Origin of the sequence: Mycobacterium sherrisii (assembly GCF_002102355.1) — a bacterium.
GTDB lineage: Bacteria > Actinomycetota > Actinomycetes > Mycobacteriales > Mycobacteriaceae > Mycobacterium > Mycobacterium sherrisii.
In genome coordinates this window covers 1-85926 of record NZ_LQPT01000102.1, presented here as the reverse complement: position 1 = coordinate 85926, position 85926 = coordinate 1, and the positions used below count along the sequence as shown (strand labels likewise).

Here is an 85926-nt window from a genome sequence, read left to right as displayed (position 1 = left end):
CTACCACCGCCGCCGACGCCAACTCACCCTCGGACGGTTGACCCCCATCGAATACGAAGCAATCATGACCACACCGGCCAGCCAGGCCGCGTGAAGAAACTGTCACCTATCCGTGCAGCAGTCCCATATCGTGGGCACTGGTCATCGCGTTGATTCCTTTGCTCGAGTGACTTTGACGGTCTCTCGAAGAATCACGCGATGACCTCCAATCACTCGGCTACGACACGCCGGTACCGCTGATCAGGTCCGACTCGCACACCACTCTGCTGGACGCAACCGATCGCCGATGGCGCCGGTGCCGACGAAAACACATTGTCCATACTGCTCGTTGCAGTGCGGGATCACCTTAGAAGTGTCCCAGGGTGACATCGAACTTGCTCCGCAAAGCGATTTCCCGACCAACCGCGGTGGGCTCTGTGCGAAGGGTTGGACGGCGGCCGACCTGCTGGGGCATCCAGAACGGCTGACCAGCCCGCTGATTCGGGACAGGCGCGGCGCTGAGCTGCGTCCCGCGTCCTGGAACGAAGCGCTGGAATGGATCGTCGCGGCGTTCGGTGCGGCGCAGGAACACCACGGCCGGGACGCGGTGGGATGCTTCGGCGGTGGCGGGCTGACCAATGAGAAGGCCTACCAGTTAGGAAAATTCGCGCGTGTTGCCCTGCGTACCTCCGCGATCGACTACAACGGCCGGTTTTGTATGTCATCGGCGGCCGCGGCGTCAAACCGCTCGTTCGGTATCGACCGCGGGCTGCCGTTTCCGTTGTCCGACATCGCGCAGGCCGATGCCATCCTGCTTGTCGGCAGTAATCCCGCCGAAACGCTACCCCCGGCGATGCAGTATTTCGACGAGGGCCGGGCGCGCGGCGCCAAGCACATCGTCGTGGATCCACGACGCACCGCGACAGCTCGCGGCGCCGAGCTCCATCTCCAGCCCGTCCCCGGAACCGATCTCGCCCTGGCTAGCGGCATCCTCAACGTCGTTTTCCGGGAAGGCCTTGCCGATCAGGAATACATCGCCGAACGAACGACGGGGTGCGAGGCGGTACGCCGTGCGGTGCGGCTGTACTGGCCGGATCGGGTCGAGCGGATTACCGGTGTGCCCGAAAGCGACATCGTGGCCGCGGCACGGATGCTGGCCAGTGCTGATCGGGCGATGATCCTGACCGCCCGGGGCGCCGAGCAGCACAGCGCGGGCACCGATACTGTGCAGGCGTTCATCAACTTGGCCCTGGCGCTGGGATTGCCGGGCCGACCGTCGAGCGGTTTCGCCACGATTACGGGTCAGGGCAACGGGCAAGGTGGCCGCGAACATGGGCAGAAGTGCGACCAGTTGCCCGGCTATCGCAAACTCGACGATCCCGTCGCTCGCGCCCACATTGCCCAGGTCTGGGGTATCAATCCGGCTGACTTGCCGTCCTCGGGGCGTTCGGCGTACGAGATGCTCAGCGGTATCGGCACTCCGGGCGGTGTGCGCGCGTTGTGGGTCATGGCTTCCAACATCGCGGTTTCGGCGCCGGACGCACTGCACATTGCCGCAAAGCTTCGGGAGCTCGATTTCCTGGTGGTATCCGACATCTTCCTGTCGGAGACCGCCGCACTCGCCGACGTGGTGTTACCCACCACCCAGTGGGCCGAAGAGTCGGGCACCATGACCAACCTCGAGGGCCGGGTCGTCTTGCGGCGCGCGGCGGTAGCACCACCCCGCGAGGTGCGCGGTGATCTCGACGTAATGGCTGATCTGGCCAAACGATTGGGGGTAGCCGGGTTCTCGGCCGACTCCGAGGAAGTGTTCAACGAATTGACCCGCGCGAGTGCTGGCGGAAAGGCCGACTACCGGGGAATCACCTACGAGCGCATCACGACCGAAAGCGGAGTGTTCTGGCCCTGCCCGTCCGAGTCGTACTCCGGCACGCCGCGCCTGTTCGTTGTGGACTTCCCGACCCCGGATCGTCGAGCTCACTTCCACGTTGTCGAGCAACGCGGCGCCGTTGAACTGCCGGACGACGACTTTCCGTACTACCTCACGACGGGTCGCGTGCTGCGCCAGTACCAGTCCGGAACCCAAACACGTAGGGTCGCTTCGCTCGTCGAGGGCGAGCCGGAGCCGGTGGCAGAGATCCATCCCATGCTGGCCCAACGGCTCGGCATCCGGACTGGGGACAAGATAGTGCTCCGCACCCGCCGGGGGCAGGTCGTGATGACGGCGCGCGCGGTCGACGGTATTCGCCCGGACACCGTGTTCGCACCATTCCATTGGGGCGGCACGGGAAGCGTCAACCGGCTGACCAACCCGGCCTTGGACCCGCATTCGCGAATGCCGTCGTTCAAAGTCTGCGCGGTCTCGGTGTCCGCTGCCGCGGCGCCGGCCGAAACGGCCGAAACGGCCGAAACGGCGGGAACGTAAGGAACAGAAGGAGTGGTATCGCATGGGTGATGGCAGCAATCCCCGGTTCCTGCAGGGGGTTTTCACATTCGACGGCAAGGGATACGAGTCACCGGTCCTCCTCGACTCGTCGCTGCGTTACGTGGTGCCGCCCGGGGCGATCACCCAGCCGGTCTACTTCCGCGGCGGCAACAGCACCGACGAGTTGCTGACCGTGGTGTTGATGCGCGACGGCGCTCCGATGCGATATTTCCCGATCGGCGCCAAAGACAGTGTGCATGTGCCACTTCGGGTGGTCGAAGACTTGATCGCAGACACCGTTGTCGAGGTGTTCATCGCCGCACCCGACGGCCTCAGCGGCACTGTCTTCATCGATATCGGTCTGGTTGAGATCTGATGACTACTACCTTGGCCCAACCCGAAACCAACGGCCGCGCGGCCGGGCTCGCCAGGCTGGCGGTGGTCGGGCGGTGGAAGAGATCCTCGCCCGCGGCGGCAGCGAGCGTTTTGCGATCACCGTCTTCGGCGACGAACCCTACGGAAACTACAACCGGATATTGCTGTCCAACGTGCTCGCGGGTTCCGATGACGCGCGCGAGATCTATCTCAACCCACTGGACTGGTATACCGACAACAACATCGACCTGCGAGCCGGGGTTCGCGTGGTGCGGATCGACCCCTTCGCCCACTTGGTGTTCGCCGACGACGGCACCACCCTGCGCTACGACAAGCTGATCCTGGCCACCGGCAGCAGGGCGTTCTTTCCGCCGATCGAGGGCATCTGGAGAGACGACAAGGCGCTCGCACCTGGGGTTTTCGGCTTTCGCAGCCTCGACGATTGCGAAGCGATGATCGAATTCGCCAGAGGGCGGACCAAAGCCGTCGTCGTCGGCGGTGGATTGCTGGGCCTGGAAGCCGCACGGGGCCTGCAGAGCAGGGGATTGCAGGCCGCCGTCGTCCAGGGCGGATCCACATTGATGAACGCCCAACTCGACGACCACGGCAGCGCCATCCTGCGCCGTTTGGTCGAAGCCCTCGGGATCGAAGTGCATACCGGCAAGCGCACCACCAGGATGCTCAGCGAAAACGGCATACCGGCAGCGATCGAGTTTGCCGACAACAGCCGGTTGTCCTGCGACATGGTCGTTTTGGCGGCCGGCATCCGGCCCAACGTCGGCTTGGCGCAACGGGCCGGGCTCACCGTCGAGCGCGCCATCGTCGTCGACGACCAGATGCGGTCGATCGACGACGACGACGTCTACGTGGTCGGGGAGTGCGCGCAGCACCGCGGGCAGGTGTACGGCCTTGTCGCGCCCCTCTGGGAGCAAGCTAGCGTGCTCGCCGATCATTTGACGGGATCCAATCCTGGTGCCGCATATCATGGGTCACGCACCGCGACAAAGCTGAAGGTTGCCGGTGTGGACGTGGCGGCGATGGGGTTGAAGGGGCCCGAGCGCGACGACGACGAATTCGTGCAGTATTCCGAACCCCGGCACGGCGTTTACAAGACCGTCGTGGTGCGCGACAACAAACTGATCGGTGCCACCCTGGTCGGCGACGTCCGCAAGGTGGCCTTCTTGATGCAGGCTTTCGATCGCGGACTTCCGCTGCCGCCGGAACGCATCTCGCTGATGTTCGATATCGGCACACCCGAAGTGGCCGCAGGCGTAGCCGAGTTGGCCGATGACGCACAGGTGTGCAACTGCAACGGGGTAACCAAAGCGACGATCGTCGGCTGCGTAAAGAGCGGCCAGACGTCGCTGGCCGGGGTGATGTCGTCGACCCGAGCCGGCAAGGGGTGCGGGTCCTGTAAGGGACTGGTATCCCAGATCGTGGAGTGGGCGGCCGCGCAAACCGGGGCAGAGATCGCCGAAGACGCCGAGGCCAACTGGTACGTCGCGGCGATCCCGTACGACAAGCCGGAGCTGATGCGCCGGATCCGCGAGCTCGAGCTGCGCTCGGTGTCTTCGGTTTTCGCGGCGCTGGCACCGGACGGACGCGAAGATGCCGGCTCGAAGATGGCATTGGCGTCGCTGTTGCACATGATGTGGGGGGACGAGTACCTCGATGAGCGCGACAGCCGGTTCATCAATGACCGGGTCCATGGGAACACTCAGCGGGACGGGACCTTCTCGGTGGTGCCGCAGCTGATGGGCGGGGTGACGAACTCCGACCAACTGCGCAAGATCGCCGATGTCGCCGACAAATACCAGATCCCGATGATCAAGCTCACTGGTGGCCAACGAATCGATCTGCTCGGCGTGCGAAAAGAAGACCTGCCGGCGGTGTGGGCCGACCTCGACATGCCGTCCGGGTACGCCTACGGAAAAAGTTTTCGCACCGTGAAAACCTGTGTGGGAAGCGACTTTTGCCGATACGGACTCGGCGACTCAACAGCACTCGGGATCGCCATCGAAAATCGGTTTCAGGGTATCCCCAGTCCGGCGAAGATGAAATTGGCCGTCACCGGATGCCCTCGCAACTGCGCCGAGGCACTCTGCAAGGACGTCGGGGTCGTCGCAATCGAGGGCGGACAGTGGCAGATCTACGTCGGCGGTGCGGCCGGTGCACACATCCGCAAGGGCGATCTACTGACGACCGTGGACAGCGCAGACGACGTCATCGCGCTGACGGGCCGGTTTCTGCAGTACTACCGGGAGAATGCGAACTGGCTGGAACGCACCTACGACTTCGTGCCGCGCATCGGCATTGACCGGATCCGCGCCATTGTGGTCGAGGACAGCGAGGGCATCGGCCCCGACCTGGATGCGCGCATGCAGAAATCGGTCGACTCCTACCGAGATCCCTGGAGCAGGGAGCGAACGGCCGACGCGGAGAACAACTTTCGGACTTCGCTGCCGCTGATCCCGCTACCGCAGGTGCCGGTGCGATGAGTGACATCACGCTGGGCTCAGTTGACGACATCCCCATCGGTGAGGGACGCGCCTACGCGGTCGAAGGCCGCCAGATCGCGGTGTTTCGGCGGCACGACGGTTCCCTGCGCGCGCTCGACGCCGTATGCCCGCACCGCGGCGGGCCATTGGCCGACGGGCTCACCGACGCAAACGTCGTCATTTGCCCGCTGCACAGCTACACCTACGACCTATCCACCGGGGCCGAAGTTGCCAACGGCGGCGTCGGTGTGACCGCCTATCGCGTGCACGCCGACGAAACCGGAACGGTGCACCTGGACATCGACGGCGCTGCCCAGGGCACTGAGCCGCGGCACAATGGCGCACTTTCCCGAATGATCTGTCACTTGAGCACGACGACCGATCGCAGCACCTGACCGAAATGCATCTTCTGGAACGCCTGCTCGATGTCGCCGAGGCCGATGCGTTCGGAGACAAATTTTTCCAGCGGAAGCCGACCTTGCTGGTACAAGCTGATTAGGGTGGGGAAGTCGCGCTCGGGCAGGCAGTCGCCGTACCACGATGATTTCAGCGATCCGCCCCGGGAGAAGAAGTCGACCAGCGGAATGTCCAAGCCCATTTCTGGCGTCGGAACACCCACCAGCACAACGGTGCCGGCGAGGTCACGCGCATAGAACGCCTGCTTGAACGTTTCAGGACGACCGATGGCGTCGATCACCACGTCGGCGCCGAAACCGTCGTTCAGGGTAGTGATCGCTTCCACCGGGTCGTGATCGCGGGCGTTGACGGTGTGAGTGGCGCCGAAGTGGCGGGCCCACAGCAGCTTTGAATCGTCGGTATCGACAGCGATGATCCGCTTGGCGCCGACTAGCGTCGCTCCCGCGATCGCGGCGTTGCCGACGCCGCCGCAGCCGATCACCGCGACGGTGTCATCGCGGCTGATGGCACCGGTGTTGATCGCTGCACCCAAGCCGGCCATGACCCCGCAGCCCAGTAACCCCGCAACGGCTGGATCGGTGGTCGGGTCGACTTTGGTGCACTGGGCTTCATGCACCAAGGTCTTGTCCGCGAACGCCCCGACGCCCAACGCCGGGGTGAGTGCGGTCCCGTCGGACAGGGTCATCGGGTGCGAGGCGTTGTGTGTGTCGAAGCAATACCATGGCCGACCGCGTTTGCAAGCTCTGCATCGGCCACACACGGCCCGCCAGTTCAAGATCACGAAGTCGCCCGGCTCGACCGCCGTCACCGCCGCCCCGACCGACTCCACGACCCCGGCCGCCTCGTGGCCGAGCAAGAACGGGTAGCCATCGCCAATCCCGCCATCGCGATAGGTCAGGTCGGTGTGGCACACCCCGCACGCTGCCACACCGACCACCGCATCCTTCGGGCCGGGATCGGGGACGACGATGTCCACTAACTCCACTGGGTCGCCCTTGCTACGGGAGATCACACCCCGGACCGTCTGACCTTCCTCTGACGACTGAGTGGTTGAGCTCATCTGGTCATCTCCTCAGTGTCTCGGATTAGCCGCTTCTCGGCTTAACCCCGCGCCCGCCTTAACATTTCGGCAGTTGCGAGCGAGTCCACTCTGCCGTCCCGGGAGCTCCGAAGCGCCTTTACATGCCACACAACATACTATATGGTGACTAGCACAGAGCGAAAGTGGGTTATATGCGGTGGGTGACCTATCGGACACCTGATGGTGACCGAGTCGGGTTGGTGGTTGGAGAGGATATTTACTCGTTGCCAACCGGTGTGACGATGGTGGAGCTGGTTTCGCGTGGGCCGCAGGAGTTGGCCGAAGCGGGGCAGCGAGCTCGCCGCGCGGGCGATACGGTGCGGTTGGCTGACGTCGAACTCGCGGCACCGATCCCGCGGCCGCCGGCTGTCCGCGATTGCTTGTGCTTTCTCGACCATATGCGCAACTGTCAACAGGCGCTGGGCGGCGACCGCGTGCTCAAGGACGCGTGGTATCGAATCCCGGCGTTCTACTTTGCCTGTCCCGCGAGCGTGCTGGGCCCGCACGACGACGCACCGATCGCGTCTGGAAGCGCTTGGCAGGACTTCGAACTGGAGATCGCCGCCGTCATCGGAGTCGGTGGCAAAGACATGTCGGTGGCCGAGGCACAAAGCGCGATCATCGGTTACACGATCTTCAACGATTGGTCTGCGCGCGACTTGCAAGCACTCGAGCTGCAACTCGGTATTGGTCAGGGCAAGGGCAAAGACAGCGCCCTGACGCTGGGCCCCTATCTGGTGACGCCCGATGAACTCGAACCGTACCTGCGTAACGGCAGGCTTGACTTGCGGGTTTCCGCCGCTGTCAATGGGCAGGTGATCGGTGAGGGCTCGACTGGCTCGATGGATTGGACCTTCGCCGAAGTGATTTCGTTTGCGTCGCGCGGAGTCACGCTTAATCCCGGCGACGTGTTCGGTTCTGGCACGGTGCCGACGTGCACGCTGCTGGAGCATCTCGACATCAACGATCTGGAGTCGTTTCGCGGGTGGTTGGGCGATGGCGATGTTGTCACCCTGACGGTCGAGGGGCTTGGGACGACGCGTCAAACCGTGCGGTCCTCGCCCGCGCCGCAACCACTACCGGCGCGCGACAACCCCGACGCTGCACCCGCGCCGCCGCGCGTGAACCGAGCGCGCGCCCTGGTGCCCTACACCCGCGGTCTGCACGAGGTGGGCACCGACGTGTGGGCGTGGACGCTGCCAGATGGCGGCTTCGGCTGGAGTAACGCGGGCCTGGTCGCCGGCGATGGCGCCTCGATGCTCGTCGACACGCTCTTCGACTTGCGCTTGACGCGGGAGATGTTGACGGCGATGCAGCCGATCACCGACCGCCACCCCATCCGGGACGTGCTCATCACCCACTCGAACGGGGACCACACGCATGGGAACCAGCTCCTAGACCCGGCGGTGCGAATCCTGGCCGCAACGGGTACCGCCGAATCGATCGCACACGAGCTGGCACCCGAGATGTTCGCGTTCTTCCAGAGTGCCGACTTCGGTCCAACGACCACCCCGTACCTACGGGAACGGTTGGGGCAGTTCTTCTTTGGCGACGTCACCACACGTAATGCGGACGAGACGTTCGAGGGCCAGCTCAGTGTCGAAGTCGGCGGTCGGCGCGTCGACATCTACGACCTGGGACCGGCGCACACCGCCGCTGACAGCGTCGTGCACGTGCCGGATGCGGGGGTGCTATTCGGCGGAGACCTGCTGTTCTTTGGGTGCACTCCGATCGTGTGGGCCGGTCCGATAGCCAATTGGGTGGCGGCCTGCGACGCCATGATCGCGCTGGACGCCTCCGTCGTTGTCCCCGGACATGGGCCGGTCGGCGACGGCAGCGCCATCAAGAGCGTGCGGGAGTACCTCACCTTCGTGTCCGACTATGCGGACTGCGCCTGGACGACCGGACAAACCTTTCAAGAAGCGGCCGCCCGTATCGACCTCGGCGAGTATCGCGATTGGTTGGATGCCGAGCGCATCGTTGTCAACGTCTATCAGCGATACCGCGAAATTGACCCGCGGACGCCGCAGTTGGGCATCCGTGAGCTGTTTGATCTGCAAGCGGAATGGCAAGCAGCCCAGGGAGGGTCGCGTTGACGCTGCCCATTTCCGGTGAATGTACCGTCGGCGACACGTTGCGCTTCTGGGCCGAGAGCAGTCCTGACGCCCCGTTCCTGATCTTCGACCCTGTCGACGACGGCCCGCGTCGGTACACCTATGCCGAGTTCCTCGAAATGGCCATGCGCACAGTGGGACTGATGACCTCGCTGGGACTGGCCTGTGGCGATCGGTTCGCGGTGGTTCTCGACAACAGCCCGGAGTTTCTAGCCTGCTGGTTCGGCGCCGCGATCGCAGGGACCGTCATGGTTCCGGTGAATCCTAATAGCACGGTCGATGACCTTCGTTATGTTTTCGACCATGCCCAATGCCGCGCCGTAATATGCGGGGCCAACCAACGCCGCAACGTCGAAAGCGCTTGGTGCGGGCCAGCTTCCCGTGTGATCACAGCCCACCACGGGTTCGCCGACCTCTCGGCGCCTGCACCGTCGAGCTACGCCCCGCAGATTGCCGGATGCGATCCGCTCGCCGTGTTGTACACCTCGGGCACCACGAGCAGACCCAAAGGCGTTGTCGTCACGCACGCTAACTATTTGGCCGCCGGCTCCACCGTGGCTGGTCAGCTGCGCATGCGGACCGATGATCGCTGGCTGGTCGTACTGCCGCTGTTTCACGCCAACGCGCAGTACTACTGCGTCATGTCGGCGCTAGTCACTGGGGCCTCGGTCGCGGTCACCGCCCGATTTTCGGCGTCGCGTTGGGGTGCCCAGGTGCGAAACCTCGGCGCGACCCTCGCGAGCCTGTTTGCGGCGCCAATCCGGATGGTCTTGGCCACACCGGAGTCCGGGGAGGATGCCGACAACGGCCTGCGCGCCACCGTCTTCGCCCAGAACATCACCCGGGCGCAGCTGATGACGTTTCAAAACCGGTTCGACTGCCCGTTGTTGCAGCTCTACGGGATGACCGAGACCATCGCGCCGCCCCTGATGAACCCCCTGTACGGGCCGTCCGACAGCATGAGCATCGGTCTGCCCACCGAACCAGGCCGCGTCCGCGTGGTGGACGAGGACGGTCACGACGTGGCGCCCGGCGAAATCGGGGAGTTACTCATCGGCGGAATACCGGGGCAGACGCTGATGGCCGGATACCTCGCCGACGACGCGACAACGGGCCAGGCGATCACCGATGGCTGGTTGCACACCGGCGACATCGTGCGTCAACGCAGCGACGGCTTCCTTGTTTTCCACGACCGAGCCAAAAACATGATCAAACGCGCAGGGGAGAACGTAGCCGCCGCTGAGGTCGAACGTGTCATCGACTCTCATCCCGGCGTGCACGAATCCGCCGTCATCGGGGTTCCCGACGAAATGCGCGACGAGGCAATCAAGGCATTCGTCGTGCCCAACAAACCTGGACTAGACAGTCTCGACGAAGACGAACTCATCGAGTTCTGTTCCCACCGCCTACCCCGCGGCAAAGTACCCGACCAGGTTGAGATTGTGGTGCAGCTGCCGTACACCGCGGTCGGCAAGATTCGAAAAGACCTGCTGCTCAACCACGGTGGCGCTGCCCACCAGGTTAGGCGATCCCCGGTGGCGGGGGGCTGACGGATGTGGTTGACGCAGTCGCTGCATCGGGAGCTTCGCCTCTGTCCCGAGCGCATCGCCACAATCCATCGCGACCGCCGCCGCACCGTCGCCGAGTCTGCTGAGCGGATTGCCCGCTTTGCGGCAGCCTTGGCGGCTATGGGAGTTTGTCCGGGAGACCGCGTCGCGATCCTGGCCTTGAACTCTGATCGCTACCACGAGTGCCTGCTCGCCGTGCCATGGTGCGGCGGGGTGGTCAACCCCATCAACACAAGATGGGCGGTTCCCGAGGTAGCCTTTGCGCTTGCCCAATCGGGAACGAAGCTCCTTTTGGTCGACGACCTTTTCGTGGCCGAGGTGGCAGCCCTACGAGAGCAGCTTCCCGAGCTGCGTACCGTGGTTTATATGGGTGAAAACGTCACGCCCCCAGGCATGTTCGGCTATGAGCAGTTAATCGCTGAGCACGTCCCGTGCGAGGACCGCCGGGCCGGCGGTGATGCCTTGTTCGGGCTGTTCTACACGGGCGGGACGACCGGGACACCCAAGGCGGTCATGCTCACCCACCACAACCTGCTGATGTCGGCGCTGGGGGCGTTGGCTTCCGAGCGGTTGATCACCCGCGGCGGGCGTATCTTGCATGCGGCACCGATGTTTCACCTGGCCGATCTCGGTCACTGGGTACTCGGAAACCTCGTCGGCTCAACGCATGTCACGATCCCGTCATTTACGACTGAGGCGGTCGTCGAAGCCGTTGACGAACATGCGATCACCGATGTCTTGTTGGTGCCGACGATGCTGCGGACGTTGGTCGACCACGTCGACGACGGTGCTCGTCTTGGCACGGTGCGCAACGTCCTCTACGGTGCATCGCCCATGCCCGAGGACCTGCTGCGCCGCGCGATGACGTTGTTCGGGTCGGCCAATTTCACTCAGGTCTACGGTATGACCGAGCTGGCGTGTTTCGCGTCGTTGCTTTCGTCGGCTGCACACGACCATCCGGTTCGGCGGCGTGGCGTCGGAAAACCGGCATTGCACAACGAGATTCGGATCGTCGATGACGCCGATCAACAGGTCGCGTGCGGAACGGTGGGTGAGGTCGTGGTGCGCGGCGACAACGTGACGGTCGGCTACTGGGCGAACCCCGAAGCAACCGCTGCGGCCGTGCGGGAGGGTTGGCTGCACACCGGTGATGTCGGTTATCTCGACGCCGACGGCTACTTGTACGTGGTGGATCGGCTCAAGGACATGATCATCACCGGTGGCGAAAACGTATATACGACAGAAGTCGAGAACGCCCTCACCGAACATCCGGCAGTGGCCTTGTGCGCAGTTTTCGGTCTTCCGGATCCGCAGTGGGGAGAGTCGGTCGAGGCGGCGGTGGTGCTCGCGCCGGGTATTCACGCGTCGGAAAGCGAACTGCGCGAACACTGTCGGGGACTGGTCGCCGGCTACAAGGTTCCGCGGCGCATCGCCTTCGTCGATCAGATGCCGTTGTCGGGAACGGGCAAGGTGCTCAAACGCGAGCTTGTCAAAGCTTTCGCCGCGACGCGGTAAACCGAGGAATGGGAATGGGAGGTCATCGATGACAAATCAGACAACATCCAGTGTTGAATCCCCCGAGGGCGTCGTGCAGGATCGGGCCGCCGCCGCGGTTGACGAGCTGTTCGGAGGTGTCACTCAGAACCCGTTTCCGTTATACGACGAGCTGCGCGAGCTCGGCGACGGGATACATCTGGTGCCGGCGATGGACGGCGTGTTGGTCACCCGTTATGACGATGTGCGGCGCATCGTGGCCGACCATAGGACGTTCTCCAGCGACTACTTCGAGACGGCCCCACCCGGCATTCACGACCCATCCGATCCCGAACACCGCCGGTTCGTCGCAACCGCCAGTCGGCTCTTCATGTTCGCCGACCCGCCGCGCCATACCGAAATTCGAGCCACGTTCCGTCACGCGTTCACCCCGGAAGCGGCGAGCCGCTGGGCCGGGATTATCGAAGAGGTTACTGACGACAGTCTCGGACGCTTTTTATCCGGGCAGGACGTCGACCTGATGCCACACCTCGCGGCCGACGTTCCGGTCGCGGTCATCGCCAAGATCCTTGGCGTTCCGTCGGATCAGTGGCAGAACTTCCGGGACTGGTCCTTCGGGTACGCCTCGACTTTCGATCCGATGGTTCAGGGTGATCGCCGTGATGCCGCGATCAAGGCCAGCCTCACCCTCTTCGACTACTTGAATGAGCTCGCCGAACAGCGGGCAAGGGTGCCCGGCGAAGATCTGATCTCGCACATGATCGGCGTCAGCGCCGCCGACGGTCGGCAGTTGCGTGGCGAAGACCTCGTGGCCCAGATCGCCCTGCTTCTGGTGGCCGGCAACGAGACCACCACGAATCTGGTCGGCAACGGCATCACGCTGCTCCTCGATCATCCGGAAGCCAAGCGCGACCTGGTCGCCGACCCGACGCTGCTGGGCACCGCCGTCGAAGAGATGCTGCGCCTGGACCCGCCGCTACACCTGACTATGCGTCGGACAACGAAGCAGGTCACGCTGGGCAGCCGCGAGATCGAGCCGGGAACCATGATGCTGCTCTGCATCGCGGCCGCCAACCGAGACCCGAGGGCCTTCAAAGAGAGCGCGACGTTCGACATTCGCCGCTCCGACAACAAGCACTTGGCGTTCCTGCACGGCATCCACTTTTGCGTCGGCGCCGCCCTGGCCAGGCTGGAGGCGAGGATTATCTTCGAGCGGCTGTTGGCACGATTCCCCGACATTGGCCCCGGCAGCGCCGCGCCCGTGCGGCGGACGTTGAACGTGGTCTCGCGTGGATGGCAGACCCGCCCGGTGAAGCTGTGACCGCGATGGTTCACGTCGAGGTCCGTCCCGAGACGTGCATGGCCAGTGGATATTGCATTCGCAGCGCGCCGCGGGTGTTCGGCAGCGATGCCGATGGCTGGGTGACGCTTCTTGACGCGGATCCGAACGGCCAGACCGAGCAGGTGCTCCAGGCCGCCCGCATGTGTCCGGTCGCAGCCATAGACGTGTTCGACGGCGACGGCGGCCAGCTGTCGTGAGGTGGGACCCTAGTTGTGCTGAAGCTTCAAGAAAACCGCTTTGAACGCGGCGAATGTTTGGTCCAGGTCAATTTCTTCAGGCGCAACTCGCCACTGCTGATGGATACCGATCAGCGCACCGGTCAGCACCGTGACGACGTCGTCGCGGCTGACACCGGCCGGCAGCGGCATCCGTTCGGTCCAGTTCTTCAGCCATTTGCGCATCGTGCGATGCAGTTCCGCATAGAAGCCGTGCACGGGGGAATCCGGTTCCACGGCTTCGGCGATCAACGTGATCAAAAGCCTGGTCGTGGGCTGGCGGATGAATTCCCGAAGTTCGTCGAGGTTTTCACCGGGGTTGTCTCCCGGCGGCGGGGCATGAATCAGGCTCTTCGTGATCTCTTCGACGACCGCTTCGAGGAGGCCGTCCTTATTCCCGAAATGCCATGGAATCGATCCGCGGCTGATACCCGAGCGTTGGGCGATGTCGACGAAAGTCGTTCTGCGAAAGCCCTGTTCGGCAAACAACTCAGCGGCCGCCGAGATTAGCAACTGCCTGCTTTCGCTGCTCGTCTGCTCTCGCCTGGTCGGCATTGCCGCGGTGCCTCCTTCGCCAGTTGGACGGCCACTATCTTGCCACACAACCCTTTACATGCTCGTTACCATATTGTATGCTGAGCAACACACAGTGTGGTGAATCGTGAAGGTGGTCACAAATGCGGCGTTCCGGTCTGTTAGATGTGCGCGACCGACCCGATTAAATCCGGCTGAGATATTTCGAGACAGCCGTGCGGCCGGCCTCCGAACCGGTGCTGAAATTCACCTCCCGCGAAGTGCCCGGCCGCCGTTTTACCATTCAACGCCCTCCGGGTGGCATTCGGTGGCGATCAATTCAGATTGGTTGTCGCCGATCAGTTCTTAGTCATTTGACGCAGGAACTCTTCGAAACTCCCGGCGCCCCTGCGAATTTTCGGGCGCGGTCAACTCAAGAATTCGCGTCATAAAACGACGCGAAACCCGTACTGCCCTGTCACTACTAAATAACGGAAGAGATCCGATGAAATTTCTCCCTGCCCGCGTCGGCGACAGTGTATCGACGTTCCGGAAGTGGCCCCATACGTCGTTCACGCGGCCCTCACCGGGGTTGTCGCCAGTCCGGCGGGTAATCGGGTTGCTCGCCGTGGCGGCGGCAGTGGTTGGGCTCGCTGTTGTGGTTACGGTTCCGAGGGCCACCGCCGATGAAAGCCGCTATCTCGAGTTCTACACACCGCCGGACCCGCTACCGGAAGGTCAGCCCGGCGATCTGATCCGCACCGAGCCGTCGCGGTTAGTGCTGGAGCCGTCGGGCCAATTAGGTGCCTTCGTCGGCAAGGGAACCCGAATCATGTATCGCAGCACCGATGCGCAGGGCAAACCGGTACCCGTGACCGGCACCTACATCGAACCGGACAACCCTTGGCCCGGCAACGGTCCGCGCCCGCTACTCGCGTACGCCACCATTCCCTATGGAATGGGTGAGCAGTGCGCGCCGTCGCGAATGCTGAGCCAGGGGATCCATGCCTCCCTGCAAACCGGGTTCGACCTGATGTTCAACATGGAGGAAGGGTGGATCGCAACGCTGCTGGCCCGCGGATTTGCCATCGTCGTCACCGACGGCGTCGGGTCGGGTGTCCACGGTCCCCAGTCGCCGCAGTGGTTGAATCGCTTCTCTGGCGGGACGGCGCTGATCGATGCCGCCCGTGCGGCGATGAAGTTGCCGGATACGTCCCTGGACCCGCACGGCCCGGTGGCCTTCTGGGGCTGGATGGCTGGCGGACATGCCGCCTTGGCGGCGGCCGAACTCGCCGGTCAATATGCACCGGACCTCAAGGTCGTCGGAACCTATGCCGCCGGCGCCCCCACCGATTTGGCGGAAATGTTAGCGCCGATCGACGGTAACTTTTTGGCAGGAGCGACCGGGTGGGTGCTGCGCGGGGCCATCGCTTCCTATCCCGAAACCGAACAACCCATTCGCGACATCCTCACGCCGCGAGGGCTGGAAATGCTCGACAATACCGGTCGGCAATGTCTCATGCAGACTGGGATTGATTACATGTTCCGTCATTTCGACGGATGGTTCAAAAGCAACATCTATGAAATGGCTAAAGTCGATCCACTGAAGGGTCTGCTCGCCGCCCAGCGTATCGGCAACGTCAAGCCGACGGGCCCGGTGTATTTCACACACAACAGGTGGGATTCTTTCGCACCGTATGCCTCGGCTCGCCAGACAGCGGCCGACTGGTGTTCAAAAGGCGCGGATGTCACATTTTGGACGAATGAGCAACCGCCGTTCTTGAACAAACTTGACGTCAATGCCCTGCTGACACCTTTTGTCGACGGCGAGAGAAGCATGGCCTGGGTCGCCGACAGGTTCAACGGCGTTCCCACCAGTCCCAACTGCGCCGAGATCCAGAATGGATAGGGTCGTGCCCGGCGCCTCGACTCGGCGCGGTCGGTAAAGCCGGTGATCGGTGCAGCGGGCCGACCTCGCAGCGGCAGCCGAACTCAGATAGATCTGAGTTCGGCTGCCGCACAGCGTGATTGACTGCCGGCAACGAGGAAATCCGGTGGGCGCCGGGACGGCTCGGCCCGGCCGGCACCCCGATCGGTCGCGCACCGATGAACGATCGGTGGATACTGCCTTCCGACGCACGTGTGTTGGACATACGGTCGGTAAACAGCGGCGCCGGCTAGAGAGGAGTGTTTGAGTTTGCGAATCGCTGAGCTCGGGATGCGACGTCCGGACTATCTCCGTGTAGGTTAGAGCGTCTAAGCTTACCCTCTAAGCTAATTAGTTGAGCAGCCTTCATCCCTGGTTAGGAAAGCTCCCATGACGACCACCAAGCCATGGACAGAGTCGCGACATCCTGAGGTTCCCGTGAGCAGCGAGGAAAAACCCGATCCACGGCACGCCAAGAAGAAGGGCCTGTTCAGCCGGTTCTGGCTCGTTCTCACCATTGCGGCCGTCGTTGCGCTCTCTGGTTTCGTCGTCTACCGGCTGCACGGAATCTTCGGCGTCCACAGCGGTTCATTCGGTGGTGGCACGTCGGGCGAGGTGCTCGACCAGTTCAACGCCAAGACGATCACGCTCGAGGTCTGGGGCGCACCGGGCAGCACGGCGACGATCAATTATCTCGACGAGAACTCCCACCCCCAGCAGGCCCTCAACGTCCCCTTGCCTTGGAGCACAGTGTTGAAGTCGACGAAGCCCGGCATCCCGGCAAACCTGGTCGCGCAAGGAAACGGGAGCTGGATCGCCTGCCGGTTCGTCGTCAACAACCACGACGGGCACGGTGACGTCATCAAGGCGCCGAACCAGTCGCCCCCCAACGAGACGGTCAATGCCTTCGTCTACTGCCTGGACAAGTCCGCATGAGCGAGACGACCGAGGCCGCGCCGCGGGTTGATCAGCCACTGATCCCGCCGTTTTTGCCACGGATGATCCATCGGCTCGCGTTGCCGATTGTCCTGGTGTGGCTGGGCATCGTCTTCGTCACCAACACGATCGCTCCCCAACTCGAGGTGGTCTCCAAGAGCCACTCGGTGTCGCAGAGTCCCACGGACGCGGTGTCGTTCCAGTCGATGATGCGTGTCGGGTCGACGTTCAAGGAGTTCAACACCGACAGCTCGGCAATGGTCCTGCTGGAGGGCGACCAGCCGCTGGGGGCCGAGGCCCACCGCTATTACGACGAGATCGTCAGGCGACTCGAGCAAGACAAGAAACACGTGCAGCACATCCAGGACTTCTGGAGCGATCCGCTGACCGCCGCGGGCTCCCAGAGTCACGATCAAAAGGCCGCGTACGTCCAGGTCTACCTCGCCGGCAACATGGGCGGCGGGTTGTCCGCCGAGTCCAGCGACGCCGTTCGCAAGATCGTGAATTCGGTGCCGGCGCCGCCGGGGATCAAGGCCTACGTCACCGGGGCGGCTCCGTTGTTTGCCGACCAGTCCCATGCGGGTGAGAAAGGCGTCGCGACGGTCACCCTGATCACCTTCGTCGTGATTATCGTGATGCTGCTTTTCGTTTACCGCTCGATAGTCACCGTTTTGATCATGCTGTCCATGGTGTTCATCGAGTTGGCCGCCGCGCGCGGCGTTGTCGCGACGCTCGGCAACTACGAGATCATGGAGCTCTCCACCTTCGCCAACAACATGCTCGTGCTGATGGCGATCGCGGCCGGCACGGACTACGCGATCTTCGTGGTCGGCCGCTACCACGAGGCTCGCGGTCTGGGCGAGACGCGCGAACAAGCGTTCTACACGATGTTCCACAGCACGGCCCACGTCGTTTTGGGTTCGGGCCTGACCATCGCCGGTGCGATGTACTGCCTGAGCTTCTGCCGGCTGCCCTATTTCTCGTCACTCGGCATCCCCTGCGCCGTCGGCATGCTGGTCGCGGTCTTCGCCGCCTTGACCCTGGCACCGGCGATCCTGACCGTGGCGTCGTTCTTCAAGCTGCTCGACCCGAAACGATCGCTGCAGACCCGGGGCTGGCGGCGCATCGGCACCGCCATCGTCCGCTGGCCCGCACCGGTTCTCGCCGTGACCATTGCCGCCGCATTGGTCGGGCTACTCGCGCTGCCCGGCTACAAGACGGACTACGACACCCGCCACTTCCTGCCGGAAGACACCCCGGCCAATATCGGTTACGCCGCTGCCGACCGGCATTTCAATCAGGCTCGGCTCAACCCCGAGCTGCTGATGATCGAGACCGACCACGACTTGCGTAACCCGGCCGACTTCATCGTGCTGGACAAGGTTGCCAAGGCGGTCTTTCACATCCCCGGTATCGGCCGGGTCCAGACCATCACCCGGCCGCTGGGCACGCCGCTCGACCACAGCACCCTCGGCTTTCAGATGGGCGCACAAGCCGCGGGGCGGCTGCAGACTCAGCACTATCAGGAAGAGCAGGCGAGAAACCTGCTGAACCAGGCCGACGAGCTGAAGAAAACGATGGCGACGCTGCGTGAGCAGATGCAAGTCACCCAGGATCTGAGCAACACCACCCACGAAACCACCAGGCTCACCAAGCAAACCGTGGAAATCACCGAGAAGCTGCGCGACGACATCGCGAACTTCGACGACTTTCTCCGGCCGATCCGTAGCTACTTCTATTGGGAGAAGCACTGTTACGACATCCCGGCCTGCTGGGCAATTCGGTCGGTCTTCAATGCGCTCGACGGCATCGACCAGGTGGCCGAGAACATCGTGAATCTCAGCGCCAATCTCGACAAGCTGGATCAGATTCAGCCGAAGTTGGTGGCACTGATACCGCCGCAGATCGAGAGTCAGCAGCGCAACCTCGACACCATCATGTCGAACTATGCGATCACCAAGGGTCTCAACGACCAGGCGAAAGCACAGGCGGACAACGCCACCGCGCAAGGCGATGCCTTCGACAAATCCAAGAACGATGACACGTTCTACCTGCCGCCGGAGGCATTCCAGAGCCCGGATTTCGCCAGGGGGCTCAAACAGTTCATCTCGCCGGACGGGCACGCGGTCCGGATGATCATCTCGCACGAGGGCGACCCGGCGACTCCTGAAGGCGTCAGCCATATCGGGCCGATCAAGCAGGCCGTGCACGAGGCGATCAAGGGCACGCCCTGGGAGGGCGCCAAGGTCTACCTCGGCGGTACCGCCGCGACGTACAAGGACATGCACGACGGTTCCAACATCGACCTGTTGATCGCCGGAATCTCCGCGGCCACACTGATTTTCGTCATCATGCTGGTGATCACCCGCAGCGTCGTCGCGGCCTTCGTGATCGTCGGTACGGTGCTGCTGTCGCTGGGCGCCTCGTTCGGACTCTCCGTGCTGCTATGGCAGTACATCCTGGGGATCAAGTTGCACTGGATGGTGCTGGCGATGGCGATCATCCTGCTGCTGGCGGTCGGCTCGGACTACAACCTGCTGCTGATCTCGCGGTTCAAGGAAGAAATCCACGCCGGGCTCAAGACGGGGACGATCCGCGCGATTGCCGGTTCGGGCTCGGTGGTGACCGCCGCCGGTCTGGTGTTCGCCGCCACCATGGCGACCTTCGCCTTCAGCCCGCTGCGGGTGATGGCTCAGGTGGGAACGACGATCGCGCTGGGTCTGTTGTTCGACACCCTGGTCGTGCGCGCGTTCATGACCCCGTCGCTGGCCACCTTGCTCGGGCGCTGGTTCTGGTGGCCGCAGCACGTGCGTCCACGCCCGGCCAGCACCATGCTGCGACCGTACGGAACGCGTACCGCCGTGCGTGAGCTGATCCTCAACGACGTTGACGAAAACCCGCCGGGCGGACTGGTCAAGAGGCGCTAAAAGCCATAACCGGTCGATGTTCGGGTGACGTCCGACCTCAATTGCCGTTTGGTCCCAATAACGCCGGGTACTACGCAACCCGCGCAACTGCGTTCGGACCGTGGGCGGTTGCGAGTACCCGGAAACGTCAGGAGGCGCCGATGCACGCGATGGTGTATCGGGGGCCGTATAAGGTGCGCGTCGAGGAAAAGGACGTGCCACCTATCGAGCACCCCAATGATGCGATCGTCAGAGTCACCCTCGCCGCGATCTGCGGTTCGGATTTGCACCTCTATCACGGCATGATGCCCGACACCCGGGTCGGCATGACGTTCGGGCACGAGTTCATCGGCGTGGTGGAAGAGGTGGGGTCCTCGGTGCAGAACGTCAAGCCGGGCGACCGAGTTATGGTGCCGTTCAACGTGTATTGCGGATCCTGCTGGTACTGCGCCCGCGGCCTGTACTCCAACTGCCACAACGTGAATCCGAACGCCACCGCCGTCGGCGGCATATACGGGTACTCGCACACCTGCGGCGGTTACGACGGGGGCCAGGCCGAATTCGTCCGAGTGCCCTTCGCCGACGTCGGCCCGTCGCTGATCCCGGATTGGATGGACGACGAGGACGCGCTGTTGTGCACCGACGCGTTGGCCACCGGATATTTCGGGGCGCAGCTCGGCGACATCGTCGAGGGGGACACCGTGGTGGTGTTCGGTGCGGGCCCGGTAGGGCTCTATGCGGCCAAGTCAAGCTGGATGATGGGAGCCGGCCGGGTGATCGTCATCGACCACCTGGAATACCGACTGGCGAAGGCACGCGAATTCGCGCATGCAGAAACCATCAACTTCACCGAGTGTCGCGACGTGGTCGTCGAAATGAAGAAGCAAACCGAGTATCTCGGCGCCGATGTGGCCATCGACGCCGTCGGCGCGGAGGCAGACGGCAACTTCCTGCAGCACGTTCTGGCGGCGAAGTTCAAGCTGCAGGGAGGCTCTCCGGTAGCACTCAACTGGGCGATCGACTCGGTGCGCAAGGGCGGCACCATCTCGGTGGTGGGCGCGTACGGGCCCATCTTCAGCGCGGTCAAGTTCGGCGACGCGTTGAACAAGGGCCTGACCCTGCGGATGAATCAATGTCCCGTCAAGCGACAGTGGCCGCGACTTTTCTCGCACATCCAGAACGGCTACTTGAAACCGAACGACATTGTGACGCATCGCATTCCGCTCGAGAACATCGCCGAGGGCTACCACATCTTCTCGGCGAAACTGGATGACTGCATCAAGCCGGTCATCATTGCCGGCGCGGCCTGAAAGGACTCGGTCGTGGTCTACACATCGGAAGGGCCGGCGCGGCCCAGCAGTGACGAATTACGTGAGCGCATCCCCGGCTGGGGCGTCGATCTGAATCCCGCGGATCGACCGTCGGTGCCTAAGCTGAAATACGACCCCGCAGCGACCGGAGCGCATTGGGATTTCCCCGAACGGCAAGACGAAAAGTGGCCACGGGAACGCTCGATCGAGCACAAATTCCTGACGCCGGTGTTCGGCACCTCGACACCCCCCAAGGGCCTGTCGGGCAAAATCAGGCGCGTTGCCTACCGGTACAGCGAAGCACGAGCGGCGCACTGGCTCCTGCTGCTCACCGCCGATCGAGTGAACAGTGCTGAAAGCCAAGTTGTTTCGCTATTCAAGGGCCATCCCGACAACCCGTTCACCGAGACCGGAGCCAAGGCCGAGTTCACCCACCGCGGGTTGTCGGCGCAGATGCGTAGCAGCCGGGCCGACCGAACCCACACCTGGATCGACCCGATTCTGGTGGGTGGTCCGTACCTCGCCGTAGCTGGGGCCGGCATCGCGGCCGCCGCGGTGTTGCTGCGACACAGCCGCAACGGCTGACTGCAAACAAACGATCGGAGGGGAACCATGGGCCGGCGCGATGAGAACGTACCCGACGACACCGCCGACGACGACGATGTCGACCCTGATGCGCCGGTTGTGCCGGAGGCCGGGGAGGGGCCTTACCCGCCGGTGACGGGCGAGCCCAAACCACCTGTCGGGAACTAGCTTCACCCTGGCGACTTGCCGGGCCGCCACTACACGGCGAAGCCCGGCTCAATCGCGTTTTGCCGGCAAACATTTCCGGGCACCGCCGGCCGGCGCCCCGGCAACCGCGGCGAAGGCGCGGCACCGTCCACGCCCGAGCCGGGGCCGCGCGACCGAGCGGTGTCCGTCGGACCACGCGACAACCGGTGAAGACGACCGTTGTCCGCCGGATTCCGATGCCGCGGGCATCCCCGCACGGACGTGATTTCGGTCACTTGGGAACCGAGAAGGTGTCCACTTCCTGGGAACACGCTGTGTAGCGGGGAATTTCGCTACAACGCCTACAACGGCACACAATAGCACAAGAATGGCGGGGGGTTATTACCCTGCCGCGCGCTCAACGACAAAACGAACCTGGCAGGTCTTGTGAATGTTTCCGGGGCGAAAACCACCAACTTGGGTATCCAACACACGGAAACCCAGAGTCTCGAATAACGTGTACCACTCGCTAATCTTCTTGAATTGGCAACCGAAATTCATGTCCACAAGACCCTGGGCGACGGCATTGCCAAAGAAATCAATCAGGACGAGCACCCGAAATTGATCTCTGTCCGTTAATTTACTGAATTCGGTAAGTTCGGGCTGGCCCGCCGCGGTCCCGAGCGGCTCGCCCGCGATGCCGTACGTGTCCTCCTCGATGATCAACCGTTGTGCAACGCGCCGCAAATTGGTCAGCAGCGGAATCAGATCGGGCTCATCAACATGATGGAGGACGGTTTTGACGATCGCACTGTCGAACATGTCGTCGTGGTAGGGGACATCGACGGGCGATGTCATCTGCTGGAAAGGCAGCACGCCAGCATCCTGGCATCGGTAGTCCATGACGTCCGTGGTGTAGCAGTCATAGCCGGCGCGCGCGATCAGCACCGCTAGATGACCTCGGCCGCAGCCGAAGTCGAGAACAGAGCTACCGCTAATCGCGTCAGCGAAATTTTTGAAATCCTGTTTCGGCTTACGCTGCGACTTATACGACGAGTAGCCTTCGCTGAACCACGACCCGATGCCGTCCGATTTGAAGAATTGGCGGTGCACCTCTTCGGTCACTCGATACAGCTCATGGCCGTCACCCGCATCGAGTAAGTACTTGCATGCGTCTTCGAGGAGCGCGCTCACGTCGCTTGCATGGCGGGGGAAGTGGGATTTATAGCTCTTCTCCAGCAGTGACAAGGTAAAGTTCAGTGCCGCCGTACCATGTTGCAAAGTCTCACAGATAAAGTCGTATTGGGCTCGTCTGGTGGCTGTTAACACCAAAAATCCTTTCGTCGCCCATGGTAAAAATTCCTGACGCTACGCCGTCGGGCAGCAGCAGGCAGTGGGGCCTTAACCAGTTGATTTAGCTCATGGTAACAGTCCGCTCGGGGGAGGGCCTGCTAGGCAAAAAGTAATTGAAATTCCTTACAGTAACCTTTACAAGCCCACGCACCTCGCGTACTAGCAACTACGGCCGCCCCGCCGCGGTTTCGGTTCATGCCTGCCCCAACGTCGCCGAACACACCGTGGACAGCGCGTCACCCGGGGCTCCGCCGCGTCGCCGGGCAAACCCCGTGCCGTTAGGTCCAGACATCACCGGTGCTGTGCTGGGTAGCGTCGTCCGCGCACTATTTTTTCGCGAAGGTCGCACGCATACCTTCCGGCGCGCGCGCCCCATCCCGTTAGGGTCACTGCCTATGGCGCTGCTGCAGGGTAAGAGAATTCTGTTCGACATCGACGGCACCCTGATCGACTCCACCGCCACCGTCGAGCGGTCCTGGGACATCTGGGCCGCGGAGTACGGCGTCGACGCCCAGGAGGTTCTCAAGGTCTGTCATGGCCGCCGAACCGAGGACACGGTCGCGCAGTTTGTCGCAGCACAGCACCGAAGCGCAGCGACAGCGCGCCAACTCGAGTTGCAGGAGCAAGCCGATCTCGGGGGTGTCACGGCGCTACCGGGAGCAGCTCGAATACTTGCCGCCCTACCGCCGGGCCACTGGGCTGCGGTGACCTCCGGGCCGCGTTCGTTGATGGCTTCGCGGCTGGTGGCGGCGGGGCTCCCGGAGCCGCAGTTGCTGGTCGGTGCCGAGGATGTGTCGATCGGCAAGCCGGACCCCGAGAGCTACCTCAAAGCGGCTGCCGCACTTGGATTTGCCGCACAGGAGTGCGTGGTCGTCGAGGATGCGCCCGCAGGTGTCGGCGCCGGGCGAGCCGCCGGCGCGCAAGTACTGGCTCTGACCACCACGCATGCTGCGAGCGAACTGGCCGCCGCCGATGTCGTCGTCGCCGATCTCTCCTGCGTGCGCGTCGAAGTCACCAACGACGGTGTGGTGTTGATCTCCTAGGCGCGTGGCGACTCGCGATCTAGCTCATCGCGCTGTGGATGAACGGCACGGCTGTCACAAACGTTGGAGTGGATGTGGTTCTATGGGTTGTCAGCGCCGTGATCGGGCTGGCTTTCGCCGCGTGCGGTGTCGTCAAATTGGTCGTCCCCAAAAGACGTCTGGCGCTTCGCGGCTCGAGTTGGGTCAACGAGTTCAGTTCGACCACAGTGGTATTCGTCGGGTTGACCGAGATCGCGGGCGGCCTGGCAATGCTTTCACCTGCCGTGCTCAAGATTTCACAGCCGTCCGCGGTACTACTCGGAACCGCGGGCCTGATAGTCGTCATGCTGGGTGCCGCGGTGGTGCACATCCGGCGGCGTGAGCCAGGGATGATCGTGCTGAACTTGGCGCTGCTGGCGTTGGCGGAATTAGCGATCTTGGACCGCTAGCCCCTGGAAACGCGCATATGGATCAGCGCCGGGCGCCGAGCATGTCCTCGAGATGGGTTGGCGGCCTCAGGTTCAGCAACCGGCGACGGTCGGCGGCCAGATCCGCATAGGTCAGCTGCTGGATTTGCTCCGGCGAGTAAGGCAATCGCGATTCCGGTGCGCCCCGAGTTATCACGCCCACACCAAAATCGCAGTCGAGGACCGCGATTCGTAAATCATCGCGGGTGCTGCGCAATTCCACGACGGCCTTCCAGACGTCGCCGGTCCACGGGCGGATCAGCCTGTCGGCGATGCTGAGTCCCCAGGACAGGTCCCACCAGGGGTACCGCTGACGGAACTCGCCGTACGACGCGGCGGGATCGGCGATCGGCGCTCGTGCCGGGTTGCAGTCGTGGAGGAAGACGACGCCGCCCTCGCGCACGTAGCGCAAAGTGTTCTGCACGTCGCGCATGGCTTGCCGGTAGGTGTGCAGTCCGTCGATCAGGGCGACGTCGATACCGCGCTGTTCGAGGAATGCTGTTTCGTTCGCAAAAAAGGCGTCACTAGTGGTCTCGAAATAATGCGTCGCGTCTGCCGCCGCGGCAGCGCGTTCCCGATCCCGCTTTGAGATTGCGAACGCTGGGTCGACGGCAATCTTTTCGTGCGCGGTGATGGCCCGAAACGCCTTCCCTTGCGACACGCCGATTTCGAGGTAGATGCGGCGCGATCGGTTGTTCAGCGCCCGCTGTACGGCCTCGATCCGGTCCATGCGATGCCCTTTCGGGTATGTGCGTTCGACGAGGGGAGCGCCCGCATCCCCCGGCCCGCTCTCATGACAGCCCCGGCCGAGCTTGCCCGTCGCCGGTCAATTCCGAGTTTGCCCTGAGCCTCAACATTGTTCCATCCCGTTCAGGGCTTTCGGGCCGGCTCAGCAAATTTTGCGCGAAACACATTGGCGCGCAACGACAAAACGGCATCAACACCGGACCCATGTGGCAGCGTCTGCACCGGCTCGGAACTGCCGGAGTTGACGTCCGTTGTCGTTGCCGGCCACGCGACACGCGTGCGGGTTATCGTCTCCAGATGGTCACATCGACTCCCTTGCGGGCAGCGCTGGCGGTATCGCTGGCGATCATCGCGTGCACGACGGCACCCCGAAGCAGTGCCGATCCGACGCCGCAGCAACCGCCGTTCCCGACCGGGAAGAGCGGAACCACCATCCATGTCACGGAGTACAGCACCGCGACCGCCGACGTCACCCTCAACAACGCCACCTGGGTTTCGTCCGGCTGCTCCGCCGGCGGGTGCACCGTCATCGAGCTCACGATCGTCGGCAAATCCGACACGCCGTTCGCCTACAGCTCGGCATCGATCACCGCCGCCTCCTCGCCGTGGCGACAAGACCCGTACCGGGACACCCAAGCGGGCTCGTCCACGGTCGACTATCAGCAGATCAACAAGACTCCGCCGCTGCGGTCCGGCGCCGTCACGAACGGCCAGACCGCCCACGGCTTCATCGCTTACGAGGGCACCGTGAAACAGGGCGACGTCTTCATCGAGTTCGACGATCCCAACGCGCCCGCAGCACCCACCCCGCTAGCCGGTTGGAAAGTGCACACCTGACGGACCGTCCCCAAAAGCATTCGGCGCCAACGGATCTCTGCGCCACGCCGGATCCGCCCGACCTGCAGCGAACGTTACGCATAACGCGCAGTGCTCCGGCCGCGAGCTGCGCGCGTTGAACGTCGGCATCCACGGCCTCGGCTCTCGGCCCGATGCGGGCTAGATTACGAAGATGCGGATTGTGCGCCTGTTTGCGGTAATCCTGGCGAGCCTTGCCGCGGGGTTCCTGCTGGCACCCTGCGCCGACGCGCAACCACCGTCGCAGCTCACCGAGCACATCACCGACAGCAGCGGGGTACTGGCCGATGCCGACCGAGTGACGATCGCTGAGGCAATCGATCAGCTCTACCAGGACCGCCGCATTCAACTGTGGGTGGTCTACGTCGACAACTTCAGCCGGTACAGACCCGAGAACTGGGCGGACAAAACCCGCACCGCCAGCGGGATGGGCGACCACGACGTGCTGCTGGCGGTGGCCACCAACACCAAGGCGTACGCATTCAGCGTGCCGCCGCAGCTGCAGGGTTTGACCCCAGATGAGCTAAACAGCTTGCGTCGCAACCGTATTGAGCCAGCGGTGGGGTCCAAGGACTGGGCCGGGGCCGCCATCGCTGCCGCCGACCGGTTGGACGCCACCGGCGCGTTGAACACGACAGCGACCAAGTCCACGCATGTCTGGCTGCAGATCGCCATCGGCGTCGCCGTCGCGCTGGCCGTCGCCGTCGCCGTTCTGCTGCTGTACCGCGCGTCCCGTCGCAGGCGGACGGCGCGCCGCCGCGTTCCCGGCGGCGAACCGGCGGACCTCGACGGTCCCGCCGATCCCGTGCGCCAGGCGCTGGCTGTCGCCGACGCTCGGGCACGCCAAGTCTCCGACTACGTCAGCAGGCATCGCCGCAGCGTCGGCGCCGAGGCCAAGACCCTGGTCAAAGAAACAAAGCAATATCTGGCCGCCGCACGCCGGAAGGAAACCGGCAATGCCGTCGACGCAATTGCCGACGCCAACCGGGCATCGACGCTGGCCGCTCAAGCCCAAACACTGGCCAACGCCGACGTGCAGGCGGCCCACCGCACGCCACGACGCGGCGGCGCACGCAACTGAGGTAATCCCGCGCAGGAAGATCTGTCGCCGTCTTAAGCGTTGACCCGGCCAGGACACGCCCATAACAGGAACGAGGCACACGCATGACCGCAGATCTGCCCGGCGAAGCATTGGAGTTGCGATCGCTGGTGACCCCCGATGGCACGCTGGAACTCTCGCTGCAGGAAGTTGCCGTGCCGACTCCCGGCCCCACCGAGGTACTCGTGCGCGTGGAGGCAGCGCCGATCAACCCATCGGATCTGGGCCTGCTGCTCGCCACCGCGGACATGGCGACCGCGACCGTCGCGGGCACACCCGAGCGCCCCGTCGTCACCGCCCGGCTCGGGGACGGCGCCATCAAGGCGCTCAAAGCGCGTCTGGGCCAATCGCTTCCGGTGGGCAACGAGGGCGCCGGCACGGTGGTGGCGGCGGGGACCTCGTCGGCGGCTCAGGCACTGCTCGGGAAGACCGTGGCGATCGCCGCCGGCGCGATGTACTCGCAATACCGGGCGGTCGACGCCGCCGCGTGTCTGGTGCTGCCCGACGGGGCCACCGCGAGGGACGGAGCATCGTCCTTCGTCAATCCGCTGACCGCGCTAGGCATGACCGAAACCACGCGCCGCGAAGGTCATTCCGCCCTCGTGCACACCGCCGCCGCGTCGAACCTGGGCCAGATGCTGGTCAAGATCTGCGGTCAAGACGGCATCCCGTTGGTCAACATCGTCCGCAAACCCGAACAGGAAGACCTGCTGAAGTCGCTGGGCGCGACTCACGTCCTCAACTCGACATCGCCCTCGTTCCACGATGATCTCGTCGAGGCCCTCAAAGCCACGGCCGCGACACTGGCCTTCGACGCCACGGGCGGGGGCACCCTGGCGAGCCAAATCCTCAACGCCATGGAACAAGCCGCCAACGCGAACGCCGCCGAGTATTCGCGCTACGGCTCCAGCGTGCATAAGCAGGTCTACATCTACGGCATGCTCGACACCGGCCCGACGGTGCTCACCCGAAACTTCGGCATGGCCTGGGGCGTCGGCGGCTGGCTGCTCACCCCGTTCTTGCAAACCGCGGGCGCCGAAACCATTGGGCGGCTCCGTGCCCGGGTTGCCGCGGAACTCACCACCACGTTCGCGAGCAACTACACCCGTGAGGTGTCGCTGGCCGGCATGCTCCAGCCCGACGCCTTCCACCAGTACGTCAAGCGGGCCACCGGAGCGAAGTTTCTGGTGACCCCGCACGCCGCCCCGTAACGGGCCTAGCGACGCGGGCCGCGGCGACAGTACAGTCGCAAAATGACCAACGGTCGGCTGGCTGATCCGGATTGCTGTCTACGCACCGACCCGCGGTCGGACCCGCGCATGGTGGAAGCTCTCGCGCCGTTGGGTCTCGACAACAATGCGCCCACGGTGCCGCTGACCATCGATGCCCCGCTGGAGGAACGGCTCGCGTACGCGGCGATGTGCGAGGAGGGGATGGGCGCCGTTCTCGGCGCGTTCGCACCCGGCATACCCGACGCCGACGGGGTGGCGACCACGACGGCAACCATCATCGGCGAAGACGGTAACGACGTGACGTTGTACATCAGCCGCCCCGTCCGCCCGGCCGACACCGGCCCAGTGCCGGCCATCGTGCACCTGCACGGCGGCGGCATGGCCATCGCCAGCGCCGCCGATCCCACCTACCGCCGGTTGTGCGAGCACCTGGCCGGTACCGGTCTGGTCGTGGTCGCGGTCGAGTTCCGCAATTCCGGCGGCAAGCTGGGTCCGCACCCATTTCCCGCCGGGCTCAACGATTGCGCCGCCGGAGTCCGCTGGGTCGCGGCGCATCGAGTCGAGCTCGGCGTGAGTCATCTGGTCGTGTCCGGCGAGTCTGGTGGTGGCAATCTCACGCTGACGGTGGGGCACAAGGCGAAACGCGAAGGGTGGCTGCACGAGATCGCGGGCTTGTATGTGCAGTGCCCGTACATCTCGAACCAATGGCACGAGCCGCCCGACGAGTTGCCGTCGCTGCGCGAATGCGACGGGTATTTCATCAGCCTTCAGCAGGCGGAACTGTTGGGTTCGCTCTACGACCCCGACCAGCAACACTCGAACGATCCCACCTGTTTCGCCGGTGTGGCAACCATCGAAGACCTCAAAGGCCTTCCGCCGCACGTGATCTCGGTGAACGAACTCGATCCGATGCGCGATGAGGGGCTGGCCTACTATCGGCGTCTGGTGCGTGCCGGTGTACCCGCGGTGGGCAGGATGGTCGCGGGAACCTGCCACGGAGGCGATCTGATGTTTCCCGCCGCGATGCCCGACGTGTTCGCGGCCAGCGTGCGCGACCTGAGCGGCTTCGCCAAGAGCCTGGGTTAGGCCGGGCCCATTAGCCGCGGCGCCCAGGCGCCGCGAGCCTAACCTCAGTGCGAAAAACCGCGCCAATTTTGGTCCTGGCGTTAGGCTCGCGCGCAAGAAAGCCCCTCATAGCCTCTCATAGGCCTATATAGACCGCCTTGGTGTTGAAGTAGGCCTCGATCCCCTTGCGGCCCCGCTCGCCGCCCCACCCCGACTGTTTGTGGCCACAGATCGGCATCGACGGGTCCGCCGCAAGCGAGGAGTTCACCCAAACCTGGCCCGCGCGAAGCTCATTCGCCATGCGGTGGGCGCGGGAGAGGTTCTCGGTCCAGATGGATCCGGCCAGCCCGTAGTGCGTGTCGTTCGCGGCGGCGATCACCTCGGCCTCGTCCTCGAACGGGATCACACAGCCGACCGGGCCGAAGATCTCCTCCTTGATCAGCCGCATCTCGGGGGTGGTGTCGGTGATGATCGTGGCCTCGTAGAAGTAGCCCTTGCGGTCCATCGGCTTGCCGCCGGTGATCACCTTCGCGCCGTCGGCCACGCCGTCGTTGACGATGCCTTCCACGCGCTTGCGCTGCTTGTTGCTGATCAGCGGCCCCAGCACCGAATCGGGGTCCTCGCTGCCGCCCATCGGCAACATCTGCGCGAACTCGGCGAGCCGGTCGACGACCTGGTCGTAGATGCCGCGTTGGACATAGATCCGCGAGGTGCACGAGCAGTTCTGCCCAGAGCCGGCGAGCAGCCCCATGCCCGCACCCATGATCGCCTTGTCCAGGTTGGCGTCGTCGAACATGATCAGCGGCGACTTGCCGCCGAGTTCGAGGGTGAGCCGCTTGAGGTTGCCGGCGGCTGCCTTGACGATCAGCCGCCCGACCTCGGTCGACCCGGTGAACGAGATCTTGTCGATGCCCGGATGCGCGGTCATGGCCGCGCCCGTGGTCTCGCCGTAGCCGGTGATGACGTTCAGCACGCCGTCGGGCAGACCCGCCTCGCGGAAGATCTCCTCGAGCTTCAGCGCGGTCAGCGGGGTTTCCTCGGCGGGCTTGAGCACCGCGCTGCACCCAGCGGCCAGCGCGGGCGCGACCTTGAGCATCGCGACGAAGAAGGGCCCGTTCCACGGGATGATCAGGCCGACGACGCCGACCGGCTCGAGCTGGGTAAAGGTGTGGTAGGTCTCCCAGGTGCCGAGCAAGCCGTCGGAGACCAGGTTGGCCGATTCGCCGTGGATCTTGCCGACCCAGCCGGCGTAGTACTTCAGCATGGCGACCGACACGGGAACGATGTGCCGCGCCGCGGTCAGGTTCATGCCGTTGTCCTGGCCCTCGAGCGCGGCGAGCTCGTCGGTGCGTTCCTCGATGATGCGGGCCGCGCGGAACAGGACGTTGGCGCGGTGGGAGGCGGGGGCCTTGCGCCACACGCCCGACTCGAAGGTTTCGCGCGCCCGGGCCACCGCCGCGTCGACGGCGGCCTGGTCGGAATCGGGGACCTCGGTGATCAGCTCTTCGGTGGAGGGGTTGAAGACCGGAATCGTGGTGCTGGTCAATGCTGGTTCCTTCGGTCGCCGGCGTGGGTCGTTGCCCGACAGAGGTTACGCGCGTAACCAGAGGGTGTCTAGAGCGGGCGCGGGCGTCGGGTCGCGGTTAGGTGGACGCTCGGACGACCAGCGTCGCGATGTCGCGGGCCGGCGGAGCTGCGTCGTCGGCGAGGCCGAGCTCGGTCAACACCGCCGACAGCGCGACTTCGGCGATTGCGCTCCGGTCGAATGAGACGGTGGTCAGGGCAGGCGTGCTGAAGGGGGACAGGGCCGTGGCGTCCACCCCGATGACGGCGAGATCGTCGGGGCATCGCAGCCCGGCGCGGCGGATGCCGTCGAGCACGACGAAGGCGAGCTCGTCGCTTTGCGCGCAGACGGCGGTGACACCCGCCGCGTGCAATTCACCGACCGCCGCGGCGCTGTCGGCCGGCGTGAACGCCTGCACGACGACCTCGGGCAGCCCCTGCCGCTGGGCGGCGCGTCGGACACCGTCGATCCAGTAGTCGCCGAGCGCGCGCCACCGCGGATCACCGGAGTAGCCGAACGCCAGCTGCCGATGGCCCCGCGCGACGAGATGGTCGACGCGCAGCTGTCCGACCGAATACTGCGGGTCGCCCAGCCCCGGCAGGGTGTGCACGCAGATGTGCGGGATGGCGGCGGCGGTCACGGCACCAGATGCCTTGCGGCCCAAGGGGAATAGGCTGGTGACCGCGATCGGCTGGAGCTGGTTGATGGCGTCGGCGACGGCGTCGTCGTGTTCGGTCTCGAACAGCTGGACCTGCATGATGCCGCGGCGGGTCAGCTCGGTCGTCATGCGCGTGCCCACCTGCATCGGCATCTCACCGCCGGCCAGTTGCGGCACGATGTAGAGCACCACACCGCTTTTGCCGCGGGCGAGGTTGCGGGCCGCCAGGTTGGGCCGATACCCGAGTTCGGCGGCGGCACTGTGCACCGCGGCACGTGTCTGGGCCGAAATCGTCCGTCCCTCGGAGTTGTTGAGCACATAGCTCACCGTCGCGGTGGACACGTTCGCTCGGCGCGCCACGTCGGCCTTGGTCGGCCTACCTTCCACGCTCAGTTCGACCTCCCGCCGCCGCCGTCCTTCGGCAGGACGGATCGGGATCACCTTACTGCGACCCGCGCCACCGGCCCCGCCCGATCGGTGCCTCGGCAACCTTCGGCAGCGGCAGCGCGACTTACCCATTGGACTATCTTTTTGCGCCCTGTACAGGGAAGATCGCACTATTGGCCCGCAGTCGCGGCCGCGGGTCTGGAATCGACAGCGAACCCCCGACCACGACCAGGAGAACCCACATGAAACGCATCCTTGCCGCTGGGCTGCTGTCCGGCACCGTGGCATTGGCCGGCGCCGGCGTCGGCACGGGCGTTGCCCAGGCGGACCCGGGAACGGGAATCTGTAACCAGCTGGCGATGTGCAGCTACGTCTGGTGCCCCGGTAGTCCGTTGCCAATGCCGGACGTGGTGTGGGACATGAACAGATGTCACCACTACTACGGAGGCAGCCTCGGACACCCGGGGACCGAGGGAGGCATCCAAGTCGGCGCACACATCCTGGAGGGAGATCCGTCCCCGGCCAATACCTGCAACGGATCGCCCATCTGCTTGCCCGGCCTGTAAGGCACCGAACGCCGTAGCGCGCCAGGTGTGGAATGTGCGCGGCCGGGTACCCCAGCGGGCGTATGACTACCGCACGGACACAACCGGATCAGCGCGAACTTGACGACGCCCAGCGCATCGTAGACGCCATCTCACAGGCATTCGCCGCCAAGATCGTTGGGCAGCGCGAACTTCGAGAGTCGCTGTTGATCGGTCTGCTCGCTGGCGGCCACGTGCTGCTCGAGAGCGTGCCGGGCCTGGCCAAGACCACGGCCGCCAAGGTGCTCGCCGAGTCGATTCATGGCCGCTTTCAACGCATTCAATGCACGCCCGACCTGCTGCCCAGCGACATCATCGGCACCCAGATCTATGACTCGTCGAACAACTCTTTCGTCACCCAGCTGGGTCCGGTGCACGCGAACATCGTGCTGCTCGACGAGATCAACCGGTCGAGCGCGAAGACGCAGAGCGCGATGCTCGAAGCGATGGAGGAGCGACAGACCACGATAGCCGGGCAGCTATATCCCCTCGCGGACCCGTTTCTGGTCATCGCCACCCAAAACCCCGTCGACCAGGAAGGCACCTATCCGCTGTCGGAGGCGCAGACCGACCGTTTCCTGCTCAAGGAGATCGTGCGTTACCCCTCTCCGCAGGAAGAGGTGGAGGTGATGGCGCGGATCGACGCGGGCATCTACGACAAGGCGCAGCCCACCGCGCCGGTCGTCAGCGTCGACGACGTGCTACGCCTGCAGGATGTGGTGCGTCACGTCCACATGGATCACGCGCTGATGCTCTACGCCAGCCAACTGGTCGAGGTGACCCGCCACCCGGCGCGGGCGCTGCCCAAGCAGATCGCCCGGTTGGTTGAGTACGGGGCCAGCCCCCGCGCCACCATCGCATTCTGCAAGGCCGCGCGGGCGCAGGCGGTGCTGGCCGGCCGCGCGCACGTGCTGCCCGAGGACATCGCAAAGCTCGCCCACCGGGTGCTGCGGCACCGGCTCATCCTCGGATTCGAGGCGGCCAGCGCCGACATCACCCCCGAGGTCGTGATCGACGCCGTGCTGCGGGTCGTCCGGGTTCCTTGAGCTGTCCCAGGTTGCAACGTGGGTAAGCACCTCAACCGCGCGAAGGCGCACTTCGGCACCGACACCCGCGGCCTGCTCGAAGGCGGCCGCTACGCGCTATTACACAGGCGCAGCATGGAATTCGACGACCTACGGCCGTATGTTCCCGGCGACGACGTCCGCGACATCGACTGGAAGGTCTCCGCGCGTTCCGGCGGTGTCCTCATCAAACGATTCGTCTCCGAAAAGCATCACAAGATCCTGCTTGCCGCCGACGCCGGGCAGAACATGTCAGCGCTGGCCCCCAGCGGCGAGTACAAACGCGACGTCGCCGCCAACGTCATGGGCGCGGTGGGATTGATCGGCCTGCGGCGTTCCGATCAGATCGGCATGGTCTACGGTGACCGCCGCGGCTGCGTGAACATTCCGCAGCGGCGCGGCGAATCGCACATCGAGGGCCTCCTGCACCGCTGGTATCAGCACGCCACCACCGATCCCGAACGCAGCGACATCACCGGCCAACTCGACTACATCGCCACGCATTACCGCCACACCATGCTGATCATCGCGGTTTCCGACGAACCCGATGTCGACGACCGGCTCAGCGCGGTGCTGACCAAACTCGTTGGGCGCCACGACATCATGTGGGTGATGGTGTCGGACATGCCCGCGGTGGGGCCCGACAACACCGACGGGTACGACGTCGCGACCGGTCGTTTCGTGTTGAACGGGGCGGAGTTGGGGCCGCGGATCGTCGCCGCGTATCGGCGCGCCGAGCAGGCTCGGCGCGCGCACCTCGAGGCTTTCCTTGCCGAGCACGCGATCCCGCATGCCCTCGTTGCCGGCAGCGACGACATTCGGCGCGAACTCGTCCGCCTGACCGAGGTGGCCGCCCGTGCCGGATGACCCGCTGCGCCACATCTTCGGCCCGCAGCCGTACTCGTCCTGGTGGCTGTGCTGGGCGGTGCTGCTCATCGTTGCCGTGACATGTTGGTATGCAATCATTTTCCTATGGACGCTGCCTTCGCACCAGTTGCGAGGGATCCCCGGCGTGCGGCGGGTACACGCGTGGCTGATCCGCCGCCGATTCGCGCGCTGCGTCCAGGGCATCGCCGACGACCACGACGCCGGACGGATGTCGTCCGCGGCCGCGTGCGCGGCGATCAGCCGGACCCTGCGCAGTTTCTTGCACCAGGCGACCGGCGAGCGTGCCCAGTACCTGCACGTCGGTGCCCTGGCAGACGCGGATCTGGGTGCGGCCGCGCCGTTGCTGACCCAGCTCGGCGATGCGCAGTTCAACGCCCAGACGACGGTCGACGTCGCCGACGTCAGTGCCCGAGCGCAGGAGTTGATCCGCTCGTGGAGCTGAAGTGGTGGCCGGTAGCGCTTTTCGGGTCGGCCGCGTTGGTCGCGATCGTCGCGCTGGCCGCCCTTTTGCCGATGGCGGCCGCGCGACGGCGGTTGCGCCCGCTGGCCAACGTCGCCCGGCTGACCCGGCTGCCCGAGTACGCGAGGGTGGCGCGGCTGCGTTCGTTGTCGACGGTGGTGACGCTGGTCGTGTTGACGGTCATGTTCACCGCGGTCACGTGGGCGGCGTCCCGCCCGACGGTGGCGGGCAACGACTTCGACGCGGCTCACCCCGAGGACATCATGCTTTGCGTGGGACAGCCGGTGACGGACGCGGCCACCGCGGAGCTGCTCGACTACTTCGCGCGGCAGACGGTCAACTCTCCCGCGGCCCAGCGCATCGGGCTGACATCGGTCAACCGTCGCCTGGTGCCGCTGACGCGCGATCACCAGTACGCCGCGGCCCGATTCGGCGACTACGCCGCCGCACCCACCGGGCAGTCGTTCGCTCCGAAGGTGCCCTACACCGACTATGCGCCGAGCACCGATGACGTTCTGGCGCTGTGTCTTTCGGGTTTCCCCAGCGCGGAGCAGCGGGGCACGCAGCGGCGCTCGGTGATTTATCTCGGTCCCGCGCAGGTGCGTGCTGCCGGGGAACCACGGGCGGCGCTGTTCACCGACACCACTACGCGCAACCTGGCTGAGCGGACCGGCGTGCAAGTCAACGTGCTCGACACCGGCCCGTCGCCGGCGAGCGGTTCGCTGCAACAGCTCACCGCGCGCACCGGCGGCCGCTATCTCACACCGCAGCCGAGTTCGGTGGCCGGGGCCCTCGACGACGTTCGGACACACGCCCCGCCGGCGCGCCGGGCCGACGGCACCGTCGTGACCACAGACCTCGCCGATGAGCCGGTGGTGCCGCTGGTGCTCGCCTTGCTATCGGTCGCCGTGCTTTCGGTGGCCCTGTTGGTGTTGCGCCGATGACGTTTCAGCCCGTGCTGCCCTGGCCGATCCTCGCCGTCGTCGCCGGCGCGCTGGCTTTTGCACGCGCGGTGGCGCTGCGCCAGGTGCTGGTATCGGCCGGTCGCCGGCGCATTCCCGCGGTGCTGCGCTGGGGCGGGGTTACCCTCGCGGTGCTGTTGGTGATCGCGGCGAGCACACGTCCGGCACTGCGGCACACCGAAAACCGCGGTGGCGCACCGGCCGGCGCGAACCTCAACGTGTTCATGATCGTCGACCGGTCGGCCGACTCCGCGGTCGACGATTACGGCGCCGGCAAAACGCGACTCGGCGGAATGCGCGACGACATGTCGGCGGTGATCAACCGGTACCCGGCGGCCCGGTACGCGCTGATCACCTTCGCCTCGAAGGCGACGCTGAATTGGCCGCTGTCACAAGATGTGTGGAGTCTGCGCCCGTCCGTTGCGGCGCTCGCCTCCGACCAGAGCGGCCGCGCCAACACCGCGGCGGCCGGCACCGTGGTGCGGTACCAGCTGATGCAGGCGGCACAGCAGTACCCGGGTTCGCGCAACGTGGTGCTGTACTTCGGTTCCGGCGCGCCGGGGGAGTCGGAGGCGCAGGGGCCGGATTTCGACCTCACCCAGGCGTCGGTGACCGGTGGGGCGGTGCTGGGATACGGGCGCGGCGACGCCATCGATGAGGTCGAATTAAGCCGCATCGCGGCGCAATTCGACGTGCCGTATCTACTCCGGCATCCCGGCCAGGCGCTGCGGCTTACGCTGCCGGACACACGGCGCGGGCCGGAGACTCAGCAGCGGATCGAGCTGTACTGGCTGCCCGCGTTGCTCACGGCGGCGTTGCTCCTCGCCGAGATCTATCTTTTTGTCCGCGAGTTCCGGCGCGGCCGCATCGCCCGACGGGGTTTGGTGTCGTGACGCGCGGTCCGGCGCGATTGCGGCTGCGCAGGCGCCTGCTGATCTACTCCGCCCCGCTGACCGTGGCCGCGGTGTTGAGCATCGTGAAGTTGATTTCCGTTGTCCTAGCCGGGAATTCCGCGGTGTCCTCCTTCGCGCTGCGCGACGGGAACGCGGTGCGTGCCGATGCCGCGATTCTAGGCATCGGCAATGTAATCGAGCAGGCCAACGCGCCGTTCGCCGCGGGCACCGCGGCCGTGCTCGACGGGCGACTCGACGACGCCGACACCGACTTCTCGGCCGCGCTGGTTCGCACCGATGCCGCCCGGTCCTGCCCGGTGCGTGTCAACCTCGAACTGGTCCGCGAGGCCCAGGGCGACCGCGCCGCGGCCGCCGGCAACCGGGCACGCGCGGACGAACGCTACGTCAGCGCATTGGCCGTCATCGACGGTGCGCCCGGCGCGTGCTTCTCCGGCAACGACGACCCCGATCCGCAGCGTCGCGCCCTCCGCGACGACACCACGAACCGGTTGGCGGCCAAGCGGACTGCGCTGGACACCTCATCGCCGCGGGTGCCTGCACCGCCGCCACCCATGGCGCCACCGCCGCCGCCACCACCACCGCCGCCGCCGGCCGTCGGAGCCGACGGACGCGAAATCCCGCCCCGGGCGCTGGACCCGGCCGCCGGCGACCCGTTCGACAAGTTGCAGCAGGTGCTGCAGGACGCGGCCGGCGCCGCGCCGACCGACGGGTCGCGATAGCCGTCTGTCACCCTCGTGGGGTGAACGAACTCCTGGGGCCGCCATGCCCGTGCGGCACCGGCATTGGGTATCGCGGCTGTTGTGGGCCCCTGCACCGCGGCGACTCACTCGCCCGGTCGGCCGAGGCACTGATGCGGTCGAGGTATTCGGCCTTCGCCTACGGCGACGCCGACTACCTTTTTCGGACCTGGCACCCGCGCACGCGGCCGGCCGACGTTGCCGTCGACTCCGGCATCACCTGGCTCGGCCTCGACGTGGTCGACACCGACGCGGGCGGTCCCGACGACGATTACGGCGAAGTGGAATTCATCGCCCGATTCGAATCCGGCGGCCGCAGGGGCACCCTGCACGAGCGCAGCCGGTTCGCGCGCCGCGCCGGCCGATGGCTCTATCTCGATGCCGTCACGGCGGATACATCGAGCGAGTGACGGGATTCGAACCCGTGTATACGGCTTTGCAGGCCGCTGCCTAGCCGCTCAGCCACACCCGCACAACGCGTCACCCTGCCAGCACGCGCGGCGCGCGGCCAGTGTTTGCCTCGGCGCGATCATTTCACCGCGCCAGCCTTTTCGATGCGACAACTCTTGGCGCACAACGGCGTTGCGGCGATGCCGGGACGACGTCGTTTACGTCCGCTCGGTACTGGCTAAACGACACCTGCGGTCCAGCCGAATCGTCGGCGCCGCAAACCGTATAAGCCATTTACCCAAGGCGTGGGCCCGCGACAACGTCACGATTGTGCACTATCCAGCGAAAAGCTGGCGGCCCGAACCGGGGAAGTGATTGTCTGGAACGGAACCGCAACGGGCAGCGGTGCGCGACCGCCTTGGGTTTGAGCAATCGGAAGGGACGGCAGTGGTTTTCCGGGCAGACCAGCAGATCGGTCGCGACTTAGCCGCGGTCGACTGGGCCGCCACGCCGCTCGGTGCGGTGCAGGACTGGCCGCAAAGCCTCGTCACGGCGGTCAACATCTTGCTGTCGTCCCGGTTTTCGATGTGGATGGCGTGGGGCCCGGAGCTGACGTTTTTCTGCAATGCCGCCTACCGGCGCGACACCCTGGGCCGCAAATACCCCTGGGCACTGGGCCGCCCGGCCCGCGAGGTGTGGGCGGAGATCTGGGGTGACATCGGTCCTCGGATCGACAGCGTGTTGGCGACCGGGGAGGCCACCTGGGACGAAGCGTTGCTGCTGATCCTTGAGCGGTCCGGTTATCCCGAGGAGTCGTATCACACGTTCTCCTACAGCGCGCTGCGCGACGACGACGCCAGCGTGGTCGGGATGCTCTGCGTGGTCCGGGAGGACACCGACCGCGTCATCGCGCAGCGCCGGATCTCGACACTGCGCGACCTCGGGTCGGATCCGAGCGTGGTGCGCACCGAGCGTCAAATGCTCGACTACGCGGCGCGCCAACTCGCGACTAACCCCCACGATCTGCCGTTCTCGATGACCTACCTGTTCGGCGACAATGGCGACGCACTGTTGGCCGGGGTCAGTGGAATCGTCCCCGGGCATCCGGCGGCACCGCAGATCGTGCCGGCCGGCGCCCAATCACCCTGGCCCGCTGCCGCGGTGGGGCACGGTGTCACCGAACTCGTCGAGCTCGACGGCAATCTCGACTTCCATGCCGGGCACCTGCCGACGGGCGCCTGGCGCGAGCCGCCGACGCAGGCGCTGGTGGTGCCGCTGTTGCAGCAGGGCGGGGAGCCGGTTGGGTTCCTGGTGGCCGCGCTGAACCGGTACCGCCCGCTCGACGACGGATACCGCGGCTTCGTGCAGCTGGTGGCCGGCTACATTGCCGCCGGCGTGGGCAGCGCGCGCAGTTATCAAGCCCAGCAGCGGCGCGCCGAGGAACTGGCCGAGCTCGACCGCGCCAAGACCACGTTCTTCTCCAACGTCAGCCACGAATTCCGGACTCCCCTCACCCTGATTCTCGGGCCGATCGACGATCTGCGCCGCCGCGCGACAGGCATCGACGAAACCGCACGCCAGGAGTTGGAGCTCATTCATCGCAACGGCTTGCGCCTGGCGAAACTCGTCAACACGCTGCTGGACTTTTCCCGGATCGAGGCGGGGCGCATGCGAGCCCGGTTCGAGCCCGCCGACGTCGCCACCCTCACCGCGGATCTGGCCAGCGTCTTCCGCTCGGCGATCGAGCGTGCCGGCCTCACCTTCACGGTGGACTGCCCGCCGCTGGACGAACCGGTGTACCTGGACCGCGAGATGTGGGAGAAGGTCATCCTCAACTTGCTGTCCAACGCACTGAAGTTCACCTTCCACGGGGCGATCACGGTGCGTGTGAACCGCGACGACACCAACGCCGTCGTCGTCGTCACCGACACCGGGGTCGGCCTGCCCGCCGCGGCAATGCCTCACCTGTTCGAGCGTTTCCACCGCGTGGAGAACGCGCGCGCCCGCTCCACCGAAGGCAGCGGCATCGGGCTGGCCCTGGTCAAGGAACTCGTCGGGTTGCATGGCGGCAGCATCGTCGCCGACAGCCAGGAGGGCGTGGGAACGAGTTTCGTCATTCGTCTGCCGTTCGGTGCCGCACACCTGCCGCCCGACGAGATCTCCTGCCCGCCGGCAACACCGCCGAGCCCCGGGGTGATCGCCGAACCGTATGTCCAAGAGGCGCTGCGCTGGCTGCCCGGTGACCTCGACACCGAATCCGGTACGAGTGCCACCGCCATGATGACCGCCGTCGCGCCGACCGGACACCTGCGCGACGGGACCCACGTGCTGGTCGCCGACGACAACGCCGACGTGCGCGAGTATCTGACCCATTTGCTGCACACCTCCGGCTACCGGGTCAGCACCGTCAATGACGGGCAACAGGCGCTGGACGCGATCCGCGCCGAGGCCCCCGACCTGGTTATCAGCGACGTGATGATGCCCCAACTAGACGGTCTGCAGCTGCTTGCGGCGTTGCGCAGCGATCCGCGCACCGCCGCGCTGCCCGTCCTGCTGCTGTCGGCGCGCGCAGGCCAGGAAGCCTCCGTGCAGGGCTTGCTCGCCGGCGCCGACGACTACCTCGTCAAGCCGTTCGCCGCCGCCGAACTGCTGGCCCGGGTACGGGCGAATGTGGAGCTGTCGCGGCTGCGCAGCCACCACGCCCGGTGGCGCACCGCCCTGGTGGAATCGCTGCAAGAGGGGTTCTTCGTCTGCGACGAACACGGCGCCGTCATCGAGGTCAATGCCGCGTTCACCGACATCCTGGGATACGGACCCGAGGGACTGCCGTATCGGCCTCCTCACCCCTGGTGGCCGCCGGCCGACACCGAACCCGAGGCACGCCGACAGGTGGAGGCGGTGTTCGACCGGCTGCTGGCACAGACGCAGGGTGCCTTCACCGCTGCGGCGATCCATCGTGACGGGCATCGTCTGTGGGTCGCGGCCAATTTCAGTCGCGTCGACGATCCGGACACCGGTCGTCGCATCATGGTGGGCACGCTGCGCGACGTGACGACCGAGCACTACGTCGTACAGAGCCAGGTCGCATTGGCCGGATTGAATCAGCAACTGGCACAAGCAGAGACGCTCGAGGACACCTTGCAGGGTGCGGCCCGGGAGCTCCGCGACACGTGGGACGCTCGCCAGGTACTGGCCGTGACGTTCGGCCGGGACGACCCGCGGGCGGCCGCGCCGGCATTGGTGTGTGCCGGTGTGCCGTGTGACTGGGCCGAGCTGGCGCCGCGGCAGCGGGAGCTGATCGAGCCGCTACGCGATTCCGAACTGCTCACCACGGCGTCCGATGCGCCGAACACGGCCGGCATCTCGCTGCAGCATCCCCGTGGCGTGCTGGTGGTCTGGCTCGAATTGCGGGAGCGGCGCCCGTTCACCGCCGAGGATCACAACCTGTTGAAGGTTCTGGGCGGCCGGCTCAGCCAGGGTCTGCACCGGGTCTATCAGCTCGAGGAGCAACGCGAAACGGCGTTGGCGTTGCAGCACGCGATGCTCGGCCCGACGACGCTGCCCGCCGGTTTCGCGGTTCGTTACCGTCCCGCGAACCACCCGTTACAGGTCGGCGGCGACTGGTATGACCTGGTCGATCTCAAGGACGGCCGGGTCGCATTGATCGTCGGCGACTGTGTGGGACACGGCCTGGCCGCCGCGACGGTGATGGGTCAGCTCCGAAGTGCTTGTCGCGCACTGCTTCTCGAGCGGCCCAGCCCCGGTGCCGTGCTCACCGGTCTGGACCGCTTCGCGGCCCGCCTGCCCGGGGCCCGGTGTGCCACCGCGTTTTGCGCGGTGCTCACGGTCGCGACCGGGGAGCTGGCGTATTCCAGTGCGGGGCATCCACCGCCCATCCTGGTGCATGCCGACGGCACCACCGCGCAGCTGGAAGGCGGGCACGGGCTTCCGCTGGCGGTACGGGCGGACTGGTCTCGCGCGGAGGCGACCGTGACGATGCCGCCACGGACGACGCTGCTGCTGTATACCGACGGCCTGGTCGAACGGCGTGGCCAGTCGATCGACGAGGGCGTCGCCAGTGCCACCGATCTGATCCAGGACGGACGTTCGCTGTCGCTTGACGACGTGGCCGACCGTCTCATGTCCCGGCTCGCGCCGGGCGGGGGTTATCCCGATGACGTTGCGATACTGCTGTATCGGCAGCCTGCCCCGCTGTCGATGAACTTCGAGGCCGACGTCGAACATCTCGCCCCGAGCCGCGCCGCGCTGCGTGGCTGGCTAACTCGGGTGGGGGTGGGGCCGGGTCAGATCCAGGACGTGCTCACCGCGGCCGGTGAGGCGGTCGCCAACGCGATCGAGCACGGATACCGCGACCATGCCGAGGGCACCGTCTCGCTGCGGGCGACCGCTGTCGTCGATGCCCTGCAAGTGACCGTCATCGACAGCGGCACCTGGAAGCAGCCGCGCACCGTCCCCGGAATCAGCCGGGGCCGCGGCATCACCCTGATGCGGGGCCTGGTGGAGGACCTGATGATCCACTCCTCCGAGGCCGGCACGACCGTGCATTTGTACGCGAGGATCACCTGATGGCCGCCGAGCTTCACCTGAAGACCAGCCGCGGCCCCGACGGACTGCCTCGACTGACCGCGACAGGCGAGATCGATCTGAGCAATGTCGCCCAATTCAGGCACGCGCTGCACGCCACCAGCGCCGGAACCCGCCAGCCGATCACAATCGATCTGAGCGCCATCAGGTATATCGACAGTGCGGGCATCAACGCGCTTTTCGACCATGCCGACAAGGTCGATAATCTGCACATCATCGTTCACCACGTGCTGGTTCGGGTGCTCACCATCAGCGGTCTCGACAAGGTCGCGATGCTGGAATCCGGGCCGGCGCCCTCCGATGGCGACGGCCCGCACCTGAATTAGCTTGGGGTACTTGACTTCCTATTCAGCACGCAGCAGTGAATGCGTGACGGTGTCGCCGTCGAAACGGAATTGGTGCGCGGGTCGGCGCAGCGGTTCGATCGCGGCGTCGGCATGCACGACGAGTCCGCTGCCGGACGGGATTCCGAACCCGGCCGCGGCACCCCTCATCGACTCGACGGTGCGCGTAAGCCGGGCCCAGTTGGTTTGCTCGTCGTGGGTGTCGATGATCGCGGGCACCAGATTGAACACCTCGAACACCTCGGTGCCGGAGCGGTCTAAAGACTCCACGAAGCCGTAGCGCCCGAGCTGGACGGCGCCGGCGGAAATGCCTACCAGGATCGCCCCGCCGGTATAGCGGTCCAGGATCACGCCTTTCATGCCGGTCTTCTCGAATGTGGTCCAGCCGAGCCGCACGTCGCCGCCCGCGAGGACGATCACCTCGGCGTGCGTCAGGAAGTCGCGGTCGGCGGGCCCGAACGACGAAGCGATCATGCGACGGTCGGTGATCCCGACCACATCCATCGCCGCCTCGAAGATCTCGTAGTACTCCGGACGATCCCCGTTGGAGGCACCAACATAGGCGGCGCTCGGCGCGGCGTGCGTATCCAACCCGTCGAGCGCCGATTGCAGCAGCGGCCGCCCGTGCTGCTTCCAGAACAGCAGCTGACTGTCCGCCAGCAAATACAGCGGCTGGCAAGAACTCACTTTCTGATCCGTGCCGGACACGGAATTGACAGTATCAGCGGTTGCCAGAACTGTTGGCTCGCAACGGATGCAGCGGGACCGGGCCGCCACCACCGGATGGGGCTACCGTGGGCCGATCCTTGGCACGAGCGCCAGATGAAAGTGTCATAAACTTTTAATCCTTGAAACAAGCGCCAGGGGCGTCACCCGCGTGCTGGCCGAGCGAAGGGCTATCGACCATCGGTGGTGTGGTGATCCAGGACACGGAACGTGTCGACGGCGCGAAGCCGTCGACGTGGGCCCCGCTGCGCAATCGCGTGTACCGGGGTCTGTTCGTCGCGCAGTTCATCTCCAATATCGGGACGTGGATGCAGGCGGTGGCGGCGCAGTGGTTCCTGGTGGAAAAGCACAGCCCCGATGTCGTTGTGGCGCTGGTGCAGACGGCAAGCCTGGGACCGACCCTGCTGCTGGGCCTGTTCGCCGGTGTGCTGGCCGACCTGTTCGACCGCCGCCGGCTGCTGATCTTCCTGCAGACGTATGCCGTGATCGTGGCACTCGCTTTGGCCGTGCTGACCAACCTTGGCCGGCTTACCCCGACCGGACTGCTGCTGTTCACGTTGGCCATCGGCTTTGCCGCGGCCCTGACCGGGCCCGCCTGGCAGGCGATCCAACCCGAAGTCGTGCCGCGTGAGCAGATCCCGGCGGTCTCGGTGTTGGGCAGTGTGTCAGCCAACTCCACCCGGGCGATCGGACCGGCAATCGGCGGCATCGTGGTGGCATGGCTGGGGCCCGCGGCCGTCTTCGCGATCAACGCGGTGTCGTTCTCGGCGATCATCATTGCGCTGCGCGCGTGGAATCGTCCGAAACAAATCGCGCCGCTGGAGCGAGAACGCCTCGGTCAGGCAATCCTGTCCGGAGTGCAATACGTCGGGAACAGTCCGATTTTTCGCAGGATCTTGTTGCGCACAGCGCTTTTCCTGTTTCCCGCCTCTGCCATACTCGCGCTGCTGCCGGTGGCCGCGGCGCACCGCTGGCACCTCAATGCCAGCGGTTATGGTGTGGCACTCGGCGCCATCGGAGCCGGCGCCATACTCGCCGTCGTCGCGGCCGATCCGCTGCATGCGCGAATGTCGGACAATGTGTTGCTCGGAGCCTCGGCCGCCGCGTACGGTCTTGCGCCACTGGCCGTGATCTGGCTGCCGTTTTCCGCCGCACTGCCGTTCCTGATGTTGTCCGGGACGGCCTGGCTGATCACGCTGACGACGTTGAACGCCGCCGCACAACTGTCGTTGCCGCGCTGGGTCCGCGCTCGCGGGCTGTCGGTCTATCTGTTGGTGTCCACGGGATCTCAGGCATTCGGCGCCTATCTGTGGGGCGCGCTTGCCACACACTTCGGGCTGCACGTCGCGATGATGGGGTCCGCGGCAGTGCTGGGCCTTACCGCGCTCAGCGTGTCGGTGGTCGGTTTGCGGCCTTCCACCGGACGGGTGAGCGTCGAGGTGTCCAGCGCGTGGCCCACACCGACGCTGGTGTTCGAACCCTGCCCGCAGGACGGACCGGTCCTGGTGACCGTCCGGTATCAGGTGGCGCCGGAAAACCTGGACAACTTCCTCGAAGCGATGAAAGCGGTCCGGCGGTCGCGGCTACGAACCGGCGGCCACAGCTGGCGGCTGTATCACTTTATGGGAGAACCCAACTCGATCCTGGAGCGATTCACCGTGACGTCGTGGAGCGAGTTCGAGCGCCTGCGCACCGAGCGGTGGGTGGATATCGACCACGACGGGGTCACCAAGGCGATCAGCTACACCGTGGATCAAACTCGTCGACACGAGTACTACCTGGCGTTGCGCATGCGTCGCTGATCGCGCGTTACCCGATCGGGGCTGGCGGGTCGGGCAGGTCGGCGGGTCCCAAATCGGCTTGCATCCACGCGACATCGTGCCAGCGGCCGTGCTTGAAGTACACGCGCCGATACGCGCCGACATCCTCGAACCCGAACGACCGGTGGAAGGCGTTGCTGGCCTCGTTGGGTTGGGTGATGCCGGCGAATACTCTGCGGTAGCCGCGCGCGGCGAGGCGGTTCAGCACTTCCGTGTAAAGGGTGCGACCGCAGCCGGCGCGGTGATGGTCGCGACTGATGTAAATGCCCGTCTCACAAGACCATTGGAAAGAGGGCAAGCTGATCAGCGCGTGGCCGTAGGCAAAGCCGATGACCTGATCGTCATCTTCGAGAACGAGCCACTCGTGCGCGTTTTGGGCCGAGGCGATGCGTCGGGCCATCTCGTCGGGGCTGGGCGCTTCGAATTCCCAACTGATCGTGGTGTCTTCGACGTACGGGCGGTAGATCGCAACGCAGGACGCTGCATCGTGTGGCGCGGCCGTGCGCACGGTACCGCTGATCGTTTGCATGTCAGCAGTCTTGCAGGAACGCGCCGACGATGCCCGTTGAAGCGTGACGCCGCAACGGGACATTCGTCGGGCACATCTTGCGGCCCCGGTGTCTCACAAACGAAACGTGAAGGGGCACAACGGAAAAGGGTTGAAACTACTTGCCGCCGCCGGCACCGCCGCCGCGGCGAGCACCGCCAGCGCCGCCGCCGCGGGCCCCACCGGCGCCACCACCACGACCGCCGCCGGCGCCACCACCACGACCGCCGCCGGCGCCGCCGCCACGACCGATGAACATTATCTCGCTGTTGTTGTTGATCATGGGCACACCTTATAGCCGAATCTAAAGCGGCGCCAACATATTTCGCGGCGGATGAGCTGTTTGCTGCGCTCCGGTGAACGGCTGGGGCGATCCGCATTAACAAACGGGGTGACAGCGCTAGTGCCTGCCACAAACCCGCGGCGGCCGCCGACACGTTCCTCGGCCTGGCGCGATGTTGCTGCGCGCTCGCGCCGGCCCGGGCCGCGCCGCCCCGACGGGGTGTCGGGGCGCAGCGCTCACGGCGCCCGGCCGGCGCCTGCGGCCGACCCGGGGGCCGCGTCCGGGCTGCGGAAAGGCGTGCGGCGCGCCCGGCCGCACGCCCGATGTGCCGTAATCCTCCGGACGCGGTTAGGGTCGAATATATGTGCGGAGCCACCGGCGAGGTGCGACTCGACGATCGCGTACCCGACGTTGCTGCGGTTTCGGCCATGGCGGCCGTGCTGGCACCACGGGGGCCGGACGCTGCCGGCGCTTGGTCACAGGGGCGCGTTGCGCTGGGACATCGTCGCCTAAAGATCATCGACCTGACCGAGGCGGGCGCCCAACCCATGGTCGACTCCGACCTGGGCCTCACCATTGCCTGGAACGGTTGTATCTACAACTACAAGCAACTGCGCGACGAACTCAAAGGCCACGGTTACCGCTTCTTTTCCACCAGCGACAGCGAAGTCCTGCTCAAGGCCTACCACCGCTGGGGCGACGACTTCGTCAGCCATCTGAAGGGCATGTTCGCGTTTGCCATCGTCGAACGGGACAGCGGCCGGGTGTTGCTGGGCCGGGACCGCCTCGGCATCAAGCCGCTGTACCTGACCGAGGACAGCCACCGTATCCGGTTTGCGTCGACGTTGCCGGCGCTGCTGGCCGGAGGCGGTGTGGACACCCGGATCGACCCGGTCGCCCTGCACCATTACATGACGTTCCACTCCGTGGTGCCGGCGCCCGCCACGATCCTGCGCGGCGTCCGTAAGGTGCCTCCCGCTTCGCTCGTCGCCATCGAACCCGATGGCCGCAGGACCACCACGACGTACTGGGAGCCCGACTTCACCAGGCACCAGGATCGCGCCGACTGGTCCGAGCGGGACTGGGAAGACGCCGTGCTGTCCAGCCTGCGGCTGGCGGTCCAGCGCCGCCTCGTCGCCGACGTGCCGGTCGGATGCCTGCTGTCGGGCGGCGTCGACTCGAGCCTGATCGTCGGGCTGCTGGCCGAGGCCGGCCAGACCGGGTTGTCGACCTTCTCGATCGGCTTCGAGTCGGCCGGGGGCGTGCAGGGCGACGAGTTCCACTGGTCCGACATCGTGGCCGAGCGGTTCGCCACCGACCATCATCAGATCCGCATCGGGACCGAACGGATGCTGCCCGCGCTGGACGGGGCCATCGGCGCGATGAGTGAGCCGATGGTCAGCCACGACTGCGTCGCCTTCTACCTGCTCAGTCAGGAGGTGGCCCGGCACGTCAAGGTCGTGCAGTCGGGCCAGGGTGCCGATGAGGTGTTCGCCGGCTACCACTGGTATCCGCCGATGGGTTCGCCGGCCGCCGCGACGCTCGACGGCGCGGTCACCGAATACCGCGGTGCCTTCTTCGACCGCGACGCCGCCGGCGTCCAGGCCCTACTCGGCTCGGGGAAGTTCGCGCCCGGCGATCCCAGCCGCCAGTTCGTCAGCGAACACTTCGCGCGGGCCGGCGCCGAAGCCGGCGTCGATCGGGCGTTGCGCCTCGACACGATGGTGATGTTGGTGGAGGACCCGGTGAAGCGGGTAGACAACATGACCATGGCCTGGGGGCTGGAAGGGCGCGTCCCGTTCCTCGATCACGAGCTGGTCGAGTTAGCCGCGACCTGCCCGCCGGAGCTGAAGATCGCGCACGAGGGCAAGGGCGTCCTCAAACAGGCTGCGCGGCGCGTGATCCCGTCGGAGGTCATCGACAGGCCGAAGGGCTACTTCCCGGTGCCCGCGCTCACCCACCTGCAAGGCCCCTACCTCGACCTGGTGCGCGATGCGCTGTACGCGCCCATCGCGAAGGAGCGCGGGCTGTTTGACGCCGAGGCCGTCGACGCGCTGTTGGCAGACCCCAATGGCAAACTGACACCGCTGCGCGGCAACGAACTCTGGCAGCTCGGCCTACTCGAGTTGTGGCTGCAGCGCCACGGTGTGACGGGACCCGCCGCATGAGCGTCATCGATCCCTCCGGCGACCATCCCGAGGCCATCACCCTGGGCCTGCACGACGCGTCGCCACCCCACATGGTGGACGCGATGGCCAAGGACGTCGAGCTCGAATTGGGTTGGGGCAGGCTGATCTTCGGTCAGACCTTCGCCGATCCCGACACGCTGGCCGAGGCGTTGCGGCGAGAAGGTCCCGGGCGCCGCGACATCTGCATCTATGCCCGTGAGTCGCACGTCGTGGTGGCCATGGCGCCGACGGAGCTTTTCATCGATCCCAGTCACACCTACCGGCTGCGCTTCACGCCGCCACACGACAAAGACCTGGCGTCCGCGCCGCCGGGTGTCACGGTGCGTACGCTCACCGAGCCCGCCGACGCCGACGCGATGAATCGCGTTTTCGTGCGGTGCGGCATGGTTCCGGCGCCGGTGGAGACGATCTGGGACAACCATCTGCACGCCGAAGCGGTGACATACCTGGTCGCGGTGCGAGACGAGGACAACGAGGTGGTCGGCACCGTCACCGGGGTCGACCACGAGGTGTTGTTCTCCGACCCCGAACACGGGTCGAGCCTGTGGACGTTGGCGGTCGACCCGGCTGCCGGGCTGCCGGGCATGGGGGAGGCGCTGACCCGGGCGGTGGCCGAGCACTTCCGCCGCGCGGGCCGCGCCTACATGGACTTATCGGTCGGCCACGACAACGCCGCCGCCATCGCGCTCTATGAGAAGCTGGGTTTCCGCCGGGTTCCGGTGCTGGCGATCAAGCGCAAGAACGCGATCAACGAGCCGTTGTTCACTCCGCTGCCGGAGACTGTCGACGACCTCAACCCGTACGCCCGCATCATCGCCGACGAGGCGCTGCGGCGTGGCATCCGGGTCGAGGTGCTCGATGCCGAGACGGGCGAGATGCGGCTATCGCTGGGCGGGCGCACCGTGCTCACCCGCGAGTCGCTGTCGGAGTTCACCTCGGCGATCGCCATGTGCCGTTGCGACGACAAACGCTTGACCCGGCGGCTGGTCTCTGAGGCCGGCATCATCGTGCCGCGCGCCCGGCTGGCCACCTTCGACGAAGACGATCACGCTTTCGTGCGTGAGGTCGGGGAGGTCGTGGTCAAACCGACCCGCGGGGAGCAGGGCAAGGGCATCACCGTCGGCGTCGTCGCCGACAACGGCTCTGATGACCTGGAGGTGGCACTGGCCCGGGCACGCCAGCAATATCCGGAGGTGCTGATCGAGCAACGGGTCCGCGGCGATGACCTGCGGCTGGTGGTGATCGACCGGCGCGTCGTCGCCGCGGCGCTGCGGGTGCCGCCGGAGGTCATCGGCACCGGCGAGCACAGCGTGCGGGATCTGATCGCGGCCGAGAGCCGTCGGCGCTCCGCCGCCACCGGCGGCGAGTCCCGTATCCCGCTCGACGATCTGACCGAGGCCACGGTGCGCGAAGCCGGGTGGGCGCTCGATGATGTGCTGCCCGAAGGGGTTCGGCTTCGGGTGCGCCGCACCGCCAACCTGCACCAGGGCGCCACGATCCACGACGTCACCGCCCGAGTGCATGAGGAGCTGTGTCGGGTCGCGGTGGCGGCGGCCGAGGCGATCGGCATCCCGGTGACGGGGATCGATTTGCTCGTACCTGACATCGCCGGCGAGGAGTATGCGTTCATCGAAGCCAACGAACGTCCGGGGCTGGCCAACCACGAGCCGCAACCCACCGCCTCGGCGTTCATCGATTTCCTGTTTCCGGGGCAGCCAGGCCAGCCGCCGGCGTGGACTCCCGACGAGCCCCCGCTGCACCGCGACTGAGCGGCGCGGGTCGGTCGGTTGATTCAGCCGCGCAGCGCGGCAGCCAGGATTCCCGGTAGGCGAACAGGATTACGGTCGACGGCGAATTGGCTGAGCCGCCGCAGGGTTGTCTCGGCGGTCCTGTTGGTGATGAAGAACACCGGCTTGGGGGACAGCGTCAGCTCACCGCCGAAGAATGAGCGGGGCGCGGGACGGAACGGGATCTCGACCACGGACTTCTGCGGCTTCGGGAGCATGAAGGCGTTGTGCACCACGCCGACGCCGCTACCGATGTCTTGCGGCCCGTTGCCGGGGTAGGCCCCCCAGGTTGCCAGCGCGAACACCATTCCCGACCAGACGTTGATTCCGATGCCGCCGTACCGCAGCCGCGCGACCGCATCGTCGAATGCTGCCGCGTTACGCTTCCGGGTCTTGGGGTCGATGACAATGACCGCGCCCAGCGAGCCGGGTAGCACGTCGTTGGCAAATTCCACGGCGTTGTCCAGGAATTCCCGTGCCGTCGCGCCGGGAAGCCGGACGATGCCCAGGACGCCGGCGAAGGCCTCGTCGGTCAGGATGCTGGCCCCGCTGTCGGGGTCGACGTCGGGGATGAGCGCCCAAGTTTTCTCGCTCGACGGAAACTCGGCGCCGGGCATGCCCTCACACGCTCTGGCGACTCTCGTCACCGCGCCGGGGTAGTAGGCCGGGCGTGGTTCGAGGTCGCGCATGATTGCTCGTATTTCCGCGACGAGCTTGTCGGCCAGCGGCCAATCTTGGGGCAACACAAGGACTTGCGAGGCGTTGCAGTTGTGTCCGCAGTTGAGCAGCTTGCTCGACACGATGTGCTCGGCCTGGAATCTGATGTCGGCCTTCTTCCAGGGCCCGGGAACCACGATGAGCGGACTGACGCCGCCGAGTTCGGCGGTGACGGGTTTGTTCAGTCGCGCCGCGTTCTCGGCTCTGCGGGCGGGGGCACCGTCATCGGTGCCCCACATGATCGCGTTGTAGGTGGCCGACGACCCCGTCATGTGAATCGCGTCGACCTTGGGATGGTGGGCCAAGTAGTCACCAACGTCGGCGCCTCCGTTGAGGATTCGAAGCCATCCCCGCGAGATGAAGTCGCTCCAGACCTGTTGGTAGAAGGGGCCGAGGTAGTCGTTGACCGGGTTGAGTTTTACCGCGCAGACGTTGCCGCTGACGTACAGCTGCTCCATCACGTCGAGTGTCGTGATGGTCCCCAGGTTGCCCGCCGCCAACACCAGGCACACTCCGGGCCGGATCTTGTTGGGGTCCCGGTCCATGTTGGCGCTGCTTCGGCGTGTCTGATCGGCATTCACGCCCGGCTCGATCCACACGCTGGCGCGATACCCGTTGAGGAACAGGCGCTCGTAGGCGGTGGTCGGAAAGATGTCGACAACGACCTGGCCATCGGGTCGGGTGCGCACCGCGCCGGCCTCGACTGGGTCTTTGCCGGCCAGGATCCGCTTGAGCGCCCGCAGTTGTGTGTTGATGGCCTGAATTGGCAGCCATACCCCGGTCGCCCATTCCTCGCCGGCCCAGATCGATTTCGGGGCAACACCTTTGGCGTCGAGAGCCGAGGCCACCAGGTCCGGTGCGGTTTGGAGAATCCTGCCGGGCAATGCTTCGAGCATCGAAATTTTCTCGGCCAACGGCAAGGACGCCCAACCCTGCGCGTTGGAGCGCAAGTCGTCAATTGCCTTATCGAGCGCTGCTGTGTCCATGCGGGTCCCTGCGGTCATGACCGGCTCCCTTTCAAGACTTTCTAGACACCGACTGATCAGTCGGCTCCCCCCTTACGCGCACAGTAGGCCTGGCCTAACGGAGAATCCATGGTTGCCTCGACAACCGAGATTGTCTGGCCAGCAAACGACGGTTGCCGCGGTCGATCGAGTTTTCAAACCGAGCACGCGCGGCGTCGACGTCAACCAGCGTCAAGGCGGTTTCAACATTCTTTTTGCCCGCCTTTGAGCGACAACATGTCGAGGCCGCGGCACACAAGCACGATTTGTCGCTCAAAGGCGGGCAACAAGAGCCCCGACAACCTCCTTTGGTACGCGAGCGACGGAGCCTTGCATCCTCTATTCGGACGGGTTGGGCGTCATCGAGGCGATGTAGTAGATCTCGTGCCCGGTGGGGTATCCGCCACCGCCGGTGGCGATGTGGACGTGGTCGTAGTGGTTCGCGGTTTCCGAGCCGAGGTCGGCGGTCCAGGCACCCGAGGCGGGGCCCAGGTAGATCTTCTGCCGCCAAATCACGTGATTGATGCCCCACCGCTTGGCGTTCGCCAGCGCATACCCGGCGATCTGGTTGCCCAGTTCGATGCCCTGCGGGCTGTCATGGTGGGGGATCATGACGTCGATCGCCAACCCGTTGGGATGCCACGGCAATGCGTCCTGCCGATAGCCGTAGATGGTGGTGATCTGCGGGAATAGCACGCTGATGACACGCGCTGCCCAGATGGTCTTGACCTGCAAGTGGTCCTCGGGTGCGACGCCGGCCGGCAAGGGGAATTGGAAGCTTTGCGCTCCGGTGGGTGCGGTCGACGCCAATGCCGCCAAGGCTTCGGCCTCCGCGGGACTCGCGACGTGCGGCCCGCTGCCCGGTGCCGCCGCGTCCTTCGGCGGGGCCGCCGCAGTCGGCGTCGGTACCGCCGCTGGCGGCTCGATGCAGCATGACGACCTTGTCCCCTGCGCGTAGATCATGCCGGCGGAGACCACGAGCGAGGCCACGATCGCCAACCACCGGCTTTTGCCGACGGCTAACGCGCTCCTGCTCACCAGCAGCACTTTAGTGTCGTGTGCGACGCGTGTGGCCCACTTTAGGCAAGTTATGGTTGCTGGGATCGAATCCCGGAAGGGGGTGAGCGAGCAGTGTCATCCGATGGCGCGGCACGTACCGAAGGCGACAGCTGGGACCTGGCTTCCAGCGTCGGAGCGACCGCAACAATGGTGGCGGCGTCGCGCGCACTGGCGTCGCGTGAACCCGACCCGCTGCTCGACGACCGGTTCGCCGAGCCGTTGGTTCGGGCCGTGGGGCACCCGTTCTTCACCCGGATGCTGGACGGCGACATTCCCCTCGACGACGAGGACATGCCCCTGACCGCCCGACAGCGCTGCGAGCAAATAGCCGTGCGGACAAGGTTTTTCGACAACTTCTTCAGAGCCGCGACCGAGAGTGGCATCCGTCAGGCCGTCATCCTGGCCGACGGGCTCGACGCGCGAGCTTATCGGCTGTCGTGGCCGGCGGGAACGGTCGTGTTCGAGGTCGATCAGCCCGAGGTGATCGTCTTCAAAGACACCACGCTGGCCCAGCTCGGCGCCCAGCCGGCGGCCGAGCGCCGGGCCGTCAGCGTCGATCTACGCGATGATTGGCCGGCCGCGTTGCGCGCCAACTTCTTTGACCCCGGCATCCCGACCGCGTGGATCGCCGAAGGTCTGCTGCCGTACCTGCCGCCCGACGCTCAAGACCGGTTGCTCGACCACATCACCGCGCTGAGCGCGCCGGAGAGCCGGCTGGCCACCGAGAACATCACCGACATGGGGGTCTTCACCGACGAACGCGCACGGGCCTTGCGCAGCGGCTGGCGCAAGCACGGATTGGATTTCGACGTCGCCGATCTGATCTGGGTCGGCGAGCGCCGGCAAGCCAGCGAGCATCTGGTGGCCACCGGCTGGGACGTCACCCAGCACGCCACCGAAGACCTGTACGCCGAGAACGGCTTCGCCCTGCCCGAGCATGAACTGCTGGCCGATATTCGGCGCACCATCAGCTATCTGAGCGCGGAACTTCGCTGACGTCGCCCGAATCGGGACGGCTGCTCGCCAAGCTTTTCAAGCAGGTCGGCGGCGCCGGCGACACTTGCGTCGGGCTTGCTCATCCGGGTGGCGAACTCACGGGCGCGGGTCACACATTCGGGCGCCAAGATTTTGCGCAGGTCGGCGACGAGCGAGTCGCGGGTGGTGTTCGCAAACCGCCGGGTGGCACCCACCCTCAGTCGGGTGAGCTGGGCTCCCCAGATCGTCTGGACCAGGTCCATTGACAGGACCAAGGTGGGAATACCGGCGCGCAGTCCGGCCGCGGTCGTGCCCGTGCCGCCGTGGTGCACGACCGCCCGGCAGGACGGAAAGATCGCCGCGTAGTTCACCGCGTCCACCAGTTTGACGTTGTCGAACTGGGGGACAGCACTGAAGTCGCTCCAGCCGGCGCACACCAGCGCGCGCTCACCCAATTGCGCACAGGCGGCGCTGATCATCTTGACCGTCGCGGCCGGCGACTCGACTCGCATGCTGCCGAAACCGAAGCAGATCGGCGGGGTTCCGGCCGCGACCCACGATGCGACCTCCTCGTCGGCTTCGGTCATCAATTCCATCGTGAGCGCGCCGACAAAAGGCCGCTGCCCACGCCATTTCGCCCATTCGGCCTCGAGACCCGGGAAGCACGCTTCGTCATACGCCTGAATCTCCAGCGATCCGCGCTCGGCAATGCGTAGCGAGGCGGGGCGAGTCGCCTTGGGCAAGCCCAACTCTCGGCGCTGTGCGTCCTCGAGGTGCTTGGTCATCCGCCAGGTCAGCCAGTTGGACGCGCTCATGGCCGCGCGGGCCACCGGCGACGGCACGAAGGGGAGGAGCCGGCCGTTGGCCCGGATCGGCACGTAATGGAAGGTCGCCAACGGTATGTTGTAGTACTCGGCGACATTGGCCGCGGTCTCCATGAAACTTTCGCCGGTGAACAACACGTCGGCGCCCCCGGCCAACGGCGCCAACGTCGCGGCCATGTGCACCCAGCTCGCAACGACGGACTCGCGCAGCTCGCACCACATCCTGGCCAGGTCGGACAGCCGCCAATAGTTGTGAAACGCGGACGCCCAGAAGTCGCGATAAGTGTCGAGCCATTCCTGCGTGTCCAGCCCGTAGGCGACGGCGGCAACCCCCGCGGATTCGGCGAAGCCGACCAGATCGGGCGACACGGCCAGCTGGACGTCATGCCCCCGGCGCAGCAGCTCACGACCGACAGCTACTGACGGCTCGATGTCCCCCCGAGTTCCATAACTTGCCAGCACAAATTTCATGGCGGATCCCGGAATCTTCAGTTGTCATGTAAGGGCCGAACCGCAGGGGGCATCGGTGGGTGGTGCGGGCCCAGCCTAACCGATCGATGCGGCCCCCAACGCGGGAAATGATTTGCACATCCGTCACATCAGCACGCCACGGGCAACGCGACCGGCGCGCCAGCACCACGCGCGCATGGGCACATCGACGGTCTCGGCGCCGGGAAATTGGGCGGCCAAGGCCGCGCGCGCGTCGGCGAAGGTTTGGGCGCGGTCGTCGGGGGAGGCGATGATCGCCCGGCTGTAGGTGCCCAGCATCGCGACCGCGTCGTCGACCGTCATGGTCCGCACGAACTGAAAGGTCGCACGCTCGGTGTTGTGGAAGATCTGCGGTTCGGGGAGGGCGAAGTGCAGCCGCTGCCGAAACCGTTCGGCGGATTGCACTTCCTCGAGATTTTGGCCGGGCAGCCGCCCTAGCTCGCGTACCCAGTCCACGTCGCGGTCCCGGCTTGTCCAGATCAATCCGAGTCGGCCTCCGTCGCGCAGTACCCGACCGATCTCAGGAATGGCCCGTTCGTGATCCATCCAGTGCCACGCCGACGAGACGAAGACGGCGTCCGCCGCCGCATCGGGAAGGGGGATCGACTCGCCGCGTCCCTCAAGCGCGCGGACCCCCGGAGATCGTTCCGTCAGCACCCTGCGCATTCGCTCGTCGGGTTCCACCGCGATGACCTCTGCCGCTTTCCCGATCAGCGTGCGGGTGAACAGACCGGTTCCGGCCCCGACGTCGACGGCGACCTCGCAACCGGGTGGCACCAACCAATCGACCGCCTCCCGCGGAGCCTGGGGACGTAACCCGTCGTAATCCTCAGCGATCGATCCGAATGACATTGCGCGCTCTTGACGGTCGGTCACATTGCCACGCTAGCTGGGCTACCTGTGCGGCAGCTGTAGCGGCCGAATTTGAAACCTAAGCGAGCCCGGGTGAAGCACAATGAGGTGCTGGAGTTCGGGGAGGAGTACCGCCATGACCGAGACCGTCACCGCGCCGAGCGGTCGCCTGCCGTCGCCGCGGCGCGCCGCAGTCGGTGTATTCGCCCTGCTGCTGGCGGGGCTGCCAACGGTGTGGATCGCCGTGCCGGCCATCAGCCGGGCCGACCCGGTATGCGCGCCCGGCTGGGCCTGGAGCGTGGAGTTGAATGAGTGTGTCTTTGTGCTTCCGGCTGCCAACGGCCCCGGCGGACCCGGCGGACCCGGCGGACCGGGCGGACCCGGCGGCCCGGGCCGCCGCTAACCCGGTCAGCAGGGCGGGGGATCGGCATCCCATTCGGTCAATGTCCAACCGCTGGAAGGACTTCCGGTCAGCACCACGTGCCCGACGTTGGTCAGCGACTTGGTCTTCAGCAGTGTCGGGTCGGCGTTGTGCGCGTTCATCAGGACCCAGAACATGATCGCCGCGCTGTGGGAAAACGCGACCGGGTTCTGCTGGCCGCTGTCGTAGATGCGGTGGATGGCTTCACTGAATCGCGCATTGAACTCGTTGCCGTCGACGGAGCCCGGGATCCGCGCGGTGCGGTCACCCTGCAGCCACCGCGCCGGAGCGGCGAAGTAGGTCTGCGCGATGTCGGCCTCCGGGGCGCCTTCGAAGTCGCCGGCCTCGATCTCCCGCAATCCGGGTAGCACCGTGACGGATTCGCCCAACGCTTGCGATGTCGGGGTGGCCGTCTCCTGGGCCCGGATCATGCTCGAGGCGTAGACGCCGTCGTAGTGGTTCGGGGCCAGCTGCGGGGCCACCAGCATCGCCTGGCACCAGCCTCGAGGGGAAAGGTCCGGTCCCGGCGTCGACGTGTCGATCACACCGGACGCGTTGGCCGCCGACTGGGCGTGGCGCACCAGAGTCAAGGTGATCGGGTGCTGTCCGGCGGCCTGTGCCGGGGCGGCGCTTCCCGCGGCCAGGATCGCGACGACGGCCATAGCGGCGACGAAACACCGTGTGGCCAGGTCGATTTCACCGGAGCGCCCAGACGTTGCAATCCTGCGCAGCTGCACGCGAGAAGTCTAAGGCGTCCCCGGCCGTCCCGCTCGTGCTGCCGGATTTACAGCGGAATCCAGACGCCGAAGAACCAGAAGCCCCACTGGTTGAAACCGGGATCCCACACGGGTGTCTCCGGGTAGCCAAAGTAGTTGATCGGGCCGTAGGTCCACGGAGCACCGGGCGGCGGGAGCGGACGATCCCACGCGGGCCGAGGCGGTTCACCCGGACCCCACGGCGCGGGCCCGTTGCCCCACGGCGCGTTGTTGAAGTAGCCCCGGTGCGGATCTCCGTGCCACGGGCCACCGGGTCCGCCCGGTCCACCGGGACCCCCAGGATTATTGAAGCCGGGATGCCCGGGACCACCCGGTCCGCCAGGGCCGGGGCCGCCAGGCCCACCCGGTCCACCCGGTCCGCCAGGGCCGGGACCACCGGGTCCGCCCGGTCCACCCGGTCCGCCAGGGCCGGGACCACCGGGTCCGCCCGGTCCACCCGGTCCGCCCGGGTCATTCGGGCCCGTCGGCGCGTGGATACCGCCGGGCGCCGGCGCGCCATGTCCACCGCCGGGCGCCGGTGGAGGCCCCCCGGGAGCGGCGCTGGCCAGGCCGGAGCCCATCCCCAGTGCTGCCGCACCTAGGGCACCCGCCAGGCTGCCCGCCGCGATCAGTCGTTTCAGTTTCATGTTCCCCCCACTTACTCGTGGATCATCAGAAGCTGACCCCGTCCAGCTCGACGTTAAATAGCTTACCTATGAGTCGGCTAGGTGAACCCTCAGGGCGGGCTTTGGGTAATCCCGTGACGCCGTGCCATCGGCCCATGCCGTTGCGGCCGGGCGCGGTCCATCCGATGACACCCACTGAGCGCGCGACCTGGAAGCCAAACTGTAACATCTACCGTTGCGTGCCTCAGAGGAGAGAAATCATGCATACCGTGTTCGCGCAGCAGGTCACCCGGTGACCGAGTCGACCGTCCTGCCCGACGGTTCATTGGAGTCCGGGCCGTACTTCGTGCGTGACGAAACCCGTTACGTGCCAACCGCCGTCGCGCGGGGCGGCTGGGGTCCGTCAATGAGCGGGCACGTGGTGGGCGGCATCTTGGCCTGGGCGCTGGAAGGCTCCGTCGACGACCCGGCGTTACAGCCCGCGCGGCTGACCGTGGACCTGCCCGCACCGGCCGCGCTGGAACCGTTCGAGCTGCGCACCCAGGTCCATCACGAGCGTCGACGACTGCGGCTGGCCGAGGTCACGCTCATCCAGCGCGGCGAGCCCGTCGCGCGAGCCAGCGCCCTGTTTTTACGGCGCGGCCAGCAACCGGATGGCCGCGTGTGGTCACAACCCATCCAGATGCCCCAACTGCCCACCGAACCGGACGGTACTCACCCGACGCTGTTCCTGCGGACCTACGGGTGGGGCGGCGAGTTGCAGAATCCCGATCCCGACTGGGACACCGCCGGCCCGAAATACACCTGGCTGCACGAAACCCGGCCGCTGATCGACGACGAGCCGCTCACGCCGTTTACCCGGGCGGCGCTGTGTGCGGACGTCACCGCCGCCATCGCGAACTGGGGAACCAAGGCGTTGCAGTTCATCAACGTCGACTACACGCTCGCTTTGAGCCGGCTACCCGAGGGCCCGCACATCGGGCTGGCCGCGCTCACGCACTACAGCGACGACGGCGTGGCCAACGGATCGGCTGTCGTCGTCGACCACAAGGGTCCCGTCGGTAGTGCCGTCGCCGTCTCCATCGCGCACTCCGGATTTCGACCGCCCACGGACGTGCCAACGGCCGGATGACCACCACGACGGACCGCGGTTATTGGGCGTTGCTGGTCGACGCGGCACGCCGCCAGCCGGATCGGCAGGTCCTCGCCGACGAATACGGGCGCAGCCTGACCGCAGGCGGGCTGCACGACGCCGCCTGCGCGACGGCCGCCGCGTTCGCCCGCCGTGGCGTCAAACCGGGCACCGTGGTGTCCTGGCAACTCCCCACCACGCTCGAGGCCGTGGTCGTCATGGCGGCGCTGGCCCGCCTCGGCGCGGTCCAAAACCCGGTCATCCCGTTGCTGCGGGAACGGGAGCTCGACTTCATCACCGGACAGTTGTCGACCGAATTCCTTGTGGTTCCCGAACTTTGGCGGGGATTCAGCCACGGTGACCTAGCCCGGTCGTTGGCGTCGGACAAGGGATTCGAGGTCGTCACCCTGGACCTGGCCACGCCGGCGCGCGCCGGTGCGCTGCGGCTGCCCGACGCCGACGCGGATGGCTTGCCGCCCCTGCCGGAACCGAGCAGCGACACCCAATGGGTCTACTACTCCTCGGGAACCACTGCCGCTCCCAAGGGAATCCGCCACCTCGACACCACGGTGATCGCCGGCGCGCGCGGGTTGGTGGACGCCATGGGAATCACCGCCGACGACGTGGACCCGATCGCCTTTCCCATCGCCCATATCGGCGGGGCCGCGATGCTGGCCGCCGCGTTGCTGACCGGGATGCGACTGGCGCTGTTCGAGGTATTCGACCCGGCCACCACCCCGCTGGCCATCGCGGCGCACCACCCGACATTTCTGGGCACGGCGACGCCATTCTTCGTGGCGTTCCTGGAAGCCCAACGGGTGCATGGCGATACGCCGCTGTTCGGCGCACTGCGCGGCTGCATCGCCGGCGGCGCGCCGATCACCGCCGAACTGGGCCGGCAAGTCCGCCAACACCTCGGCACGCCCGGCATCGCCAACGCCTGGGGTATGACCGAGTTCCCGGTGGCCACCTCGCCGCCGTTGAATGCCCCGCCGGACGTGCTCGACTACACGGTCGGCGCGCCGGTGCCCGGTGTCAGCGTCCGCGTAGTGGACAGCCGCGGAGCCGAGCTGCCCGCCGGGCAGGAGGGCGAGCTGCGCCTTAAGGGGCCCCAGTGCTTCCTGGGCTACGCCGACGCGACGCTCGACGCCGACGCGTTCGACGAGGACGGCTGGCTGCGCACGGGTGACCTCGGGCTCGTCGACGTCGACGGCAACGTGCACGTGACGGGGCGGCTCAAGGACGCGATCATTCGCAACGCGGAAAACGTCTCGGCACTCGAGATCGAGAATGTGCTCGCCAGTCATCCCGGCGTTGCCGACGTTGCAGTCATCGGGGTGCCCGACCGCACCGCGGGCGAGCGGGTGTGCGCCGTGGTGGTGCCCACCCCGGCGGCTGGTCTGACACTGGAATCCCTGGTGCAGCACTGCCATTGCCTCGGGCTGAGCCGCTACAAGCACCCGGAGCGGCTGGTCATCGTCGAGAACCTGCCCCGCAACCAGTTCGGGAAGGTCATCAAGAAGGATCTGCGCGCGGCGTTCGGTGGCTAGCCGAGCCGTTCGTCGCGCTCATAACCCCTTCGGCGCGTCGCGGACCGCCTGCACCGCCACCGCGTCGCCGTCGAAGTCGACCCGGGCATCGCGCCCAACGGCGAACAGCAGCAATTCTTCGGGCGGGCCGGTCACGGTGACCGCCGGCCCGCTGCCCAAGATCAGCACGGTCTTGCCCTCGGCAGTGCGCAGCGCGACCCGGCCGGGCACCTTCGCCAGCGTCATCCGAGCCATCAGCGGCAGGGTGCGGCGCAGGCTGGTGGCCAGTTTCGGTTCCAGGACGCGCGGCGCCCAGTCCGGTTGCGCGCGGCGCACATCCTCGTGGTGGATGAACATCTCGCCGATGTTGGCTATCGGATCGAGGAGTTTCAGGGGGGTGTAAATCGGAGGGCCGGACGCCACCTTGTCCAGCAGGGTGTCCCAGTCGGTCCGCGTGGCCACGTCGTTTTGCACCTTGGCGGTGTGGTCGGCGAAGCGCGGGATGAGGATGCCGGGCGCGGCGTCCGGCCGGTATTCGCGAATCACCAGGTGGGCGGCGAGATCTCGCGCCGTCCAGCCGTCACACAAGGTGGGCGCGTCGGGTCCGACGCTGCGCATGGTGTCGACGAGCGCCGCACGTTCCCGCTGAGCAACTGACACCTGGATTCCTTTCCCCGGCAGCGCTGACCTCTTCAGGGTAGAGCCCGAACACACCGGTAAATTCTTTGCCATGAATGCTGGTGTTGAACAGTTGGAGTTTCAGGCCGAGGCGCGACAGCTCCTGGATCTGATGGTCCACTCGGTCTACTCCAACAAGGACTCGTTTCTGCGGGAGTTGATCTCGAACGCCTCCGACGCGCTGGACAAACTGCGACTCGAGGCGTTCCGCAACAAGGACCTCGACCCCGATGGCACCCTCACCTCCGACCTGCACATCGAGATCGAGGTGGACAAGGGCGCGCGCACGCTCACTATCCGCGACAACGGCATCGGGATGACGCGCGACGAGGTCATCGGCCTGATCGGCACCCTCGCCAAGTCGGGGACCGCCGAGCTGCGCCAACAGCTTCGGGAGGCTAAGAACCAGAAAGACACAGCCGCTTCCGAGGAACTGATCGGCCAGTTCGGCATCGGTTTCTACTCGTCGTTCATGGTCGCCGACAAGGTCGAGCTGCTGACCCGCAAGGCCGGCGAGACCCAGGCCACCCGCTGGGAATCGACCGGCGAGGGGACCTACACCATCGAGTCCGTCGACTTCGAAACGGGCAAAGCCCCCCAGGGCACCGCCATCACCCTGCACCTCAAGCCCGAGGACGCCGAGGACCAGCTGCACGACTACACCTCGGAGTGGAAGATCCGCAGCCTGGTCAAGCAGTACTCCGACTTCATCGCCTGGCCCATCCGGATGCAAGTCGAGAAGCGGACGCCCGCCACAGAAGAAGGCGGCGAGGAAACCGTCACGATCGAGACCGAGACGCTGAACTCGATGAAGGCGCTGTGGGCCCGGCCCAAGGACGAAGTCTCCGACGAGGAGTACAAGGAGTTCTACAAGCACATCGCGCACGCCTGGGACGACCCGCTCGAGGTCATCGTGATGAAGGCCGAGGGCACCTTCGAGTATCAGGCCCTGCTGTTCATCCCGTCGCACGCCCCGTTCGACCTGTTCCAGCGGGACGCCAAGATCGGGGTGCAGCTCTACGTCAAGCGCGTGTTCATTATGGGTGACTGCGACCAGCTGATGCCGGAGTATCTGCGCTTCGTCAAGGGCGTGGTCGACGCACAAGACTTGTCGCTCAACGTTTCTCGCGAGATTCTGCAGCAGGATCGACAGATCAGCGCGATCCGCCGCCGGTTGACGAAGAAGGTGCTGTCCACGATCAAGGAGCTGCAGTCCGACCGGCCGGAGGACTATCGCACGTTCTGGACTCAGTTCGGCCGGGTTCTCAAAGAGGGTCTGCTCTCCGACGTCGACAACCAGGACACCCTGCTGCAGATCTCCTCGTTCGCCTCCACGCACAGCGAGGAAGAGGCCACCACGCTCGCCCAGTACGTCGAGCGGATGAAGGAGGGGCAGGACAAAATCTTCTACGCCACCGGGGAGACGCGACAGCAAATCCTGAAGTCCCCGCACCTCGAGGCGTTCCGGGCCAAGGGCTACGAGGTCCTGCTGCTCACCGACCCGGTCGACGAGGTCTGGGTGGGCACCGTGACCGAGTTCGACGGCAAACCGCTGCAGTCGGTGGCCAAGGGCGAGGTGGACCTCGACTCCGACGAGGACAAGAGCGACGCCGAACGCGAGGAGCAGGCGAAAGACTTCGCCGAGCTACTGAGCTGGTTGAAGGAGACGCTCAACGAACACGTGAAGGAGGTCCGGCTGTCCAGCCGGCTGACCGAGTCGCCGGCCTGCCTGATCACCGACGCGTTCGGGATCAGCCCGGCGCTCGCCCGCATCTACCAGGCCTCCGGGCAGAACATTCCCATCGGCAAGCGGATTCTGGAGCTCAACCCGAACCATCCGCTGATCACGGGCCTGCGCCAGGCGCACCAGGAACGGCCCGACGACTCCGCCGTCACCGAGACCGCCGAATTGCTGTACGGGACGGCGTTGCTGGCCGAAGGGGGAGCGTTGGAAGACCCGGCTAGGTTCGCCGAGCTGCTTGCCAAGCAGCTGACCCGCACCTTGTAAGCAGGCAAAACCGGCAGGTTCGCGGTTGAAACGTGGCCGCAGCGGATAATTACTCCGCATGCCCACGTTCCGAGCGGTCGACCCGCACGGCGAAATCGTCGCGGCGAAGGATTTCGACAGTGCCGAGGCGGCACACGCCTGGTTCATCGGCGTCGCCGACAGTGCCGAATTGGGCTGGCGGATGGAAGTCGATGACGCCGGGGCCTGGGCGTTTTTCGACGACACCGGCGGTTTCACCGCGCCGGCGAGTCGTCCTCCCCGCGCCGGCGACGACACCCGCAAGCATCGCCACCGCTGCGGTTAGTCCGCCGTAGACAACCGCTTGGCGGCATCGGCCGTCCCGCGGCCGCGGGACACGTGGACGGGGAACTCGTCGCCGGGCTCCGGCCACGGCTGGCGGGCCAGCATGTCCGAGACGTTGACATAGCCTTCTTCGATTACGCCGGCCTTGGCGTCGGCGATGCGATACCACTGCCGCTGGGTCTGGATCGGTTGGCCCTCCAAGATGACCACCCGGACGTCCCCCTCCTGGAAGTCGCAGCGCCGCTGCAGGGCCTCCAACAGCTGTTCGTTGTGCAGGTGGCCCTCGCCGAAGTTCCAGCCGACCAGCGGGCCGGCGACGATCTCCCCCTCGCGCATCCGGTAATCGGCCTCGTTGTCGATGGCGCGGGGCAGCAGCCCGTTGAGCGCGCGGCCGTGGGTGTGCATCGCTCGGAAGGCGGCGGCCTTGTCGGTCATGATCTCGGCGGTCGGCGCGTCGTACAGCTTGGCCAGTTGGTGCACGGTCAGTGCGGAGCTCTTGACCACGTTGGCCTCGATCTTGTCCTCGGCGCCGGCGCGGAAGCACCACACGCTGGTGGCCCAGTTGCCGGCGTAATAGCGCATCGCGGGCAGGAACGAAAACTGCTGCGGGAACATGTTTCCCAGGATCGGCACCACAGCCAGGGCGACGACGAGGATGGCGAGCAGCAGGGGTGATCGAATGTCGGTTGCGTGGATCCCGGTGTAGTGCCCGAACAGGTAGAACAGTGAGAAGATCAGAAAGACGTTCCACTCCAACGGAACTCCCATCGGGAGGTTGGAAATGATGTTGAGGTGGAAGATCACCATGAACCCGATCAAGAACCACGCCCACCGATGGCCGTCGGCGAAGAAGACCAGTACCAGCGGCACCAGCAGCTCGGCGGTGGTGCCCCCGACATGGGCCATGATCTTGGGAACCCACGAGGGACGGACGTCGTTGACCGCGTCGCGGTAGAGCCGGCGTTTGACCCAGTTGAACGCCTTGCTCCGCAGTAACGGGTGATTGCTGGTCATCGCGGCGACGACATAGGGGAAGTGGTGGTTGAGCTTGGAGGTCGCCGCCCCCCACCACAGCGCCAGCATGATGATTTTGAAAGCGGCGATCTGGTCGGTGAATTCGAAGAAGAAGACGAACAAGGTCAGCCAGTAGTGCTCGCCGCGAGCCGCGAGGAACACGGTCTTGTCGCGCAGCCCCAGCAGGGCCAGGCCGACGATCGCCGGGACCAGCAGCACGGGGTCGAGCAGACCGACATCGCCGTCGGGGGTGACGGGGCCGCCGTGTCCTGACGACAGCAGGGCCCAGGTGCCCGACGCCAGCACGATGGCGTACAGGGCCACGTCGACGATGCTGCGCGTATCGCCGCGCGTGAACGGAACCGCCCGCGGCCAGGGCGGCAGTCGAATGGTGTTGGGCCGCAACCAGAAAAGAACGCCACCGATGGGTGGCCAGAATCTCGCGGTCAGCGGGCCCGACCCGCAGCCCAGGCCGAGGACTTCGAACAGCAGCGTGAAAACGACGAGCTTCTGATAGACGATCGGCTGGGTCCACCATGCGCCGATCTGGCCCAGCCCACCGAGGCCGGGCGTCAGCGCGATGACCGCCGTCGCCCCGCCGGCGTAGGCCGCCATCTTCAGCACGTACAGGAAGTAGATCGCATACGGGGTGCCGAAGCCGTGTTCGACCCAATGTCGAGTCACCACTTGCAGCCTCGCCGATCGCGGCAGGGTGGGCCAGGTGTCGTGATCGACGTCTGGCAGGTCCGGCGTGATGAATCCCATGATGCCCCGTTCCACGTTGAACCCAGTAGGCAAGTACTCAATGTAGCGCCGTCCCGGATTTGCTCGCGAGCATGGCTCGGGTTTCTTCGCCGGGCCGCAGCCGCACTGACAACCCAGATTGTCTTGTGATGAACGAAGCAGGTCACCCCTTCGTTTGCGCAGCGTCACGCCATAAGCTGGCGTGACGTGCGCGACATCCGGTCCCCGCGCGCTTGCGTGAGGGGCGCTACGAATCGGCACTCCCCCCCTTTACTCTCTGACGCGACAGTTGGTCAGCGGAAGGCAGGTATGAGTTCAACGACAGAACGTGTGATGCCCGTGCGCCGTCGCACACCGCTCAATCGTTCGCAGATCGCCGGTTTTTGGGGGGCGTGGACCGGCTGGACTCTTGATGGGATGGATTCGTTCATCTACGCGCTGGTGCTTACACCGGCGCTGACGGAATTGCTGCCACGATCGGGCATCGCGGCGACCCCGTCCAATGTCGGGCTCGCGGGTTCCATTCTGTTCGCGCTGTTTCTGGTGGGCTGGGGGCTTTCCTTCATCTGGGGCCCCATCGCCGACCGCTTCGGCCGGACCAAGGTGCTGGCGGCGACGATCTTCACGTTCGCGATTTTCACCGGGCTGTCGGCTACGGCGCACACCGTTTGGGAGCTCGCCACCTATCGGTTCATCGCCGGTGTGGGTATCGGCGGCGAGTGGGCGCTGGCCGGAACCTACGTCGCCGAGGCGTGGCCGGAGGACCGGCGCAAGATGGGCGCCGGTTATCTGCAGACCGGCTACTACGCCGGCTTCTTTTTGGCAGCGGCGCTCAACTACACCATCGGTGTTCACTTCGGCTGGCGCGCAATGTTTTTGACCGGTGCTGTGCCGGTCGTCGTGGCGATCATGATCCTGACCCGAGTTCGGGAGACCGAGAAGTGGGAGCGGGCCGAGGTTTCCGCGACAGCACCGACGAACCCGTTGCGCGAAATCTTCAGTGCGCATTATCGACGCCGGACGTGGGTGGCGTGTGCGCTGGTCACGATCGCGATCGTGGGCTTGTGGGCCGGCACGGTGTACGAACCGACGGCCGTGATCCAGCTCGCGCAGCATGCGGGTCTGGGTAAAGCCGATTCGACGAAGATTGCGTCGTTTGCCACCGGGCTGCTGTCGATCGGCACGATCCTGGGATGTCTTGTGCTGCCGGTAATTGCCGAACGCGTCGGGCGGCGAAAGACGGCGGCATTCTATTTCGCCGGCATGGCGGTATCGATTGCCGCCAGCTTCGGCTGGGCGTTTTATCAGCCCCACGGCCTGGCGCCGTTCATCGCCTGGCTGTTCGTGCTCGGCTTCTTCGGGGGCAACTTTGCGCTGTTCAGCCTCTGGTTGCCCGAACAATTCGAGACACGCGTGCGCGCAACAGCATTCGCGTTTTGTACCTCGTTCGGCCGGTTCGTCGGCGCCGGTGTGAACTTCATCCTCGGCGCCGCTGTGCTGCACACGCACACCCTGGGATTGCCCGTCGCCCTGACGTCGCTCGTCTTTTTGATCGGGTTGTTCATCATTCCGTTGGCGCCCGAGACCCGCGGCGAGCCGTTGCCTTCCTAGCACCGGCATCGGCGTATCGTGCGGGCCACTTCGCGGTGAACGCATCCGGCGGCACCGTGGCCCCGGTTTCGGGCGTGACGCCGGTCCATTGGTCGGTCGCGTCCTCGGCCCAACGCGCCCAACGAAGTATGGCTTGATACTGGGCCATCAACAGCTTGCCGGTAATCGCCGTGATCGGCAGGCGGTCCGGAAAGGGACCGCCGCTTGTCGCGTATTCTGTTAATCTATCCATGATTTCGGTCAGTCGTGCTTCGGCGTCGGCGCGAATTTCCTGCACCGTCGAACGTAGCTGAGCCACGTCACCGGCGTCCGCGAACGCCACCTTGATCATGGCTTCGGACTCGAGGCGGATCCCCGCGGCCGGCAGGTCCATCCAGTCATGCAGCGCGGTGCGCCCCGCCTTGGTGATCTCGTAGACGGTGCTGCGCCGCTTACCGGTGAAAGTCGGTTTGGCCCGCGCTAATCCGGCGGCAACCAGCTTTTTGGGCTCCTCGTAGATCATGCTGGCCGCACGCAGCCAGAACCAGCTCAGCGTCCGGTCCATCTGTTGGGCGAGTTCATAAGTCGTGAATGGCTGGATCGAAAGCAATCCGAGTATGGCAAAGGACGTTGGTGTCAGCTGCTTACTGGGCATCGGTTGACAGTACTCCAGATCGGACTAAAGTTGAGAATACCCCGATATGGAGTATCAGGGGAGGGGAACTCGCTCATGCAGACCCGGTTGACCCGTGAATTCGATATCCGCCACCCATTTGTGGGCGCGGGCATGGCATTTGTGGCACACGAGCAGCTCGCGGCCGCGGTCACCAACGCCGGCGGTTTGGGTGTGCTGGGCGCGTCTCCCGATCCGGCCGAGAGCCTGGTGGTGATGGTCGAACGTTTGCGCACTTTGACGTCGGGACCATTCGGCGTCGACCTCATCTGCGCCGAGACCGGTCTGGGACCGGCCACCACGGATCAACACATCGTCGAATGCATTCGGTTGGGCGTACCGCTGGCGGTGTTCCACCATGGCCCGCCGCCGAGTCAATGGGTCGGTGCGCTGCGCGAGGTGGGAATCCACGTGTGGATGCAAGCCTCGTCACCCGAGATCGCCGCGACGGCAATTGAATTCGGTGTCGACGGCATTGTCGCTCAAGGCAGCGAAGCCGGTGGCCATGCCCGCGGGCACCTACCGTTGCATGCGTTGCTGCGGACCATCCGCCAGCAGTGGCCCGACGCGCTGCTGCTCGGTGCCGGCGGGATCTCGGATGGGGTGGCGGTAGCGGCGGCGCTGCGGGCGGGCGCGGATGGCGTATGGGTCGGCACCGCGTTGGTCGTCGCCGACGAGGCCAACGCCCACCCCGAGTACAAGCGCCGACTTATCGAGTCGTCCGGTAAGACGGTGCGCACCATCGCATTTGGGCCCGAGTGGCCGAACCAGCCGTATCGGCTCCTCGCGACGCCCGCCGTGCTCGACGCCGAGGCAGCAGCGCGCCGTGGTGACGACGCCCAGCCGGTGGCGCCCATCGGGCGCACCCGGCTGTTCCCGCATTCGGCAAATATGCCGTACGAGTTACCGGCCCGGTCGGCGTTGCCGCCGACAATCGATACCGACGGCGACTGGGACGCAATGGTTTACCCGGCCAGTCAAGGAGTGGGGTCGCTCCGAAGGAGCGCCCCGGCCGCCGAGATCGTCGAGCAGATGATGAGTCAGGCGTATGCCGTGCTCGGCATCGACCGCCTGCCCGCCGAAGGAGCGGACAGTTAGCCCCGTGCCGATTACCCGTGACGCGGCGCAACGACGAACGGTGCTGATCGCGTCGGCTGGTCAATAACCGATCGACGCCAAAAACGAGCCGCGCGGCTCCTGGTAATGACCCAGGGTCATCAGGTTCAAGACGTAGACCATCCGCAAACCCTGGTCGAAGCACCAGCGCAACAGCTCGGCGTTGCGTAGCGGAACAAGGAACCCGTTCAAGGAAAACTCCTCGGCGCTCGCGATCAAGGCGATGAGGTCGTCGTTGCTCACCGCGACCGAGTGTCCGACGAACCCGATGCCAGTGGTGTATCCGGTGATGCGGCCGTCACGTTCGACCACTTTGGCCGCCCCTTGATTGATCGCATCACGCACCTCGCCGCTTCGGTCGTGACCGTGAACTTGCAGACACAGCTTGTCGCACTCGGCCAGATCCGTCAGTTGTGCCGCCCGCACGTCGAAACCGTTGAACTGGCGCAGCAGTGGTGTTCCCTGGATCGCCGCGAGCGGCTCCCGCGTCTTGAAACCGAGTTTCGTGTACAAGCTCATCGACCGGTTGTGATACGCCATCTGCACCAGGCGCACGCCCAACGCCTGCCGCTCGGTGCTGCGGTCCAACACGGCCTGCATTAGGGCGCGCCCAATGCCGCCGTCCTGCAGATCGACGTCCACGCTCACCGGGCCCACGCTAAAGATTGACGATCGTTCGTCGAGAAAATTGCTGCCGACCAGACGATCGTCGGATTCGGCGACGATGCTGAAGAATTGGGGATGCGACTGCAGGGACGCGAGCAGCTCGTGCGCGTAGGTCACCGACGGAAAGTCGGGCGGAAAGTTGTGCCGGGCCGCAATCGCGCTGAAAGCCTCGTAGCAGATCCGCGCACATTCGCCGGTGTCCGTTTGCGTCATGGTACGTATGCGGGTCATCGAGTGTTCCTTATCCGTAGCTGGCGCTAATGACGGATCTTACCTAGCCCGCCTGTGGTCAAACGCCGTGTGGCTGAGTGGCTTAGCCTCCTACGACGAAGCCGGTGCCTACCTAGTTGCCGGGCCCGATCACATAACAGCGGCCGGTGCTGCTGCTGAGCAACACTTCTTGCACCGCCGACTTGTCGATCGCGGGGAACTCGAAGCGATGCGTCTGCTGGCCGGCTTCGATGGCCGCTTCCTGTGACTGGTCGGTGCCGTCGTTCTTGCGCACAATCGCGGTGACCTTGTCTGGCTTCGACAGGTTCTGGGGCTCGTGGAAATACCAGATCTCGATGCCCGGCCCGCCTGAATTGGCTTGCCAGCCATCGGAATAGAAGCAGGCGGGATTACCTCGGCATCCGGTGGGGGCGGGGCACAGATCGACAATCCGACGCAGTCCGGTGCGCCGCTGGTGGTCGTGATCGGTGAGATGGTCGTGCTCGCCGCCGCGCTGGGGGTGTGCCCGGTCCTGCTGGTGGCTGACGCTGTCGAGCTGGAACCCGCCGCATCGGGATGCGATGTCGGCTGCGACCCGCACGCGGTCATGGTGACACAGCCCAGTGCGACGACGGCCAGTAATCGCGGTCTTGTCGACATCGACGTCCTCCCCGCGGGCAAACCGCCCGAAGCAGCGGTCACCCCGGCAGGATGCCACAGCTCACGGCATTTCGGTGCGCGTTTGCTGCAATGGGTTGCGCGTCAGCAGTGGTCGGCGATCCAGGTTGTGGTGAACCGCTGCACCGCGGGAATGCTTTCGGCCAGACTGGCGCCCAGGGACTTCTCGAGTTTGCCGCCCACCAACGGGATCTTGACTTCCACCTTGACGGCGAAGCGAAGTTGGGTGCCGGTGTCGATGGGCGCTAGCCACGCGTCGGCGCGGCCCGATCCGACCTTCGGCGACGTCGTGACGTTGACCTGGCCGCGCACCTGACCGTCGCCGGCCGGCTGCCACGTCTCGCTGTGCACGAGCTTGAGGTCGGCGGGCGCGAACTTGGTGACCATGCTCGGCAGCAGCGCGCGGCCGACGTGCTGGGTGACCTGTACCGCCACCGCGCCGTCCGGGCCGACGGTCAGCGAATCCAGCGTGGTCGACGCGTCCCCGATGGCGATGCGGGCCAGCCAATAGTCCTCGCTGCTGAATGCCGCATGAATTTGTTCCACACTGGCCGGTGATTCGGTCAGAACATCGAATGAGCGGGGCATAGCAACACATTCTTGCCGAAGTCGCACCGTCACGTCCGGGCATATCCGAAAGCTCCTGGCCGCCAAAGGGACTGGCGCGGCGGGCGGTGCTATTGCTTGTCGACCTTGCCGGCGATCTGTTTGGCGACGTTGACCGCCGCATCCCCGGGATCTTTACGGCACGCCTCGGTGTCGATTACCACGTTGTTGCGGACGGTGAGCGCACGCTGGCAGCTCTGGGACATGGAGTCGGCGTCCTTGCTCAACGTCACGTTGACGCTGGTGCTCAAGATTCCGTCCGCGTTAGACACCGGACCGACCCTCCAGTGGATGCTCAGGGCGTCCGCGTCACCACCGGGAACGGTGTCCTCGCGGTTGGCGCACGCGGGCCAGCGTTGCGCCGAACTGTCGAAGAAGGCCTTCGCCTGCTGGGCGGACGGGAACAACACCACGAATTGGCTGACGTCAGGGTTTGGGTCATTCGAGTCCGGGGGGATAGGCGCAAGGTCACGCTCGCCGTGCACTCCGGTGTTTCCGCTGCCGCCGTAAATGGGCGCCAAGGCCTCACCGGTGATGTACAGGCACTCGGCAGGAAACTTGTATCCCTTCGGGAAGACCTCGGTACTTTTGTCTTCTTGCAGGGTGTCGAAGGTCTTGTCCGTCTTCGAACCGGTAACCCCCAGCACGCTGTCGACTTCGGCGGGCGTGAGCAACAGGTTCGGTAGCGCCGCGGGGGCCAGGGGAGGCTTGGACGAGGTTGTGGTCGTCGTCGACGACGAGGCGCCGCCGTCCTGGTGATCTCCTCCGCAGGCCGCGACCAAGAGTCCGGCGGTGGTGACGGCGACGACGAGTGGTGACTGACGCATGGTTGAGTGCCCTTCCTATAGCGCCGACTCGACGAGCGTTCCGCGGACCCGCGCGTTTGCTCTGCAGAGAGGTGTGCGGGTGGAGCATACGCCAGCAGCGCGGGCCCGCGGGCGTTTTGCGCAAAGCCCAGTGCGTTCTCAAACCCGGCGCCGCAGGGGCCCGGTCCGCCGCGCCGGGTGACTATTGTTTGTCGACGTTGCTGGCGATTTGACGGGCGATCTGCACACCTACGTTGCCCGGGTCCTGGCGACACCCAGCAACGTCGATCGCGACATTGTTGCGCACTGTCAGCGCGCGCTGACACGTCTGCGATTTGGTCTCGTCGTTTTTGCTCAGCCGCACGAACACGGTCGTGCTCAGTACGCCGTCGACGTTGGAAACCGGTCCGACCTTCCACTCGATGCTGACCGCGTCCGGAGTGCCGCCGGGGACGTTGTCTTGCCGGTTGGCACACGCCGGCCACCGTTCGGCGGAGTGGGCGAAAAAGGCGTCTGCTTCGTTGGCCGACGGGAATAGCACCACGAACTGATTTGCGTTGGGGCTGGGGTCTTTCGGGTGGGGTGGCGGCACGGCGATCCGTTCGCCGCGGACGGCCACACTGCCGCTGTTGCTGTACACCGGCGCGATGGCGGGACCCATGACGTAGACGCACTCCTCGGGAAACTTGTATCCCTTCGCGAACGCGCCGACGGTTTGGTCTTCCTGCAACGTGTCGGACAGTCGGTCGGTCCTCGAACCGGCTACCCCCAGCACGCTGTCGACCTGGGCCGACGTCAGGAAGAGGTTGGGCAGTGCGGCGGCGGGAACCGGCTGCTTCGTGGCAGTCGTGCTGGTCACCGTCGAGAAGGTGACACCGGTGCCGCCCCCATTGCTGTCGCACGCGGCGGTCAGCATCGTGACGGCAACAGCAACGGGGGCGGCGACGGCTTTGCCGAGGGTGGCGCCCGCAAGCTTGCCCATGGTTGACGGACCTTCCTGCCGCAGGGTGGTTTTTCGGAGCATATGACACGGCAATGCGGGCGCCGCGGCATTTGCGAGGCGGGGTCGTCTGGCTGCCAGACTGGGGGTGTGCCCAAAACCAAGTTCACGTCGGTGGCGCCGATCATCCCGGTGCGCAACCTGGATGTGGCGCTGGATCGCTATCGCCGGCTTGGCTTCAACGCCCGCGCCTACGCCGGACCCGAGCGGTACGGCTTCGTGGATCGAGGTCCGGTGTCGATGCATCTCACCGAGTGGGCCGAACACGACCCGTTGCGGACCGCGGCCAGCGTGTATTTCTACGTCAGCGATGCAGACGCCCTCTACGCGGAATGGGCGGCGCTGCAAGGGCTCGGCGGACGCTTGCTGGCGCCGGCCGACACCGACTACGGCTTAAGGGAATTCGGCTATATCGACCCCGACGGCACGCTACACCGCATCGGTTCGCGGCAAACCTGACGCCACCTCGTCGGCCGGGGCGCCGGCGGCCTGACCGTGTGCCAGCGCCACCACCGCCGCCGCCATCACCGCGACCGACAGCCCGAGTGCGACCATGCCGAGATGGTCGGTGTTCAGGGTCTCGCCGAGGACGGCGATGCCGAGCACCGACCCGACGAGCGGCTCGGTGATGGTGACGGCGGGCAGCGACGCGGTCAGCGGGCCCGCCCGAAACGCAGACTGCTCCCGGGCGGTCGCGGCGATCGCCAGCACCGCCCATAGGTACAGTTCCGGTGTCTTCAACAGCTGCCCGATGCCGTGCCCGAGCTGATCGACCACACCCTTGGTGAGCACCGAAAACACGCCCCACAGCGTGCCCGCCATGAGGCCCTGCAACAACGCGCTGCGCCAACCCGAGGACACGCGCGCGCCGATCAGGCAGAACAGCAGGACCGGCCCCAGGACCACCGCCACGATGGCCCACGTCTTGACCGACCCGCGTGGCGTCCCGGCCTGCGGGTTGCCGACCGTGACCACCGCCGTGACGGCCGCGGCCAGCAGCACGGCCCAAATCGTTTGTCCGCGAGATATTTTGCGGTGATTAGCGATGCTGCTGATGAGCAATGCGAAAAGCAGCGAGGTCACCGACAATGCCTGCACGAGGACCACCGAGCCCAGGCCGAGCGCCGCGGCCTGCAACCCGAACCCGCCCGCGGCCACGAGCGTGCCCAACCACCAACGACGGTCGCGAAGCAGCCGAGCGAACAGGGCGGGCGCGCTGACCGATTTGTCGGTGACCTGTTGGGCGGATCGCTGCTCGGCGACATCGCCGATGCCGACCATCAGGGCGGCCGCCACGGCGAGCAACGCCGCGATCCCGGTTGTCCCCATCGACGGCTCCGGCTAGCTTTCGCGCCGGATCTTCAGCGCAGCGGTGATCATCGGAATCTGCAGCGGCAGCCGGGCCAGCGAGACGATGCGCATCGGCCACGACTTGCCCCACCACAGCCGACACATGTTCACGTTCGCCGGGAACACGCTGACGTACAGCAGCACGGCCGCCAGCGCGGCCGACCGGCGGGTCCGTCGCGGCAACAGCAGGGCGCCGATGGCGATTTCGGCGACACCGGATGCATAGGTGTAAAACCGCTGATTGCCGGGCAGTTCGGCGGGGACGATCGCGTCGAACGGCTTGGGGGCCAAAAAATGCACCGTGCCGACGCCGATCAACATTGCCGCGGCGCGGTATGCGGCGGCCTGCGTCGCCCGCGCGGATGTGGTGGTCATCCAGACATTGTGCGCATATCAGGCCAATGCTCTAGACGTGAGGTTCTTCGACGGCGTGCGCGTCGACGGGATTGATCCGGTTGACGATCAGCGGGTCGGACTTGGTGAACGGGAAGTCGGGCAGGTCGTCGATGTGGGTGTCGAAGGTGGCCGCCAACACTTTGCGCGAGTAGGCGCTGATGGCCGTCCGGTAGCCGATGTCGGCGGGGGTGGGCTGGTCGAAGAAGATGCAGAAGTGCAGCTCGGGAGTGTCGAAGACCTCGATGTGGTGCGGGTAAGCGCGCGGGATGAAGTACACGTCGCCCTGCCGTAGGTACCAGGTGTCCAGTTCGCCGCCCGGGTTCATCACGGTCATCCGCGCCGCGCCCGTGTTGACGTATCCCATCTCCGCGGTGATCGGATGCCAGTGTGGTTCGCGCATGCCATCCTCGCGGATGCGCAACGAGTACATCGACAGGTCCTGAAGCGCCGGCCAGTACTGCACGCGCGCGGTCCGCGCGGACCCGACCGCGCTGGTGACCGGAGGCGTCATCGCGTCGACGGAGAACTTGTGCGGGTCGTCGAAGTGAGCAGTCGCCGGCACCTCGGGGTCGCCGTCGCGGGCGGCCAACGCGCGGTCGACAGTGCTGCGTCGCACGGCGGCGAAGTCCCTGGCCGGCAGGTCGTAGGTGTTGCCCAGCACGGCGTCGGTCATCGCGCCAAATGCGGCGCCCAGCCCGAAGTCCTCGGGACGCTCGCTACGGAAGGTGATGATGAATTCGGCTGTGTCCGTACCGATGTTCTCGATGTGATGCAGGGAGCCGGAGTCGATGTGGAACATCTCGCCCGCGTGGATCACGAAGGAGGCGAATCGGCTCCCGGTGTCCAACACCGAAACAAGGGCGGTCCCCGAGACGCAATAGGTCAATTCGTTGGCGTTGGCATGCCAGTGCGGCGTGCGCATCGCGCCGGGGTTGATGAGCAGCCGCTTGATCGACAGCCCCTTGAGGATGGGAAAGACGTCGGCGGTCAGCCGGGTGATCGACCCCAGATCGGACTCCTCGACGATCTCACCTTCGGTCAACGACGCGACGTGTTTGCTTAACTGCCTGGACATTTCATCCTCCTCAACAGCTTCGGATCGCCGATCCGAGCGGGTCACCACGATCACGATGCCGCGCGCAGGACTGCACCGTCCAACACGGCTTTTCGATCTGATGATCAGCGATGGCTATCGAATACGCCCGGTTCGTCGAACGGCGGTCAGCGATCGGCGTCGGCGATGCTGGTGGTCGCGCCCGGCACGTCGGCGAAAGCCGCTGTGGCGCCGTACTTCGATTTAGCCGAACCGCTTAATTGTTAGCGCTGTCACATCGCCGGGCGCACCAAATTTAGGCCGTTACTATTGCCTATACAGTATTTGATACGATTCGTGTCGTCTGACCGCCCACCGCAGCGAGGTTGAGAACATGGGTACACCCGTCATCGTCGGAGCTGTCCGGACGGCAATCGGCCGCTCGTTCAAGGGCACCCTGGTCAACACGCCGCCCGAGACGCTGATCACCGCGGTGCTACCGGAGGTGGTCCGCCGCTCCGGCGTCGACCCGTCTGCCATCGATGACATCATCTTCGCCGAATCCCATTACGGGGGTGGCGATTTGGCGCGCTACGCGGCCACCACCACCGGCTTGGAGCACGTTCCCGGCCAATCGGTCAACCGGCACTGCGCGGGCAGCCTCACCGCCATCGGCAACGCCGCCGCCCAGATCGGTTCCGGCATGGAACGCGTACTGATCGCCGGTGGAGTGCAGTCGTTGTCGATGACGCCCCTGACCAACTGGCGCATTCCGGGCCCCGAGCTGAAGTTCGAGGAGCGCTGGATGCCGCCGACCCACGTCGAGACGCCGGACGCACCCGCCAAGGACATGTCGATCACGGTCGGCTGGAACACCGCGCAGTCGGTCGGCATCACCCGCGAGGAGATGGACGCCTGGGCGGCGCGTTCCCACCAACGCGCCGTCGCGGCCCAGGACGCCGGCAAGTTCGTTGACGAGATCCTGCCGCTGAAGATCACCCAGGTCGACGGTTCGGTCACCGAGTTCGCCGTCGACGAGCACCCGCGGCGCGACACCACCGTCGAAAAGCTCGCCGGCCTGAAGGTCTTACACCCCGAGATCGAGGGGTTCTCGATCACGGCCGGCAACAGCAGCGGCACCAATGACGCCGCGGCGGCCGTGGCGCTGGTGGACAGCGACTACGCGCATGCCGAGAAGCTGCACGTGCTGGGGACGGTCAAGGCCTGGGCCGCGGCGGGCGTCCCGCCCCGGGATTGCGGGTTGGGTGCGGTCAAGGTCATCGGCAAAGTGCTGGGTCGCGCCGGATTGTCGCCTGACGACGTCGCTCTGTGGGAGATCAACGAAGCGTTCGCGTCGGTGCCGATCGCGGCGTGCCGCGAGTACGGCCTCGACGAGGAAAAGGTGAACTTTTCCGGCAGCGGCTGCAGCCTCGGTCACCCCATCGCGGCTTCCGGTGCCCGCATGGTCACCACGCTGGTCTACGAGCTGGCCCGTCGCGGCGGCGGCATCGGCGTCGCGGCGATGTGTGCGGGCGGCGGCCAGGGCGGCGCCGTTGTCGTCGAGGTGTAGCTGCCTCAGTTACAAAACGTGTAGCCGATGAATTCGGTCTGCCGGGTGTCGCTCGGCGAGTAGTTGACGAAATGCACGGCCGGCATCCCGTTGTACTCGGTGTCGATCTGTTGCGCGTCGGGCGGCGGTGTGCCGTTGGGGAAGGCCAGGATCATGTCGCCGAAGATCTTCAGGCCGCCCTGGCAGATGGCATCCTTGCGCGGCGGCCGCGGATTCCAGGCGTGCACGACAACCGGCTCGGTGACCTGATAGCCGGCCGCGCAATTGGGATCGCACAACTTGAACACGGCGGTGCCGGTGCCGTCGGCGCCCTGGGGCCCCCACGAACTCCATGACATGTCTTGCAGCGCAACGGCAACGCTCGCGCATCCCAGCACATTGAGATTCCTTGGCCGCTCGGCCGGTTGCACCGAGGGGTTGTAGCAGCCCGGAATTGCGTAGCTGTCGGGTGGCGCCGGTGGCTGGGTGGTGGGCGACGCCGAGGTGCCGTGCCGTCCGCCGAGGAGTTTGACGGCGACGAAGACCAGCGCACCAACCACCAGCAGAGCCACGACGATGACGATCAGTGTGAGGCGCCCCCGCCGCGGCTCGCTCTCCGCGGAGACCTTGCCGCTCACGATCACCAGGTTAGGACACGGCGGAACAACCGGGGGGCGGTCGCGGGCAAATTTGTGACACGTTAAATTTGGTCATCGCAACCAACATAGGGAAGTATCGAATTTCCACGACTCGTTAGGAGCAACCGATGAGTGACCACGCGCTGGCCGCCCGCTTGGCCACCGAAGCGGGGAGGCTGCTGCTCACAGTCCGTGAGGAGTTCGCCGAGGCCGAAGCCGGCGCGCGGAAAGCGGCGGGGGACAAGCGATCCCATGACTTTCTGGTCGAGGCGCTGGCCGGCGAGCGACCCGGGGATGTCGTGCTGTCCGAGGAGGGCGCCGACGACCCGGTGCGGCTGCGCTCGGAACGAGTATGGATCGTCGACCCGCTCGACGGCACCCGGGAGTTCTCCGAACTGGGCCGCGACGACTGGGCCGTGCACGTCGCGGTATGGCAAGCCGGCGAGCTGGTCGCTGGGGCGGTGGCGCTGCCGGCGCAGGGAGTCACGCTGGCCACCCCGCGGGTGGACGCGCCGCCGGTCGCGCAGGCCAAGCCGCGCATCGTCGTCTCGCGCACCCGGCCACCGGCGATCGCGTTGGCGGTGCGCGACGCCCTGGACGGCACCCTGGTGGAGATGGGTTCGGCCGGGGCCAAGGTCGCATCGATCGTCCAGGGGCTCTCCGACGTCTACGTGCATGCCGGTGGGCAATTCGAGTGGGACTCGGCTGCTCCCGTGGCGGTGGCCCGAGCGGCGGGTCTGCACACGTCGCGCATCGATGGGTCGAGATTGCGGTACAACCAGGCCGATCCCACGCTGCCGGATCTGGTGGTGTGCCGTCCCGAGTTTGCCGACGCGGTACTCGCTGTCACGCGTTGACGCCCACGGCGGCTCCGGTGTAACCGGCTGCGCGCCAAGTGGTCTCGGATGCCCGGGGTGATAATTGATGATTGCGCCTCATGAGGCCCTGACTCATCCTCATGAGGGCGCAACAATCAAATATTACATCGAATACGGCGGTGCAATATCAAGGCTGACCGACTGTGGCGCTCGCCACTTTTGAGCCGTGGTGACAAAAATGGGGAATCGGCCGGGGTGCCCTAGTCCCGCGCTCGGCCGCAATTAGGCGGTGCAGTTTGCACCACCGGACCGATCCAATGCCGCAACAAGGACCGCAACTCGGTGGCCGAGCGGGGCGGATCCGGCGGCACCAATACCAGCGACTGGATCAGCCGGAGCAGGTACTCGACCAGATCGTCGAAATCGCTGCCACGGTATCCTAAGCCGGCCCAGTCGATTTCGGTGCTTTGCAGCAGCAGGCGTGAGCGTCTCACCGATTCGCCGAGGACCATCTGTCGGCTCATCGACCGGCTCCGGTCGGTCTCCAGGAGCATCATCAACAACGGTTCTTCCGGCAGGCGTTCGACAAGAAAAGCCACCGCCTCAACCAGCAAATCCACCGGATCGTCAACGCCCGCAGTCAAATCGGCGATCCGGGTGGTCCACCCGCCGAGGGCGACATCGCTGGCGGCGGTAATCAGTTCCTCGAGCGAGGCAAAGTACCGGTAGATGGTGGGACGGGTGACCCCGAGGTCGGTGGCGATCACCGACAGGCTAGTTTGCTGAGCTCCCCGCCGCTCGATGCTTCCGATCGCCGCGTCGACTATGCGCTTGCGCGCTTCGTCGTCGTCGGTCGGTGGTGATCCACCCCAACCCTTCCGGCCCATGCCCGTCAGACCTACCGGAGCCCGGTGCGGCAACGCGTGACCATAGGATGAGCTTAGTGTCAAAATTTGTCCGTCGGCGTAGCATCTGAGTGCCAACGAGGCGAGGAGTGACGATGCTGCGGGTCGACACCCACCACCATGCCGTCCCGTCGGAATATCGAAACCTGTTGCGCAAGGCGGGGATCGAGTACGCCGGCGGGCGTGGGCTACCAGAGTGGAGCCCGGAGGGCTCACTACAGGCGATGTCCGAACTGGGCGTGGGAACGGCGATTCTGTCGGTGTCGGCGCCGGGGACCACGTTTTTGCCGAACCCCGCCGATGCCGCCGCGCTGGCCCGAGACCTCAACGAACATCTGGCTGCCGTCGTCGCCGCCCAGCCTGACCGGTTCGGGTTCTTCGCGACCATCCCGATGCCCCATGTGCAGGAATCGACCGACGAGGCGGTCAGAGCCCTGGATGAATTGCACGCCGACGGGGTGATTTTGCTGGCCAACGCGGCCGGTGTGTACCTGGGCCAAGACGGACAGGATGATCTGTTCGACGCCCTGAATGCGCGTTGCGCGGTGGTGTTCATTCATCCGGCGGACCTGCCGGGACCTGCCGTCAACGGCGTACTGCCGTTCGCGACCGATTTTCTGCTGGATACGACTCGTGCGGCGTATCTATTGGTGCGCAACGAGATTCGACAAAACTATCCCGATATCAAATTCATCCTGAGTCACGCCGGGGGGTTCGTGCCTTACGCTTCGCACCGGATGGCAATCGCCATCATGAGCGATACCGGGCGCGTGCTGACCGACACCCTGGACGATTTCGCGGGGTTTTATTTCGACACCGCGTTGTCCTCGACCGCGACGGCATTGCCGAGCCTGCTCGCGTTCGCCAAGCCCGGGCACGTGACGTTCGGCTCCGACTATCCCTTCGCGCCGATCGCGGCCGCGAAATTGTTCGCCGCCGGCCTGGAAACGTATCGCGCACTCGACGCGGATGCGCGCACCGCGATCGATCGCACAAATGCGCTGCGGCTCTTTCCGCGACTGGGATCGGCGCCGGCCCCGGCCGCCCGCTCGCCGATCGATCACGTGCGCCGCGCGGTCAGCAGGACCGTCATGCGCGGGGCCGCACGGTTGATCGACCCCCGCTGACGATTCAGAGCAGGGGCTTCATCCAGGACAGCACGCGTTCGGCCAACTCCGGTCCGCTGTCCTCCTGAATGAAATGGCTGGCCCGGATGCGGGCGTGCGGCTGCCCCGCCGCGCCGGGGATGTGCCTGATCAGCGGGCGATCGGCCTGCCCCAGGATCGGATCGCGCGCGCCGAAGATGGCCAGGAACGGTTTTTCCCAGCGGCCCAACGCCTCCCATGCCGCTCGATTGGCCGGAATGGCCGGGTCATCAGGGGAAGTCGGCACCAATTGCGGAAACGCCCGCGCCCCGGCCTGAAACGTCTTGTTCGGAAACGGCGCGTCGTAGCCGGCGCGCACTTTGGGCGGAACCCGGCGGACGGTGCCGGCGGCGACGATGCGTCCCGCGGGCAGCACGGGGGAGTACCGCGCAAAAGCGCGCCACGCCAAAAATCCCGGCGAGGGCCGCTGCTGGGCGGCGGGCAGAAAGCCGTTCGCCACCACCACCCGCGCGATGCGCTCGCCCTGCTCGGCGGCGATGCGCAGACCGATCAGCGAGCCCCAGTCCTGGACGAACAGGGTGACCTCCTTGAGCCGCAGCCGTTCGAACCACGAGGTCACCCACTCCACGTGCCGCAGGTAGGTGTAGTCCTCGACGCGGCTGGGTTTGTCCGAGCGGCCGAACCCGATCAGGTCCGGCGCCAGCACCCGGTTTCCGGCTTCGGCCAGCGGCGGAATCATCGTGCGGTACAGGTAGCTCCAGGTGGGCTCGCCGTGCAGCAGGACGATCGGCGGACCGTCGCCCGGTCCCTCGTCCAGGAAATGCATGCGAACCGGAGGGGAGTCGCTGGCTGCGACATCGATGTAATTCGCTACGAACGGATAGCCTTCCAAGTTTTCGAATCGGGAGTCCGGGGTTCGCAGCACATCCATATTCAGCTCCTCCGGTGTGCGGGCACCTGTGAAGCCTCTCTCCGCGAGGCGCCTTTCGTCCAGTGCGAGATTCGTTCGAGAACAAGCCGGCAGGTCATTAAAGATAACTAATTTGTGCTCCGACGTCGCGCGTTCGCGGCGAGTGCACGACTCATGCGGGTGATCGCCTCGGTGAGAATTCCTTGCGAGGTGGCGAAGTTCAACCGGACGTGACCGGATCCGTTAGTGCCGAACACGTGCCCGGAGCTCAGTGCGACGCGGGCGTGGTCGAGAAACCAGCGAGCGGGGCCGGACAGGTCGGCCACCACCGCAAGACCGTCGGCCGCGTCTTCTTCGAAACCCAGTCGCCGGCAGTCGAGCCACGCCAGGCAGGTGCCTTGCGGGCGGTGCCAGGTGACTCCCGGAAGGTGTTGTGCCACCAGCTCACTCAGCAATTCGCGATTGGAGTCCAGGCCATGCAGCAGCGCGTCGAGCCAGTCGTCGGCGCTGCGGAACGCTTCCGCGTGCGCGATGACGCCCAGATGACTCGGGCCGTGGCTGACCTCCTCCGGTAGGCGGTGCAGGTCTGGCGCTGCCTCGGGGCCGGCGATGGCCAGGGCCGCCTTGATCCCGGACAGATTCCACGCCTTGGACGCCGACATCAGGGCGAACGCGTCCTCGGCGCCGGGGACGCTGAGGTACGGGGTGAATCGCGATCCCGGCAGCACCACGGGGGCGTGAATCTCGTCCGACACCACCCGCACCCGGGAGCGTCGGGCCCGCTCGGCGACGCCGCGCAGTTCCTCGGCGGTGTGCACGGTGCCCGTCGGGTTGTGGGGATTGCACAACAGATAGGCGACCCGACGGCCCGACGTGCGGGCGCGCACGAACGTCTCCTCCAACGCGTCCAGCGCGATTCTTCCCTCGGCGTCAAGCGGCGCCTCGATGACCCGGCGCCCGCAGTGGGTGACGAACGCGTAGAACGGCGCGTACACCGGGGGGTTGACGACGACCGCGTCGCCCGGCTCGGTGACAAGCCGCAACACCTCGACGATGCCGAGCATGACATCGGGAACGATCGCGGTGCGACCCACCGCCAAGTCGTGCCATTGCCAACGGCGGGAAGCGAATTCGCCGACCGCCTCGGCGAGCGCGGTGCCCGACGGATAACCGGTGTCGCCGATGTCGATCGCCGCGCGCAGTGCCTCGGCGACGGTTGGCGGCAGGTTGACGTCCATCTCGGCGACCCACAGCGGCAACACGTCGGCGGGGTGTGCACGCCACTTCATGCTGGTGCGGCGCTGCAGCTGTTGCAGACCGAGTTCCTCGAGAGGATTAACCGTCACGCCCGCAGAGTAGCCGTGCCGACCTACCCGCCGACACCTGCATTGTGCGGGACGGTCAGCGGCACCCGGGACATCGCGGCCACCCTGCCGCGTTACGCCTTCGACTCAACGTGTAACGTACGGCCCAAAATTTGGGCCAGCGAGGAGCTTGCGTGTACACACTGCGCTTCGACATGCGCGATCCCGAATGGGCGGCACCCCCAACCGATCTGTACGCCGCGGCACCCGAGATGTGCGCCTGGGCCGAGGAGCACGGCGGTCTGGCCGCCGTGTTGTGCGAGCACCACGGCTCCGAAGACGGCTACCTGCCGTCGCCGTTCCTGCTGGCTGCGGCGGTGGCCGCGCGGACGCAGCGGCTGGCGCTGAGCCTGATCCTGATCCTCCCGTTCTACGAGACGGTGCGGCTCGCCGAAGACATGGCGGTGCTCGACATCCTCAGCAACGGTCGGGCGTCCTACATCCTGGCGCTGGGCTATCGGCCGGAGGAGTTCGAACACTTCGGCGTGTCGATGAAGACCCGCGGTCGCCTCTGCGACGAGAAGCTCGGGCTGCTACGGCGACTGCTCGCCGGGGAGACCGTCGTCGAAGACGGGCGCCGGATCCGCGTGACGCCGCGCCCGCTGACCCCCGGCGGGCCGGGACTGATGTGGGGCGGCGGGACGGTCGCCGCCGCGCGCCGGGCCGGCAGGTACGGGTTGGGCATGCTGGGCAACGCCAACGCACCGGGCATGCAGGAAGCCTACGAGGAGGCCTGCCGCGAGCACGGCCACCAGCCCGGGCCGACGATGTTTCCCAGCCGCGACACCCCCTCGGTCGTGTTCGTCGCCGACGATGTCGACCGGGCGTGGAAGGAGATCGGCGATCATCTGCTGCATGACGTGCGCACCTACGCGGCGTGGAATCCCGGCGACGAGACGACGGCCGGCTTCTCGCACGTCAACACCGTCGACGAGCTCCGCGAGACCGGCACGTCGCACGTGATCATCTCTGTGCCCGAAGCGATTTCGCGCGTCAAAGCGGGCCAGGTGCTCAACCTGTCGCCGCTGTGCGGGGGGCTGCCGCCGCAGATCGCGTGGCCATACCTGCGGCGTGTCGGCGAGGTGGTGTTGCCCGAGGCGCTCGGTTGAGCCGAGCAGCCTCACACTCGGGCCGGTCGCAACATGCCCGAGGCGACGACGGCGAGCACCATCCACCCGGCGGCGTAGCAGAACGCGATCATGGGCGAGGCCACGGTGTAGAGCACGCCGGCGATCACGGTCGCCACCACGTCACCGACCGCTTGAACCGCGCCCAGCACGCCGAACCCGCTGCCGCGCAGGCGATCCGGAAGCAGCTGGGATACCACGGCCGACTGAGTCGGTTCGGCGAGCCCGATGCCGGCGCCAGCGAGGGCAAAGCCCACCGCGACGACGGGCGCACTGTGCGCCCCTGCGGCGAACACCAGATAGCCGAGCACGTAGGCGACCCCGCCGGTGGCGAAGACGGCACGTGGTCCGGCCCGGTCGTAGCAGCGTCCCGCCGCCAACGAGGCCACCGTGGCGACCACGTTGTGGCCGGCGTAGATCAGGATCGCCAGCGACGTCGCCGCGGTCATTGTTCGGTCCGGAGTGGTCAGCAGCTGGGTGGACCGCAGGATCAGCAATGTCGTTGCGACATGGCCGAATTCGAACAGTGCCACCGGTAACAGCGCCCGCAGCATGCCGGCATTGCGCAGCGCCCCGAAGTCGAATCGCCGGGACGCCGGCGCACCCGCCTGACGACGTTGGCGTGCTTCGCGGGCGGCTATCAAAATGGCCACGGCCGCAAAGAAACCCGGGATCGCAGCCAAGCAGAGGGTGGGCCGAATGCCGACGCATGCGACGAGCCCGGCCGCCAGCAGCGGACCCACCACCGCGCCGAGATTGTCCCCGGCGCGCTCGAGCCCGAATGTCCTGCCGCGTGCCCATTCCGGGCTCAACGAGGCCAGCAACGAGTCGCGGGCCGGTGATCGAACACCCCGGGACATCCACGCGAGGGCCCGCAACAACCCGGCTTGCCACACGGTGGCCGTGACGCCGATGGCCCCGGTGGCCAGGGCCGTGGCCAGGTAACCGCCGGACGCGATCCGCCCCCGACGTTCGGGATCATTGGCGACCGGTCCGCCCAGAAGCTTCATCACCCCGATCAGCGCGTCGCTGATGCCGTCGACCACCCCAAGTGCGGCGGCCGAGGCGCCCAACGTTCCGGTGAGAAACGTGGGCAGTACCGAGGTGGTCACCTCGTGGCTCGCATCGGAGAAAAAGCTCGTCGCTCCGACGGCGCCGACGCCGCGGGTCAGCCACTTGCGCTCATCACGGGCATCGACGGTCATGGCTGGCAGATAACCATGATTCGTCGGCTTCGGCCAGGCTTCAGCTTATGAATCCTGTCCCGCCCGATCCCAGCTGCCCGGCAGCATCGGCGCGGTTGCGGCGGCGCCGAACGAGTCGTCGGCCAGTGTGGTCAAACCGGCGGCCCGTCGGCCGGTTGCCCGGTTCGCGGCCCCGGCGAAGCCGATCGTTCCCGCTCCGGATTCTGAATCGGTATTTGACTCCAGGTATTCGTAGCGACGGCCGAACATTTCGATGCCGCGGCGTCGTCGGGAGCCGGTGGGTTCGCGTGGGTTGGCGGCCGCTGCGGGTATCTCGGCGCCGAGCACTTCCTCGGCTTTCTTGGCCTTGACGGCAGTGCTCGCCGAGGAAGGGGTGGCAAGCTGCAATGCCCCGACGAGATAGGAGCCGGAAAATCCCTCCGCACCGGTGACCGGTGCCGCTGGAGCCGGGGGTGCCGGGGGAGGCGCGCCGTGGACGGGCGTTGGGGTC

78 protein-coding genes, 1 tRNA gene and 1 pseudogene are annotated in these 85926 nt (G+C 65.9%); 47 read left to right on the top strand and 33 right to left on the bottom strand.

The genetic code is table 11. From position 1 onward, the window contains the following. The first annotated feature begins 286 nt into the window (after window positions 1-286). The 4 genes and pseudogenes from AWC25_RS21945 to AWC25_RS27550 all read left to right on the top strand — a co-directional run. Window positions 287-2404, top strand: coding sequence for a molybdopterin oxidoreductase family protein (locus tag AWC25_RS21945; protein ID WP_069400170.1), 2118 nt, complete (start codon window positions 287-289; stop codon window positions 2402-2404). 22 nt (window positions 2405-2426) lie between these two features. Continuing rightward, entirely contained in the window at window positions 2427-2780 is a 354-nt protein-coding gene (locus AWC25_RS27170; protein ID WP_069400169.1) for a molybdopterin oxidoreductase, read from the top strand. Window positions 2781-2853: 73 nt separating this feature from the next. After that, complete coding sequence (gene nirB / locus AWC25_RS21940) at window positions 2854-5277, top strand: nitrite reductase large subunit NirB (RefSeq protein ID WP_244899576.1); 2424 nt, start codon at window positions 2854-2856, stop codon at window positions 5275-5277. Beyond that, a pseudogene (locus AWC25_RS27550) lies at window positions 5274-5573 on the top strand (Rieske (2Fe-2S) protein); the annotation flags it as partial. The gene nirB and the pseudogene AWC25_RS27550, both read left to right, overlap by 4 nt. Before the next feature lie 65 nt (window positions 5574-5638). On the opposite strand, the gene AWC25_RS21930 reads toward AWC25_RS27550, so the two are convergent. Next, a complete protein-coding gene (locus AWC25_RS21930) occupies window positions 5639-6754 on the bottom strand; it encodes an S-(hydroxymethyl)mycothiol dehydrogenase (protein WP_069400167.1) in 1116 nt (371 codons plus the stop codon). A 173-nt stretch (window positions 6755-6927) separates the two neighbouring features. Between AWC25_RS21930 and AWC25_RS21925 the strand changes: the two genes are divergently transcribed. The 5 genes from AWC25_RS21925 (at window position 6928) to AWC25_RS21905 (ending at window position 13490) form a co-directional block, all read left to right on the top strand. Continuing rightward, the gene (locus AWC25_RS21925) at window positions 6928-8871 is read left to right on the top strand and encodes a fumarylacetoacetate hydrolase family protein (RefSeq protein ID WP_085167619.1); all 1944 of its coding nucleotides are present in this window, start codon (window positions 6928-6930) and stop codon (window positions 8869-8871) included. Continuing rightward, complete coding sequence (locus tag AWC25_RS21920) at window positions 8868-10439, top strand: AMP-binding protein (RefSeq protein WP_232326985.1); 1572 nt, start codon at window positions 8868-8870, stop codon at window positions 10437-10439. The genes AWC25_RS21925 and AWC25_RS21920 overlap by 4 nt, the downstream gene beginning before the upstream one ends. 3 nt (window positions 10440-10442) lie before the next feature. Next, entirely contained in the window at window positions 10443-11972 is a 1530-nt protein-coding gene (locus tag AWC25_RS21915; RefSeq protein WP_085167617.1) for a long-chain-fatty-acid--CoA ligase, read from the top strand. Between the two features lie 190 nt (window positions 11973-12162). After that, window positions 12163-13272: a cytochrome P450 gene (locus tag AWC25_RS21910; RefSeq protein ID WP_244899577.1), complete on the top strand. Its 1110-nt coding sequence runs from the start codon at window positions 12163-12165 to the stop codon at window positions 13270-13272. Between the two features lie 5 nt (window positions 13273-13277). Beyond that, window positions 13278-13490: a ferredoxin gene (locus AWC25_RS21905; RefSeq protein ID WP_085167629.1), complete on the top strand. Its 213-nt coding sequence runs from the start codon at window positions 13278-13280 to the stop codon at window positions 13488-13490. Between the two features lie 9 nt (window positions 13491-13499). Here AWC25_RS21905 and AWC25_RS21900 read toward each other — a convergent pair whose 3' ends face one another. Beyond that, window positions 13500-14111 carry a TetR/AcrR family transcriptional regulator gene (locus tag AWC25_RS21900; protein WP_244899575.1) on the bottom strand — a complete coding sequence of 204 codons (612 nt, stop codon included), beginning with the start codon at window positions 14109-14111 and terminating at the stop codon, window positions 13500-13502. Window positions 14112-14526: 415 nt separating this feature from the next. Between AWC25_RS21900 and AWC25_RS21895 the strand changes: the two genes are divergently transcribed. The 6 genes from AWC25_RS21895 (at window position 14527) to AWC25_RS26910 (ending at window position 21853) form a co-directional block, all read left to right on the top strand. Then, a complete protein-coding gene (locus AWC25_RS21895) occupies window positions 14527-15930 on the top strand; it encodes a lipase family protein (protein ID WP_084229297.1) in 1404 nt (467 codons plus the stop codon). Between the two features lie 408 nt (window positions 15931-16338). Next, window positions 16339-16884, top strand: coding sequence for an MmpS family transport accessory protein (locus AWC25_RS21890; protein WP_069400159.1), 546 nt, complete (start codon window positions 16339-16341; stop codon window positions 16882-16884). Then, the gene (locus tag AWC25_RS21885) at window positions 16881-19811 is read left to right on the top strand and encodes an MMPL/RND family transporter (protein ID WP_085167610.1); all 2931 of its coding nucleotides are present in this window, start codon (window positions 16881-16883) and stop codon (window positions 19809-19811) included. Before AWC25_RS21890 ends, AWC25_RS21885 begins: the two co-directional genes overlap by 4 nt. Window positions 19812-19951: 140 nt before the next feature. Then, on the top strand, window positions 19952-21100 hold the full coding sequence (locus tag AWC25_RS21880; protein WP_085167608.1) for a zinc-dependent alcohol dehydrogenase: 1149 nt from the start codon (window positions 19952-19954) through the stop codon (window positions 21098-21100). Window positions 21101-21112: 12 nt separating this feature from the next. Continuing rightward, window positions 21113-21685 carry a hypothetical protein gene (locus tag AWC25_RS21875; protein ID WP_069400157.1) on the top strand — a complete coding sequence of 191 codons (573 nt, stop codon included), beginning with the start codon at window positions 21113-21115 and terminating at the stop codon, window positions 21683-21685. A 27-nt stretch (window positions 21686-21712) separates the two neighbouring features. Then, the gene (locus AWC25_RS26910; protein ID WP_157118290.1) at window positions 21713-21853 is read left to right on the top strand and encodes a hypothetical protein; all 141 of its coding nucleotides are present in this window, start codon (window positions 21713-21715) and stop codon (window positions 21851-21853) included. Between the two features lie 360 nt (window positions 21854-22213). Here the strand turns inward: AWC25_RS26910 and AWC25_RS21870 are convergent, their stop codons facing one another. Beyond that, window positions 22214-23140 (bottom strand): class I SAM-dependent methyltransferase, encoded by a 927-nt coding sequence (locus AWC25_RS21870; RefSeq protein WP_158089770.1) that lies wholly within the window; start codon window positions 23138-23140, stop codon window positions 22214-22216. 419 nt (window positions 23141-23559) lie between these two features. Here AWC25_RS21870 and AWC25_RS21865 point away from each other — a divergent pair, with 419 nt between their 5' ends. Then, on the top strand, window positions 23560-24207 hold the full coding sequence (locus AWC25_RS21865; RefSeq protein WP_069400155.1) for an HAD-IA family hydrolase: 648 nt from the start codon (window positions 23560-23562) through the stop codon (window positions 24205-24207). Between the two features lie 74 nt (window positions 24208-24281). After that, entirely contained in the window at window positions 24282-24635 is a 354-nt protein-coding gene (locus tag AWC25_RS21860; RefSeq protein WP_158089769.1) for a DoxX family protein, read from the top strand. Window positions 24636-24657: 22 nt separating this feature from the next. On the opposite strand, the gene AWC25_RS21855 is transcribed toward AWC25_RS21860, so the two are convergent. Then, window positions 24658-25383 carry a class I SAM-dependent methyltransferase gene (locus tag AWC25_RS21855; protein WP_069400154.1) on the bottom strand — a complete coding sequence of 242 codons (726 nt, stop codon included), beginning with the start codon at window positions 25381-25383 and terminating at the stop codon, window positions 24658-24660. Window positions 25384-25697: 314 nt separating this feature from the next. Between AWC25_RS21855 and AWC25_RS21850 the strand changes: the two genes are divergently transcribed. The 4 genes from AWC25_RS21850 (at window position 25698) to AWC25_RS21835 (ending at window position 29672) form a co-directional block, all read left to right on the top strand. Further along, window positions 25698-26237, top strand: a complete 540-nt coding sequence (locus AWC25_RS21850; protein WP_085167606.1) for a hypothetical protein — start codon at window positions 25698-25700, stop codon at window positions 26235-26237. Window positions 26238-26409: 172 nt separating this feature from the next. After that, window positions 26410-27336, top strand: a complete 927-nt coding sequence (locus AWC25_RS21845; RefSeq protein WP_085167604.1) for a TPM domain-containing protein — start codon at window positions 26410-26412, stop codon at window positions 27334-27336. 83 nt (window positions 27337-27419) lie between these two features. Beyond that, window positions 27420-28565, top strand: coding sequence for a zinc-binding dehydrogenase (locus AWC25_RS21840; protein WP_069400151.1), 1146 nt, complete (start codon window positions 27420-27422; stop codon window positions 28563-28565). A gap of 42 nt (window positions 28566-28607) precedes the next feature. Continuing rightward, window positions 28608-29672, top strand: coding sequence for an alpha/beta hydrolase fold domain-containing protein (locus AWC25_RS21835; RefSeq protein WP_069400150.1), 1065 nt, complete (start codon window positions 28608-28610; stop codon window positions 29670-29672). 115 nt (window positions 29673-29787) lie between these two features. Here the strand turns inward: AWC25_RS21835 and AWC25_RS21830 are convergent, their stop codons facing one another. Together AWC25_RS21830 and AWC25_RS21825 are read right to left on the bottom strand one after the other, a co-directional pair. Further along, window positions 29788-31197, bottom strand: a complete 1410-nt coding sequence (locus AWC25_RS21830; protein ID WP_085167602.1) for an aldehyde dehydrogenase family protein — start codon at window positions 31195-31197, stop codon at window positions 29788-29790. 97 nt (window positions 31198-31294) lie between these two features. After that, on the bottom strand, window positions 31295-32266 hold the full coding sequence (locus AWC25_RS21825) for a LacI family DNA-binding transcriptional regulator (RefSeq protein ID WP_069400186.1): 972 nt from the start codon (window positions 32264-32266) through the stop codon (window positions 31295-31297). A 236-nt stretch (window positions 32267-32502) separates the two neighbouring features. Here AWC25_RS21825 and AWC25_RS21820 point away from each other — a divergent pair, with 236 nt between their 5' ends. From AWC25_RS21820 to AWC25_RS21785, 8 genes are all read left to right on the top strand, one after another. Then, window positions 32503-32826 (top strand): hypothetical protein, encoded by a 324-nt coding sequence (locus tag AWC25_RS21820; protein ID WP_069400148.1) that lies wholly within the window; start codon window positions 32503-32505, stop codon window positions 32824-32826. Between the two features lie 62 nt (window positions 32827-32888). After that, window positions 32889-33890 carry an AAA family ATPase gene (locus AWC25_RS21815; protein ID WP_069400147.1) on the top strand — a complete coding sequence of 334 codons (1002 nt, stop codon included), beginning with the start codon at window positions 32889-32891 and terminating at the stop codon, window positions 33888-33890. 18 nt (window positions 33891-33908) lie between these two features. After that, the gene (locus tag AWC25_RS21810) at window positions 33909-34775 is read left to right on the top strand and encodes a DUF58 domain-containing protein (RefSeq protein WP_069400146.1); all 867 of its coding nucleotides are present in this window, start codon (window positions 33909-33911) and stop codon (window positions 34773-34775) included. Beyond that, window positions 34765-35238, top strand: a complete 474-nt coding sequence (locus tag AWC25_RS21805; protein ID WP_069400145.1) for a hypothetical protein — start codon at window positions 34765-34767, stop codon at window positions 35236-35238. The genes AWC25_RS21810 and AWC25_RS21805 overlap by 11 nt, the downstream gene beginning before the upstream one ends. Beyond that, a complete protein-coding gene (locus AWC25_RS21800) occupies window positions 35229-36200 on the top strand; it encodes a hypothetical protein (RefSeq protein WP_085167599.1) in 972 nt (323 codons plus the stop codon). The genes AWC25_RS21805 and AWC25_RS21800 overlap by 10 nt, the downstream gene beginning before the upstream one ends. Then, window positions 36197-37111, top strand: coding sequence for a vWA domain-containing protein (locus tag AWC25_RS21795; RefSeq protein ID WP_085167597.1), 915 nt, complete (start codon window positions 36197-36199; stop codon window positions 37109-37111). Before AWC25_RS21800 ends, AWC25_RS21795 begins: the two co-directional genes overlap by 4 nt. Further along, the gene (locus AWC25_RS21790) at window positions 37108-37851 is read left to right on the top strand and encodes a hypothetical protein (RefSeq protein ID WP_085167594.1); all 744 of its coding nucleotides are present in this window, start codon (window positions 37108-37110) and stop codon (window positions 37849-37851) included. Before AWC25_RS21795 ends, AWC25_RS21790 begins: the two co-directional genes overlap by 4 nt. A gap of 20 nt (window positions 37852-37871) precedes the next feature. Further along, the gene (locus AWC25_RS21785; protein WP_244899574.1) at window positions 37872-38279 is read left to right on the top strand and encodes a YchJ family protein; all 408 of its coding nucleotides are present in this window, start codon (window positions 37872-37874) and stop codon (window positions 38277-38279) included. Here the strand turns inward: AWC25_RS21785 and AWC25_RS21780 are convergent. Next, window positions 38271-38341 (bottom strand) — tRNA-Cys (locus AWC25_RS21780). The genes AWC25_RS21785 and AWC25_RS21780 overlap by 9 nt on opposite strands. 365 nt (window positions 38342-38706) lie before the next feature. Here AWC25_RS21780 and AWC25_RS21775 point away from each other — a divergent pair. Continuing rightward, window positions 38707-42846: a SpoIIE family protein phosphatase gene (locus tag AWC25_RS21775; protein WP_244899573.1), complete on the top strand. Its 4140-nt coding sequence runs from the start codon at window positions 38707-38709 to the stop codon at window positions 42844-42846. Beyond that, entirely contained in the window at window positions 42846-43190 is a 345-nt protein-coding gene (locus AWC25_RS21770; protein ID WP_069400140.1) for an STAS domain-containing protein, read from the top strand. Before AWC25_RS21775 ends, AWC25_RS21770 begins: the two co-directional genes overlap by 1 nt. Before the next feature lie 18 nt (window positions 43191-43208). Here AWC25_RS21770 and AWC25_RS21765 read toward each other — a convergent pair whose 3' ends face one another. Continuing rightward, entirely contained in the window at window positions 43209-43895 is a 687-nt protein-coding gene (locus AWC25_RS21765) for a Type 1 glutamine amidotransferase-like domain-containing protein (protein WP_069400184.1), read from the bottom strand. Between the two features lie 227 nt (window positions 43896-44122). On the opposite strand from AWC25_RS21765, the gene AWC25_RS21760 reads away from it, so the two are divergent. After that, a complete protein-coding gene (locus AWC25_RS21760) occupies window positions 44123-45736 on the top strand; it encodes an MFS transporter (protein WP_069400139.1) in 1614 nt (537 codons plus the stop codon). Window positions 45737-45743: 7 nt separating this feature from the next. On the opposite strand, the gene AWC25_RS21755 is transcribed toward AWC25_RS21760, so the two are convergent. Together AWC25_RS21755 and AWC25_RS26905 are read right to left on the bottom strand one after the other, a co-directional pair. Next, window positions 45744-46283, bottom strand: a complete 540-nt coding sequence (locus AWC25_RS21755; RefSeq protein ID WP_069400138.1) for a GNAT family N-acetyltransferase — start codon at window positions 46281-46283, stop codon at window positions 45744-45746. 93 nt (window positions 46284-46376) lie between these two features. After that, window positions 46377-46547, bottom strand: coding sequence for a hypothetical protein (locus AWC25_RS26905; RefSeq protein ID WP_169717155.1), 171 nt, complete (start codon window positions 46545-46547; stop codon window positions 46377-46379). Between the two features lie 399 nt (window positions 46548-46946). On the opposite strand from AWC25_RS26905, the gene AWC25_RS21745 reads away from it, so the two are divergent. Then, a complete protein-coding gene (locus AWC25_RS21745) occupies window positions 46947-48752 on the top strand; it encodes an N-acetylglutaminylglutamine amidotransferase (protein WP_069400137.1) in 1806 nt (601 codons plus the stop codon). Next, complete coding sequence (gene ngg / locus AWC25_RS21740; protein WP_085167590.1) at window positions 48749-50542, top strand: N-acetylglutaminylglutamine synthetase; 1794 nt, start codon at window positions 48749-48751, stop codon at window positions 50540-50542. The genes AWC25_RS21745 and ngg overlap by 4 nt, the downstream gene beginning before the upstream one ends. A gap of 23 nt (window positions 50543-50565) precedes the next feature. On the opposite strand, the gene AWC25_RS21735 is transcribed toward ngg, so the two are convergent. Beyond that, a complete protein-coding gene (locus tag AWC25_RS21735) occupies window positions 50566-52281 on the bottom strand; it encodes an aldehyde dehydrogenase family protein (protein ID WP_085167588.1) in 1716 nt (571 codons plus the stop codon). Between the two features lie 339 nt (window positions 52282-52620). Continuing rightward, a complete protein-coding gene (locus AWC25_RS21730; protein ID WP_069400134.1) occupies window positions 52621-53328 on the bottom strand; it encodes a VldE C-terminal domain-containing protein in 708 nt (235 codons plus the stop codon). Window positions 53329-53412: 84 nt separating this feature from the next. Between AWC25_RS21730 and AWC25_RS21725 the strand changes: the two genes are divergently transcribed. Next, window positions 53413-54336 (top strand): SAM-dependent methyltransferase, encoded by a 924-nt coding sequence (locus AWC25_RS21725; RefSeq protein WP_142278990.1) that lies wholly within the window; start codon window positions 53413-53415, stop codon window positions 54334-54336. Here AWC25_RS21725 and AWC25_RS21720 read toward each other — a convergent pair. Together AWC25_RS21720 and AWC25_RS21715 are read right to left on the bottom strand one after the other, a co-directional pair. Further along, window positions 54312-55610, bottom strand: a complete 1299-nt coding sequence (locus AWC25_RS21720) for a glycosyltransferase (RefSeq protein WP_069400132.1) — start codon at window positions 55608-55610, stop codon at window positions 54312-54314. The two genes, AWC25_RS21725 and AWC25_RS21720, sit on opposite strands and share 25 nt — an antisense overlap. 123 nt (window positions 55611-55733) lie before the next feature. After that, on the bottom strand, window positions 55734-56504 hold the full coding sequence (locus AWC25_RS21715) for a class I SAM-dependent methyltransferase (protein WP_069400131.1): 771 nt from the start codon (window positions 56502-56504) through the stop codon (window positions 55734-55736). Window positions 56505-56616: 112 nt separating this feature from the next. Between AWC25_RS21715 and AWC25_RS21710 the strand changes: the two genes are divergently transcribed. Next, entirely contained in the window at window positions 56617-56883 is a 267-nt protein-coding gene (locus AWC25_RS21710; RefSeq protein ID WP_085167586.1) for a hypothetical protein, read from the top strand. Between the two features lie 5 nt (window positions 56884-56888). On the opposite strand, the gene AWC25_RS21705 is transcribed toward AWC25_RS21710, so the two are convergent. Then, on the bottom strand, window positions 56889-57563 hold the full coding sequence (locus AWC25_RS21705) for a histidine phosphatase family protein (RefSeq protein ID WP_069400129.1): 675 nt from the start codon (window positions 57561-57563) through the stop codon (window positions 56889-56891). Window positions 57564-57685: 122 nt separating this feature from the next. After that, window positions 57686-58303 carry a chitin-binding protein gene (locus AWC25_RS26900; protein ID WP_085167584.1) on the bottom strand — a complete coding sequence of 206 codons (618 nt, stop codon included), beginning with the start codon at window positions 58301-58303 and terminating at the stop codon, window positions 57686-57688. Between the two features lie 271 nt (window positions 58304-58574). Here AWC25_RS26900 and AWC25_RS21695 point away from each other — a divergent pair, with 271 nt between their 5' ends. Further along, window positions 58575-59414 (top strand): acyl-CoA thioesterase domain-containing protein, encoded by an 840-nt coding sequence (locus AWC25_RS21695; protein WP_372513452.1) that lies wholly within the window; start codon window positions 58575-58577, stop codon window positions 59412-59414. Further along, a complete protein-coding gene (locus AWC25_RS21690; protein WP_085167582.1) occupies window positions 59411-60964 on the top strand; it encodes a class I adenylate-forming enzyme family protein in 1554 nt (517 codons plus the stop codon). Before AWC25_RS21695 ends, AWC25_RS21690 begins: the two co-directional genes overlap by 4 nt. 18 nt (window positions 60965-60982) lie before the next feature. On the opposite strand, the gene AWC25_RS21685 is transcribed toward AWC25_RS21690, so the two are convergent. Then, window positions 60983-61603 (bottom strand): TIGR03085 family metal-binding protein, encoded by a 621-nt coding sequence (locus AWC25_RS21685; protein WP_085167580.1) that lies wholly within the window; start codon window positions 61601-61603, stop codon window positions 60983-60985. Window positions 61604-61673: 70 nt separating this feature from the next. On the opposite strand from AWC25_RS21685, the gene htpG reads away from it, so the two are divergent. Continuing rightward, on the top strand, window positions 61674-63629 hold the full coding sequence (gene htpG, locus AWC25_RS21680; RefSeq protein ID WP_085167578.1) for a molecular chaperone HtpG: 1956 nt from the start codon (window positions 61674-61676) through the stop codon (window positions 63627-63629). A gap of 58 nt (window positions 63630-63687) precedes the next feature. After that, window positions 63688-63933 carry a hypothetical protein gene (locus AWC25_RS21675; protein ID WP_069400125.1) on the top strand — a complete coding sequence of 82 codons (246 nt, stop codon included), beginning with the start codon at window positions 63688-63690 and terminating at the stop codon, window positions 63931-63933. Here the strand turns inward: AWC25_RS21675 and AWC25_RS21670 are convergent. Continuing rightward, window positions 63930-65711 (bottom strand): DUF3556 domain-containing protein, encoded by a 1782-nt coding sequence (locus tag AWC25_RS21670; RefSeq protein ID WP_069400182.1) that lies wholly within the window; start codon window positions 65709-65711, stop codon window positions 63930-63932. The genes AWC25_RS21675 and AWC25_RS21670 overlap by 4 nt on opposite strands. Window positions 65712-65897: 186 nt before the next feature. Here AWC25_RS21670 and AWC25_RS21665 point away from each other — a divergent pair, with 186 nt between their 5' ends. Next, entirely contained in the window at window positions 65898-67301 is a 1404-nt protein-coding gene (locus AWC25_RS21665) for an MFS transporter (RefSeq protein WP_211281066.1), read from the top strand. On the opposite strand, the gene AWC25_RS21660 is transcribed toward AWC25_RS21665, so the two are convergent. Beyond that, window positions 67255-67935, bottom strand: a complete 681-nt coding sequence (locus tag AWC25_RS21660; protein ID WP_084229292.1) for a PadR family transcriptional regulator — start codon at window positions 67933-67935, stop codon at window positions 67255-67257. The genes AWC25_RS21665 and AWC25_RS21660 overlap by 47 nt on opposite strands. 75 nt (window positions 67936-68010) lie before the next feature. Here AWC25_RS21660 and AWC25_RS21655 point away from each other — a divergent pair, with 75 nt between their 5' ends. After that, complete coding sequence (locus AWC25_RS21655; protein WP_085167576.1) at window positions 68011-69051, top strand: NAD(P)H-dependent flavin oxidoreductase; 1041 nt, start codon at window positions 68011-68013, stop codon at window positions 69049-69051. A 60-nt stretch (window positions 69052-69111) separates the two neighbouring features. On the opposite strand, the gene AWC25_RS21650 is transcribed toward AWC25_RS21655, so the two are convergent. The 5 genes from AWC25_RS21650 to AWC25_RS21630 form a co-directional block, all read right to left on the bottom strand. Further along, window positions 69112-69966: a GNAT family N-acetyltransferase gene (locus AWC25_RS21650; protein WP_085167572.1), complete on the bottom strand. Its 855-nt coding sequence runs from the start codon at window positions 69964-69966 to the stop codon at window positions 69112-69114. Between the two features lie 112 nt (window positions 69967-70078). Continuing rightward, a complete protein-coding gene (locus tag AWC25_RS21645; RefSeq protein WP_232326979.1) occupies window positions 70079-70546 on the bottom strand; it encodes a hypothetical protein in 468 nt (155 codons plus the stop codon). 161 nt (window positions 70547-70707) lie between these two features. Further along, entirely contained in the window at window positions 70708-71211 is a 504-nt protein-coding gene (locus tag AWC25_RS21640; protein ID WP_069400121.1) for a DUF2505 domain-containing protein, read from the bottom strand. Between the two features lie 89 nt (window positions 71212-71300). Continuing rightward, window positions 71301-72056, bottom strand: a complete 756-nt coding sequence (locus AWC25_RS21635) for a sensor domain-containing protein (RefSeq protein WP_069400120.1) — start codon at window positions 72054-72056, stop codon at window positions 71301-71303. A 181-nt stretch (window positions 72057-72237) separates the two neighbouring features. Continuing rightward, window positions 72238-73017: a sensor domain-containing protein gene (locus tag AWC25_RS21630; RefSeq protein WP_158089768.1), complete on the bottom strand. Its 780-nt coding sequence runs from the start codon at window positions 73015-73017 to the stop codon at window positions 72238-72240. 108 nt (window positions 73018-73125) lie between these two features. On the opposite strand from AWC25_RS21630, the gene AWC25_RS21625 reads away from it, so the two are divergent. Beyond that, a complete protein-coding gene (locus tag AWC25_RS21625; RefSeq protein WP_069400119.1) occupies window positions 73126-73494 on the top strand; it encodes a bleomycin resistance protein in 369 nt (122 codons plus the stop codon). Here the strand turns inward: AWC25_RS21625 and AWC25_RS21620 are convergent. From AWC25_RS21620 to AWC25_RS21610, 3 genes are read right to left on the bottom strand one after another with little or no spacing between them, the layout of a single operon-like run. Then, the gene (locus AWC25_RS21620; RefSeq protein ID WP_069400118.1) at window positions 73465-74364 is read right to left on the bottom strand and encodes a DMT family transporter; all 900 of its coding nucleotides are present in this window, start codon (window positions 74362-74364) and stop codon (window positions 73465-73467) included. The genes AWC25_RS21625 and AWC25_RS21620 overlap by 30 nt on opposite strands. Window positions 74365-74376: 12 nt before the next feature. Beyond that, the gene (locus tag AWC25_RS21615) at window positions 74377-74760 is read right to left on the bottom strand and encodes a DoxX family protein (protein ID WP_069400117.1); all 384 of its coding nucleotides are present in this window, start codon (window positions 74758-74760) and stop codon (window positions 74377-74379) included. 31 nt (window positions 74761-74791) lie between these two features. Continuing rightward, window positions 74792-75856 (bottom strand): cupin domain-containing protein, encoded by a 1065-nt coding sequence (locus AWC25_RS21610; RefSeq protein ID WP_085167570.1) that lies wholly within the window; start codon window positions 75854-75856, stop codon window positions 74792-74794. Between the two features lie 352 nt (window positions 75857-76208). On the opposite strand from AWC25_RS21610, the gene AWC25_RS21605 reads away from it, so the two are divergent. Further along, window positions 76209-77384 (top strand): thiolase family protein, encoded by a 1176-nt coding sequence (locus tag AWC25_RS21605; protein WP_069400115.1) that lies wholly within the window; start codon window positions 76209-76211, stop codon window positions 77382-77384. 5 nt (window positions 77385-77389) lie between these two features. Here the strand turns inward: AWC25_RS21605 and AWC25_RS21600 are convergent, their stop codons facing one another. Continuing rightward, on the bottom strand, window positions 77390-77941 hold the full coding sequence (locus AWC25_RS21600) for a hypothetical protein (RefSeq protein WP_372513454.1): 552 nt from the start codon (window positions 77939-77941) through the stop codon (window positions 77390-77392). 188 nt (window positions 77942-78129) lie between these two features. On the opposite strand from AWC25_RS21600, the gene AWC25_RS21595 reads away from it, so the two are divergent. Next, window positions 78130-78858, top strand: a complete 729-nt coding sequence (locus AWC25_RS21595) for a 3'(2'),5'-bisphosphate nucleotidase CysQ (protein WP_069400114.1) — start codon at window positions 78130-78132, stop codon at window positions 78856-78858. Window positions 78859-79079: 221 nt separating this feature from the next. Here the strand turns inward: AWC25_RS21595 and AWC25_RS21590 are convergent, their stop codons facing one another. Continuing rightward, complete coding sequence (locus AWC25_RS21590) at window positions 79080-79706, bottom strand: TetR/AcrR family transcriptional regulator (protein WP_085167568.1); 627 nt, start codon at window positions 79704-79706, stop codon at window positions 79080-79082. A 113-nt stretch (window positions 79707-79819) separates the two neighbouring features. Here AWC25_RS21590 and AWC25_RS21585 point away from each other — a divergent pair, with 113 nt between their 5' ends. Continuing rightward, complete coding sequence (locus AWC25_RS21585) at window positions 79820-80851, top strand: amidohydrolase family protein (protein ID WP_069400179.1); 1032 nt, start codon at window positions 79820-79822, stop codon at window positions 80849-80851. 4 nt (window positions 80852-80855) lie between these two features. On the opposite strand, the gene AWC25_RS21580 is transcribed toward AWC25_RS21585, so the two are convergent. Both AWC25_RS21580 and AWC25_RS21575 read right to left on the bottom strand, forming a co-directional pair. Further along, complete coding sequence (locus AWC25_RS21580; RefSeq protein WP_069400112.1) at window positions 80856-81761, bottom strand: haloalkane dehalogenase; 906 nt, start codon at window positions 81759-81761, stop codon at window positions 80856-80858. A gap of 107 nt (window positions 81762-81868) precedes the next feature. Further along, the gene (locus AWC25_RS21575; protein WP_276048773.1) at window positions 81869-83029 is read right to left on the bottom strand and encodes a MalY/PatB family protein; all 1161 of its coding nucleotides are present in this window, start codon (window positions 83027-83029) and stop codon (window positions 81869-81871) included. A gap of 209 nt (window positions 83030-83238) precedes the next feature. Between AWC25_RS21575 and AWC25_RS21570 the strand changes: the two genes are divergently transcribed. Then, a complete protein-coding gene (locus AWC25_RS21570) occupies window positions 83239-84213 on the top strand; it encodes an LLM class flavin-dependent oxidoreductase (RefSeq protein ID WP_069400110.1) in 975 nt (324 codons plus the stop codon). An 11-nt stretch (window positions 84214-84224) separates the two neighbouring features. Here the strand turns inward: AWC25_RS21570 and AWC25_RS21565 are convergent, their stop codons facing one another. Both AWC25_RS21565 and AWC25_RS21560 read right to left on the bottom strand, forming a co-directional pair. Beyond that, window positions 84225-85436 (bottom strand): MFS transporter, encoded by a 1212-nt coding sequence (locus tag AWC25_RS21565; protein ID WP_085167564.1) that lies wholly within the window; start codon window positions 85434-85436, stop codon window positions 84225-84227. 45 nt (window positions 85437-85481) lie between these two features. Beyond that, the coding region (locus AWC25_RS21560) for a PPW family C-terminal domain-containing PPE protein (RefSeq protein WP_142278988.1) at window positions 85482-85926 on the bottom strand (445 nt) is incomplete at its 5' end.

Excerpts from the sequence above, each read along its gene's own strand:
- AWC25_RS21835 (WP_069400150.1), top strand. The coding sequence starts at position 28,608 with ATGACCAACGGTCGGCTGGCTGATCCGGATTGCTGTCTACGCACCGAC.
- AWC25_RS21640 (WP_069400121.1), bottom strand. The coding sequence starts at position 71,211 with ATGCCCCGCTCATTCGATGTTCTGACCGAATCACCGGCCAGTGTGGAA.
- AWC25_RS21670 (WP_069400182.1), bottom strand. The coding sequence starts at position 65,711 with ATGGGATTCATCACGCCGGACCTGCCAGACGTCGATCACGACACCTGG.
- AWC25_RS21720 (WP_069400132.1), bottom strand. The coding sequence starts at position 55,610 with ATGAAATTTGTGCTGGCAAGTTATGGAACTCGGGGGGACATCGAGCCG.
- AWC25_RS21895 (WP_084229297.1), top strand. The coding sequence starts at position 14,527 with ATGAAATTTCTCCCTGCCCGCGTCGGCGACAGTGTATCGACGTTCCGG.
- AWC25_RS21735 (WP_085167588.1), bottom strand. The coding sequence starts at position 52,281 with ATGACCGCAGGGACCCGCATGGACACAGCAGCGCTCGATAAGGCAATT.
- AWC25_RS21915 (WP_085167617.1), top strand. The coding sequence starts at position 10,443 with ATGTGGTTGACGCAGTCGCTGCATCGGGAGCTTCGCCTCTGTCCCGAG.
- AWC25_RS21820 (WP_069400148.1), top strand. The coding sequence starts at position 32,503 with ATGAAACGCATCCTTGCCGCTGGGCTGCTGTCCGGCACCGTGGCATTG.
- AWC25_RS21930 (WP_069400167.1), bottom strand. The coding sequence starts at position 6,754 with ATGAGCTCAACCACTCAGTCGTCAGAGGAAGGTCAGACGGTCCGGGGT.
- AWC25_RS21620 (WP_069400118.1), bottom strand. The coding sequence starts at position 74,364 with ATGGGGACAACCGGGATCGCGGCGTTGCTCGCCGTGGCGGCCGCCCTG.
- AWC25_RS21690 (WP_085167582.1), top strand. The coding sequence starts at position 59,411 with ATGACCACCACGACGGACCGCGGTTATTGGGCGTTGCTGGTCGACGCG.
- AWC25_RS21855 (WP_069400154.1), bottom strand. The coding sequence starts at position 25,383 with ATGGACCGGATCGAGGCCGTACAGCGGGCGCTGAACAACCGATCGCGC.
- AWC25_RS21880 (WP_085167608.1), top strand. The coding sequence starts at position 19,952 with ATGCACGCGATGGTGTATCGGGGGCCGTATAAGGTGCGCGTCGAGGAA.
- AWC25_RS21885 (WP_085167610.1), top strand. The coding sequence starts at position 16,881 with ATGAGCGAGACGACCGAGGCCGCGCCGCGGGTTGATCAGCCACTGATC.
- AWC25_RS21845 (WP_085167604.1), top strand. The coding sequence starts at position 26,410 with ATGCGGATTGTGCGCCTGTTTGCGGTAATCCTGGCGAGCCTTGCCGCG.
- AWC25_RS21770 (WP_069400140.1), top strand. The coding sequence starts at position 42,846 with ATGGCCGCCGAGCTTCACCTGAAGACCAGCCGCGGCCCCGACGGACTG.
- AWC25_RS21745 (WP_069400137.1), top strand. The coding sequence starts at position 46,947 with ATGTGCGGAGCCACCGGCGAGGTGCGACTCGACGATCGCGTACCCGAC.
- AWC25_RS21565 (WP_085167564.1), bottom strand. The coding sequence starts at position 85,436 with ATGACCGTCGATGCCCGTGATGAGCGCAAGTGGCTGACCCGCGGCGTC.
- AWC25_RS21675 (WP_069400125.1), top strand. The coding sequence starts at position 63,688 with ATGCCCACGTTCCGAGCGGTCGACCCGCACGGCGAAATCGTCGCGGCG.
- AWC25_RS21590 (WP_085167568.1), bottom strand. The coding sequence starts at position 79,706 with ATGGGCCGGAAGGGTTGGGGTGGATCACCACCGACCGACGACGACGAA.
- htpG (WP_085167578.1), top strand. The coding sequence starts at position 61,674 with ATGAATGCTGGTGTTGAACAGTTGGAGTTTCAGGCCGAGGCGCGACAG.
- AWC25_RS21650 (WP_085167572.1), bottom strand. The coding sequence starts at position 69,966 with ATGACCCGCATACGTACCATGACGCAAACGGACACCGGCGAATGTGCG.
- AWC25_RS21580 (WP_069400112.1), bottom strand. The coding sequence starts at position 81,761 with ATGGATGTGCTGCGAACCCCGGACTCCCGATTCGAAAACTTGGAAGGC.
- AWC25_RS21815 (WP_069400147.1), top strand. The coding sequence starts at position 32,889 with ATGACTACCGCACGGACACAACCGGATCAGCGCGAACTTGACGACGCC.
- AWC25_RS26910 (WP_157118290.1), top strand. The coding sequence starts at position 21,713 with ATGGGCCGGCGCGATGAGAACGTACCCGACGACACCGCCGACGACGAC.
- AWC25_RS27170 (WP_069400169.1), top strand. The coding sequence starts at position 2,427 with ATGGGTGATGGCAGCAATCCCCGGTTCCTGCAGGGGGTTTTCACATTC.
- AWC25_RS21890 (WP_069400159.1), top strand. The coding sequence starts at position 16,339 with ATGACGACCACCAAGCCATGGACAGAGTCGCGACATCCTGAGGTTCCC.
- AWC25_RS21705 (WP_069400129.1), bottom strand. The coding sequence starts at position 57,563 with ATGGCCGTCGTCGCGATCCTGGCCGCGGGAAGCGCCGCCCCGGCACAG.
- AWC25_RS21585 (WP_069400179.1), top strand. The coding sequence starts at position 79,820 with ATGCTGCGGGTCGACACCCACCACCATGCCGTCCCGTCGGAATATCGA.
- AWC25_RS26900 (WP_085167584.1), bottom strand. The coding sequence starts at position 58,303 with ATGAAACTGAAACGACTGATCGCGGCGGGCAGCCTGGCGGGTGCCCTA.
- AWC25_RS21795 (WP_085167597.1), top strand. The coding sequence starts at position 36,197 with ATGACGTTTCAGCCCGTGCTGCCCTGGCCGATCCTCGCCGTCGTCGCC.
- AWC25_RS21630 (WP_158089768.1), bottom strand. The coding sequence starts at position 73,017 with ATGGGCAAGCTTGCGGGCGCCACCCTCGGCAAAGCCGTCGCCGCCCCC.
- AWC25_RS21655 (WP_085167576.1), top strand. The coding sequence starts at position 68,011 with ATGCAGACCCGGTTGACCCGTGAATTCGATATCCGCCACCCATTTGTG.
- AWC25_RS21605 (WP_069400115.1), top strand. The coding sequence starts at position 76,209 with ATGGGTACACCCGTCATCGTCGGAGCTGTCCGGACGGCAATCGGCCGC.
- AWC25_RS21615 (WP_069400117.1), bottom strand. The coding sequence starts at position 74,760 with ATGACCACCACATCCGCGCGGGCGACGCAGGCCGCCGCATACCGCGCC.
- AWC25_RS21595 (WP_069400114.1), top strand. The coding sequence starts at position 78,130 with ATGAGTGACCACGCGCTGGCCGCCCGCTTGGCCACCGAAGCGGGGAGG.
- AWC25_RS21840 (WP_069400151.1), top strand. The coding sequence starts at position 27,420 with ATGACCGCAGATCTGCCCGGCGAAGCATTGGAGTTGCGATCGCTGGTG.
- AWC25_RS21850 (WP_085167606.1), top strand. The coding sequence starts at position 25,698 with ATGGTCACATCGACTCCCTTGCGGGCAGCGCTGGCGGTATCGCTGGCG.
- AWC25_RS21945 (WP_069400170.1), top strand. The coding sequence starts at position 287 with ATGGCGCCGGTGCCGACGAAAACACATTGTCCATACTGCTCGTTGCAG.
- AWC25_RS21925 (WP_085167619.1), top strand. The coding sequence starts at position 6,928 with ATGCGGTGGGTGACCTATCGGACACCTGATGGTGACCGAGTCGGGTTG.
- ngg (WP_085167590.1), top strand. The coding sequence starts at position 48,749 with ATGAGCGTCATCGATCCCTCCGGCGACCATCCCGAGGCCATCACCCTG.
- AWC25_RS21910 (WP_244899577.1), top strand. The coding sequence starts at position 12,163 with ATGGACGGCGTGTTGGTCACCCGTTATGACGATGTGCGGCGCATCGTG.
- AWC25_RS21865 (WP_069400155.1), top strand. The coding sequence starts at position 23,560 with ATGGCGCTGCTGCAGGGTAAGAGAATTCTGTTCGACATCGACGGCACC.
- AWC25_RS21710 (WP_085167586.1), top strand. The coding sequence starts at position 56,617 with ATGACCGAGACCGTCACCGCGCCGAGCGGTCGCCTGCCGTCGCCGCGG.
- AWC25_RS21610 (WP_085167570.1), bottom strand. The coding sequence starts at position 75,856 with ATGTCCAGGCAGTTAAGCAAACACGTCGCGTCGTTGACCGAAGGTGAG.
- AWC25_RS21905 (WP_085167629.1), top strand. The coding sequence starts at position 13,278 with ATGGTTCACGTCGAGGTCCGTCCCGAGACGTGCATGGCCAGTGGATAT.
- AWC25_RS21660 (WP_084229292.1), bottom strand. The coding sequence starts at position 67,935 with ATGCCCAGTAAGCAGCTGACACCAACGTCCTTTGCCATACTCGGATTG.
- AWC25_RS21635 (WP_069400120.1), bottom strand. The coding sequence starts at position 72,056 with ATGCGTCAGTCACCACTCGTCGTCGCCGTCACCACCGCCGGACTCTTG.
- AWC25_RS21575 (WP_276048773.1), bottom strand. The coding sequence starts at position 83,029 with ATGAAGTGGCGTGCACACCCCGCCGACGTGTTGCCGCTGTGGGTCGCC.
- AWC25_RS21755 (WP_069400138.1), bottom strand. The coding sequence starts at position 46,283 with ATGCAAACGATCAGCGGTACCGTGCGCACGGCCGCGCCACACGATGCA.